Raw genomic sequence first — 112,841 nt, forward strand, 5'->3', positions numbered from 1 at the left:
GCTTGGTGGTGCTGCGCGCCTACCCGCGCTCGGAACTGGTGCGGATTATGGGTTTCATCACCATTCCCGGCCTGCTCGGTCCGTTGATCGGCCCGACCATGGGCGGCTGGATGGTGCAATACCTGACGTGGCACTGGATTTTCCTGATCAACCTGCCGGTTGGCGTGCTCGGCTGCTACGCAGTGTGGAAATTCATTCCCGACCTGCGCGGCACTGAACGCACGCGTTTCGACAGCCTCGGTTTCCTGTTGTTTGGCGCGGCGATGATCCTGATCACCATCGCCATGGAAGGCCTTGGCGAACTGCACCTGCCGCACCTGCGGGTGATGTTGCTGCTGTTCGGCGGCCTGGCCTGTCTGGCGGCGTACTGGCTGCGCGCCGGGCACGTCGAAAATCCGCTGTTCGCCCCGTCGCTGTTCAAGACCCGGACCTTTGCCGTCGGCATTCTCGGCAACCTGTTCGCCCGTCTGGGCAGCGGCGCTCTGCCGTTCCTGGTGCCGTTGTTGCTGCAAGTGGCGCTGGGTTATTCGCCGTCGCAAGCGGGGATGAGCATGCTGCCGCTGGCCGCTGCGGCGATGTTTGCCAAGTGGATGGCGCGTCCGCTCATCGAACGCCTCGGTTATCGCATCGTGCTCACCGGCAACACCCTCGCGCTGGGGATCATGCTGGCGAGCATGGGCCTGGTCAGCGAGCAGACCCCGTACTGGCTGTTGCTGTGCCTGCTGGCGATTCTCGGCGCGATCAACTCGCTGCAATTCACCGCAATGAACACCGTGACCCTGATCGACCTCGATGACGCCAGCGCCAGCAGCGGCAACAGCCTGCTGTCGGTGGTGGCGCAATTGTCGCTAAGTCTGGGGGTGGCCTGCGCCGGTGCCTTGCTCGGCGGCTTCACGGCGCAGATCGGCAATGATGGGGTGGAAACCGTGCTGGGCGCGTTCCAGCTGACCTTCGTCACCGTCGGGATCATGGCGATGCTGGCCGCGACGATCTTCTCGCAACTGTCGAAAGAGGACGGCCGTCGGGCCAAGCGCCCGGAAGAACACATCGAACATTAATCACTGTTCGTCCAGAACTTTCGAGGAAAGTGGCACGGGGCTGCTACACTGCGCGACATTTTGTTTTGCAGGCCAGTCCCGTGACCACCATCGCCACCGCTTTTAATACTCTGCCGCTGTCCGCCGCCATGCTGGCTAACCTCGAATCCCTCGGTTATGCCCAGATGACGCCGATCCAGGCGCAGAGCTTGCCGGTGATCCTCAAGGGGATGGACCTGATCGCCCAGGCCAAGACCGGCAGCGGCAAGACCGCCGCATTCGGCATCGGCCTGCTGAACCCGATCAACCCGCGCTACTTCGGTTGCCAGGCGCTGGTGATCTGTCCGACCCGTGAGCTGGCCGACCAGGTCGCCAAGGAAGTCCGTCGTCTGGCCCGCGCCGAAGACAACATCAAGGTCCTGACCCTGTGCGGCGGCGTGTCGTTCGGCCCGCAGATCGCTTCGCTGGAGCACGGCGCACACATCATCGTCGGCACTCCCGGGCGCATCCAGCAACACCTGCGCAAGGGTTCGCTGGTGCTCGACGGCTTGAACACGCTGATCCTCGACGAAGCCGACCGCATGCTCGACATGGGTTTCTACGATGCCATCGAAGACATCATCGAGCAGACCCCGGCGCGCCGTCAGACCTTGCTGTTCTCTGCCACTTACCCGGTGGGCATCAAGCAACTGGCCTCGAAATTCATGCGTGACCCGCAAACGGTGAAAGCCGAAGCGTTCCACGACGACACGCAGATCGAACAGCGCTTCTACGAGATCTCCCCGGAAGAGCGCATGAGCGCCGTGACCAAGGTCCTGCACCACTTCCGTCCGGCCTCCACCGTGGCGTTCTGCTTCACCAAGCAGCAAGTGCAGGAAACCGTCGATCACCTGACCTCCAAAGGCATTTCCGCCGTCGGCCTGCACGGCGATCTGGAACAGCGTGACCGCGATCAGGTGCTGGCGATGTTCGCCAACCGCAGTACTTCGGTACTGGTCGCCACCGACGTCGCCGCCCGTGGCCTGGACATCGATGCGCTGGACATGGTGATCAACGTCGAACTGGCTCGCGATTCGGAAATTCACATTCACCGCGTTGGCCGTACCGGTCGCGCTGGCGAGAAAGGCATCGCGGTCAGCCTCGTTGCACCGTCCGAAGCCCATCGCGCGCAAGCCATCGAACAACTGCAAAAAGCCCCGCTGAACTGGGATCAGGTGGACAACCTCAAGTCCCAGGGCGGCGCCCCGCTGCAACCACCGATGAGCACGCTGTGCATCGCCGGCGGGCGTAAAGACAAGGTGCGTCCGGGCGATATCCTCGGCGCACTGACTGGCGACGCCGGCATCCCGGGCGCCCAGGTGGGCAAGATCGCGATCTTCGACTTCCAGTCCTATGTGGCGGTTGAACGCACCGTGGTCATGCAGGCGCTGCAGCGTTTGAACAACGGCAAGATCAAGGGCCGTTCGTTGCGCGTGCGTGTTTTGTAACTGATCCTCCATTCAAAGGAGATCCCCTGTGGGAGCGGGCTTGCTCGCGAAAGCGGTGTTTCAGGCGACTTTTGTGTCAACTGACACACCGTCTTCGCGAGCAAGCCCGCTCCCACAGTTTGTTTTGTAGCGATCCACCAAGAGGACACCGTTTTGCGCTCTACCGAAGTCGTGATCATTGGCGCTGGCGCCGCAGGGTTGATGTGTGCACTGACCGCCGCCGGGCGTGGGCGTGAAGTGTTGCTGCTTGATCATGCGAACAAGGCCGGCAAGAAAATCCTGATGTCCGGCGGTGGCCGCTGCAATTTCACCAACATGTACACCGAGCCGGGCAATTTTCTCTCGCATAACCCGCATTTCTGCAAATCCGCACTGGCGCGCTACACCCAGTGGGATTTCATCGGCATGGTCGCCAAGCATGGCGTGCCGTACCACGAGAAGAAACTCGGCCAGCTGTTCTGCGATAACAAATCCAGCGACATCCTCGGCATGCTGCTCGAGGAGTGCGATCAGGTCGGCGTCGAGCTGCACCTGGACACCTCGATCCAGACCATCGAGAAGGTCGAAAACGGTTACCTGCTCGACACCACCCTCGGCCAGCTCCAGTGCCAGTCGCTGGTGATCGCCACCGGCGGGCTGTCGATCCCGACGCTGGGCGCCACCGGTTTCGGTTATCAGGTGGCCAAGCAGTTCGGCCATGAACTGCTGCCAACCCGCGCCGGCCTGGTGCCGTTCACCATCACCGATCAACTCAAGGAACTGTGCACCGAGCTGTCCGGGACGTCGGTGGATTGCCTGGTCAGCTGCAACGAGCAGAGCTTCCGCGAAAACATCCTGTTCACTCACCGTGGCCTCAGCGGCCCGGCGATTTTGCAGATATCGTCGTTCTGGGAACCGGGCGACACCGTGGAGATCAACCTGCTGCCAGACCACGACACGGCGACATGGCTGCAACAGCAAGTGGCCGAACGCCCGAACAGCGAGCTGAAAACCCTGCTCGGCGAAATCTTTACCAAGAAGATGGCCAACCTGCTGGCGGACAGCTGGTTCGTTTCCAAACCGATGAAGCAGTACACCCACGCCGAACTGGCGCAGATCGCCGACAAGCTGGGCAGCTGGAAAGTCGTCCCGGCCGGCACCGAAGGCTATCGCACCGCCGAGGTCACCCTGGGTGGCGTCGATACCCGCGAAGTGTCGTCCAAGACCATGGAGTCGCTGAAAAGTCCGGGGCTGTATTTCGTTGGCGAAGTGCTCGATGTCACTGGTCACCTCGGCGGTTTCAACTTCCAGTGGGCCTGGGCCTCGGGTTACGCCGCCGCGCAGTACGTCTGATACCACGCAAATCAAAACGGTGGGAGCGGGCTTGCTCGCGAATGCGCTGGGTCAGTCGACATCAATGTTGAAGACGCCCCGCTTTCGGGAGCCAGCCCCCTCACACAGTGGTTATGCGTGATGCAGTAAGGAACACTTTTTGCTGTCAGATGTGATCGGCGCCATTGCGTCGGCGTCATTACTGGCTCAATTTAGCGGCATCGCCTCGGAAGGCCTTCGCACTTCATGTCCTCGACCTCGTTTCGTCAGTCTTTGCGGCGCCTGTGGGCGCTGGATAAATTCAGCTACAGCGTGCGGGTGTTCATCGCCCTGACCGGCAGCATGGCACTGTGTTGGTATCAGGATGAAATGGGCCTGTTGATCCCGTTGTTCCTGGGAATTATCGCCAGCGCCCTGGCCGAGACCGACGACAGTTGGCAGGGCCGTCTCAACGCACTGGCGGTAACACTGGTGTGTTTCAGTATCGCCGCGCTGTCGGTGGAACTGCTCTTCCCCTACCCCATCGTGTTTGCCATCGCCCTGGCATTGGCCAGCTTCGGCCTGACCATGCTCGGTGCGCTCGGCGAGCGCTATGGCGCGATCGCGTCGGCGACGTTGATTCTGTCGGTGTACACCATGATCGGTGTTGATCAGCGCGGTGGCGCCGTCACCGATTTCTGGCACGAACCGATGCTGCTGGTGGCCGGCGCCGCGTGGTACGGCTTGCTCTCGGTGTTGTGGCAGGCGATGTTTTCCAACCAGCCGGTGCAGCAGAGTCTGGCCCGGTTGTTCCGCGAACTGGGTTTCTATCTGAAGCTCAAGGCATCGCTGTTCGAGCCGATCCGCCAACTGGATGTCGAAGCGCGGCGGCTGGAGCTGGCGCAGCAGAACGGTCGGGTGGTAGCGGCGCTGAACAGCGCCAAGGAAATCATTCTGCACCGGGTCGGCAACGGGCGTCCGGGCTCGAAAGTCAGCCGCTATCTGAAGCTGTACTTCCTCGCTCAGGACATCCACGAACGCGCCAGCTCGTCACACTATCCGTACAACGCGCTGGCTGATGCGTTCTTCCACAGCGACGTGCTCTTTCGCTGCCAGCGCTTGCTGCGCCAGCAGGGCAAGGCCTGCCGGGCACTGGCCGAATCGATCCAGATGCGCCAGCCGTTCATCTACGACGCCAGTTTTGCCGAAGCGCTGACTGACCTCGACGCCTCCCTCGAACACCTGCGCATCCAGAGCAACCCGGCGTGGCGCGGCCTGCTGCGCTCGCTGCGCGCACTGGCGGCCAACCTCGGTACCCTCGACCGCTTGCTCAGCGACGCGAGCAACCCGGATGCCCTGGCGGACGCCACCGACAGCAGCCTGCTCGACCGCTCGCCGCGCAACCTCAAGGACGTGTGGATTCGCCTGCGCACCCAACTGACACCGACCTCCCTGCTGTTCCGCCATGCCCTGCGCCTGCCGTTGGCGTTGAGTATCGGCTACGGCATGGTGCACTTGATTCACCCCTCGCAAGGTTACTGGATCATCCTCACCACGCTGTTCGTCTGCCAACCGAACTACGGCGCGACCCGGCGCAAGCTCGGCCAGCGGATTCTCGGCACCGCCATCGGCCTGACCGTGGCGTGGGCGCTGTTCGATCTGTTTCCCAGCCCGCTGGTGCAGTCGTGCTTCGCCATCGCCGCCGGGGTGGTGTTCTTTACCAACCGTACTACGCGTTACACCGTGGCGACGGCAGCCATCACGATCATGGTGCTGTTCTGCTTCAACCAGATCGGCGATGGCTATGGGCTGTTCCTGCCGCGCCTGTTCGATACCTTGCTCGGCAGCCTGATCGCCGGCCTTACGGTGATCTTGTTCCTGCCCGACTGGCAGGGTCGGCGCCTGAACAAGGTGCTGGCCAACACCCTGACCTGCAACAGCATCTACCTGCGCCAGATCATGCAGCAATACGCCGCCGGCAAGAGCGACGACCTCGCTTACCGCCTGGCCCGGCGCAACGCGCACAACGCCGACGCGGCACTGTCGACGACGCTGGCGAACATGCTGATGGAGCCGGGGCATTTCCGTAAGGAAGCGGATGTCGGTTTCCGCTTCCTGGTGCTCTCACACACTCTGCTCAGTTACTTGTCCGGGCTGGGCGCGCACCGCGAGACCCAGCTGCCGGCGGAAGTCCGTGAACAGCTGATCGACGGCGCCGGGGTGAAACTGGCCGCCAGCATCGACGAAATCGCCCAAGGCCTGGCGAACAAGCAGCCGATAGCGATTCAGAGCGATGAAGAGGAAGCACTGGCCAATGAGCTGGAGCAGATGGCCGACGAGATCGATGAGGGACAGCGTCTGGTGCAGACACAACTGGCGCTGATCTGCCGGCAGCTGGGGCCGTTGCGTACGTTGGCGGCACACTTGATCAAGGACACCAGCGAGGTTGGCGCTGGCTGAAAGGGCGCCTTCGCGAGCAAGCCCGCTCCCACAGGGGAACGCACTCCAAAGGTGGGAGCGGGCTTGCTCGCGAAGGGCCATCAGCCACACAACAATTTTCAGATCACCCCCAACAGCCCATGCCCCCCACAGGGCAACGCACTCCAAGGTGGGAGCGGGCTTGCTCGCGAAGGGGCCATCAGCCACACAGCAGTTTGCGGATCAGCCCCTACATCCCATGCTGCCGCATCAACCGGTCATAACTGCCATCCGCCTTCATCGCCGCAATCGCCTTATCAAACCCCGCCACGATCTGCTCATGCTCAGGATTCTTCAGACTCACCAGAATGTGCAGGCTGTTCTCGCTCAGCGGCTTGGGCAGGAACTCCACGGCGTTGCGCACCTTGGGTGATTCGCGCGCCAGGTAATACCGCGCCACGTATTCATCTTCCAGTGTCAACTTGACCCGATCCGCCGCCAGCATGCGCACTGCCATGGCGAAGTTGTGCACCGGGACTTTCTGCAGCGCGGTGTCGGCGTCGAACGCCTGTGAATAGGCATAGCCGCGCACCACCGCGATCGGATAGGTGTGCAGTTGCTCCAGGCTGCTGTAGTCCAGCGGTGTGTCCTTGCGCTTGAGAAAGCGGATGCGATTGAGCAGGTATTCACCAGAGAACTGGCCGAGTTTGGTGCGTTCGTCGTTGTACCAGGCGTTGACCAGCACGTCGTAACGCCCTTCGCCAACCCCCAGCAGCGCCCGCGCCCACGGCACCTGCTCATAGTCGCTGGCGTAGCCGGCCCGGGCCAATGCGGTGCTGACGATGTCAGTGGCCAGACCGCCGTTGACCAGCGTGTCGTCGGTAAAAGGCGGCCAGATATCAAACACCAGTCGCAACTTGTCCGCTGCGGCGGTTTGGGCCAGCAAGAGCAATCCGATCAAAGCAAAGGCTCGATGCAGTCGCGGCATGCTTGAAAATCCTTAGCGGGCAGGCTGCCCGGCGTGTTTTCCAGTCAAAACCCCAAGGCCCCTTACCGGCGAAACCCAGGCCCTAACAGTAGCTCATTGAAGCCCGTGCACAGCGCTTACCAGCAGATTACACAAAGCAGCCGCCATCGCGAGAAAGGAATGATGGCATTTTGACCTTTATCACAGACTCTTACGCCATACAGACATCTGAAGCCTGTGCGCTTAGTATCGGGCGACGGAGTTCAAGGAGCCGCAAGATGACAATAGAGTGGATCTGCAAGCATCACAGCGATCTGGGCAAAGAGCAGTTGTACGCACTGCTGAAGCTGCGCTCGGAGGTGTTCGTGGTCGAACAGAAATGCGCCTACCCGGACCTTGACGGTCAGGATCTGGATGGCGACACCCATCACTTGATGGGCTGGGAAGATGAGCAGTTGATCGCCTATCTGCGCCTGCTTGACCCCGAGTCCCAGGGCGGTGACGTGGTGATCGGCCGCGTGATCATCGCACCGCAGGGCCGGGGCAAAGGCCTGGGGCACACGATGATGGAACACGCGCTGAAACAGGCCGAGAAGCATTGGCCGCAGGTACCGATCTATCTGTCGGCGCAGGCGCATTTGCAGGGGTATTACGGCCGGTACGGCTTTGTCGTGGCGGGTGAGGAATACCTCGAGGATGACATTCCGCACATAGGGATGCGTCGTTCCTGAAGGCTCCTTCGCGAGCAGGCTCGCTCCCACATCTGGAATGCAATGCCCTGTGGGAGCGGGCTTGCTCGCGAAGGCGTCAACTCAGACAACGCAGGACTCAGGGATATTCCAGCACAGCCTTGATCTGCCGCAAATTGCGCTCGATCCACCCACGATCAATCGCCCCCCACTCGCGAATCCGATAGCGCCCGGCATGGTTGCGTGCGCCCTCTTCCTGCTCGAATTCACAGACGATATCCAGATCCACCAATGCGGCGATGATGTCCTGCGCCGTGCGCCGGGGCATGCCGGTGACCTCGGTCAGCGCCGGCACGCTGGCGGCCAGGCCGCTGTCGATCAGGTAGGCCACGTACAGGCGACGGTAGAAACTGCTTTTGGTCTTGCTGACGTCCATCCACCCGCTCCTTGATGCGGCTATTGCAGATCCCGCCACGTCAGGTACACCCGCAAGTCGAACTCGACCTGGTGATACCCCGGCAGCATGTGTTCACACAATTTATAGAAAGCCTTGTTGTGGTCCGACTCTTTGAAGTGCGCCAGCTCGTGCACAACGATCATCTTCAGAAACTCGGGCGCCGCGTCCTTGAACAGCGAAGCAATGCGAATCTCCTTCTTGGCCTTGAGCTTGCCGCCCTGTACCCGCGACACCGTGGTGTGCAGGCCCAGAGCGCGATGAGTCAGGTCGAGGCGGTTGTCGAACAGCACCTTGTCGATGGCCGGGGCGTTACGCAGGTATTCCTGCTTCAGGTCCAGCGCGTAGCTGTACAACGCCTTGTCGCTCTGCACATCGTGGCGCCCGGGATAGCGTTGGCTCAGGTAGTCACCCAGACGCTGTTCGGCGATCAGTTGGCGCACCTGATCCTGCAATTGCGCAGGATAGGCCTGGAGGTATTTCAACGCAGTCATGGACACGGCAACACGGTTCGAAAAGAGCGCCAGTGTAGCGAATTCAACCGGGCAGCGCGCTCCAGTCAAACGGCTCGGCAAAGCTTGCGACGGCATCGGCCATCATCGGCCGCGCTACCAGGAAGCCTTGCACGTATTCGCAACCATGGGCCTGCAGCCATTGGTACTGCTCAATGGTTTCCACACCTTCGGCGATCACCAGCAAACCATATTGTTTGCACAAACTGATCACTGTGCTCACCAGCGAGGCGTCCCGGGCCGAATCCGGCAGTCGGGCGATCAGGTGCCGATCAAGCTTGAGCGTATCGAGCTCAAGATCACGCAGATGTGCCAGCGAACATGGCCCCGAACCGAAATCATCCAGCGCCACCCGCACCCCCAGATTGCGCAGCAGACGCAACTGCTTACGGGTTTCATCCGGGTTGTGCATCAGCGCCTCTTCGGTAATTTCGACTTCCAGTTGCCGCGGCTGCAAGGCATGCCGCTCCAGCACCTGACGCAATTCAGTGGCAAGATTCGGCAGGCCGAACTGGGTGTTGCTCAGGCTCACGCCGAGTACCAGATCTTCGGCAAACAGGGTTTCCCAGGCTTTGCGCTGACCGGCACCGCGATGATAGATCCAGCTGCCGAGTCGACTGATCAGCCGCGCCTCTTCCAGCAACGGCAAAAACAACCCCGGCGGTACATCGCCGACACTCGGATGCTGCCAGCGCAACAGGGCCTCGAAGCCACGAATCTGCCCACTGTCGATCGCTACCTGTGGCTGATACACCAGATTGAAATCACGGTTTTCAATCGCTGCGCGCACGCTTTCTTCGAGCATCAGGCGCGAGCGTGCCCGACCGTTCATGTCGTGATCATAAAAACGATACTGCTGCCGCCCGGCACGCTTGGCTTCGTACATGGCGATGTCGGACGCACGCAGCAATCCGTCGAGGTTCGAACCACAGTCCGGGTAGGTGGCGATGCCGATACTCGCGCCCAATGCAATGTCCAGCCCTTCGATCTGCTGACAGATCGACACCCGCTCGATGAGCTTCTCGGCAATCTTGGCCGCTTGCTCGGGAAACTCCAGATCGAGCAACGCGGTGAACTCGTCACCGCCCATGCGCGCCAGAATGTCGAACGGCCGCAAGCAGGCCTTCAACTGCTCGGAGACCCAGCGCAGCACCCGATCACCGGCATCGTGGCCGAGGGAATCGTTGACCCGCTTGAAACCATCGAGGTCGAGATACAGCAGCACCCAACTACTGTCGCTGCGTTCACCGCGCAGCAGCAGATTCTCTACCGTCTGATAGAAACCACGCCGATTGAGCAGGCCGGTCAGCGGATCGGTCACCGCCTGAAACTCCAGTTGCTGATGCAGGTGGCGCACCACCGACATATCCAGCACCGTCACCACCATCGCGTGCTGCTCGGTCGGCAGCGGCGCGCATGACAACGCCACCGGCACCTGTTGCCCTGGCGCGGTACGCAGCAGCGCGTCGTGCAGACGCAGGGTTTCGCCGCGCCGATAACCGGCAAACAACTCGGAATCGGCCCAGAGGGGAATGTGCGGTTTCTGCAGGAAATCGAGAAACTCCTTGCCCTCAAGCTCCTTCACCGGGGCATTGAGCAAGCGCGAAATCGCCGGATTGGCGAATCGGATCAAACCGTCCTCGCCGAGCACCAGAATCCCCTCCGCCGCGTTATCCAGCACCGAGGCGTTGAAGGCGCGAGCGACTTCCAGGTCATGGGTCAGGCGTTGCAAGGCGCGGCGGTTGCGCTGATGTTCGAGCAGCGCCTGCACCTTGGGCTTGAGAATCTGCGGGTCGAACGGCTTGAACAGGTAATCCACCGCGCCGCTGGCATAGCCCTTGATCACTGCATCCTGGGACTGCTCGTTGGCGGTGAGGAAAATGATTGGAGTGAGCCGCGTACGCTGGCTGCCGCGCATCAGCCGCGCGACTTCGAAGCCGTCCATGCCCGGCATCTGCACGTCCAGCAGCACCAGGTCGACATCGTGTTCGAGCAAAAGATTGAGCGCCTCGAAACCGGAGGCGGCAGTCATGACGAGCCAATCCTGACGCTGCAACAACGCGCGCATGCTGATCAGGTTTTCAGGGTAATCATCAACGATCAAAAGGACAGAGCTGCCTTCACCTGGCTGGGGTTGCGCGCATTCCATGCTGCTTCTCTTGTCGGGACATCTCTTTTCGGGATATCGGCCGGTTTCTCGTGAAAACCGTACAGTTACTGAGTCATCACTCTAGTACCGGATCTGTAAAAGCAGAAGCTGTCACGCCGCCATCATTTGGCCAAAGCCGCGATTTACCGACTAACGGTAACCCCTGTAGCCCGCGAAAACCGGGACAGATGGCATTTCGACAGGATGTTGACGCCAATCATCTGCCAAACGGGCGTTAACAAAAAAGTCCTCTACGCTTATAAAGGCCGCCCGAAAAGGCGCGGGCTAGAGCTTCTGGCACTCGCGTTCAGGATGAATTGAGTGGAAGAACCGACATGATCGATCTCGCAACCTGGAACCTCAGCGTTCCCGTCGGCAGTCCGCCGTACACCGTCGAAACCTCCAAACTGGTGGATGGCTTCAAGGATCAGTACTTCCATTCCGACACCGGCACCTTGTTTTTCTGGTCGCCGGTTACCGGATCAAAAACCGAAAACGCCATCTACCCGCGCACCGAACTGCGCGAAACCTACAGCAACGGTACGTTGCGTAACTGGTACTACCCGGATGCCGACAACCTGCTGCGTGCGACCCTCGCAGTGAACAAGGTGCCCAGCTCCGGCAAGATCGTCATCGGCCAGATCCACGCCTATGAAAGCCAGCGCCCGTTGGTCAAGCTTGAATACCAGTACAAGGAAAAAACCCGGAACGGCAACCTGGTGATCAAAGTCCGCATGCACCCCGACGACAAGGAAAGCCGCGTCATCACCCTCGCCACCGGAATCAGACTGGACAACGAATTCAACTACCTCATCCACCTGAGCCCCGGCGGCGCGCTGGGCGTGAGCGCGGCGGGCTATCAGTGGGATTCACAGATCAGCGCCACCTGGCGCAACAAGCCGCTGTATTTCAAGGCAGGCGTGTATGTGCAGGACAACACCGGGTACACCAGCGAAGGTGGGCAGGTGACGTTCAGCAAGCTGGATATTGATCACGACAAGTGACATAGGCAGAACCCTGTGGGAGCTGGCCTGCCAGCGAAAGCGTCCTCACCGCCACCCGATGACATGCAGCTGTATACGATCTGATTGTAGGAGTGAGCCTGCTCGCGATTGCACTCTGACATTCAGCACCATGGACGCCTGACACTCCGCCATCGCGAGCAGGCTCACTCCTACAGGGGTTCAGAGGTGTTCTGAAAATGATCGTTGCGCCGAATAAAAAACCCGTCTCTCGGCGGGTTTTTCATCAATGAAGCTTTACGCCCAGGCTAATTGACCTTGTTGTTCAATTAGCCCTTCAGGTGAAACCCAGGAGATACCGGATTGAAGATATTGAATCGGGGCAAGAGATAGACCTGCGAAGTGAAACTTAATAAAAAAAGCGATAGATCAATACCCCCGTCTTTGTTCCATTTTCGACTCGATCAGCCGCCATTTTTTAACTGCCCCTTATTCCTTTTATGATCTTTCAATATCGCAACACGGCATCAACACCTGTCAACTTTTACAGGTGACGAGCCAACATCTCTAGCCCAATATCAATCACGAAAACCCAAACAACGGGACATTTCCAATAAGAAAATCCGTCCCCTTTCACGATTATCAGAAGGAATAACGAGATGCCTGGCTCATACACTTGGAAAAGTGAATCGATTTGGCACCCTAAAAATTGCCAATGCAATAAAGATCCTAACTATGTTTTTTGCGGCTGCTACGGCAACGGCGGTTACTTCGCAGGACCTTTAAACCCCACGGAGTATACTAAAGAACTTGCGATCGCCACGGCGAACAGGGAAGCACAGGAAGCCGACGAAAAAGAAGCCCTTGAGAACTATAAATCGTCACAACAATACATCGACGATAAAGCTCTTCTCAATAAACCATCAAAACCACAATCAAGTCCACCATCCAGCAAACCTCCATCAAGTGCACCCAGCTACATCGATGATCCCAAATATGCAGACTGGGTCAAAGAGGAGGCCGCACGGATGCGGAAAGGTGGCACTCTTACTTTTTAAACCGAGATGCTATAAAACACCCAATCTAAAACCTTCCATTACAAGCCTTGCAAAACATGGTTTGTAATGGTGAGTCTTACTCAATAAAAAATAGCGCAGATTTACTTTCAAAGACGAATAAAACCGCGGCAACACCTCGCCACCTTGAGCGCGGATTCAACTACCTGATCCACCTCAACCCCGGCGGCGCACTCGGCGTGAACCCGGCAGGTTATCAACAGGATTCACAAATCAACGCCACCTGGCGCGAAAAGCTGCTGTATTTCAAGGCAGGCGTGTATGTGCAGGACAACACCGGGTATACCAGCGAAAGTGGGCAGGTGACGTTCAGCAAGCTGGATATTGATCACGACAAGTGACATAGGCAGAACCCTGTGGGAGCTGGCCTGAACTGGTCAACTAATTTTGGACACCAGTTAAGGTTTCACGCCGCCAGTTTCTCCATAGCTACCGGCGACCGATAGCCGTTGTAGCTGTGGAGCCGGACGTTGTTGTAGCGCATCAAATAACGCTGCATATCCACACGGGCTTCATGCTCTGAGCTGTAGCCATCTTCTGGTACCCACTCTGATTTCAGGCTCCCAAAGAAACGCTCCATCGGGGCGTTGTCCCAGCATTCACCTTTGCGACTCATGCTCTGCAGGAGTCCATGCTTGCGCATCTCATTCCTGAATTTGTGGCTGGTGTACTGACAGCCTTGGTCGGAGTGAAACAGCACCTCTTTTGGACGGCCTCGCAACTCGACCGCCATTCGCAACGCTTCGCAGGTCAGCGTGGCATCGGAAATCATCGAAAACGACCACCCCACAACCCGGCGAGCGAACAGATCCAGAACTGCCGCGAAATACATCCAGCGCTTGCCGACTTTGATGTACGTCACATCGCCACACCACACCTGATTGATCGCCGTGACATCAAACTGACGCTTGAGCATGTGCGGCGCTACCAGCGCTTCCACGCCGGATGATTTGTACCTGTGCCGCCGGCGTTGACGGCTGATGACTCCCGCTTCACGCATCAGGCTACGCGTCATGTGCCGCCCGACGCGATGCCCCCTGGCTTGCAGTTCCTTGGCTAAAGTGCGCGACCCAGCAGATGCTCTGGACTCCTTATGCTGCTCGACCAGGATGGCTTTGAGTTTTTCCCGCTCAGGTTTCACCTTGCCTTGGCGCTGACGCCAGGCGTAAAAGCTGCTGCGGTTGATACCGAACGCCCGACAGCAATTGTTAACGCCGTACTGCTCGTCCAGCTCACAGATCAACGTAAATGATCTTTGGCGTCCAACAGCAGGAGAGCACTGGCCTTTTTTAAGATTTCGATGTCCAGGTCTTTTTGCCTGAGTAACGCTTTGAGCTGCTGAATCTCTCGTTGATCGGCGGTAATAACCTTGGCGCCAATCGGCGTCGAGCCCAAACGCTCTTTGCGAACCTGATCGACCCAGCGGCGCAACGCAGTCGGGCCAATATCCAGACTGGCACAGACGTCGGGAACCGACTGCCCCTCATCCAGCACCATGCTGGCGGCCTTGAGTTTGAACTCACTCGAATAAGATTTACGCATATCCAAACACCTCAGATTTGGGCGCCATCATAGCGCCCGATTGAAGTGTCCAAAATCATTAGGCCAGTTCAGCCTGCCAGCGAAAGCGTCCTCACCGCCACCCGATGACATGCAGCTGTATACGATCTGATTGTAGGAGTGAGCCTGCTCGCGATTGCGGTGTGTCAGGCGCCCATGATGTTGAATGCCAAACTGCCATCGCGAGCAGGCTCACTCCTACAGGGGTTCATAGGTGTTCTGAAAATGATCGTTGCGCCGAATAAAAACCCGTCTCTCGGCGGGTTTTTCATCAACGAAGCTTTACGCCCAGGCTAATTGACCTTGTTGTTCAATTAGCCCTTCAGGTGAAACCCAGGAGATACCGGATTGAAGATATTGAATCGGGGCAAGAGATAGACCTGCGAAGTGAAACTTAATAAAAAATGCGATAGATCAATACCCCCCGTCTTTGTTCCATTTTCGACTCGATCAGCCGCCATTTTTTAACTGCCCCTTATTCCTTTTATGATCTTTCAATATCGCAACACGGCATCAACACCTGTCAACTTTTACAGGTGACGAGCCAACATCTCTAGCCCAATATCAATCACGAAAACCCAAACAACGGGACAGTTCCAATAAGCAAATCCGTCCCCTTTCACGATTATCAGAAGGAATAACGAGATGCCTGGCTCATACACTTGGAAAAGCGATTCGATTTGGCACCCTAAAAACTGCCAATGCAATAAAGATCCTAACTATGTTTTTTGCGGCTGCTACGGCAACGGCGGTTACTTCGCAGGACCTTTAAACCCGACGGAGTATACTAAAGAACTGGCGATCGCCACGGCGAACAGGGAAGCTCAGGAAGCACAGAAAGCACAGAAAGCACAGGAAGCACAGGAAGCACAGGAAGCCGCCTACGATACAGATCTTCTCAACGCATCATTAGGGCGTACATCACTTCGACTTTGATAATGATTAGATCTATCAAGTGAGCCCTCTTATATCGACAACCCCAAACTTGCAGCCAAGGTCAAGGAGGAGGCGGCACGGATACAGAAAGGTGGCACTCCTATTTTTTAAACCGAGATGCTATAAAACACCCAATCTAAAATCTTCCATTACAAGCCTTGCAAAACATGGCTTGTAATGGTGAGCTTTACTCAATAAAGAATAGCGCAGAGTTACCTTTCAATGACGAACAAAGCCGCGGCAACACCTCGCCACCAGCATCAGGCTTGAACACAAACCAAACTAACTAATAAACTTTATTCTCGGCTACTCACTGGGAAAAAATTCGGCATATACCAACGTGATTCAAAAAATAAAGGTGACGGATCTATTCAACTCCAAATGATATAAATGCACACCTGTCGGCCCGACGCCGGCCACACGCGGTGATCATCACATTGAATTGATGGGCCAGGCTAGTTCGTCACAGGATCTGAAGTTGACAAGAAACGCGTTTCAGCTTGGTCAACTGACAGGCAGTATACAGTTTACCGATGAAATTTAGGTCATTGCGAGACTACGGATACTGCATCGGCTGAGAGGTCGACCGTTGCAGTGCGCTGGAGAAATGTAAAACACAAAAAACCGGACAGTATTTTGACAAAACAAATCCGCGCTCTATTTATTATAAAAATCCTGGCTATTTATTATATATGCTATGACAAAGCCGCCTTAAAACCTGTCAACTATGACAGGTGAATGTTCGACCAACACCCCCTAAAATCGTTTACGAAACATAAAAAATCGCCCCCCTTTACTTATCCCCAAAAATAGACTCCCGAGGTCCATCATGAACAAGGAAGGCTCATTCACAGGCAGCTTATACATTTCCGGCTACTCACTAACTTGCAAACTAGGCTTCCAATATTTAGAGTCAAACAATACATATAGTACACATGTCGCTAATGCAACAGGAATAGAATTACTACTACCAAAAACTGATTATTTGTGCGCAAACACTGCCCCAGGAAGCTCAGAAGCACTGTTCCACTTCGAACAAACAAATAATTACGGCGAATATATCATCACTAGCAGGGATCCCAATTTTTACACTGGATGCTATTTAGGCATAACCGACAATAGCTATATCTTTGCTTACCGCCCACGCTCCGAATCAAACGCCTTCAGTTTTAAGAGAAATGGCAAAGTAGTCACTTTAAATGATATGACCGAAGCCAGTAATTCGGACTTGGAACTCGTTTGTAGAGACGGGGGAATAGAACTTCATAAAAAAGCAGTTTACGAACCGTCGCAGGGTAAACAATGGGCTGCCTATGTGTGTACAAAGGGTGGCGACGTTGGTCTGATTGGCCCAAAAATCACATTAAAAATAGCTGAAAGAAACGTTGAGTTATTCAGGTATAAGGTAATAAAAAACCCGCCTCTCGGCGGGTTTTTCATCAACGCAGCTTAACGCTCAGACTTAGTTGACCTTAGCGTTCAACTCACCTTTCAGATAGCGCTGGAACATCGCTTCCAGCGAGATCGGCTTGATCTTCGAAGCGTTGCCGGCAGTGCCGAAAGCCTCGTAACGGGCGATACACACGTCACGCATCGCAGTAACAGTCGCGCCGAAGAATTTACGCGGGTCGAATTCGCTCGGGTTGGTGGCCATCAGGCGACGCATTGCGCCGGTGGATGCCAGGCGCAGGTCGGTGTCGATGTTGACCTTGCGCACGCCGTACTTGATGCCTTCGACGATTTCTTCAACCGGTACGCCGTAGGTTTCTTTGATGTCGCCGCCGTACTGGTTGATGATCGCCAGCCACTCTTGTGGCACCGAGGAAGAACCGTGCATCACCAGGTGGGTGTTCGGGATGCGCTTGTGGATTTCCTTGATGCGGTCGATCGCCAACACGTCACCGGTAGGTGGCTTGGTGAACTTGTAGGCACCGTGGCTGGTGCCGATGGCGATGGCCAGGGCATCGACCTGAGTCTTCTTGACGAAGTCAGCGGCTTCTTCCGGGTCGGTCAGCATCTGGCTGTGATCCAGAACGCCTTCAGCGCCGATGCCGTCTTCTTCGCCGGCCATGCCGGTTTCCAGCGAACCCAGGCAGCCCAGCTCGCCTTCAACCGAAACGCCGCAGGCGTGAGCCATGGCCACGGTCTGTTGAGTCACACGAACGTTGTATTCGTAGTCGGTCGGGGTCTTGCCGTCTTCGCCCAGCGAGCCGTCCATCATCACCGAGCTGAAGCCCAGTTGAATGGAGCGCTGGCAGACGTCAGGGCTGGTGCCGTGGTCCTGGTGCATGCACACCGGGATGTGCGGGAATTCTTCGATCGCGGCCAGGATCAGGTGACGCAGGAACGGCGCGCCAGCGTATTTACGGGCGCCGGCCGAAGCCTGGACGATCACCGGGGAGTCAGTCTTGTCAGCGGCTTCCATGATGGCGCGCATCTGCTCAAGGTTGTTGACGTTGAAGGCTGGAACGCCGTAGCCGAACTCGGCTGCGTGGTCCAGCATCTGGCGCATGCTGATAAGTGCCATTGTGTGTGTCTCTCCCGGTTGAGGGTCGTTAATCGTGCCAGCCTGCCGGAGCGGCGGCGGCTATTCAAGTGATTGCAGATCGGGGGTTGAAGCCCGGTCTGGTGATTCGATAAAGCAAATTCTTCAGAACAGCGCAGAACCCCTGTAGGAGTGAGCCTGCTCGCGATAGCAATCTTGCAGTCAATATTGCAGCGACTGTCAGGCCGCTATCGCGAGCAGGCTCACTCCTACAATGGGCTTGCGGTGTGTCAATTACTGCGCCTTGCAACCGCGGCCGATCAGGTCATTGGTGGCGACCCAGTACACCAGGCCTTCGTCACCCTTGACGTGAAACGCCAGCATGCCGTCGCTGTACAGCGCGCCCGAAGCGCCCGGCTCTTCTTTCAGGCGATAGACCTGATCACCGCCGCCGAGTCGAACATCGACTTCCTTCTGGCCGGCATCGGCGTAGCGCCACAACACTTTGGCCTGGCTGTCGCAGGTCCAGGTGGTCCAGTTATCCGCCGGAGCGGAAGACTGAAACAGGTTCATCTGCGCGCAACCGCCCAACAATGCCAACGCCGCAATGGCGATCAAGCCTTTCATCCGTGTTCCTCGACTGACAACCACCGCCGCCAGCCCTGAGTTAAAGAGTCAGACCGGTCAAGGACAACCATGTTCCTTGGCCGGGGTTTGCGTCTCGTATTTGTCCAGGCCGTCCGGCCCCGAGCGCTTGTTCAGCACCGGGTTGGTTTCAGCCTGCCAGTCGGCCTGGTAGCAGCCTTTCTGCGCCGCACCCGGCGCAGGCGTCGCCTCGGCCTTCGGGTTACTCCCGCAGGCCGCCAGCGTACCGGTCAGCAACAACAGCGCTAACGACTTGACCATCTGAACACTCCTTTGCCTGGCCAAACGGGCGGCCTCAGGCCTTGGCCCGGCTTTCCAGGACTTCAACGGCCGGCAGCACCTTGCCTTCGACGAATTCGAGGAACGCACCACCGCCGGTGGAAATGTAGGAGATCTGCTCAGCCACGCCATATTTATCGATGGCAGCCAGGGTGTCGCCACCGCCAGCGATGGAGAACGCAGCGCTGTCAGCGATGGCCTGGGCCAGCACTTTGGTGCCGTTGCCGAACTGATCGAACTCGAACACGCCGACCGGGCCATTCCACAGAATGGTTTTCGACGATTTCAGCAGTTCGGCGAAGTGGGCGGCAGTTTGCGGGCCTATGTCCAGAATCATGTCATCGGCAGCGACGTCAGCAATCAGCTTGACGGTGGCTTCGGCGCTTTCCGCGAACTCTTTGGCAACGACCACGTCGACCGGCAGCGGCACGCTGACTTTGGCGGCGATGGCGCGTGCAGTGTCGAGCAGGTCCGGCTCGTACAGCGACTTGCCGACCGGGTGACCGGCAGCGGCGAGGAAGGTGTTGGCGATGCCGCCGCCGACGATCAGTTGATCGCAGATCTGGCTCAGGCTGTTCAGCACGTCGAGTTTGGTCGAGACCTTGGAACCGGCAACGATGGCCGCCATTGGTTGCGCCGGAGCACCCAGGGCTTTGCCCAATGCGTCCAGTTCAGCGGCCAGCAGCGGGCCAGCAGCCGCGACTTTGGCGAACTTGGCGACACCATGCGTCGAACCTTCGGCGCGGTGAGCGGTGCCGAAAGCGTCCATCACGAACACGTCGCACAGGGCAGCGTATTGCTGGGCCAGTTCGTCAGCGTTCTTTTTCTCGCCCTTGTTGAAGCGCACGTTTTCGAACAGCACGATATCGCCGGCCTTGACGTCAACGCCGCCCAGGTAGTCGGCCACCAGCGGAACTTCGCGGCCCAGGGCCTTGCTCAGGTAGTCGGCGACTGGCTTGAGGCTGTTCTCGGCGGAGAACTCGCCTTCGGTCGGACGGCCCAGGTGCGAGCAGACCATCACGGCTGCACCTTTTTCCAGGGCCAGCTTGATGGTCGGCAGCGAAGCCAGGATACGCGCATCGCTGGTGACAACACCGTCCTTGACTGGGACGTTGAGGTCTTCGCGGATCAATACGCGCTTACCTTGCAGATCGAGGTCGGACATCTTCAACACGGTCATGGGTCGCACTTCCTGAGTAACTGTTCTTAGAGAGCAGGTTTTTTTGAAATCGCTGTTTGCAGATAGTGTTCTGCAACGTCCAGCATTCGGTTGGCAAAACCCCATTCGTTGTCGAACCAGGCCAGGATGTTCACCAGCCTGGGGCCGGAAACACGGGTCTGACTGGCATCGACGATGGCCGAATGTGGGTCATGGTTGAAATCACAACTGGCGTGCGGCAGCTCGGTGTAGGCCAGCAGGCCTTTGAGCGGACCGTTAGTGGCGGCCTCGCGCAGGATCCGGTTGACCTCGCCCGCGTCGGTCGCGGTGGCGGTCTGCATCGTGATGTCGAGGCAGGACACGTTGACCGTCGGCACGCGTACGGCTTTGGCCTGAATTCGCCCGGCAAGTTCCGGCAGCAGGCGCTCGATGCCACGCGCCAGACCAGTGGACACCGGGATCACCGACTGGAACGCCGAACGGGTGCGGCGCAGGTCTTCGTGGTGATAGGCGTCGATCACCGGCTGATCGTTCATCGCCGAATGAATCGTGGTGATCGACACGTAATCCAGGCCGATCGCCTTGTCCAGCAAACGCAGCAGTGGCACGCCGCAGTTGGTGGTGCAGGAGGCGTTGGACACCAGCAGTTCGGCGCCGGTCAGGCAGTCCTGATTGACGCCGTAAACGATGGTGGCGTCGACATCCGCCTCGCTGGCCATCGGCTGCGAGAACAACACGCGTGGTGCGCCGGCGTCGAGGAAACGCTGGCCGTCTTCACGGGTGTGATAAGCACCGGAGCACTCAAGCACCAGATCGACGCCCAGCGACGCCCAATCGATGCCTTCGGGAGTGGCACTGCGCAGGACTTTCACGCAGTTGCCATTAATATGCAGACAATCGCCGTCTACTCGCACCTCGCCCGGGAAACGGCCATGGGTGGAGTCAAAGCGTGTCAGGTATTCGATGCTGGCCATGTCGGCCAGATCGTTGATCGCGACAATTTCAAACCCGGCTTTTTCGCCTCGCTCAAACAACGCACGCAAGACGCAACGACCAATCCGGCCGTAGCCGTTGAGTGCAACTTTGTAGGGACGCGGTTGAGGCATGGGGTTCTCGATTACCGTTTGAATCCGTTATTGCTGTGTGTCCAGACCGTCGCTTTCGCGAGCAAGCCCGCTCCCACCCTGGATCTGTGTCATGGACACTGTCTGTGTCACACAACAAGTCCCCCTGTGGGAGCGGGCTTGCTCGCGAAGGCGTCAGTCCGGACGACGCGACTTCTGAATCAGTCTTCCAGCAGCTCTTCAGCCTGACCCAGGATGTTTTCCAGGGTGAAGCCGAACTCTTCGAACAGTGCCGAAGCCGGCGCCGACTCACCGTAGGTGGTCATGCCGATCACGCGACCTTCCAGGCCCACATACTTGAACCAGAAGTCGGCATGGGCCGCTTCGATCGCGATACGTGCGCTGACCTGCAACGGCAGCACCGCTTGCTTGTAGCCTGCGTCCTGAGCATCGAACACGCTGGTGCAAGGCATGGAAACCACACGCACCTTGCGGCCCTGCTCGGTCAGTTTGTCGTAGGCCTGAACCGCCAGACCCACTTCCGAACCGGTCGAAATCAGGATCAGCTCAGGCTCGCCTGCGCAGTCCTTCAGCACGTAACCACCGCGGCTGATGTCGGCGATCTGGCCGGCATCGCGGGTTTGGTGCTGCAGGTTCTGACGCGAGAAGATCAGCGCCGACGGGCCGTCTTTACGCTCCAGTGCGTTTTTCCAGGCCACGGCCGATTCAACGGCATCGGCTGGACGCCAGGTGTCGAGGTTCGGTGTGGTGCGCAGGCTGGTCAGTTGCTCGATCGGCTGGTGCGTCGGGCCGTCTTCGCCCAGACCGATGGAGTCGTGGGTGTAGACGTGAATGACCTGCTTCTTCATCAGCGCGGACATGCGCACGGCGTTGCGGGCGTATTCCATGAACATCAGGAAGGTCGCGCCGTAAGGCACCAGACCGCCGTGCAGAGTCACGCCGTTCATGATTGCGGTCATGCCGAATTCGCGCACGCCGTAGTACATGTAGTTACCGCTGGCATCTTCAGCGCTGACACCTTTGCAACCTTTCCACAGGGTCAGGTTGGAACCGGCCAGGTCAGCCGAACCGCCGAGCAGTTCCGGCAGCAGCGGGCCGAACGCGTTCAGGGTGTTCTGGCTGGCTTTACGGCTGGCGATGGTTTCGCCTTTGGCCGCGACTTCAGCGATGTAGGCGCTGGCTTTTTCGGAGAAGTCAGCCGGCAGCTCGCCGCTCAGGCGACGCACCAGTTCGTTGGCCTCAGTCGGGAATGCAGCGGAGTAAGCAGCGAAACGCTGATCCCACTCGGCCTCGACAGCGCGACCTTTTTCCTTGGCATCCCACTCGGCATAAATGTCGGCCGGGATTTCGAACGGGCCGTAGTTCCAGTTCAACGCCTTGCGGGTCAGTGCGATTTCCGCGTCGCCCAGTGGAGCGCCGTGGCAGTCTTCCTTGCCCTGCTTGTTCGGCGAGCCGAAACCGATGGTGGTCTTGCAGCAGATCAGGGTCGGCAGCGGGCTCTTGCGCGCGGTTTCAATGGCGGTCTTGATCTCTTCCGGATCATGGCCGTCGACGTTGCGGATCACTTGCCAGTTGTAGGCTTCGAAACGCTTCGGGGTGTCATCGGTGAACCAGCCTTCGACTTCGCCGTCGATGGAGATGCCGTTGTCATCATAGAAAGCGATCAGCTTGCCCAGGCCCAGAGTACCGGCCAGGGAAGCGACTTCGTGGGAAATGCCTTCCATCATGCAGCCATCACCCAGGAACACATAGGTGTGGTGGTCGACGATGTCGTGGCCAGGACGGTTGAATTGCGCGCCCAGAACCTTTTCTGCCAGGGCGAAGCCCACAGCGTTGGCCAGACCCTGACCCAACGGGCCAGTGGTGGTTTCAACGCCCGGGGTGTAACCGAATTCCGGGTGACCGGGGGTACGGCTGTGCAGTTGACGGAATTGCTTGAGGTCTTCGATCGACAGGTCGTAACCGGTCAGGTGCAGCAGCGAGTAGATCAACATCGAGCCGTGGCCGTTGGACAGCACGAAGCGGTCACGGTCGGCGAACGATGGATTGCTCGGGTTGTGCTTGAGGTAGTCGCGCCAAAGCACTTCGGCGATATCTGCCATACCCATAGGGGCACCGGGATGGCCGCTGTTGGCTTTTTGCACGGCATCCATGCTGAGGGCACGAATGGCGTTGGCACGCTCACGACGGCTAGGCATCGCTGATCTCCTGGGTGTGAATAATTGAAACGGAAAAAAGGAGGGCATTTTCCCTCACCGGAGCGCCTCGGGGCAATGACAGATAGTCATACGGAGACGTTTTTCCCGTGGTTAACAGTGGATTCTGTTGGTGAAACCTTTCCGCTGTTCGTTTGTAGAGTTAACCAGCCAGTGAGAAGTGCCATCTATCGAGCAATATCAAAACTTTTTGATATTGCCCTTGCGGCGATTTCCCACCGTCACTAGACTGCTGCCCCATGAACTTACGCGTGCCTTCCATTCGCCATGACGATTGCGACGAGCTGGCGGCCCTGTGCAAGGCCGGTGGCGACCCGCTGCGCCTGAATGTATTGCGCGCGCTGGCCAACGATTCGTTCGGTGTACTGGAGCTGGCGCAGATTTTCGGCATCGGTCAGTCCGGCATGAGCCACCACCTCAAGGTGCTGGCCCAGGCCGATCTGGTGGCGACGCGCCGCGAAGGCAACGCGATTTTCTATCGCCGCGCCCTGCCCCACACCGAGCTGCTGGGTGGCAAGTTGCACGCGGCACTGTTAGAAGAAGTCGACAATCTGGCGCTGCCGGACGACGTGCAGGTACGCATCGCCCAGGTACACGGGCAACGCGAGGCGGCCAGCCAGGACTTTTTCGCCCGGGTAGCGGAGAAATTTCGCGCCCAGCAAGACTTGATCGCAGGCCTGCCGCAATACCGTGACAGCGTGCTGGCCCTGCTCGACAAACTGAACTTCAATGGTGCTGCCACGGCCATTGAAGTCGGCCCCGGCGATGGTGCTTTTCTGCCGGAACTGGCCCGTCGCTTCGGCACCGTAACCGCGCTGGACAACAGCCCGGCGATGCTCGAACTGGCGCGTCAGGTATGTGAACGTGAACAGCTGGCTAACGTCAGCCTGCAATTGGCCGATGCATTGAATGGCACAAGCCTTCAGGCCGATTGCGTAGTACTGAACATGGTGTTGCACCATTTCGCCGCGCCGGCCGAAGCGCTCAAGCACATGGCCGGCCTGCTGCAACCGGGCGGTAGCCTGCTCGTGACAGAGTTATGTAGCCACAACCAGAGTTGGGCCAGGGAGGCCTGCGGTGATCTGTGGTTGGGGTTTGAACAGGACGATTTGGCCCGTTGGGCCACCGCTGCGGGACTCGTTCCCGGGGACAGCCTCTATGTAGGCTTACGTAATGGTTTCCAGATCCAGGTTCGCCACTTTCAGCGACCGGCTGGCGACACTCACCATCGGTAAATTCAGGAAAACATCGAGATGAGCGAATACTCCCTCTTCACCTCCGAGTCCGTGTCTGAAGGACATCCGGACAAAATCGCCGACCAGATTTCCGATGCGGTGCTGGACGCCATTATTGCCCAGGACAAACACGCACGCGTTGCCGTGGAAACCCTGGTCAAGACCGGCGTGGCCATCGTTGCCGGTGAAGTGACCACCAGCGCCTGGGTCGACCTGGAGCAGATCGTTCGTGACGTCATCTGCGACATCGGCTACACCAGCTCCGAAGTCGGCTTCGACGGCGCCACCTGCGGCGTGATGAACATCATCGGCAAGCAGTCCCCTGACATCAACCAGGGTGTTGACCGCGCCAAGCCTGAAGATCAGGGCGCCGGCGACCAGGGCCTGATGTTCGGCTACGCCAGCAACGAAACCGAAGTGCTGATGCCTGCGCCGATCACCTTCTCGCACCAACTGGTGCAGCGCCAGGCCGAAGCCCGTAAATCGGGTCTGCTGCCTTGGCTGCGTCCAGACGCCAAGTCGCAAGTGACTTGCCGTTACGAAGGCGGCAAGGTTGTCGGTATCGACGCCGTGGTTCTGTCGACCCAGCACAACCCTGAAGTGTCGTACAAAGACCTGCGCGAAGGCGTGATGGAGCTGATCGTCAAGCACGTGCTGCCTGCCGAACTGCTGAGCAAGGACACCCAGTTCCACATCAACCCGACCGGCCAGTTCATCATTGGCGGCCCGGTAGGTGACTGCGGTCTGACCGGCCGCAAGATCATCGTCGACAGCTACGGCGGCATGGCCCGTCACGGCGGTGGCGCGTTCTCCGGTAAAGATCCATCGAAGGTTGACCGCTCGGCTGCCTACGCTGGCCGTTATGTTGCCAAGAACATCGTCGCGGCCGGCCTGGCCGAGCGTTGCGAGATCCAGGTGTCCTACGCCATCGGTGTCGCTCAGCCGACTTCGATCTCGCTGAACACCTTCGGCACCGGCAAGATCAGCGATGACAAGATCATCAAGCTGGTACGTGAAGTGTTCGACCTGCGTCCATACGCAATCACCACCATGCTCGATCTGCTGCACCCGATGTACCAGGAAACTGCAGCCTACGGCCACTTCGGTCGCGCACCGCAGACCAAGACTGTTGGCGAAGACACCTTCACCACCTTCACCTGGGAAAAAACCGACCGCGCCGACGCCCTGCGTTCCGCTGCTGGTCTGTAAGACTTCCTCGGCTGCACAAAAAGCCCCGCACGGTTCGCGCCGTGCGGGGCTTTTTCATGCCTGCAATACCACCTTGAACACAAACAAGGAACCCTGTGGGAGCGGGCTTGCCCGCGAAGAGGCCAGCTCTGGCGACCTGAGTTTCAGCCCTGAAACACGATGCAAAACACCCACCCGGTGCTGCTCCAAATCCTGACTAGCCTTCAAGCATTCCCCCTGAGCAAGGACGCTCACCATGCTTGCCACGCTGCGCCTGTTTTCAGTTGTTCTGCTGAGTTTCACCCACCTGATCGCTTACGCCGCCTGCCCCGACTGGTCTGCCGCCAAAGCAACCAACGAAATCAGCGCCCTGCAAAAACAGCTCGACCAATGGGACGACGCCTATCACCGCGAAGGCCGCTCGCTGATTGCCGACGACCTCTACGACCAGGCCCGCCTGCGGATCAATGAATGGCGACAGTGTTTCCAGCAGCCCGCAGCGCCCGACCCCGTACGCAGCGCATCTGGCTCAATTGCGCATCCCGTTGCCCACACTGGCCTGGATAAACTGCACGAAGCGGCGGCCGTACAAGCGTGGCTGAAGGATCGCCAGGATGTCTGGGTCCAACCCAAGGTCGATGGCGTTGCAGTGACGCTGATCTATCGGCGCGGCCTGCTGCAGCAAGCGATCAGTCGCGGAGACGGTATCAGCGGCCAGGACTGGACAGCGTCGGCGCACAAGATCGCAGCCATTCCTCAACAACTGACACAGCCCCGCGATCTGCTGGTGCAGGGCGAACTCTACTGGCGCCTGACTCAACATGTGCAAGCCCGCGCCGGCAGCGTCAACGCGCGCGCCACCGTTGCCGGACTGATGAACCGTAAAACCCTGAGCGAGGAGCAGGCGGCCGGAATCAGTCTGTTCGTCTGGGATTGGCCACAAGGGCCGGCGAGCCTGCCCGAAAGAACAGCGACGCTGGCGACATTGGGTTTCGCCACCACGGCGCCGTTCAGTCAGTCAATCGACCATCTTGGGGATGCGCAAAAATGGCGCGAGCACTGGTATCGATCGCCACTGCCATTCGCCAGCGACGGTATTGTCCTGCGTCAGAGCCAGCGGCCAGCGGCGGAGCGCTGGCAGGCAAGCGCACCCTACTGGGCCGTGGCCTGGAAATACCCGTTTGCACGAGCGCTGGCCGAAGTGCGCAAGGTTGATTTCAAAATCGGCCGCACCGGCCGCATCACCCCGGTGCTGGAACTGACGCCGGTCATGCTCGATGACCGGGAGATAAAACGTGTCAGCGCCAGTACGCTCAAGCGCTGGCAGGCACTCGACATCCGTCCCGGCGATCAGGTGGCAATCAGTCTGGCCGGGCTGACGATTCCCCGGCTCGACAGCGTGGTGCTGCGCACAACAGAGCGGGCCGCCATCGACATACCCGACGCCAGTGATTTTCACACTTTGAGTTGCTGGCAACCAATACCCGGCTGCGAAAGCCAGTTTCTCGCGCGCCTGACCTGGCTCAGCGGCAAACAAGGGCTGGCAATGCCCCATGTGGGCAAAGGCACCTGGGAGAAACTTCTGGAAACAGGCCGTCTGAATAACCTGCTGGATTGGTTGACCCTCGATGAGCCAGAGCTTGCTAACATTGCTGGCTTCGGCGAGCGCAGCAGCGCACGCCTGATACACAGCTTTCACAGCGCCCGACAAAGGCCTTTCGCGCAGTGGCTCAAAGCGTTGGGGCTGCCGCCGACAGGCGGGGTTCAACTGGCTGATTCATGGCAAGCGCTGGCACAACGAAATACCGAACAATGGCAGGCTGAAGCCGGTATCGGCCCCGGACGCGCAGCGCAATTGAGCGCATTCTTTCGCGACCCGCAGGTGCTGGCCATCAGCGAACAATTACATGCCGCCGGAATCGACGGTTTCTGAACATGCAATCCCCGCACGCCGGGAACCCAAGGGCCGCCGAGGCGCTCCAACTGCGCAGCGCCCGACTGACCCGATTGCCTTTGCACATGGAGCTTTTATGAAACTTCTTTCACCGCTCGCCCTGCTGACCCTCTGCGCCGTGATGGCCGCCCCCGTGATGGCCGACGAAGACGCCCCGGGGCTGACCGGTTGCGCCGCCAAGAAGCAGGGCATCATCAACCAGATCGAACAGGCCAAGTCTCGCGGCAACGCCGATCAGCAGGCCGGCTTGCAAACGGCACTGGATGAAGTGACGAAGAACTGCACCGATGCCGGCCTGAAGAAAGAACGCGAGAACAAGGTGCTGGATGCCAAGCACGAAGTCAGCAAGCGTCAGGCTGATCTCGACAAGGCGATGAAGAAAGGCGATCCGGAGAAGATCGACAAGCGCAAGAACAAGCTCGCCGAGTCGCGCAAGGAGCTGCAGGACGCGCTGGACCAATTGGACAAGTAACCGGCATGCGGTGAATTTGATGCTCTCTTCGCGAGCGAGCCCGCTCCCACAGGGATTGTGTGAACCTCACAAATCCAATGTGGGAGCGGGCTCGCTCGCGAAGGCTTCATCTCAAACAACAGAGATCAATGATCCCGAAACTCTTTATGGCAAGCGCTGCAGGCATCTTCAACTTTCTGCACGGCAGGCCCCAGGTTGCTGGCCTTGTACGGCTGGATCTTGCTGACGCTCACCAATTCACCGGTGGTTGCCTCAAGGTTGCGGGCCAGTTCCTGAAAGCGTGCCTGACGCAGCCAGACATCATCCTTGGCACTGGTGTGATCTTCTTCGCGCACCTGCGGGAAATGCTTCCACGGCTCATGGGACAACGCATCGAGTTTCACCGCACCGTCGGCGAATTTCGGTCCGTCGAACGGAATGCGTCCACGCAACATGCCGCCCAGCTCTTCGCCGGTCTTGAGCATCTGCTTGAAGATCGCCTTGCGTTGTCCCAGCGGCGAATTCGGGTCGACACCGCCACAGGCGGACAAGGTCAGACAGGCCAGCAATACAACAGAAATTCTTTTAAGAGTCATGGTGGCTTCAGGTCACGGAATTCGGCGGCCAGTATCCTCGCGTCGCCGACAAACACCAATAGCCCTATTAAAAATACGGGTTGCCTGAGCGCATGGAGCACTCGGGCAACCGGCACAGGAATCACTCCATGAACAGCCGCTTCAAGGCCTGGCGTCACCCTCTGATCGCAACCCTTCCGCTGCTGGCAATCCTCGCCGGCTGCACGGGCGGCGACACCGCCAAACCGAAAACCCACGCCTTGGCCACTTACTCCAGCGCCACCTGGGAAGCTTTGCCAGCCGTGTCCGACAGCGATCTGGTCGCCGGCTTCGGCTCATGGCGCAGCGCCTGCACCCGACTCAAGGCCGACCCGGTCTGGGGCGGCACCTGCGCCGCCGCGGCCAACGTGCCGCAGAGCGCCAGCGAAATCCGCAGCTTCCTCAAGCAGAACCTCGACGTGTTCGGCCTGCGCGCCGAGCATGACAACCCCAACGGTCTGATCACCGGTTACTACGAACCGGTCTACCCCGGCAGCCTGACGCCCACCGACGCCGCCAACGTGCCGGTGTATGGCGTGCCTGAAGACATGATCATCGTGTCGCTGGACAGCATTTATCCGGAGCTCAAGGGCAAGCGCCTGCGCGGTCGTCTCGAAGGTCGCGTGCTCAAGCCGTATGACGACGCCGCGACCATCGAGTCCAAAGGCGTCAAAGCCCCCGTGGTGGCGTACCTGACCGATCCGATGAACCTGCAATTCCTGCAGATTCAGGGCTCCGGGCGAATTCAGACGGCGGACGGCAAACAACTGCGCATCGCCTACGCCGACCAGAACGGCCACCCGTACCGACCGATCGGCCGCTGGCTGGTGGAACAGGGTGAGCTGAAGAAAGAAGACGTGACCATGAGCACGATCAGCAACTGGGCCAAGGCCAACCCGTCGCGCATTCCGGAACTGCTCGGCAGCAACCCGAGCTATGTGTTTTTCACCCGCAACCCGGACAGCAACGAAGGCCCGCGCGGCTCGCTGAACGTACCACTGACGGCCGGTTATAGCGCAGCGGTGGACCGCAAGGTGATTCCGTTGGGCAGTCTGCTGTGGCTGTCGACCACCCGCCCTGACGGCACGGCACTGGTGCGCCCGGTGGCGGCGCAGGACACCGGTGGCGCGATTGCCGGCGAGGTTCGCGCGGACCTGTTCTGGGGCACCGGCGATGCGGCCGGGCAACTGGCCGGCGACATGAAACAGCAGGGACAGATCTGGATGCTCTGGCCTAAAGGCGCGGCGTTGCCGCAAGTGCCGCAAGTCGCCGACACGGTGAAGGACAAACCTTAAGTTCCTCAGCGCCTTCGCGAGCAAGCCCGCTCCCACAGTTAGCATGTGTACTACTGTGGGAGCGGGCTTGCTCGCGAAGAGGCAGGCAGCAACACCCGAGAATCAGACAGACACAAAGAAGAACGAAGCAATCAGCCCCATCCCGACAAACCACACCAGCGACCGCAGAATCGCCCAGTCCGCCAGGTAGCAGATGATGTACAGCAGGCGACTGGTGATAAACATCACCGCCAGCACATTCACCGTCACCAGCTGCGCGGTGCCCACCAGATGCGCGACGATCACCGCGATGGCGAATGCCGGCATCACCTCGAAACTGTTCAACTGCGCCGCATGCGCACGGCGGGCCACACCGTTCAGACTTTCCAGAAAGTCCCGAGGATCATGGTTGTCGCTCAGCCGGTAGCCACCCACTGCCTTGGCCACGCCGGTGCAGATATAGGGCAGGAAAATCGCGATCAACACGCACCACAGAGCTACCGTCATAAAGCCGTCCTTCTTTGATTGATGGAAAATGGCGGGCGGTCAGAACTTCATCACCAGCATGCCGATCAATACCAACCCACAGGCTAAGAGCCGCGGCCTGCCGAAAGGTTCTTTGAGGTAACGCATGCCAAACAGCACCACCAGGATCACGCTGATCTCGCGCAATGCTGCCGCCTCGGCAATCGACCCCAACTGCATCGCCCACAGCACCAGAGCGTAGCTGAACAACACGCAGAACCCGACCGCCAGCCCCAGCTTCCATTGCTCGCGCCAGAACACCAGGAACGCCGGGCGTTTGGCGACCCATGCCAGCAACGGAAACGGCCAGGCGCTGAGCAGCGTGACCCAGACCAGGTAATCCAGCGGATGCGACCAGCGCCGCAAGGCCTGACCGTCGATATAGGTGTAGCAACCGATGCACAGCCCGATCAGTGCCACCACCGGCAGCATCGACCAGGGGAGATGCTTCCCGCCGCCGCCCTGCCAGAGCAGGCAGGCCATGCCCAACGGAATCAGCATGATCCCGAAGATCTGCTGCGCAGTGAGCACTTCGCCGGCGAAGATCAGGGTCAGCGCCAGCACCACCAGCGGCGACAATCCGCGCATCAGCGGATAGACCAGCCCGAGGTCGCCGACCCGATAAGCCTGAATCAACAGATAGCGATACAGAAGCTCGAACGCCGCCGAAGCCAGAATCCACGGCCAGATGTCCAGTGGCGGCAGGCTGATGAAGGGCGACGCCAGCGCCACGAACAACAGCGCCACCGTGTCCATGCAGGCCACCACCAACAACCGTTCGGCGCTGAACTTGATCAAGGTATTCCACGCCGCATGCAACAGCGCCGCTATCAACACCAGAACTGTCGCCGCCACGTTTCACTCCTTGATTTTTTGTTGTTGACCCTACACCAATGTGTGCAGCTGACCAACCGAGGGGACGTGATTGTGTCCCCACCCCGAGTCAGCCCATCCAATCTGTGCGCCGAAGAATCGGGGCGCTGTCTTTCCACCCCCATCCAAAGGACCCCGGATGCTTGAACTCGTAGCCGCTTTTATCTGCCTCACCACCCTCCTCACTTTCGTCAATTACCGCTTCATCGGCCTGCCACCGACCATCGGTGTGATGGTCACCGCGCTGATGTTCTCTCTGTTGCTGCAAGGCCTGAGCGTGCTCGGCTACCCCGGCCTCGAAGAACGCGTGCAGCAACTGATCGGCCAGATCGACTTCGGCGATCTGTTGATGAACTGGATGCTGTCGTTCCTGCTGTTCGCCGGCGCCCTGCACGTCAACTTGAATGACCTGCGCAGCTACCGCTGGCCCATCGGCCTGCTGGCGACCTTCGGCGTGCTGATCGCCACCGCCGTGATCGGCAGCCTCGCCTATTACATTTTTGCCCTGTTCGGCTGGCACGTGAGCTTCCTGTACTGCCTGCTGTTCGGCGCGCTGATTTCGCCGACCGACCCGATCGCGGTGCTCGGCGTATTGCGTACGGCCAATGCTTCCAAGCCGCTGAAAACCACCATCGTCGGTGAATCACTGTTCAACGATGGCACGGCAGTGGTGGTGTTCACCGTGCTGCTGGGCATCGCCCAACTGGGCGAAACGCCGACCATCAGCGCCACGGCCATGCTGTTCGTTCACGAGGCGATAGGCGGCGTGCTGTTCGGCGGGCTGATCGGCTATCTGGTGTACCGGATGATCAAGAGCGTCCAGCAGCATCAGATCACGGTGATGCTGACCCTGGCGCTGGTGATCGGCGGTTCGGCGATGGCCAGCGAGGTGCACGTCTCGGCACCGATTGCGATGGTGGTGGCCGGTCTGATCATCGGTAACCTGGGGCGCAACCTGGCGATGAACGACATGACCCGCAAGTACCTCGACGGCTTCTGGGAGTTGCTTGACGACATGCTCAACGCCCTGCTGTTCGCGCTGATCGGTCTGGAGCTGTTACTGCTGCCGTTCAACTGGCTGCACGTGGCGGCGGCAAGCCTGCTGGCGGTGGCGATTCTGCTCTCGCGCCTGCTCACCGTGGCCCCGGCCATCGTCCTGCTGCGTCGCTGGCGCACGGTGCCGCGCGGCACCATCCGCATCCTGACCTGGGGCGGCTTGCGCGGCGGTGTCTCGGTGGCACTGGCGCTGGCCCTGCCATTGGGCCCGGAGCGCGATCTGCTGCTGAGCATCACCTACATCGTGGTGCTGTCGTCGATCCTGTTGCAGGGGCTGACCATCGGCAAACTGGTCAAGCACGCCACCCGTGACGAGCCAGCCACAGCGGCTGAGCCCGCGCACCACTGATCATTTTCTGATCTGCTGCGGATCAGGCTGTTCAACCTGGTCCGCAGACCCTTTCGGCTTTTCCGGGTCTTTCGGCGCACCGCTCTCGCTGCGTATCTGCGCATGGCTGATCAGGGCGAAGATGAAACTGCCGCCGATGATGTTCCCCGCCAACGTCGGCCCGGCGAACACCATCCAGAAATCACTCCACGGCAGCTCGCCGGCAAACACCAGATACGACACTTCCGCCGAACCGACCACGATGTGGGTGAAGTCGCCCAGCGCCATCAGGTAGGTGATGAGGATGATGATCCACATTTTCGCGCTCTCCATGGACGGGATCATCCAGACCATGGTGGCGATCATCCAGCCGGAGACGATGCCCTTGGCGAACATCTGGCTGGCGTGGTTCTCCATGACCTTGCGGCCGATTTCGAGGAAGGCGTCGTCGGTCTTGCTGTCGAAAATCGGCAACTCGAGCATCACGTACGCCACCAGAATCGTGCCGCACAAATTGCCAAACAGGACGACGCCCCATAGCCGGATCAGCCGGCCGAAGTTGCGTATCGTCGGTTTGGTCATGACCGGCAGGACCGCGGTCAGGGTGTTTTCGGTGAACAGCTGCTGGCGTGCAAGGATCACCGCGAGGAAACCCGCGCAATAGCCGAAACTGGCGATCACCTTGAATTCGTCGCCCTCGGGCAGGCGAGAGTTGAGCAGGCCCATGCCCATCAGCGACAGGCCCATCGTCAGCCCGGCGGCCAGCGCCGACCACCACAACGCGGCAATGCTGCGCTCCAGCTCCTGATCGCCCTGGGTGCGGATGATTTCATGCAGAACCGCCGCGCGGGGCGGCTGGTTTTTTTCGACTTCGTGTTGCTCCTTGGCCGAGAGGTCGGGGGTCTTGCCGTCGGTGGGGGTGGTCATGGCGTGGCAACCAGTGGGGGGCTTTCAGCTACGACCCCCGCCGTTCACAGCTGTTCACTGAGCAGATGAATCTTCGGTGAATACAAAACCGCATTCGCGAGCAAGCCCGCTCCCACAGTTGACCGAGTTGCGGGGCAGCACGCGGTCTGATGTGGGAGCGGGCTTGCTCGCGAAGGGCGCACCGCCGATGTCACTTGGTGACTAATTCATCTTCCTGAAACTGATCTTTCACATATTTGATTTCAGTGCGCCCGTGCGGCGCCGGCAGGCCGTCTTCGCCGAGATTGACGAAGACCATCTTCTCGACCGTGAGGATGCTCTTGCGGGTGATCTTGTTGCGCACCTCGCAAGTCAGGGTGATCGAGGTACGGCCGAACTCGGTGGCGGTGATGCCCAGTTCGATGATGTCGCCCTGACGCGAGGCGCTGACGAAGTTGATCTCGGAAATGTACTTGGTCACCACGCGCTGATTGCCCAACTGGACGATGGCGTAGATCGCCGCTTCCTCGTCGATCCAGCGCAGCAGGCTGCCGCCGAACAGGGTGCCGTTGGGGTTGAGGTCTTCGGGTTTTACCCATTTGCGGGTGTGGAAATTCATCTTCACTCCTGAGTGTCTTGCCCAATGATGGGGCCATCTTGGCAGACTGAGCGGTCAGGCTCCATGAGCCTTCTACTATGGTCGCTATTAGCGATCTTCATTTGGCCGACAGAAACCCTTTGGAAGATCAGTCTAGACGGCTATAATCGCCCCCGTTTCAAAACGGTAACGTTCAATTGCTACCGTTTTCCCGCCACCTGTCCGAGGGGCGCTGCAGCAGGTTCAACCTGTCAGGCTCGGATGGGGCGTTGACTGGCTCAGGCCAGACACTAAACGCACAACGGCGCCCATTCGCATACATTACGAATGGAGGCTCTTCATGAGCGCTGTTATCACGCCTGCCGATTTTAACGATTACAAAGTTGCCGACATGTCCCTGGCTGCCTGGGGCCGTCGCGAAACCATCATCGCCGAATCGGAAATGCCGGCCCTGATGGGTCTGCGCCGCAAGTACGCTTCCGAGCAGCCGCTCAAGGGCGCGAAAATCCTCGGCTGCATCCACATGACCATTCAGACTGCCGTGCTGATCGAAACCCTGGTTGCCCTGGGTGCCGAAGTACGCTGGTCGTCCTGCAACATTTTCTCCACCCAGGATCAGGCTGCTGCGTCCATCGCCGCTGCCGGCATCCCGGTTTTCGCCTGGAAAGGCGAGACTGAAGAAGAGTACGAGTGGTGCCTGGAGCAGACCATCCTGAAAGATGGCCAGCCATGGGACGCCAACATGATCCTCGACGACGGCGGCGACCTGACTCAGCTGCTGCACGACAAGTACCCTCAGGTGCTGGATCGCGTTCACGGCGTGACCGAAGAAACCACCACCGGCGTACACCGCCTGCTGGACATGCTGGCCAAGGGCGAGCTGAAGATCCCGGCCATCAACGTCAACGACTCGGTAACCAAGTCCAAGAACGACAACAAGTACGGCTGCCGTCACAGCCTGAACGATGCGATCAAGCGCGGTACCGACCACCTGCTGTCCGGCAAGCAAGCGCTGGTCATCGGTTACGGTGACGTGGGCAAGGGTTCGGCCCAGTCCCTGCGTCAGGAAGGCATGATCGTCAAAGTCTCCGAAGTCGACCCGATCTGCGCCATGCAAGCCTGCATGGACGGTTTCGAACTGGTTTCGCCGTTCATCGACGGCATCAACGACGGCACCGAAGCCAGCATCGACAAAGCGCTGCTGGGCAAGATCGACCTGATCGTGACCACCACCGGTAACGTCAACGTTTGCGACGCCAACATGCTCAAAGCGCTGAAGAAGCGTGCTGTTGTCTGCAACATTGGTCACTTCGACAACGAAATCGACACCGCATTCATGCGCAAGAACTGGGCATGGGAAGAAGTGAAGCCACAGGTACACAAGATCCACCGTACCGGCCCGGGCGCATTCGACGCGCAGAACGACGACTACCTGATCCTGCTGGCCGAAGGCCGTCTGGTGAACCTGGGCAACGCCACCGGTCACCCGAGCCGCATCATGGACGGTTCGTTCGCCAACCAGGTTCTGGCACAGATCTTCCTGTTCGGCCAGAAGTACGCCGACCTGTCGCCAGCCCAGAAAGCCGAGCGCCTGACCGTTGAAGTACTGCCGAAGAAACTCGACGAAGAAGTGGCCCTGGAAATGGTTCGCGGCTTCGGCGGCGTGGTCACTCAACTGACCAAGCAACAGGCTGACTACATCGGCGTGACCGTCGAAGGCCCGTTCAAGCCGCACGCTTACCGCTACTAACAGGCGCTGACTGCTCGCTATCCCTGTGGGAGCGAGCCTGCTCGCGAAGGCGGCTTAACATTCAACATCCGTGTTGTCTGTCCCAGCGCTTTCGCGAGCAGGCTCGCTCCCACATGGGATTGCAGCGCCTCGAAGGTTCTTGTTTCCAAGGGTATGACCATGTCCCAAGACCGTCGCTACAGCTTCGAGTTCTTCCCGACCAAGACCGATGCTGGGCATGAAAAACTGCTCGCCACTGCCCGTCAGCTGGCCACTTACAACCCCGACTTCTTTTCCTGCACCTATGGCGCTGGTGGTTCGACCCGTGATCGCACCCTCAACACCGTTCTGCAACTGGAAAGCGAAGTCAAAGTACCGGCCGCACCGCACCTGTCGTGCGTCGGCGACAGCAAGGACGACCTGCGCGGCCTGCTGAACGAATACAAGGCAGCCGGTATCAAGCGCATCGTTGCGCTGCGCGGCGACCTGCCGTCCGGCATGGGCATGACCAGCGGCGAGCTGCGTCACGCCAATGAACTGGTGGAATTCATTCGTGAAGAAACCGGTGATCATTTCCACATCGAAGTCGCCGCTTACCCGGAGATGCATCCGCAAGCGCGCAACTACGAAGACGATCTCGCCAACTTCGTGCGCAAGGCTCGCGCCGGCGCCGACAGCGCAATCACCCAGTACTTCTTCAACGCCGACAGCTACTTCTACTTCGTCGAACGTTTGCAGGCGCTGGGCGTGGATATTCCGGTCGTGCCGGGGATCATGCCGATCACCAACTACAGCAAGCTGGCGCGTTTCTCCGATGCCTGCGGTGCGGAAATTCCGCGCTGGATCCGCAAGCAACTGGAAGCCTACGGCGACGACAGCCAAAGCATTCAGCGCTTTGGCGAGCAGGTCGTCAGCGAAATGTGCGAACGCCTGCTGCAGGGTGGCGCACCGGGGCTGCACTTCTATTCCATGAACCAGGCCGAACCGAGCCTGGCGATCTGGAACAACCTGAAGCTGCCGCGCTAAGCAACACCCGGGCAAGACCTGAAGATCGCAACTTTTGACAGTTTTCCGGCTCTGCGGAGTCTGTCAGAGGCTGCGATCTTTTGCTTTTAACGCCCGAAACAGAGCTTGTACAGCCACTTTCTGGCTCTTTCGCGTTTCTCGTCGTAATCTCAAGCCATGCCTTTGATCGCGCAGTTATTCACGGTGCTGGTTTTTGCTTGCCTGAGCTTTGCTGCTCGGGGCGAGAAGTTGCGTATTGTCACCGAGCCGTGGGCGCCTTATGTCTACGAAGAGGGCGGTAAAAACCTCGGGCTGGACTACGAAACCACGGCCATCGTGTTCAAGCGCCTGGGAATCGAGGTCGAATGGCAGTTCCTGCCGTGGAAGCGCTGCCTGTCGATGCTCGACACCGGCCAGGCTGACGGCGCTCTGGACATCTTTCACAGCGACGAGCGCGACGCCACTCTGCTCTACCCCATCGAACCGTTGTCGGACGTCGAGTTCGTGATGTTCTACGCCAACGACCGGCCACACCCGTTCCGCCAGCTCGAAGACCTCAAAGGCCTGACCATCGGCACCTCGCCGGGGTATCTGTACAGTCCGGATTTCAGGGAATCGACGTTGTTCACCCGTGAACCGGCGCCGACGCACGAAGCCAATTTCGGCAAACTGCTGCGCGGACGCATCGACTTGCTGATCACCGATCGCCGCGTCGGTCAGCACTTGCTCGATCAGTTGAATATCCGCGACCAGATCACCGAAAACCCCACCATCATTAGCCGCCAGAGCCAATATCTGGCGGTTCGCCGCAATGCCGGGATGGATCTGCTGGTGCAGCGTTTCGGCGCCGAACTCAAGCGTTTCAAGCGCGAACCGGCCTACGCCGAGCTCAGCGCACGTTACGGCGCAGCGCCGGCTGGCACCGCGCCGCTGGGCAATGCCTCGGCCGACAGCAAAACCGTTGAGCAGCAGGAAAGCAGCGCGCAGTGATTGCTCTGTTATACTCCGGCGTTCCCGCCAGGCTCACGCCCGGACGCCCGGAACCGTAACAGGCCTCTAGACCCGCTACAGCGCAGCTTTTCAGCCCGCGCGAGCGCTCCTGACGTGCCTTCGAGACCGCAGCAGGACCGGACGGGGTCGCGTCCTCTTAAACGCGATTCGCGCCAGGCAAGACTCCCATTGGGCCAAGCCCTAACTAAAACAGGATTACTCATGTCCTTTGCTTCCCTCGGTCTCTCCGAGGCTTTAGTCCGTGCCATCGAAGATGCGGGCTATACCGAGCCTACTCCGGTGCAACAGCGGGCCATTCCCGCCGTGTTGCAAGGTCGCGACCTGATGGTTGCGGCACAGACAGGTACCGGTAAAACCGGCGGTTTCGCCCTTCCGATCCTGGAGCGGTTGTTCCCCAACGGTCACCCGGACAAATCCCAGCGTCATGGCCCGCGCCAACCGCGCGTACTGGTCCTGACCCCGACCCGCGAACTCGCGGCCCAGGTTCACGAGAGCTTCAAGATCTACGCCCGTGACCTGAAATTCGTCAGCGCCTGCATCTTCGGCGGCGTCGGCATGAACCCACAGGTTCAGGCCATGTCCCGTGGTGTTGACGTGCTCGTTGCCTGCCCGGGTCGTTTGCTCGACCTCTGCGGCCAGGGCAGCGTTGACCTGTCCCACGTCGAAATCCTCGTCCTCGACGAAGCCGACCGCATGCTCGACATGGGTTTCGTGCACGACGTGAAGAAAGTCCTCGCGCGTCTGCCGGCCAAGCGTCAGAACCTGCTGTTCTCGGCGACCTTCTCCAAAGACATCACTGATCTTGCCGGCAAACTGCTGCACAACCCGGAACGTATCGAAGTGACGCCGCCGAACACCACGGTCGAGCGCATCGAGCAACGCGTGTTCCGTCTGCCGGCCAGCCACAAGCGCGCCCTGCTGGCGCACTTGATCACCGCAGGCGCCTGGGAACAGGTGCTGGTGTTTACCCGCACCAAGCACGGCGCCAACCGTCTGGCCGAGTACCTGGACAAACACGGCCTGCCGGCTGTGGCGATCCACGGTAACAAGAGCCAGAACGCGCGCACCAAAGCCTTGGCCGACTTCAAGGCCGGTGAAGTGCGCATCCTGGTAGCAACCGATATCGCCGCCCGTGGTCTGGACATCGACCAGTTGCCACACGTGGTCAACTTCGAACTGCCGAACGTCGATGAAGACTACGTGCACCGTATCGGCCGTACAGGCCGCGCCGGTCGTTCGGGCGAGGCAATCTCGCTGGTTGCCCCGGACGAAGAAAAACTGCTGAAAAGCATCGAACGCATGACCAAGCAGAAAATCGCCGACGGCGACCTGATGGGCTTCGATGCCAGCACCATCGAGGCCGAGAAGCCTGAAGTGCGTGAGCGTCCGGACATGCGCAACCCGCGCAACTCCCGTGGCCCGCGTGGTGACGGCCCGAATGGCGGCGGCGGTGGCGGCGGTCGTAAAGACAAAGGCAAAGACAAGGGCAAGGAAAAACCGGCCGGTGAACGCGGCGAGCGCCCTGCCCGTCAGCAGAAACCACGTGAAGGCACCCCGGCCCGCGAACAGCGTCAGCCGTCGCAGCCGCCACGCGCCGCCGCTGATCGCGCCCCGGACGAGTTCCTCGACGACGATATCGATAACTTCGGTAACCGCGTTGACTACGTGCCGAAAGCTGCCCCGGCCGGTGGCCGTGGTCGCCGTCCAGGCGCGCCAGCTCAGGGCGCAGGTTCGGGCGCACCCCGTGGCGGTCAGCCGCAGGGTCGCCAGAACGGTCCGCGCAACAGCAACGGTTCGAGCACCGGCACCCCGCCGGCCAAACGCAACGGCCCACGCAATGGTGCTCCGCGTGACGGCCAGGGCCGTCGCGACGAGTCCTCGCGCAACCGCCGCCCGGCTCGCGACGATCAGCCACGCGCCGAACCGGCCGTGCAGAATCCGCGCAGCAGTGGGCCAAAGATCATGCACAAGGAGTCCAAGGCTGACCGCTTCCCGACACCTGAGCAGCTCGATCAACTGCCGACCCGCCCGCGCGGCGAAAAACCAGCCTTGCTGACCCGCAATCGCTGAGTTATCGCAGCCATGAAAAATGCCCCGACTCGAAAGAGCCGGGGCATTTTTTATGCACAACACACACCTTCCCCTGTGGGAGCGGGCTTGCTCGCGAATGCGCCAGATCAGCCAACATCCCTTTCAATGACACACCGTATTCGCGAGCAAGCCCGCTCCCACAGGGGTTTTGTGGTGATGTGGGCTTTGAGTACACAAAAAAAACGCCCCCGGCCTTGCGACCGGGGGCGTTTTTGCATGACGGCGAAAATTACTTCGCTTTCACACCTTCAAACGAGATGTACAGGTCGACGTTGTTGGATGCCGGGCCCAGATCCATCATCTTGCCGAAATCCTGGCGATTGATGCTGGTGGTGCCTTCGAAGCCGGCACGGTAGCCGCCCCATGGATCCTTGCCTTCACCCAGGAACACAGCCTTGACCACGATCGGCTTGGTCACGCCGTGCAGGGTCAGGTCACCGGTCACGTCAGCAGTGTCTTTGCCAGCAGCGTTCTTGCCGGTGGATTTGACGCTGGTCGAGACGAACTTGGCGTCAGCGTATTTGCCCACGTCCAGGAAGTCTTTGCTGGCGATGTGCTTGTCGCGCTCGGCGTGGTTGGTGAACACGCTGGCGGTTTTCACGTTGAATTCGATTTTGCTGTCTTCAGGCTTGGCAGCGTCAAAGCTGAACTTGCCGTCGATGTCCTTGAAGGTACCGGTGATGTAGCTGTAGCCCAAGTGGCTGATCTTGAAGTCGACGAAAGCGTGCTGGCCTTCCTTGTCGACGGTGTAATCAGCAGCCATTACGTTCGCGGACAGTACGGCCGAACCGATTGCCAGAGCGGCCAGAGTCTTTTTCAACATGCTTTCTTTTCCTTTGAGTCGAGGTTGAATTTCAGGCTTTGCGACCGAGCATTCGCGTCAGGGTCGCATCACGATCGATAAAGTGGTGCTTCAATGCTGCCAACGCATGGAGACCGGAAAAAATTACCAGCGCCCACGCCAGCCAGAGATGAATCACCCCAGCGGTATCTGCCTGATCCGGTAGCCCGGAGACCAGTGCAGGAACTTCAAACAGGCCAAACACCGGGATCCCGACACCGTCTGCGGTGGAAATCAGGTAACCGGCAATCATCACAGCGAACAGCGCGAGATACAGAAACCCGTGGCCGAACTTCGCGCCGATACGGGTCATCCGGCTGTAGCTTTGCAGTGTTGGCGGCGGTGGGCTGATAAAGCGCCAGAGCACCCGCAACACCATCACACCCAACAACACCAGACCGATGCTCTTGTGCAGATCCGGCGCGTCTTTGCGCCAGCTGCTGTAGTAATCCAGCCCCACCATCCACAGACCCAGTGCAAACAGCCCGAAGACTGCCAGCGCCACGCCCCAGTGCATGAAGATGCTGACCCAACCATAGCGTGAAGAAGAGTTACGTAGCTGCATTGCCCAAATCCTGTGAGAACTGCGAACCAAGACTAGCGAGTTATCTATCGAATTAAAGCGGAAAATTTTGCTTTGAAATATCGAGAAATACGATCAAGAGTCTTGAGCATAGTGGTTAAGGAAAGATTAACGGGGAAAGTGCGGTGCAGAATGCTGCGTACAGATCCGGAGTTTGTATTGCCGGAACCGGCCTCTTCGCGAGCAAGCCCGCTCCCACAGGGGGTACGCATTCCAACTGTGCGAGCCTGGTTTGGCAGGCAATAAAAAAGCGCGGCATGAAAGCCGCGCTTTTTCGTTCACCGCAAAGACTTACTGCGCTTTGCTGTCGGTGCTTGCCGCCGGTGCCGGAGTTGCTGCCGGTTTAGCCGCTGGCTTCTTCGCCGGTTCGGCTTTTTTCGCCGCAGGCTTGGCCGGGGCTTTTTTCGCCTCGGTTTTGGCCGCAGGCTTCTTCGCCGCAGGCTTGGCCGCCGCTTTCTTCGCCGGCTCGGCTTTCACCGGGGCCGCTGGCTTCGGTGCTTCCACCGGAGCTGGCGCAGGGGCTGGAGCCGGTGCAGGCGCTGGTGCCACTGGCGCTGGAGCGGGCTCAGGTGCCTTTACTGGCTCTGGTTTTTTCTCATCATCCGAGCCACCGAACAGGTTGCTGAAGAAGTTGCCCTTCTTCGCCGCCACGGCACCCGCCGCGCCTGCCGCTGCTGCAGCCGGAACCACTTTGACCGGTTCAAACGACTTGCCGGCTGCCAGGTCTTCTACCTGACTGGCCGCACGCTGGCCGGTGCGCAGTGCGCCTTCCAGTGTGCCCGGGTACAAGGTGTCGGTGTGTTCGCCAGCGAAGGTCACGCGTTGCAGCGGACGCTCCCACAGACGCCAGAACTTGCTGATCTGGCCAGGGCCGTAAGCCAGGTAAGCGCCGCCCATCGACGGGTCGGTGCTGTAGCGGCGGATTTCATAACCGGTGAACGAGCCACGGGCCTGTGGATAAAACGCGTGCAGACGGATCAGCACCTGATCGACCATCTGCTTGTCGCCGAACGCCTGCATCACCCGAGCGTTGTCGCCGGACAGGTTGATGACGACGTTGGCGCCGCCCTTGAGGGCTGGTTCGATCCAGAGCATGCCTAAACCTGCGTTGCTGTAGATCTCGCCGGACATGCGCGCCTTGCTTTCCCACACTGGCGTCTTGAACTTGAGCATGATCTGGTCACGCCAGCCGTAGTTGGTGCCCTTGATCGCGGCCAGATGCTGAGCGTCCAGCGCTGGCGTCAGCGCAATCTTGTTCAGTGCACGCAACGGCACCGCCAGCACCACGTAATCAGCCTGATAACCCACACTGCCGACCTTGACGGTCACGCCGTCCTTGTCCTGAGTGATGGCCGAAACCGGCGAGTTGGTCTTGATGGTCTTGATCTGCTTGACGAAGGCCTGGGCCAGCACCTGGCTGCCGCCCACCAGACGCGAGGCACGCAGATCACGGTCAGCGACGCCGCGATACACGCGGTTCTGCTGGGCGAAATACAGCAGCGACAGGCGCGAAGGCTCGTCGTAGTGAGTGCGGATGTCCTGGTTGATCAGCTGACGTGCAGTGGCCGGCAGGTTCTGCTTGTCGAGCCAGCTCGACACGTTGATCTGATCCAGCGCATGCAGGGTGTTGGTCGCGGCCGGGTTTTGCGGATCGTCGATCGAGCGCGCCAGATCGTCGAGGGTTTTCTGGTAGCGCTTCAACGCATCGGCGGTGGCCGGCTGCTTCGTCGCCAGATCGGCTGCAGAGAAATACTCGCCGTCGATCAGATAACCCGGTGTGCGCACGAACTCAGGGGCCGGCGTGGTGCTCAGCTTGAAGGTCGAGACGTACTTGTTCAGCACCGGCTGGGTCTTGTCGTTGCCGATCCACTCGCTGGTGGCCATGCCGGAACGACCACCCAGGCTCGGTTTGGCTTCCAGCAGCGTGACCTGCCAGCCCTTGTTCTGCAGTTCGTAAGCCGCGGTCAGGCCCGACAGGCCGCCGCCGATCACGATTGCGGTTTTATCCTTGGCCAGCGCCGTAACGCTGAACAGCCCCAACATCACCAGCGCACAGGCGCGCAGCCAACCGACAGACATTCAGCGAACTCCGGAAATACACGTAGGAAAAAGCAGTTTTGCGGGCCAGACGACCCAAAGAACCGCGAAGAATACGTCAGCCATCAAAACGCCGCCAGCGACGTCTATCGCCCCATACAAAGTAGCTCAATCGACGCAATGGGTTGTCCCGGCGCGATGCATTGCATAGGCTTGCGCGATTGTTTGCCCGCGCCTGACGCGAGCCGCCTCGAGGAGACTGTAAATGGGCCTGAATAACCAGTGGATGCAACGCGACCTCGCCGTGCTGTGGCATCCCTGCACCCAGATGAAAGACCACGAACAGCTGCCGCTGATCCCGATCAAACGCGGTGAAGGCGTGTGGCTCGAAGACTTCGAAGGCAAACGCTACCTCGACGCCGTCAGCTCCTGGTGGGTCAACGTGTTCGGCCACGCCAACCCGCGCATCAACCAGCGCATCAAGGATCAGGTCGATCAACTGGAGCACGTGATTCTGGCCGGATTCAGCCATCAGCCGGTGATCGAACTGTCCGAACGTCTGGTGAAGATGACGCCGCAAGGCCTGAACCGGGTGTTCTACGCCGATAACGGTTCGTCCTGCATCGAAGTCGCGCTGAAAATGAGCTTTCACTACTGGCTCAATCGCGGCCAGCCGAACAAAAAGCGCTTTGTCACCCTGACCAACAGCTACCACGGCGAAACCATGGCAGCGATGGCCGTCGGCGATGTGCCGCTGTTCACCGAAACCTACAAAGCCCTGCTGATGGACACCATCAAGGTGCCGAGCCCCGATTGCTACGGGCGTCCCGAAGGCATGAGCTGGGAAGAACATTCGCGCAACATGTTCGCGGCCATGGAGCAGACTCTGGCCGAAAATCATGACAGCGTCGCGGCAGTCATCGTCGAGCCGTTGATTCAGGGCGCCGGCGGTATGCGCATGTACCACCCGGTGTACCTCAAGCTGCTGCGCGAATCCTGCGACCGTTATGGCGTGCACCTGATCCTCGACGAAATCGCCGTCGGCTTCGGCCGCACCGGGACGATGTTCGCCTGCGAACAGGCCGGCATCCGCCCGGACTTCCTCTGCCTGTCGAAAGCGTTGACCGGCGGCTACCTGCCGCTGGCGGCGTGCCTGACGACCGACGAGGTCTACAGCGCGTTCTACGACGACTACCCGACCCTGCGCGCCTTCCTGCATTCGCACAGCTACACCGGCAACCCGCTGGCGTGCGCGGCGGCACTGGCGACGCTGGATATCTTCGAGCAGGACAACGTCATCGAGAACAACAAGGCCCTGGCCCAGCGCATGGCCTCGGCCACCGCGCATCTGATCGATCACCCGAACGTGTCGGAAGTGCGCCAGACCGGCATGGTCCTGGCGATCGAGATGGTCAAGGATAAGGCCACCAAAGAGGCCTACCCCTGGCAGGAACGGCGCGGCCTGAAGGTGTTCCAGCATGCGCTGGAGCGCGGCGCGTTGCTGCGGCCGCTGGGCAGCGTGGTGTATTTCCTGCCGCCGTACGTGATCACCCCGGAGCAAATCGACTTCCTCGCCGAAGTGGCCAGCGAAGGCATCGACATCGCTACGCGTGACAGCGTGAGCGTGGTAGTGCCGAAGGATTTCCATCCCGGTTTCCGCGATCCGGGCTGATTCGGCTTACTTGAGATTTGCGGTGTCTGGACTGGCGCCTTCGCGAGCAGGCTCGCTCCCACAGGGGAATGCATTTCAAATGTGGGAGCGAGCCTGCTCGCGAATGAAGTCGACACCAATCCAATTGATTCACATCTTTCCAGAGACCCCGAAATGAGACTGTCCCGCTTCTTTATCGACGCGCCCCTGAGCACCGGCGAACACGAACTGCCGGAAGCCCAGGCGCATTACATCAGCCGCGTGCTGCGCATGGCCGAGGGCGATGCGGTGCAGTTGTTTGACGGCTCCGGCCATGAGTTTCGGGGCGCCCTGCTGGAAGTTGGCAAGAAGCGCGTGACCGTACAGATCGACGAGCAATTCGCCGGTCAGGTCGAATCGCCGCTGCATATCCACCTCGGCCAGGGACTGTCCCGGGGCGAGCGCATGGACTGGGCGATTCAGAAAGCCACCGAGCTGGGCGTGAATGAAATCACCCCGATCTTCAGCGACCGCTGCGAAGTCCGGCTCAAGGATGAGCGCGCCGACAAACGCCTGCTGCACTGGCGTCAGGTGGCGATCAGTGCCTGTGAGCAGTGCGGGCGCTCGCGAGTGCCGGTGATTCATCCGCCAGTGTTGTTGGCTGACTGGATCAAGCAGACCGAAGCTGAGTTGAAACTGGTGCTGCATCCGGTGGCGGAGCCGTTGGTGAGTCACGCCAAGCCTTCGAGCCTGGCCTTCCTCATCGGCCCGGAAGGCGGGTTGTCCGACGCCGAAGTCGAGCAGGCCAAGGGCAGCGGTTTCCACGCGGCGCGCCTTGGCCCACGTGTATTGCGTACCGAGACGGCACCGGTGGTCGCATTGGCGGTGGCCCAGCAACTTTGGGGTGATTTCTAGGGCCTCTTCGCAAGCAAGCCCGCTCCCACAACAGATCTCCAGTGAACACACATTTTGTGAACACAGAAAATTCACTGTGGGAGGGGGCTTGCATTGGCGGTGGCCCAGCAACTTTGGGGTGATTTCTAGGGCCTCTTCGCGAGCAAGCCCGCTCCCACAATAGATCTCCAGTGAACACACATTTTGTGAACACAGAAGATTCACTGTGGGAGGGGGCTTGCTCCCGAATGCGGTATGTCATTCAACAAAGATGTCAGCAGCAAGCCCCCTCCCACCAGCATTGCATTCACAGGACATAAAACAGAATCGCCACAAAGTGCAGCAAACTCCCGGCAATCACAAACAGGTGCCAGATCCCGTGCGCATGCCGCAACCGGTGATCAAGGGCAAAAAAGATGATCCCCACGGTGTACAACACACCGCCCGACGCCAGCCAGGCAAACCCGGTCGTGCCCAGCGCCGCGATCAACGGCTTGACCGCCACCAGCACGATCCAGCCCATCACCGCGTAAATCACGATCGACAGAATTCGCGCCTCCGAGCGTGGCTTGATCTCTTGCAGGATGCCGATCAACGCCAGCCCCCAGACAATGCCGAACAGCGTCCAGCCCCACGGCCCGCGCAGCGTCACCAGACAGAACGGCGTGTAACTGCCGGCAATCAACAGGTAGATCGAAAAGTGATCAACCTTTTTCATGATTGCTTTTTTACGCCCGCGCACGCTGTGGTACACGGTCGAGGCGCTGTAGAGCACCAACAGAGTGAATGCGTAAATCGCCACGCTGACAATCTTCCACGGACTGCCGTCGAGACTGGCAATCACCAACATCCACACACCGCCGATAAACGCTGCCACCGCCCCGACCAGATGCGTCCAGGCGTTGAGTCTTTCCCCGTGATACATGTGTCGCTCACCTCATGATTCGTTACCGCAACGCGCAAGGCTCGGGCCTTGAGCGTAAAAGCGCAATGTTTCTGTTCAACGCGGGTCTGCACATGTCGTGGTAATTGGGCACAATCGGCCGATACCAAAAAGAGTCCGCGCCATGCTGATCGACGAAGAATTGACCCTGAAAAAACTCGAGGTGTTCCTCGCCTTCATGCGCACCGGCAATCTGGCGCGCGCCGCTGCCGAGTTACAGACCAGCAACGTCAGCGTGCATCGCGCCATTCATTCACTGGAAAGCGCCCTGCGCTGCCCGCTGTTCAAGCACGAAGGCCGCAACCTGACGCCGCTGGAAAGCGCTTATGTGCTGGAAGAGCGCGCACAGAAGCTGATCAATGATGTCGTCGAAAGCGTACGCCTGACCCGCGAAGCCGCCGGATTCTCTGCCGAACGCTTCAAGCTCGGCTCGCTGTATTCGCTGACGGTGAAGACCGTGCCGCAACTGATCATGGGCCTGAAGATACGCCGCAGCGAACTCAACATCGACCTGATCCTCGGCTCGAACATCGACCTGCTCTACAAGCTGAAAAACATGGAAGTCGACGCGATTCTGGTGTCGCTGGACGACAGCATCAACGACCCGGACTGCGAGCAGATCCCGCTGTTCTCCGATGACATCTTCCTCGCCACGCCGGCGGATTCCACGTTTGCCCAACGCACCGAAGTCGATCTGGCGCAGGTACGCGATGAAACGTTCATCACCTTGACCCAGGGCTTTGCAACGCATCAGGACGGTGTGCGGGTGTTCAAGCAGGCAGGGTTCGAGCCGAAAGTGGCGATGCAGGTGAACGACATCTTCACCCTGCTGAGCATGGTCAGTTCGGGCGTCGGTTACGCGTTACTGCCGGGGCGGATTGCGGCGGTGTACGAGAATCGGGTGAAGCTGATCCCGTTGCAGGAGAAGTACCGGTTGCAGCAGCACATCGGCGTGGTGTTTCTGAAGGCCAAGGAGCGCGATCCGAACCTGCTGGCGTTGCTGGCGGAATGTCGGATGTATGCCAATCGCCAGGCCTGAGACCGCGTCGTCCCAATCGCGAGCAGGCTCGCTCCCACAGGGAAATGCATTCCAAGTGTGGGAGCGAGCCTGCTCGCGAAGGCGTCAGTCCAGACAGCAGATGGCTTAGCCCATCAACCCGCGCATCAGTAGAAACAACAGCGAAGGCCCGAGCAAACAACCCAACGCCGTATAGAACGCCGCCGTCAGGCAGCCATAGGGCACCAGTTTCGGATCGGTCGCCGCCAACCCGCCGGCCACGCCACTGGAGGTGCCCATCAAACCGCCAAAGATCACCGCACTGCGCGGGTTGTTCAGGCCGATCATCGGCGCCACGAACGGCGTCATCACCATCACCAGAATCGCTTTGATCAACCCCGCCGCAATCGACAGCGCCATCACCTCGGAACTCGCCCCAATCGCCGCGCCTGTCACCGGCCCGACGATGTAAGTCACCGCCCCTGCGCCAATGGTGGTCAGGCTCACTGCATCGGTGTAACCGAACGCCATCGCCACACCGACCCCGGCAACGAACGATGTGCCCACGCCGATAAACAATGCCAGCACCCCGACAAACCCGGCGCGCTTCAGCTCATCGACGCTGACGCCAAACGCCGTCGCAACAATCGCGAAGTCCCGCAGCATCGCGCCGCCGAGCAAACCGATGCCTGACAGCAGCGGAATATCCACCACGCCTTTCTGCCCGCCGGTCAGTGCACCGCCGACATACGACAGCACCAGTCCCAGCAAAATGGCGATGGCCGAGCCGTGCAGACGGCCCTTGGTGAAGGTGTTGGACATCCAGTAGGACACCCACATGGTCAGGCCGACAATCAGGAAACCGCTGATCAAACCGTAGCCGGTGATGACTTTCATCATTGATTCGTACATGGCGCTCACCCCGCAGTCTTGGCAGGTGTGATCGGCGCCGGTTCCTTGTTACCCAGGCGCACCAGCACCGGCACCAAGGCAAAGGCGATGACCACGGCAAGCGTTCCCGCGAGGATCGCCATCGGCCCGCCCTTCAGCGCACCGAAAACGTTTTGTTGCGCCGCCATGGCGACCACAATCGGAATGTAGATCGCACTCCAGAACTCGACGCCCTGCTCGGTCTTGCCTTTGAGCCAGCCGCTTTTGTTCAGGTAACTGCCCAACCCGATCAGCAGCAGCATCGCAATACCGACGCCGCCGACGTTGGCCGGCACGCCGATCAACTTGCCGAGCAGCTCACCGACCCAAATACCCACCAGCGTACAAAAGGCGAGAAACGCCACACCGTAAATAATCATTGTTGTAGTCCTCAAAGTGCATCGTCGAATGTTGTTTTTGTTGTTCGAAGCCTGAGTCGCGGCGGTTTATGGTCGGCGGCCACCCTCCTCGCGCAGCAGCGCCTGCAAGGTGTCGAGCCGCGCACTGTCGAAGGCAGTGACCGTGCCCTGTTCGAACACCCGGCGCGCCAGCCCGGTCAGTACGGCACCGGGTGGCAATTCGATGTGTAGACGCACGCCGCGCTCGTAGGCGCTTTGCACGGTGCCGCGCCAATCGACCACGCGGCACATGTTGAAGGCGAGATCGTCGCGCAACGCTTCTACTTTGGTCACAGGGCGCGCGCGACTGCCGCTCAGATAAGCCATCTGCGGCATTTTCAATTCGACGTTGGCGAAGGCTTTGGCAAGGGTTTGCGCCGGCTTTTCCAGCAGCGGACAGTGCGACGGCACACTCACCGCCAACCGTTTCGCCAGACCGGCGCCACGGCTGCGTGCCAGTTCGGCGACGGTTTGCATGGCCTCGTCACTGCCAGCAATCACCACTTGGTTATCGGCGTTGATGTTGGCCAGGTACACCGGCGCATCCTCGCTGTGCACCTGCGCCAGCAGCGTTTCGACGGTGGACAATTGCAGGCCGATGATCGCGGTCATGCCGTAGCCTTGTGGATAAGCCTGCTGCATCAACTCACCGCGCAGGCTCACCAGATGCAGTGCATCGCTGAAATTCAAGGCCCCGGCGACCACCGCTGCCGGATAAGCGCCGATGGACAGGCCAGCGACGTAGTCCGCCGTCAGTCCGTCCTGCAACAACTGCCGCGACGCAGCGACGCCGGCGATCAGCAGGCACAGCTGAACGGCCCGGGTGCTGCGCAACGCTTCGGGCGAATCGAGCAACGAGACATCTTCACCGAGCACATCACTGGCCTCGGTCAGCGTTGCTCCAGACAAGCGCTGGAGCATGCCCGCTTGCTGCGCGCCCTGGCCAGGGAACACCAACAGACTGCTCACGCTGCCTGCTCCTGCGGGTTCCACGGGTCAGCCACCAGACAAGCCTGATGAGCATTCTTCAGCAGCACGCGCGCCGAATCGCTGGCCCATTCGCGCAAAGCCACCGCACCGAACGGCGTCTGCAATTGCATGTCGACCCGGCACACCGCCTGATCGAAACGCTTGACCAGTTTGCGTGCCTGATTGCGCGTCAGCACTTGCGGCGTGCGCAGGATCAGATCGAGATCGCTGCGCTCGTGCATCGCTGCAAAACCACTGGCCAATTCAAACCCGACACTGCCGCTGACGCCCCAGACCCAACCGCAATCATCGAGCCACGGCCGCAGTTGTCCAAGCGCCTGCATCACCGGTAAATCACGCTCGCAATCGACCCGACAAAGCGCCTCGGGACTGACCCGACAGGCAATCGAATCGACCGGCATAAACGCCGCCAGCCGCTGCTCGCGCAACACTCCGCGCACGCCCACCGCCACCCGGCCTGCAGCGCTCACGGCGCGCCGCACCACCACCGGTTGCCCGGCTGCCAGCGACTCGACGGCCCACAGCGGCGCATCCGCCGGCAACTGCGCCGGCGTCATGCCCCAGAGCAGGTCGTGGGCCAGTGGCATGTTCACCACTGCGCCCTCAGCAGTTCGCACACGCGGCTGGATGCTTGGCGATTTTTCGCGCCGAGACGGTTGCTCAAGTCAGTGCTGGAGATATCGTCGATGGCTTGTTTCAGGCACTCGCTCACTCGCGCCAGATCCTCCGCTGACGGCTGCTCGATCTGCTGCACCGAGAGGGTTTCCCAGAGCAATCCGAGGCTGGCGTAGCTGTCGATGTCATAAGCCATCGGCGGCACGCTGGCCGCCAGCGCTTCCAGTTCCTCAACGCTGCGCAAGGTCACTCGCGCCGCCGACGCCTTGCCCATCGCGTGCACCATCACGCCGGGATCGCGCAGGGCAATCAAGCGGTTGGCCTGATAACCGTGAGCGAGAAACGCCCCGGACATCGCCTTGCCCACCAACAGCGCAATCACCGGGTGGCCGGCCAAGCGGGCGCGGGCATAACTGTCCGCCGCACCGGCCAAAGCCTGATGAATGCCGAGCGCTTCTTCGCGGCGGCCATAAGCCTGGCTCGGTACATCGACGATGGCGATGATCGGACGCTTCTGCGCTTTGTCGCGATCAGCGCTGATCGCGTCATCCACAGCCTTGGCCAAGCCCCAGCCTTCGAGCAGGCCGACTTCACCGTTACGAGCGCGTGGAAAGCGGTTGTCCGGGTCAGCGACCACGGCGATAAAACGCCCCAATTCACCGTCGGCCACCTTCAACGATGGCGGCAACCCTTTCACCGCAACAGCCCCCGCGCTCAGGGCATTGAACCAGTTCAAACCGCGCAATGAATAACCGCTCATGAGCGCTCTCCTTGATACAGATCGCGAACCACCGCCGGTTCGATTTGCTGGTCAGTGTTCAGACTGCCGAGGCGTTGAAGGAACCACTCGGCACGCTGACTGCGTGGTTGCGCCGGTAAACCTTGTTGCAGCAACTCGCCAACCTGCTGCCGAATCTTCTCCACATCATCGGCGACATAACGATCCACCAAGCCGCTAGCGAAACGCTGCTCGCCACCGGTCAGGCTCCAGATGAAGGGCCGGTCGCGCGAGTCGTATTCCTCGATCCCGGCTTCCTGCTCGATCACCTGCGGGCCGTTCAAGCCGAGGCGCGCTTCCCGGGTCACCAGCAAATAGCTGCACAGCGCGGCGGCAATCGACATGCCGCCGAAACAGCCGACGCTGCCCGCCACCACGCCCACCACCGGCTGGTACTGCTGCAAATCGACAATCGCCGCATGGATATCGGCAATCGCCGCCAGCCCGAGGTTGGCTTCCTGCAAGCGCACGCCACCGGTTTCCAGCAGCAACACGGCGCGGGTCGGGATGCCCTTGCGGTTGTCTTCAGCGGCCAGTTCCAGCGCACCGGCAATCTTCGCCCCGCCGACTTCGCCGAGGCTGCCACCTTGAAACGCGCCTTCAATCGCCGCGATCACCACCGGCAAACCATCGAGGCTGCCCTTGGCGATCACCACACCATCATCGGCTTGCGGCACCACGCCCTGGCGTTCAAGCCAGGGCGACATGACGCGCTGAAACGGGTCGAGCAATTCACGGAAGGTCCCGGCATCGAGCAAGGCTTTCGCCCGTTGCCGCGCACCGAGTTCGACGAAGCTGTGTTTGTGCAAAAGCGCCGCGCTGTCAGTCATGGCCGATCTCCTCGAAACCTTGTTCCAGCCGCAGCCGCACCACACCCGGCGTCGCACCGAAATCGTGAATATCGATGGCCATCGCCGGCGGCGTGGTGCCGTCGAACATCCGCGCAAACAGATGCTGCCAGCGCAGCTGTGCGCCGTTGACCGAGGTCTGCACATTGATCGTCAGCTTGCCGGCCAGCCCCGGTTCGATCAGCACTTCCAGATCACCCGAGCCGACACAACCGACCAGCGCGCGACCGCGTGGCGGCTGCCCGGCGGGGAATTCAAAGGATAAGGTTTCCATCAAAACGCTCCTTGAAGGATGCCGTCGCGCTCGATTCGGTCGAGCAGCAGCGTGGCGGCGAGCAAGTCGGCGGCGCCACCGGGCGAGGCATTCAATGCGATGAGTTGTTGATCGAGTTCGTGCAGGCGCCGACGCCCGCTGAGGCTGGCGCTGCCGCCGGCATCGAGCACCGCTTGCGCGCCGCTTTGCATGGCGTGCAGGCCTTGTTCACCTGCGCGGTAAAGTACGCAGGTGTCGGCGAGGTCAGTCATGATCGCGAGCAAGGCGTCGAGCCGGGCATTCTGTTCGCCGTGGCCGTTGGCGCGGCTGCGTTTGAGTTGTGGCAGGCCACGTTGCAGTACGGACGGGAAGCCGAGTTGCGCTTCCTCGCGGGCACCGCGTGCGCCATATCGGAGGGCGACCTGGGCGCCGTGGCTCAAGGGTTTTGGTGCATGACGATCATCCAGCAAGGCCAGACGTGCGGCGCGCAGGGAGACTGCATTGGCGCTGGACGATTGCGGCTCCAGTGCAGCGGCAGTGATCAAAAGCCCCAAGGCCCAGATTGCCCCGCGATGGGTGTTTACACCGTTAGTGGTCGCGAGCATCGCTTGCTCGCCTTCGCGACCGATGCGGCCAATCGCTTCGCGCAATGGCAAACCGACCTCGCCTGTCGTGCTGGCAGCTTCGGCCATTTCCTTGAACGCGGGCCACAACGACAACGCCGACGCGTGCATCAGGCCCAGGTGCAGATCGGTGTGCGCGCCGTTGCCACGACGGTCGACCAGCGCCGGTTTCGGCGACAGATCGGCTTCGTCGATCAGCGCATCCACCGCCAGATCCGCCAGGCGTTCGCTCAGGCTGAGGGGTTTCGCTTGCAGGTTGAGTGCGTGCATTACCAGCTCCTGAATTTGGCGGGCGGGTTGTACAGGCCGCCGGACCACTCGACCAGATCGGCCACACTTTTCGCCGCCAACAGTTCGCGGGTGGCGTCGGTGCGGCGGATGCCGAGGTCTTCGGGTAAGGCGATCAGGCCTTCGCGGCGCATGCGTTCGGTGTCTTTGGGGTTGTGGCGCAGGCCGATAGCGGTCACGCCCGCCACCGCGGCGATCATCGCCTGGCGCTCTTCCAGCGAGCGCGCCTTGTACAGGTAGGCGATGCCCTCTTCGGTGAGCAGGTGGGTGACGTCATCGCCGTAGATCATGATCGGCGCCAGCGGCATGCCGCTTTTCTTCGCCACTTCCACCGCGTCGAGGGTTTCGACGAAGGTCGGTTTGCCGCCCTCCTGGAAGGTCTCGACCATTTGCACCACGAGTTTCTTGCCGCGTTCGAGCATCGGTTGCTGCGAGTCATCGTGACGCATATCGAGCCACGCCGGGGTGCCGTGACGGCGGCCACGCGGGTCATGGCCCATGTTTGGCGCACCGCCGAAACCGGCGAGACGACCACGGGTCACGGTCGAGGAATGGCCGTCGCCATCGACCTGCAACGTCGCGCCGATAAACAGGTCCACCGCGTACTGCCCGGCCAGTTGGCAGAACATCCGGTTGGAACGCAGCGAGCCGTCACGGCCGGTGAAGAACACGTCCGGGCGCGCGGCGATGTAGTTTTCCATGCCCAGTTCGGTGCCGAAGCAATGCACGCTTTCGACCCAGCCACTTTCAATCGCCGGGATCAGTGTCGGGTGCGGGTTGAGCGTCCAGTTGCGGCAGATCTTGCCCTTGAGGCCGAGGGATTCGCCGTAGGTCGGCAGAATCAATTCGATGGCGGCGGTGTTGAAACCGATGCCGTGGTTGAGCGACTGCACGTTGTGTTTTTCGTAGATGCCACGGATCGCCATCATCGCCATCAACACGTGCACCGGTTTGATGTGCCTTGGGTCGCGGGTGAACAGCGGCTCGATGTAGAACGGCTTGTCGGCCACCACCACGAAATCGACCCACGATGCCGGGATATCCACGCGGGGCAGTTCGCTGACATCGTCGACCAATTGGTTGACCTGGACGATGACGATGCCATCGCTGAAGGCGGCCGGTTCGATCAGCGCCGGGGTGTCTTCGGTGCTCGGGCCGGTGTAGATGTTGCCGGCGCGGTCAGCCATGAACCCGGCCGAGAGCACGACGTTGGGGATCAGGTCCACCACCAGCCGTGCGTAGAGTTCGATGTAGGTATGAATCGCGCCGACTTCCAGCAGACCGTCTTCAAGCAGCTGGCTGATGCGCAGGCTCTGGGTGCCGGCAAAGGAGAAATCGAGCTTGCGGGCGATGCCGCGCTCGAACAGGTCGAGGTGCTCCGAGCGACCGACACTGGGCATGATCATGTGCAGATCGTGGAGCTTTTGCGGATCGGCTTTGGCCAGCGAGCGGGAAAGAAAATCCGCCTGCTTCTGGTTGTTGCCCTCCAGCACCACGCGGTCGCCGGGATGGATCAGCGCTTCGAGTGCGGCAACGATCTTGTCGGTGGGCAACACCACACCATCGGCCAGCCCGCGTACCTTGTCGAGGCGCCGCTGCTTCTCGTCACGCCGCCGCGTCCAGCGCGAGTCGGAGGAAATTGTTGTTGTCATGCTCACTCCACGGGGTTCGCTGTCGTGGAGCTACGTTAGGCGCGTGAAGGGTGGGCATCAATCAAGTGCGGCGATGAATCATTACGCTGAGCGTAACGTTCACTGCCGCATTCGCGAGCAAGCCCGCTCCCACAGGGGATCGGTGGCGTACGCATAATCTGTATTCACTGAAGATCCAATGTGGGAGCGGGCTTGCTCGCGAAGAGGCCAGCCGACGCATCGCAAATTCTGGATCAGTCTGTCTTTAAACAGTTGGGCTGAAGGAAGTTTATGGCGCTGTAGAGATTGAGGGTTTGCCTGTCGGATTGGGGTGTGGCGACTGACGTCTTCGCGAGCAAGCCCGCTCCCACAGGGGATCTTCGGTGAGCGCAAATTTTGTGCACAAATCTACTGTGGGAGCGGGCTTGCTCGCGAAGAGGCCAGCCAGCCCCCCATAAAGGCTGGATCAGTGAACCAGTCCCGCATCCACCAACAACTGCTCCAACCCCAACAAATCCGGCACCTTCGCCACTTGCTCCCCGACCTGCACCGCCGCCTGCTCCAGCGCACACAACGGGACATCAACATAGCTCAACTGGCTGTCGAGCTTGTACGAACGCGGAATCCCCTGCACCAGCAGCGCAATGAATTTGAGCTGCGGCAAGCCACCGAGGGCGTTGAGGATGACGATCCGCGCGCGCTCGCCGATGACGATTTTCTGCCCGCAGGCCGACTCGAAACTCAGCAACGGAATCTGCCGTTCACGCCAGCTCACCCGCCCCAGGTACCACGGCGGTGTGTCCAGGTCGAAAGCGCTGGCCTGATAGTCGATCAGCTCGGCCACGGCGACGTTGGGCAGGATCAGATTGCGGTCGGCCAGCGGCAGCAGCAAACCGGTGAGTTGGCTGGTGCGCGCGTTGTGGCGGCGCTCATGCATGTTTCTTGCTCCAGTGGGCAATGCTTTCGAGCAGCACCGATTCCTGGTACGGCTTGCCGAGGTAGTCGTTGACGCCGATGACCATTGCACGGTCGCGGTGTTTCTGCCCGGTGCGCGAGGTGATCATGATGATCGGCAGGTGTTGTAGGCGTTCGTCGTTGCGCACCTGGGTGGCGACTTCGAAGCCGTCCATGCGCGGCATTTCGATGTCGAGCAGCATCAGGTCGGGCATGTGCTCTTCGAGCAGCAGCATCGCATCGACCCCGTCCTTGGCGGTCAGCACGTTCATGCCATGACGTTCGAGCAAACGGCTGGTGACCTTGCGCACGGTGACCGAGTCGTCGACCACCAGCACCAGCAGTGGTTTCTGCGGCTCGCTGTCGATTTCCGCATGCGCCGGACGCTGCGCTACCCGCGCCTGCATCGCGCGGATCGGCGCCAGCAGGTCGAGAATCAGCACCACCCGGCCATCGCCGAGAATCGTCGCCCCGGACACTCCCTGCACCGCGCCGAACTGCGGGCCGAGGCTCTTGACCACGATCTCGCGGGTGCCGGCCATCGCATCGACCTGCACCGCGATGCGCCGGTCATTGCACTGCACCAGCAGCACCGGCAATGGCAGGCTCTGGCCGAGCAGTTTCGGCCGGGGCGCGGTTTTCAGCAGCTCGCCCAGGTAACACAGTTCATGGCGCTGACCGCCGTAGTGATAGCTCGGCGGATCATTGCGGAAATGCCCCTCCAGATCGTTCGGCAAGACGCGGACGATGCCTTCGATGGTGTTCAGCGGAATCGCATACTGATCCTCGCCGCACTGCACCATCAGCGCCCGGTTGACCGACACGGTGAACGGCAAGCGAATGCGGAAATGCACGCCCTGCCCCCGCACCGAATCGATACTCATGGTGCCGCCGAGCTGACGGACTTCTTCGTGGACCACATCCATACCGACGCCGCGCCCGGAAATCTGGGTGATCTTTTCAGCGGTGGAAAAGCCCGGCTGGAGGATGAACTGCAGCACGTCGCGGTCACTGATCTCGGCATCCGGCGCCAGCAAGCCACGCTTGATCGCCTTGCGCCGCACCGCGTCCAGCGGCACGCCGGCGCCGTCGTCGCGGATATCGAAAACGATGTCGCTGCCCTCGCGCGACAGGTCCAGGCTGATCGTGCCCTGCGCCGGTTTGCCCGCCGCCAGTCGTACTTCGGCGGACTCCAGGCCGTGATCGACGGCGTTGCGCAACATGTGTTCCAGCGGCGCCGCCATGCGTTCCAGCACGTTGCGATCCATCTCGCCTTCGGCGTTGTCGATGATGAACGCGACGTCCTTGTTCAGCTCTTCGGCGACCTGCCGCACGATGCGCTTGAGCCGTGGCAGCATCCGTTCGAACGGCACCATGCGCGTGCGCATCAGGCCTTCCTGCAATTCGGTGTTGATCCGCCCTTGTTGCTGCAACAGGTTCTCGGCGTCGTGGTTGCGACGGTCGAGGGTTTCCTTGAGATCGAGCAAGTCGGAGGCGGACTCGAACAGCGCCCGCGACAGTTGCTGCAACTGCGAATGACGGTCCATTTCCAGCGGATCGAATTCTTCATAACCGAGGCGTTCGGCATCGACCTGCTGACGGCTGAGAATCCGCCCCTGGGTTTCGGTGTCGAGCCGACGCAACTGATCGCGCATACGCTCGATAGTGGTTTCCATCTCGTTCAGCGCGGTTTGTGCATCGCTGACCTGTTGCTCGATACGCCCACGGAAAATCGAGGTTTCACCGGCCAGATTGACCAGCTCATCGAGCAGCTCGGCGGACACCTTGACCATGTCCGCAGCGGCATCAGCGGCTGGTGCCGCAGGCTCGGTCTTGGTCGGAATCGGCAGCAGCGGCGGCGTGTCGGGCGTCGCCGGGTGGCTGAAATTCTGGATCGCGCTGATCAGCCGATCCGCTGGCGGGCACGGCTGTCCGGCACGCACGCCATCGAGCATTTGCGCCAGTCGATCGTGCCCGCGCTGCACCAGCGCGAACAGTTCGGCGGACGGTTGCAGCACACCGCTGACGAGGCTTTCGTAGAGGTATTCCAGCTCATGGGCGAGGTCGCCGATCGGGCCGATCTCGACCATCCGCGCGCCGCCCTTGAGCGTGTGCAGGTCGCGCAGCAGGGTTTCCACTTCCTGGCGATTGCCCGGCTCGGCCTGCCAGCGCAGCAACGCCGCGCCGGAGTTTTCGATGATGTCGAAACCTTCTTCGAGGAAGATCTCCAGCAGCTCCGGGTCATGCGCGGCGCTGTCGTGATCGGCGGCCGGTTGCGCGGCTTCGGCACTGCCGGATGCGCCCTGACGGAACTGGCGGATCGCCTCGATCAGCTCCTGCGCCGGGCGCAGTGGCTGATGGTCCTGCAACTGCTCCAGCAACAAGGCCAGGCGGTCATGACTCTTGTGCAGCAAACGCCCCAGCCTCTCGCTGTGACTGTAGCGACGATCCACCAGCCCTTCGTAAAGACCTTCCAGCTCATGGGCCAGATCACCGATGGCATCGACTTCGGCCATCCGCGCGCCGCCCTTGAGCGTGTGCAAGTCACGCTGCAACGATGACAGCGGCGCGCCGTTGTCCGGGTCGCCCAACCAGCGCTGCAAGGCCTGGCCGGCGCTGTCGAGAATGTCCACCGCCTCTTCAAGGAAGATCTCGACGATCTCGTCGTCCGGGGCGGTCTCGGCATTGGCTTGGGCGAGTTCGGCAGTCGCTGCACCCAGCTCATGGATGCTCAAGGTGCGACTGCCGTCGCTGCGGATCAGCCCCATGGACGTCGGGTCGAGGCTTTCATCCAGCAGTTCGTGCAAGGCGCGGATACGCTGCGGCTGCGGCGTGACTTCCTGGCCGGCGGCCAGTTCGTCGAGCATGTTGATCAACGCTTCGTGGGCGTTCTGCGCTTCCTGGAAAAACCTTTCGCTGACCGCCAGGCTGCTTTCTTCCACCGCGCCATAAAGGTCGAGCAAGGCTTCGCACAGCACGTCCACCGGCAGCAGATCGGCGAGGTGTGCGCCCTCGCCCAAAGTGGTCAGTTCATCCAGCAGCGCGCTGAGTTCCTGGCGCTCGCCGGGGTGTTGCTGCCAACGCTGCAGCAGGCTCTCAGCGTCGAGCAGAATGTCCATGCCCTGAGCGAGGAAGTTATTGATCAGTTGCGGGTCGCGCTTGACCCGCAAACCGGTATTCGGCGCATTGAGGATGGCTTCCAGACGTTCGGCGAGCAGTGTGCCCGTGCGTTTGATCAGCGACTGTGCACCGACAATCGGCGCCAGCGGATCGTGCTTGAGCTGACGCAGGCCAACGCGCAACAGGCCTTCGGCTTCGAGCAGCAATTCCACTTCGTCCAGGTCGAGTGGCAACTGATGTGCCTTGAATTCACGGGCCAACTGATCCAGTGGTGCCGCCAGTTCGGCAATCGGCAGCACGCCGGCCATCGACGCACTGCCCTTGAGCGTGTGCAAGGCGCGCTGCAACTCGTCGCTGGCCTGCAGCGGCACATGCTCGGCGGCCTGATCGAGAAAACGGTTGAGGCTGGCGAGGTGGGTTTCGGCTTCGTTGCGGAAGATCTCCAGCAACAGCGGATCCAACGCGGCAACGTCGGCGCCGTCTTCCTCGGCCGGCGCCGCAGCGCCTTTGGCCAAGGCGTGAGCGCGGGCCGCGAGTTGATCGACGTCGCTGCGCTGACGCTGGCGCTGAGTGGCGAATTCGCTGATCAGCTCCGGCAGCAACAGCACGCTGTCCTGGAGCAACTGTTTAACCTGCGGGCCGGGCTCGACGCTATGTTCCAGTACGCGGTTGAGCAGGTTTTCCACTGCCCACGCCAGCTCGCCGAGAATCAACGCACGAACCATCCGCCCACTGCCCTTCAAGGTGTGAAAGGCCCGGCGCAGTTCCGTCAGCGCGGCGCGGTCATGGGTGTCGGCCGTCCAGCGCGGCAGGTATTCGTGCAGAACCTCGAGCACCTCATCGGTCTCTTCGAGGAACACTTCGCGCAGTTCATCGTCCACCGGTTCTTCATCGGCGGGCGGCGGCATCAGGCTGCCGGGGGTGATCAAGGCTGGCGGGTTGACCGCCGACACCGGGCTTGCCAGCACATCGGCCAGCGACTGCACGGTCTCGGGGTCATCCAGCGCTTGCAGGTCCTGCATCACCAACGCTTCGCCGGGGCTGAGCACATCGTCGAGCAGCGGCACATGCGGTTCGCCGGGCTGCTCGTCGAGCGGGTCCTTGGGAAAGAAACCGAGGCTGGCGAGGCTCTTCTGTGCGACGTCCAGCAGGGGCTCGTTCGGCGCCTGCGGATCGTCGCTCAGACGCTCGAGGTAATACTCAAGGCTGGTAATGACGTCGGCCAGATTATCCAGCTGTTGCCAGCCCGGCTCATGGGGATCGAGCAGCAGATGCTCGCGGATGAAACGGTTGCAGGCTTCGACCAGGCTCGCCGCCCGGCTCAGCGGAATCATCGCCAGCGCGCCGCGCACCTGGGTCAGCAGCTCCGGCAACGGTTGCAATTGCTGGCGATCCCAGTCGGCGTCGATGTAGTCGACGATCATCTCCTTGGCCTGTTGCAGGCAGATGCGCGCTTCCTTGATCACGATCTGGTGGATCTGCGTCAGGTCGGTGGTCGGCAAGCGCGCGTCTTCGGGGCTTTCCGGCTCCACCTTGCCGACCATCCCGGCCAGGTTCGCTTCGACGTAGAGCAAGGCGCCAGCGACGTCCATCAGCGTGGCGTCACTCGGCTCGCGTTGGCCCTGAGCGAGGCTGAGCACCACCGCCAGTTGATCGATGATGACCTTGCGCGGCTGGCCGAAACCGAGCACTGCCAGGGTGTCGGCGATTTGCCGCAGCGGTGCCAGCAGGCTGTCCAGGTCCGAGGCATGCTGGCGGTCGCTGCGCACGAACAGATCAAGCCGCTCCTTGACCCGCACCAGTTCTTCACACAATGCCGTGAGCACCGAGCGCATCGCATCGCGGTCGGGGCCGGCCAGGCGCGCGCGTTCTTCGTCGAGCATCGCGCTGTCGGGCAACGCGTCGTCCAGGGAGTAGCGATCTTTCATGGTCAGCATCTGCCCGGTGGGATGTTCGGCTTTGGCAATATAGAACAGCAGGCTTTTGAGCAGCTCCGCCGGCGGCGGTTGATTGAGTCCGTGCATGCCCTGTTCGAGCAGGCGCTTGAGCTCCTTGTCGGCATCCTTGAACAGGCTGCGCAGCGCGGGACTGTTGGCAATCGCGCCTTCGCGCATGCCTTCGACCAGCGCCGATGCCACTTGCCACAAGGGGCTCAACGGCGCGTCGCCGCTCAAGGCTTCAAGTCGGCTGAAGACTTTCGCCAGGTAATCCAGATGCGTCTGGTCATCCTGCTCGCGCAACAGACCGACCAGCGCCATTTGCAGCATCTGGCGCAACTTGCGCAGCACGTTCGGCAGTTCCGCAGGCTCCAGCAGCGCCAGCGCTGCATCGCTGAGCGGCGACAACTGGAGCAATTGCGGGCTGAACAGGCTGGTTTCCGAGAGCAGGCTTTCGCCCCGCGCACTGCGCAGATCGTTGATCAGCGGCAGCACCACCAGTGGCAGATCACGGCGGGCGCTCTGCACGCGGTCGAGGTAGATCGGCAACTGTCCAAGAGCTTGCAGCAGCAGGTGCAGGGCTTCTTCACGATGGCTGACACGCTCGTGCTGCAAGGCCTCGACCAAGTGTTCCATCTCTTCGGCGAGCAAGGCGGCGCCGTAGAACTCGACCATCTGCAAGCTGCCGTGCACCTGATGAATGTAATCGAGGCACTCGTCCAGCCCAGGAAAGGCCTGCGGATCATCAAGCACGGCTTCAATCGCCTGATGCGCCTGTTTCAGCGTTTCGGCAATTTCGCCCTTGACCCATTCGAGGGCCACGTAATCATGCCGGTCACCCATAACCACTCCACTCACGCCTTGTCCGTCGCGGACGCCGACGGCAAGGTGAAACCGGATACCGAACGGCGCAGCTGACTGGCCATCTTCGCCAGGTTGCCGATGCTCTCGGCGGTGGCGGTGGAACCGGACGAGGTCTGCGTGGTGATCTGCTGGATCACGTTCATCGTCAGGGAAATCTGTCCGGCCGACGAGGTCTGCTGCTGCGCCGCGTTGGAAATGCTCTGGATCAGCGCCGCGAGGGTCTTCGACACGCCTTCGATTTCTTCCAGGGCCACCCCGGCATCCTGCGCCAGCCGCGCGCCGCGCACCACCTCGGTGGTGGTCTGCTCCATGGAAATCACCGCTTCGTTGGTGTCGGTCTGGATCGCCCGCACCAGGGTCTCGATCTGCCGGGTGGCGGCGGACGAACGCTCGGCCAGACGCTGCACTTCATCGGCTACCACGGCGAAACCGCGCCCGGCATCCCCGGCCATCGACGCCTGAATCGCCGCGTTGAGGGCGAGGATGTTGGTCTGATCGGCAATGTCGTCGATCAGGCTGACGATGTCGCCAATCTCCTGCGAGGATTCGCCCAGGCGTTTGATCCGCTTGGCGGTGTCCTGAATCTGTTCGCGAATGTTGTCCATGCCGTGGATGGTGTTGTGCACCACCTCGTTGCCTTTGTTGGCGATCTCCACCGAACGCTCGGCCACCGCCGAGGACTCAGCGGCGTTGGCCGACACCTGGTCGATGGATTGGGCCATGTCGCTGATCGCTGTCGAGGCTTCGGAAATCTGCTGCGCCTGATGCTCCGAGGCCTGGGCCAGGTGCATCGCGGTGGCCTGGGTTTCCTGCACAGCGGCGGCCACCTGGCCGGCGGTGAGGTTGATGGTAGCGACCAGATCGCGCAGTTGGTCGACCGAGTAGTTGATCGAGTCGGCGATGGTCCCGGTGAAGTCTTCGGTCACCGACGCGGTGACCGTGAGGTCGCCGTCGGCGAGGTCTTCGATTTCGTCGAGCAGGCGCATGATCGCGTTCTGGTTGCGCTCGTTCTTCTCGGCGGTCTCGCGCAACTGGCGATTGGTTTCACGGACCATGACCATGCCGATCAGGATGATCGAGGCCAGCGCCAGCAACCCCAACACGTAGCCGCCGATGGTATCGGTGCTGCGCCCGCCGGCGAGGTTTTCGAAGCCGGTGGCCAGATGTGAAGCTTCATCGAGCAGGGTCTGCGACAGGCTGAAGATGTTGCCGGCCGACTCACGGACCTTGAACAGCTCTGGCGAGGTTTCGAGGATTTCATCCACGGAGCCGGAAACAAACTGGAACAACTCGGAAATATCACTCAGGCGCGCACGGGCATCGCGGTCCTCGACCTGGCTGATTTTCAGGGTCGGGTTGCCCTGCAGCATGCCATTGAGCACCTGGCCGAAACGGGTGGCGTCGCGCCCAAAGGCGTCGGCGGCCTGCTGCGAATTCTCGTCGCCGGCCAGCACGGTGTTGACCGCGCCGAGGATACGTTCGGCCAGCAGTGATTGGCGCTGGGCCATCGCCACTTGCGCGGCCGGCGCGCCGCGTTGCAGGAGGATTTCGACGACTTTTTCGTATTCGATCTGCAACTGCGGCACAGTTTCGGCCAGCGTTGCGGCGACCTGATGCAGCGACAGCACGGTCTGCTCGCTGGAGAGAATGGCATCGGTGTTTTTCAGCAAGCGCTCCCAATCCAGCTGCACGGCGCGCATTTCAGGGCGCACGGTGGCCGGGGCGGGTGGCAGGCCGGTGGCCGGGTCGCCCTTCTTCAGATAACCCCAGCGCTGGGCGAAATCGTTGCGCGCATCGCTGAGCAACTTGAACGCGGCAGCCTTGCCGGCGGCGGCTTCGGTGGCGTTCTTGGCGATGCGTTGCGACAGCACGCGCAGCTCACCGGCGTGGCCGATGTACTGTTTGTCGTAGTTGGCCTGGGTGTTGAGGTACGCGAAGTTGGCGAACAGCAGCATGATGAACACGATCAGTGCGATGAACAGCACGATGATCTGCGAGCGACTGCGCGATCCTTCCGCCGACTTGCCTGTTTTTGCTTTTGTCATCGGTCCTCGCCTATGAAACCTGCCACGGTCCAATGTGGGGTTTGTGGTGTTTCGACTAAATTGCGACGCTCATGAACACCGGCGATTTGGCCAGCGCAAACAGGCTGAACACCCGCCAGTTCTGCTCGCGCCGGAAATAGCCTTTGACGAACTCGGCCTTGGAGCCCTGGCGCTTGCTGATCGAGATCGGCTCGAAGCTGCCCTGTTCGAAGTGCTGCAGGCCGAACACCTCATCGACCAGCAGCCCGGCGAATACGTCCTGATGCTCCACCACCAACACCCGCCGCTGTTTGCGCAGTGGCGACAGTTCGTGACCGAAAAACCCGCACAGGTCCATGATCGGCAGCAAGCGCCCACGCAGGTTAGCCACCCCTTTGACCCATGGCTTGACCCCGGGCAACTGAGTGAAGCGCGGCTCGTGCAGCACTTCGCTGACTTCGCCCATCGGCGCCACGTACCAGTGCTCGCCGAGGCGAAAACCGATGCCGCTCCAGCGATCCTGGCGACCGGGCTGCGACGGCAGGTCCGCCGCCAGCAGGCGGCAGCGCTGGTCGATCTGCCACAGCAACTCGAACGCGGTCAGCGATTCGCTCATGGCGGCGCGATCAACCGGCCAGCACGTTGTTCAGGGTCTTGATCAGCATGTCTTCCTCGACCGGTTTGGTCAGGTAATCCTTTGCGCCCTGACGGGTGCCCCAGACCTTGTCGGTTTCCTGATCCTTGGTGGTGATAATGATCACCGGGATGTGGCTGGTCTCGGCATCCTTGGTCAACTGGCGGGTCGCCTGAAAACCGTTGAGGCCCGGCATGACGATGTCCATCAGCACGGCGTCGGGTTTTTCCTGACGGGCCAGCGCTACGCCGTCGGCGCCGTTTTCGGCCTTGAGCACTTCATGGCCGTGCTTTTCCAGCATGCCGGTGAGTTTGTACATTTCAGTCGGCGAATCATCGACGATCAGGATACGTGCCATGGTCTTCCCCATTTTTCTTGTCGACATCCGGCCCGCTGGCCGAGCGTCTCTGTACGTGTCTTACTGCGGCAAAACGGCGGCGAAGCCCGGAACGTGGGCCTGGATCGCGTTGAGCAGTTCTTCCTTGCTGAAAGGCTTGGTCAAAAATTGATCAGAGCCGACAATCCGCCCCTTGGCCTTGTCGAACAGCCCGTCACGCGACGACAGCATGATCACCGGCGTGGACTTGAACGCACTGTTGTTCTTGATTAAAGCGCAGGTCTGATAACCATCCAGACGCGGCATCATGATGTCGACAAAAATGATTCCGGGATGGTTGTCGGCGATCTTGGCCAACGCGTCGAAACCGTCGATGGCCGTGATGACCTCGCAGCCCACATTCTTCAACAGCGTTTCGGCGGTGCGACGAATCGTTTTCGAGTCATCGATCACCATGACCTTCAAGGCGCTGGACTGCTGTTCCATAAGGGGGCTCTACCGTCGCCTTTGCGAATCAAATTGTCCGTTTTGCGATGAGTAATGGCTGGAAACCCTTGATGCTCAAGGGCCAGCACGCTATGCCAGCCTTTTTAGCACAGTCTCCAGATGCAATCTATCGACGGGTTTTTCCTTGACCGAAAACCCTGCCAGCGCCACTCTGGCGGCACTTTTTCAATACCGATCCGGTAGCCAATTTTCGAGGAAAACCCAATGAGCGTTCGCGTCGGGATTGTCATGGACCCTATCGCCAGCATTTCCTATAAAAAGGATAGCTCGCTGGCCATGCTGCTGGCCGCGCAGAAGCGTGGCTGGGAACTGTTCTACATGGAACAGCGCGACCTGTATCAGGGCGAAGGTCAGGCCCGGGCACGCATGAAGCCGCTGAAAGTCTTCGCCAACCCGGAAAAATGGTTCGAACTGGACGCCGAGCAGGACAACCTGCTGAGCGACCTGGACGTGATCCTGATGCGCAAGGATCCGCCGTTCGACATGGAGTTCGTGTACTCCACCTACCTGCTGGAACAGGCCGAAACCGCCGGCGTGCTGGTGGTCAACAAGCCGCAGAGCCTGCGCGACTGCAATGAAAAGCTGTTCGCCACGCTGTTCCCGCAGTGCACGCCACCGACCGTAGTCAGCCGTAGCGCCGATGTGCTGCGTGAATTCGCAGCCAAACACGGCGACGTGATCCTCAAGCCGCTGGACGGCATGGGCGGCACTTCGATTTTCCGCCACCGCGCGGGCGATCCGAACCTGTCGGTGATCCTCGAAACCCTGACCGCCCTCGGCACCCAGCAGATCATGGGCCAGGCTTATCTGCCAGCGATCAAGGACGGCGACAAGCGCATCCTGATGATCGACGGCGAGCCGGTGGATTACTGCCTGGCGCGGATTCCGGCTCAGGGCGAAACCCGTGGCAACCTCGCCGCCGGTGGCCGTGGGGAAGCCCGTCCGCTGACCGACAAGGATCGCTGGATCGCCGCACAAGTCGGCCCGACCCTGCGCGAGAAAGGCCTGCTGTTCGTCGGTCTGGACGTGATTGGCGAAAGCCTCACCGAAATCAATGTCACCAGCCCGACCTGCATCCGCGAGATCGACAATGCGTTCGGCACCGACATCGGCGGCCTGCTGATGGACGCGATCGAGAAGAAGCTGCAAGCCTGACGGCCAGCTGCAAGCCTCAAGCCTTAAACATGCAGCTCGAAGCTCGAAACTCGCTGCTGCTCCTGTGCTGCTTGTCGCTTGAAGCTTGCAGCTAAAAACCAACATTGCGTTATCATGCCGAGCCCGTAAAAACGCGATGTTGGTTTTTCTGTCATGACCCTCCCGTCCGATCTGCCCGCAGAACTCGCCCATCGTGGCGTGCGCCCGGCCGATCGCCTCGGATTTACCCTGTTTCTCGCAGCGCTGATTCATTTGGCGCTGCTGCTGGGTGTCGGCTTCACCATGGTCGAGCCCAAGCAGATCAGCAAAACCCTGGAAATCACCCTCGCCACCTTCAAGAGTGAAAAGAAGCCCGAGAAGGCCGACTTCCTCGCTCAGGAAAACCAGCAAGGCAGCGGCACCCTGGACAAGAAGGCGATCCCCAAGACCACCGAGGTCGCGCCGTTCCAGGACAACCTGGTCAAGAAAGTCACCCCGCCACCGGCCGCCAAGCCAGAAGTCCGCGAAGCGGCGCCCAAGGCTGCGGTGACCACGGTGGCGCCGAAACAGCAAAAGGCGCCGACCAAGAAAGAAGAAACCAAAACCGAGACCAAACCTGCAGTTGACGCGCCGACGTTCGACAGCTCGCAGCTGTCCAGCGACATCGCCAGCCTCGAAGCGGAACTGGCCAACGAACAACAGCTGTACGCCAAGCGCCCGCGCATTCACCGCTTGAGCGCCGCCTCGACCATGCGCGACAAGGGCGCCTGGTACAAGGACGACTGGCGCAAGAAGGTCGAGCGGATCGGCAACCTCAATTACCCGGAAGAGGCCCGACGCAAGCAGATCTACGGCAACCTGCGCCTGATGGTCTCGATCAATCGCGACGGTTCGCTGTATGAAGTGCTGGTGCTCGAGTCGTCCGGCCAGCCGCTGCTGGATCAGGCAGCGCAGCGCATTGTTCGACTGGCGGCACCGTTTGCCCCGTTTACCGGCGATCTGTCGGATATCGACCGACTGGAAATCATCCGCACCTGGAAGTTCGCCCGGGGCGACAAGCTCTCCAGCAATTAAGAACATCGCAAAGCCCGCCCCACATTTGATCCGCGTTGCTGCCTGATCCTCAGCTTGTCAGTTTGCCCCTACGACGCCACACTATCGCTCATGAAAAACGTCAGCCCCAGCTACCTCAAGCATCACTTCCTGATCGCCATGCCTCACATGGCCGACCCGAACTTTGCCCACACCTTGACCTACATCGTCGAGCACACGGTCAATGGCGCCATGGGGCTGGTGGTCAATCGACCGCAAGAGCTGAATCTGGCCGACATTCTCGAGCAACTGCGTCCGGACATCGATCCACCAGCGCTGTGCCAGCATGTGCCTATCTTCATCGGCGGCCCGGTGCAGACTGATCGCGGTTTCGTTCTGCACCCGGCGGGCAAGACCTTTCAGGCCACTGTCGAGCTGGACGGTGATCTGGCGCTGTCGACCTCGCAGGACGTGCTGTTCGCCATCGCCGACGGCGTGGGCCCGGCGAAAAGCGTGATCGCCCTCGGTTACGCCGGCTGGGAAGCCGGGCAACTGGAAGCGGAGCTCGCCGACAACGCCTGGCTGACCTGCCCGTACGACGCAGACATCCTGTTCAACACCAGCAGCGAACTGCGTCTGGAAGCGGCGGCACGGCATCTGGGGATCAACCTCAGCCTGCTGACCAGCCAGGCGGGGCACGCCTGATGGCCCTGCGCCTGATTCTCGGCTTCGACTACGGCACCAAACAGATCGGCGTCGCGGTCGGCCAGGTGATTACCGGCCAGGCCCGAGAGCTGTGCACCCTGAAAGCGCAGAACGGCGTTCCGGACTGGAATCAGGTCGAAGCCCTGTTCAAGGAATGGAAGCCCGACGCCGTGGTGGTCGGCCTGCCGCTGAACATGGACGGCACGCCCAGCGAAATGTGCCTGCGCGCCGAGAAGTTCGCCCGTCGCCTCAATGGCCGCTTCAATGTGCCGTTCTATACCCACGACGAACGCCTGACCACCTTTGAAGCCAAGGGTGAGCGACTGGTGCGCGGCGGACAGAAAGGCAGTTACCGCGACAACCCGGTGGACGCCATCGCCGCCGCCCTGCTGTTGCAGGGCTGGCTCGATGAAAACACTGCATTGTTTGAATCCTGACAAGCGCTTCGGCGCTTTTCTTTTGCGTTATAACCCAAGCCTTGTCCAAGGACCTGGCTCGGCCCCAAGAAGGAGCAACCATGAGCCTGCCAAATCCCGCCGATCTGATCAGCCAGATGGCGACCCGCCTCAAGGCGCACCTTGCCCAGCGTGATATCAGTGAACCGCGCTACATCGGCATCCGCACTGGCGGAATCTGGGTCGCGCAGGCCCTGCTCAAGGAGCTGGGCAGTGATGCGCCGCTGGGCACGCTGGATGTTTCCTTCTACCGCGACGACTTCAGCCAGAACGGCCTGCACCCGCAAGTGCGCCCGTCGGCCCTGCCCTTCGAGATCGAAGGCCAGCATCTGGTGCTGATCGACGACGTACTGATGAGCGGCCGCACCATCCGCGCCGCCATGAACGAACTGTTCGACTACGGCCGCCCGGCCAGCGTGACCCTGGTGTGCCTGCTGGACCTGGACGCTGGCGAACTGCCGATTCGCCCGAACGTGGTCGGCGCGACCCTGTCGCTCGCCCCGCACGAGCGGGTAAAGCTGTCCGGCCCTGAGCCGCTGACGCTCGAACTGCAAGACCTGAACCCTTAATCCGCCCTATTGAGAGTCCCCCTCGCGATGACGCCTCTAGACACCAAGCGCCCGCTGCAGCTCAATGATCAGGGCCAGCTGCGCCACTTCCTCTCGCTCGACGGCCTGCGCCGCGAGTTGCTGACGGAAATCCTCGACACTGCCGACTCGTTCCTCGAAGTCGGTGCCCGGGCGGTGAAGAAGGTCCCGTTGCTGCGCGGCAAGACCGTGTGCAACGTGTTCTTCGAGAACTCCACCCGCACCCGCACCACCTTCGAACTGGCGGCCCAGCGGCTGTCGGCGGACGTGATCACCCTCAACGTGTCGACCTCGTCGGCGAGTAAAGGTGAAACCCTGCTCGACACCCTGCGCAACCTTGAAGCGATGGCCGCCGACATGTTCGTCGTGCGCCACGGAGACTCCGGCGCTGCGCACTTCATCGCCGAGCATGTCTGTCCGCAAGTAGCGATCATCAACGGTGGCGACGGCCGTCATGCGCACCCGACCCAGGGCATGCTCGACATGCTGACCATCCGTCGGCACAAGGGCAGTTTCGAAAACCTCTCGGTAGCGATCGTCGGCGACATCCTGCACTCACGGGTGGCGCGCTCGAACATGCTCGCCCTGAAGACCCTCGGCTGCCAGGACATCCGCGTGATCGCGCCGAAAACCCTGCTGCCGATCGGCATCGAGCAGTACGGCGTCAAGGTCTACACCGACATGACCGAAGGCCTGAAGGACGTCGACGTGGTGATCATGCTGCGCCTGCAGCGTGAGCGCATGACCGGCGGCCTGCTGCCGAGCGAAGGCGAGTTCTACCGCCTGTTCGGCCTGACCACGGCGCGCCTGGCCGGGGCCAAGCCCGATTGCATCGTCATGCACCCGGGGCCGATCAACCGTGGCGTGGAGATCGAGTCGGCAGTGGCCGACGGCCCGCACTCGGTGATCCTCAATCAAGTCACCTACGGCATCGCAATCCGTATGGCCGTGCTGTCGATGGCCATGAGCGGGCAGACGGCGCAACGTCAATTCGAGCAGGAGAACGCCCAGTGAAGCTCAGCATTCTCGGCGCCCGCGTCATCGATCCAAGCAGCGGCCTGGATCAAGTCACCGATATCCACGTCGAAGCCTGCAAGATCGTCGCCCTCGGCGCCGCGCCGGCCGGTTTCAGCGCTGTCGAAACCATTGATGCCCAAGGCCTTGTGGCCGCCCCCGGGCTGGTCGACCTGAACGTCGCCCTGCGCGAGCCGGGCTACAGCCGCAAAGGCACCATCGCCAGCGAAACCCGCGCCGCAGCGGCCGGTGGCGTGACCAGCCTGTGCTGCCCACCGAAGACCAAACCGGTGCTCGACACCTCGGCGGTGGCCGAGCTGATCCTCGACCGCGCCCGCGAAGCCGGCAACACCAAGGTGTTCCCGATTGGCGCACTGAGCAAAGGCCTGGACGGCGAACAGCTTGCAGAGCTCGTTGCTTTGCGTGACGCCGGCTGTGTGGCATTCGGCAACGGTCTTGAGAGCTTCCGCAACACCCGCACCCTGTGCCGGGCGCTGGACTACGCGGCCACCTTCGACCTGACGGTGATTTTCAATTCACAGGATCACGATCTGGCCGATGGCGGTCTGGCCCACGAAGGCGCTGTCGCCAGCTTCCTCGGCTTGCCGGGCATCCCGGAAACCGCAGAAACCGTGGCCCTGGCCCGAGACCTGCTGCTGGTCGAGCAGACCGGCGTGCGCGCGCATTTCAGTCAACTGACCAGCGCTCGCGGTGTGGCCCTGATCGCCCAGGCCCAGGCCCGCGGCTTGAAGGTCACCGCGGATGTCGCGCTGTACCAGTTGATTCTGACCGATGAAGCGCTGATCGACTTCAGCAGCCTGTATCACGTGCAACCGCCGCTGCGCACCCGCGCTGACCGCGATGGTCTGCGTGAGGCGGTGAAGTCCGGAGTGGTGTCAGCGATCTCCAGCCATCACCAGCCGCACGAACGCGACGCCAAACTGGCCCCGTTCGGTGCGACCGAGCCGGGCATCAGTAGCGTCGAGCTGTTGCTGCCGCTGGCGATGACACTGGTCGAGGATGGTCTGCTGGATCTGCCGACCCTGCTCGCGCGCCTGAGCGCTGGCCCGGCGGATGCACTGCGCCTGCCGGCAGGCAAACTGGCGGTGGGCGGCGCGGCGGATATCGTGCTGTTCGATCCGAAAGCGTCCACCGTGGCCGGCGAAGGCTGGTTGTCGAAGGGCGAGAACTGCCCGTTCCTCGGTCACACCCTGCCGGGTGTGGTGCGTTACACGCTGGTGGATGGGCGAATCAGCCACCAGGCCTGAAGACAAGCGATAGCAGGCTGCAGTGGCCTGCTATCGCTTGATAGCGATAAACATCATTACTGGAAAAATTCCGCTTAATTTCATTGCTCGCAACACCCCTTTCCCTCGCGCCACTCCCACCGCTATCTTCACCAAGCGGCGTAGGAACCCGGCCACTCGCCATAAAGAAATCTCCGACGCTTTACAGCCCTGTAAAAACAGCTTCGACACAATCAGAAACAGCCTACAAAGTTCTCGTAGGTGACGTTTACACACAGCTATTAATATAAAACCGTCAGAAGGATAACCAACACCCACAAGGATGAGCATATGAAAAATGGACTTACGCTTCCCCCTATTGTCACCAGAGGCACAACAAGTAGTTCTGGCGGCTTTACAGTCGACTCGGGCTTCAAATGGGGAACCTACGCAACAGCAGACTGGCAGGGCGCAGGAGAGGCCATCATCACCAATGACGGTAAAACCTATTCACTGCCTCTGAGCAATGGCCCGGTAATAACCTCAGCAGAAATGGATATGTTCCATGCCTGGCTTGAAATGAAATCCGGAATCAAAGCCTTCACCTACGAACTGCAAATGGTGAGCAAGGCCATTAATAATGACGCCCTGAGTGGAATTCGTGATCTCTGGAGAATAACGGAAAGCGACAATTATTTACTAAGCAACTCCGCCATTATCAGCCACGGCTACTTCAAGAACAAAGTCATCAATTTCAGCCTGGCAGATTCATTTGCGGCGCAGCAAAAACTAAGCGCCATAGAAGCCCTCATCAAAGTCTCCGCGACTGCTCCCTACACTCTGAATTACGAAACACTCACAACCGAACTTTCCGGAGGCACCTTTAGCCCGATCAAAGCTTTCGCTCATTATCTTTGGGGAAAGGGTGAGAGGATGAGGGTGAACATCAACAATATTGGGCTGAATGTCAGCGCCAATGAATTGCCACTATTGGCAAGCTCTATCGCAAGCACTCGAGAAGCTGGAACTTATTACTTATCTGACCCGAAGATCCCTTACACGACTATTAATGACAGCAACGTCACCGGAGCTTATCTGGGAAGAATAACGTTAAAGATGGAGGGAAACTTTACCCGGGACAAAACAGGGTCTTGGGTTTTCGACGGCGTTATTCGAGCCTATACTTACACTTACGACTTTGATGCAAGCAACAGATCAACTGCCCTTGAGTTATTAACGACAGCAGGTAGAGTATTTTCCGGAACACATTATGAGATCGATATTTTCGGCGACCATAAAATAAGGCTGAGCGGAACAGGATTTCACCCTGCTCCATGAGCATCAGTATTCCCACAGACATCTGCACAATGGAGAGCGAATGAACAGAGCCTGCAAACTGTTAATTTATATATACCCTATCGTTCTCGCACTGACATCTGGCGCAGGGGTACTCATACTCATAAAAAACCTCAGAGCAGAAATATATGATGTAAATCAGGACTCAATCGGCCTTCCCATTGGTGCAACGCTGATTATTTTCCTGACACTGACACTCACGCACCTGCTGCAGATTCTCTTATTACGCTGGGCCTACACCCACTCGTTCGCAGGTCTGTTACTGAAAATGTCAGCCTATTTGATTGCAACAGTATCGCTGGTAATTTTGGTTGACAGGATTGTCTACTGGTTCGAACCCAATCACGCCATCATTGCAATACTTTATGGTGTCACGGCCATTACGTTTGTCGTTTTCCAAATGCAAACCTTCGCGCAATTGAAATAGCACAAATGCAAGACCGGGTGTCGAGGGGGCTTGCCTGCCAGCGTGCGAACTGGCGTCGGCGGTCTGCCCCCTCGCTATCACTTACTGGAAGGCGCCTCTGTTCTGCGCGTTACGCACCGAGACCTGATCATTCAGCGTCCAGAAGTCATACAGCACTCCGACAAAGAACAAACCGCCCGTCAGCAGGTACAGCAAACCGCTGATCCACTTGCCCTGGTACATCCGGTGCACGCCGAACACCCCCAGAAACGTCAGTAGAATCCACGCCACGTTGTATTCGATCGGCCCTGCGGTAAAACGCAGATCGGCCTCGCGATCCATCGCCGGGATCAGGAACACGTCGATCAGCCAGCCGATACCCAGCAGACCGAAGGTGAAAAACCAGATCGTCCCGGTGACGGGCTTGCCGTAATAAAAACGGTGAGCACCGGTAAAGCCGAAAATCCACAGCAGATAACCGATCACTTTGCTGTGCGTATCCTGGGGTTGAGCAACCTGCTGATAGCGGTTCATGAATGGCCTCTTTTGCGTCGATAGATAAATTTTTTCTGCATCTCTGTGACTTTTTTGTGTCGAGCCGACAAGTGGTTCGTGGGCGTTACACCTTGCTCAAAGCCTTGCAGGGCTTGGGTTCTGTCCGACAATTGCGCCAGATTGCCGCTTGTTGGGCGAAATTGACCCCCGGGTTGAATCGACCAACGGCCTCGGAAGGGACAAAAAAGCTGTTATAAAGTTGCGCGCAAACCTTTAAGAGCCACGCCTAATGCGACCATTTTTCAAGACATGGCTAACCATCTGCCTATTAATGCCACTGGCCGCCCACGCCACCAATCGTGAGCAACGTCTTCCCAACGTTAACGGTTTCACCCCTAAATCCCATGCTTCGGCTCCTTCGAGCAAAAGCAGCAAACAAACGAAACACACCACGCTCGCCAGCAAGAATCACGGCAAGCTGGTTCCGCCGATGGCCAACAAGGAAAGCAGCAACGTCCTGAGCCGTGCGGTCAATGTCCTCGGTACTCCTTATCGTTGGGGCGGCAGCAGCCCAAGTAAAGGCTTCGACTGCAGCGGGCTGGTGAAATATGCGTTCAACGACGCCACGTTCGACCTGCCACGCACCTCCAACGCCATGGCCAGCGGTCATGGCGAGAAAGTCGAGCGCAAGGATCTGAAACCGGGCGACCTGATTTTCTTCAACATCAAGAGCCGTCGGGTCAACCACGTTGCCATCTACCTGGGCAACGACCGCTTCATCCACGCACCGCGCCGTGGCAAAGCGGTGAGCATCGACACGCTGAACAAGCCGTACTGGGAACAGCATTACGTGGTTGCCAAGCGTGTGCTGCCCAAAGAGCCTGCCGGCAAGCAGATGCGTGTGGTTCAGCGCTGAGCTGACTGATCCGCAGCCTGTATCGCAACGACTGACGCCTTCGCGAGCAGGCTCGCTCCCACATGGAAATGCATTCCAATGTGGGAGCGGGCCTGCTCGCGAAGAGGCCGGTGAAAGCACCGCAAGCCTCCTTCAGAAATTATCCGGCGTACGCGCCTTCTCCCGCGCATGCTCGCGGCTGATCAAGCCCTTGGTCACCAGCTCCTTCAGGCACATGTCGAGTGTCTGCATCCCCAACGCCCCACCGGTCTGAATCGCCGAATACATCTGCGCCACCTTGTCCTCGCGGATCAGGTTACGGATCGCCGACGTTCCCAGCATGATCTCGTGCGCCGCCACCCGTCCGCCGCCGATCTTCTTGATCAACGTCTGCGAGACCACTGCCAGCAGCGATTCCGACAGCATCGAACGCACCATCGACTTCTCGTCCCCCGGGAACACATCCACCACCCGGTCGATGGTTTTCGCCGCCGAGGTGGTGTGCAGCGTGCCGAACACCAGATGGCCGGTTTCGGCGGCGGTCAGGGCCAGGCGAATGGTTTCCAGGTCGCGCATCTCGCCCACCAGAATCACGTCCGGGTCTTCGCGCAACGCCGAACGCAGGGCGGTGGCGAAGCTGCGAGTGTCGCGGTGCACCTCGCGCTGGTTGATCAGGCATTTGCGCGATTCGTGGACGAACTCGATCGGGTCTTCGATGGTGAGGATGTGGTGATGGCGATGGGTGTTGAGGTAATCGATCATCGCCGCCAGCGTGGTCGATTTGCCGGAGCCGGTCGGCCCGGTCACCAGCACCAGCCCGCGCGGCGCATCAGTGATCTTGCGAAACACGTCGCCCATGCCGAGGTCTTCCATGCTCAGCACTTTCGACGGAATGGTGCGAAACACCGCGCCGGCGCCCCGGTTCTGGTTGAAGGCATTGACCCGAAAGCGCGCCACACCGGGGACTTCGAACGAAAAATCCGTTTCCAGGTGTTTCTCGAAGTCGACCCGCTGGGTGTCGTTCATGATGTCGTAGATCAATTCATGCACTTGCTTGTGATCCAGCGCCGGCAGATTGATCCGCCGCACATCACCATCGACGCGGATCATCGGCGGCAGACCGGCCGACAGATGCAGGTCGGAAGCGCCCTGTTTGGCGCTGAACGCCAGCAGTTCAGTGATATCCATAGCGTCCCTCAATTCCAGTAGAATGCCGCGAACCTTCAGACCGCCGGCGCCTCTTGATGTCCACGATAGCAGACAACATCCTTCAGGTTAGTTCGCGCATCCAGGCCGCCACCGCCGCTGCCGGGCGCGCTGAAAACAGCGTTCAGTTGCTCGCCGTGAGCAAGACCAAGCCCGCCGGGGACCTACGTGAAGCCCACGCCGCCGGCCTGCGTGATTTCGGCGAGAACTATCTGCAGGAAGCCCTGGGCAAACAGCTCGAGCTGGCCGACCTGCCCTTGATCTGGCACTTCATCGGCCCCATTCAATCGAACAAGACTCGCGCCATTGCCGAGAATTTCGACTGGGTGCACTCCGTGGATCGCCTGAAAATTGCCCAACGCCTGTCCGAACAGCGCCCGGCCGACCTGCCGCCGCTGAACATCTGCATTCAGGTCAATGTCAGCGGCGAAGCCAGCAAATCCGGCTGCACCCCGGCCGATCTGCCGGCGTTGGCCGAGGCCATCAGCGCCCTGCCGCGCCTGAAGTTGCGCGGGTTGATGGCGATTCCCGAGCCGACCGAAGATCGCGCCGAACAGGACGCCGCGTTTGCTGCCGTGCAACGCCTGCAGGCCAGTCTGAATCTGCCGCTCGACACACTTTCCATGGGCATGAGCCACGACCTCGAGTCGGCCATCGCCCAAGGCGCCACCTGGGTGCGGATCGGTACCGCCCTGTTTGGTGCCCGCGACTACGGCCAGCCATGAAATGGCTGACAAATCTCTGAATAAGGACCTGACATGAGCAACACACGTATTGCCTTTATCGGTGCCGGCAACATGGCCGCCAGTCTGATCGGCGGCCTGCGCGCCAAGGGTCTGCAAGCCAGTCACATCCGCGCCAGCGATCCGGGTGAAGAGACGCGCAATCGCGTCAGCGCCGAACACGGCATCGAAACCTTTGCCGATAACGCTCAGGCCATCGATGGCGTCGACGTGATCGTGCTGGCGGTCAAGCCACAGGCGATGAAAGCCGTGTGTGAAGCTCTCCGCCCGAGCCTGAAACCACAGCAGTTGGTGGTCTCGATCGCTGCTGGCATCACTTGCGCGAGCATGACCGCGTGGCTCGGCGAGCAGCCAATCGTGCGCTGCATGCCCAACACCCCGGCGCTGCTGCGTCAGGGCGTCAGCGGCCTGTACGCCACCAGCGAAGTGACCGCCGAGCAGCGTCAGCAGGCCGAAGAACTGCTGTCCGCCGTGGGCATCGCCCTGTGGCTGAACGAAGAGCAACAACTGGACGCGGTAACCGCCGTCTCCGGCTCCGGCCCGGCGTACTTCTTCCTGCTGATCGAAGCGATGACCGCCGCCGGCGTCAAACTCGGCCTGCCGCAGGAAGTCGCTGAGCAACTGACTCTGCAGACGGCGCTGGGCGCCGCGCACATGGCAGTCTCCAATGACGTCGACGCTGCCGAATTGCGTCGCCGCGTGACCTCGCCAAATGGCACCACGGAAGCTGCAATCAAATCGTTCCAGGCCGGCGGCTTCGAAGCCCTGGTGGAAAAAGCACTCGGCGCCGCCGCGCACCGCTCGGCCGAAATGGCCGAACAACTGGGCAAATAAGGAGCCTTACATGATTGGATTGAACACCGCAGCGGTTTACGTGCTGCAAACCCTTGGCAGCCTGTACCTGTTGATCGTGCTGCTGCGCTTCGTCCTGCAACTGGTGCGGGCGAACTTCTACAACCCGTTGTGCCAGTTCGTGGTCAAGGCCACCCAGCCGCTGCTCAAGCCTCTGCGTCGGGTTATCCCTAGCGTATTCGGCCTCGACATGTCGTCGCTGGTCCTGGCGATTCTGGTGCAACTGGCCCTGATGGCCCTGACCCTGCTGCTGACCTACGGCACCACCGGCAACCCGCTGCAGCTGTTCATCTGGTCGATCATCGGCGTGACCGCGCTGTTCCTGAAGATTTTCTTCTTCGCCCTGATCATCAGTGTGATCCTGTCGTGGGTCGCCCCGGGCAGTCACAACCCGGGCGCTGAACTGGTGAACCAGATCTGCGAACCGGCGCTGGCACCGTTCCGCAAGATCCTGCCGAACCTCGGCGGTCTGGACCTGTCGCCGATCTTCGCCTTCCTCGCGCTGAAGTTGATCGACATGCTGGTGATCAACAATCTGGCGGCGATGACGATGATGCCGGAAATCCTGCGCCTGCTGATGTGAGCTGGTTTCGCTGGGACGGGGACGACCTGATCCTCGAATGTCATCTGCAACCGGCAGCCCGCAGCGATGATTTCTGCGGGCTGCACGGTGATCGCTTGAAGATTCGCCTCACCGCGCCGCCGGTCGAGGGCAAGGCCAATGCTTATCTGATGGGCTTTCTGGCCAAGGCTTTCGGGGTCTCGAAGAGCCAGGTCAGTTTGCTCAGCGGTGAGTTGAACCGGCAGAAACGGGTGAAGATTTGCTCGCCGAAGAAGTTGCCGGATTTGCCTGATCTGATGCGACCAATCTGATGTACCGAGTCGCCCCATTCGCGAGCAAGCCCGCTCCCACAGGGGAATGCATTCCAGGGATCTGACTTCTAAATGCCCTCCCACAGGGGATCGCATTCCCCTGTGGGAGCGAGCCTGCTCGCGAATGGCTGCACCTCGGTCCAGAGCGAACACATCAGGGCCCGATCGTTGCTTGCCGCTAACCCCACCGGTCTTTAGACTTACGCCTCATTTCAACGAGAGCAGGGTCGATGCCAGCTGCCTTTCCCCCCGATTCTGTTGGTCTGGTGACGCCGCAAACGGCGCACTTCAGTGAACCCCTGGCATTGGCCTGTGGACGTTCGCTGCCGGCCTATGACCTGATCTACGAAACCTACGGCACGCTGAACGCGCAGGCGAGCAACGCCGTGCTGATCTGCCACGCCTTGTCCGGGCATCACCATGCCGCCGGCTATCACAGCGTCGACGACCGCAAGCCCGGTTGGTGGGACAGCTGTATCGGCCCGGGCAAGCCGATCGATACCAACAAGTTCTTCGTGGTCAGTCTCAACAACCTCGGCGGCTGCAACGGCTCCACCGGGCCGAGCAGTATCAATCCGGACACCGGCAAGCCGTTCGGCGCCGACTTCCCGGTGCTCACCGTGGAAGACTGGGTGCACAGCCAGGCGCGTCTGGCTGACCTGCTTGGCATCCGTCAGTTCGCGGCAGTGATCGGCGGCAGCCTCGGCGGCATGCAGGCCCTGCAGTGGACCATCACCTACCCGGATCGCGTGCGTCACTGTCTGGCCATCGCCTCGGCGCCAAAACTGTCGGCGCAGAACATCGCCTTCAACGAAGTGGCGCGTCAGGCCATCCTCACCGACCCCGAGTTCCACGGTGGTTCGTTCCAGGAACAAGGCGTGATCCCCAAGCGCGGGCTGATGCTGGCGCGAATGGTCGGGCACATCACGTACCTGTCCGACGACTCGATGGGCGAGAAATTCGGCCGTGGCCTGAAGAGCGAGAAGCTCAACTACGACTTCCACAGCGTCGAGTTCCAGGTCGAAAGCTACCTGCGTTATCAGGGCGAAGAGTTCTCCGGCCGTTTCGATGCCAACACCTATCTGTTGATGACCAAGGCACTGGACTACTTCGATCCGGCGGCGAACTTCGACGATAACCTGGCGAAAACCTTCGAGAACGCCACGGCCAAATTCTGTGTGATGTCGTTCACCACTGACTGGCGCTTCTCCCCGGCCCGCTCGCGGGAGCTGGTAGACGCGTTGATGGCGGCGCGCAAAGACGTCAGCTATCTGGAGATCGACGCACCACAGGGCCACGACGCCTTCCTGATTCCGATCCCGCGTTATTTGCAGGCGTTCGGCAATTACATGAACCGAATCACGTTGTGAGAAAGCCATGAGAGCTGATCTGGAAATCATCCAGGAATGGATCCCCGCCGGCAGCCGCGTCCTCGACCTCGGTTGCGGTGACGGCGAACTGCTGACCTGGCTGCGCGACCACAAGCAGGTCACCGGTTATGGCCTGGAAAACGACGCGGACAACATCGCCGAGTGTGTGGCCAAGGGCATCAACGTCATCGAGCAGGACTTGGACAAGGGCCTGGGCAACTTCGCCAGCAATAGCTTCGACATCGTGGTCATGACCCAGGCTCTGCAGGCCGTGCATTACCCGGACAAGATCCTCGACGAAATGCTCCGGGTCGGTCGCCAGTGCATCATCACTTTCCCCAACTTCGGCCACTGGCGCTGCCGCTGGTACCTGGCGAGCAAGGGCCGCATGCCGGTGTCCGAGTTCTTGCCGTACACCTGGTACAACACGCCGAACATCCACTTCTGCACCTTCGAAGACTTTGAAGAACTTTGTCGCGAACGTGATGCGAAGGTCATTGATCGGCTTGCCGTGGATCAACAGCACCGTCACGGGTGGGCCAGTAAGCTATGGCCTAATCTGTTAGGTGAGATAGGTATCTACCGCGTCAGCAGCCCGGTGCTTGCAGATCATCGGGTCGCGGTCTGAACCACGACATTTCGAGGAGCACGATCATGGGTCGTCTAGCGTTGTTGTTATTAACCGCCTGCCTGAGCGTCACGGCCATGGCAGCCGACGTCATCAAAAGCGAACGCCAGGAAACCTTCGGCGACGTGACGGTGCACTACAACACCTTCAACTCCACGTATTTGCAGCCAGACATCGCCAAGGCTGCCGAGCTGATCCGCAGCAAGAACCAGGGTGTGATCAATGTCTCGGTGATCAAGGACGGCAAACCGTTGATCGCCAGCGTCACCGGCACGGTCAAAGACCTGACCAGCCAGAGCGTGCCGCTGAATTTCCGTCAGATCACCGAACAGGGCGCGATCTACTACATCGCCCAATACCCGGTGGACCAACAGGAAACCCGCACCTTTGAAATCAAGGTGCAGAACGGCGACAAGATCAACACCATCAATTTCAACCAAGAACTCTTTCCCGGCGAATGATGAACCTCAAGCAACTCGTACTGGCCAGCCATAACGCCGGCAAACTCAAAGAACTCCAGGCCATGCTCGGCGACTCGGTGCAACTGCGCTCGATCGGCGAATGGAGCAAGGTCGAGCCGGAAGAAACCGGTCTGTCGTTCGTCGAGAACGCGATCCTCAAGGCCCGCAATGCCGCGCGCCTTTCCGGTCTGCCGGCGCTGGCCGATGATTCCGGTCTGGCGGTGGACTTCCTCGGCGGCGCGCCGGGTATCTACTCGGCGCGCTACGCCGACGGCAAGGGCGATGCGGCGAACAATGCCAAACTGCTCGAAGCCCTGAAAGACGTGCCTGAAGCCGAGCGCGGCGCGCAATTCGTCTGCGTGTTGGCGCTGGTGCGCCACGCCGACGATCCGTTGCCGATCCTCTGCGAAGGCCTGTGGCACGGGCGCATCCTGACCGCCGCCAGCGGCGAACACGGTTTCGGCTACGACCCGCTGTTCTGGGTGCCGGAACGTGACGTGTCCAGCGCCGAACTGAGCCCGGCCGACAAGAACCAGATCAGCCACCGCGCCCGTGCAATGGATCTGCTGCGCCAGCGTCTGGGCCTGAAATGACCGCCAGCCCCTCTGCGTCGTCGCTGATCATCGGCGGCGCCGCCGCTTCGCCTCGGGCACCGCTGCCGACGCTGCCGCCCCTGGCGCTGTACATCCACATCCCGTGGTGTGTACGCAAATGCCCGTATTGCGATTTCAACTCGCACACCGCCAGCCCGGTGCTGCCAGAGCAGGAATACGTCGACGCGCTGCTGGCCGATCTCGATCAGGACCTGCACGCGGTGTACGGGCGCGAAATCAGTTCGATCTTCTTTGGCGGCGGCACGCCGAGCCTGTTCAGTGCCGAAGCGCTTGGGCGTTTGCTCAAAGGCGTCGAGGAGCGCATTCCGTTCGCCCCTGATATCGAAATTACGCTGGAAGCCAACCCCGGCACCTTCGAACAAGAGAAGTTCGTCGCGTACCGAAAACTGGGGATCAATCGCCTGTCGATCGGCATCCAGAGCTTCCAGCAGCAGAAGCTTGAAGCCCTTGGACGCATCCACAACGGCGACGAAGCCGTGCGCGCGGCTGGCATGGCGCGGCTGGCCGGGTTCGATAACTTCAACCTCGACTTGATGCATGGCCTGCCCGATCAATCGCTGGACGATGCCTTGAGCGACCTGCGCCAGGCGATCGAGCTGAAACCGACGCACATCTCCTGGTATCAGCTGACACTGGAGCCGAACACGGTGTTCTGGAACCAGCCGCCGGTGCTGCCGGAAGACGACACGCTGTGGGACATTCAAGAGGCCGGGCAAGCGCTGCTGGCGGAACACGGTTACGCGCAATACGAAGTGTCGGCCTACGCCCAGCCCGGACGCCCGGCGCGGCATAACCTCAATTACTGGAGTTTCGGCGACTTCATCGGCATCGGTGCCGGCGCCCACGGCAAGCTCAGCCATCCGGACGGACGCATTGTGCGCACCTGGAAAACGCGCCTGCCGAAGGACTATCTGAACCCGGCCAAGAGCTTCCAGGCCGGCGAGAAAGCCCTGGGCAACGACGAGATGCCGTTCGAGTTCCTGATGAACGCGCTGCGCCTGACGGCTGGCGTGGAATCGCACCTGTACCCGGAGCGCACCGGCCTGCCCCTGGAAAGTCTCGCCGAACACCGCAAGGAGGCCGAACAAAGCGGCCTGATGCAGGTCGAACCGTCACGTCTGGCGGCCACCGAGCGCGGACAACTCTTTCTCAACGACTTGCTGCAGAAATTTCTGAGCTGAGCCCACGCCCCAACGGCAGCCCCAAGGAAAAACGCATGGATTTGATACTCGACCTGCTCGCCACCGTGTCCCGCTGGAGCCGCAGCAATCTCTCGGAAATCGCCCTGGCCCTCGTGGGCTGCCTGCTGGTGCTGTTTGGCGCCGACTTCAAAGGCTGGGTCGAACAACGCCTGGGCAGCATCGCCGGCGCCCTGCGCGTACCGCTGATGGCCCTGCTGTGCGTGATCGGCAGTGGCGCAGCGCTGATCTACGCCACGCCGTGGGTGGTCAAGGGCTTGAGCCAGTTCAACAACTACAGCCTGGCGCCGGTGTTGTTGGTGGTGCTGGTGCTGATCGGCGTCGTCGCTGACCGCCGCTGATCTTTTCAGCCGACCCAAAAACAACTGTGGGAGCGGGCTTGCTCGCGAAAGCTATCGATCATTCAACGTTGATGTTGACTGATCCGATGCCTTCGCGAGCAAGCCCGCTCCCACATTGGGTTTTGCGTGATGCTCAGGACTGTTTCTCGAACTTCAGATCCCACACACCGTGCCCAAGACGTTCGCCGCGACGTTCGAACTTGGTGATCGGGCGTTCGGCCGGGCGTGGTACGCATTTGCCGTCTTCGGCGAGGTTGCGATAGCCCGGAGCAACGTTCATCACTTCCAGCATGTATTCGGCGTACGGTTCCCAGTCGGTGGCCATGTGCAGGATGCCGCCAACCTTCAGCTTGCTGCGCACCAGCTCGGCGAAGGACGCCTGAACGATGCGACGCTTGTGGTGACGGCTCTTGTGCCATGGGTCCGGGAAGAACAGCATCAGGCGATCGAGGCTGTTATCGGCGATGCAGCGGTTGAGCACTTCGATCGCATCGCAATCGTAGACCCGCAGGTTGGTCAGGCCCTGGGTCAGCACGCCATTGAGCAGCGCGCCAACACCCGGCCGGTGCACTTCAACACCGATGAAGTCCTGATCCGGCGCGGCCGCGGCCATCTCCAGCAGCGAGTGGCCCATGCCGAAACCGATCTCCAACGAGCGCGGTGCCGAACGGCCGAACACTTGATCGTAATCCACCGGCGCGTCGGCCAGTGGCAGCACGTACAGCGGCGCGCCCTGATCCAGACCACGTTGCTGGCCTTCGGTCATGCGCCCGGCGCGCATCACGAAACTCTTGATGCGGCGGTGTTGGCGCTCGTCGCCCTCTTCCGTCTGGATAGGCGTGTCGTTCGATTCAGTCATCAATGGCTCTTACTTGATCAGACCATCCAGCGGCGAAGAGGCGCTGGCATAGAGTTTTTTCGGCATACGACCAGCGAGGTGGGCCAGACGGCCTGCAACGATGGCGTGTTTCATGGCTTCGGCCATCATCACCGGTTGCTGGGCGTGGGCGATGGCCGAGTTCATAAGCACCGCATCGCAACCCAGCTCCATAGCGATGGTTGCGTCGGACGCCGTGCCGACACCGGCATCGACCAACACAGGAATCCTGGCTTCTTCAAGGATGATCTGCAGGTTGTACGGGTTGCAGATCCCCAGGCCCGAACCGATCAGACCGGCCAGCGGCATGACCGCGATGCAGCCGATGTCCGCCAGTTGGCGAGCGATAATCGGATCATCGCTGGTGTACACCATCACGTCGAAGCCTTCCTTGACCAGCGTTTCCGCGGCTTTGAGGGTTTCAATCACGTTGGGGAACAGGGTTTTCTGGTCGGCCAGCACTTCCAGCTTCACCAGGTTGTGGCCGTCGAGCAGCTCACGGGCCAGACGGCAGGTGCGCACAGCTTCGATGGCGTCGTAGCAACCGGCGGTGTTTGGCAGGAAGGTGTAGCGCTCCGGCGACAGCACGTCGAGCAGGTTCGGCTCGCCTTCGATCTGACCGAGGTTGGTGCGGCGCACGGCGAAGGTGACGATCTCGGCACCCGAGGCTTCGATGGCCTGACGGGTTTCTTCCATGTCACGGTACTTGCCGGTACCAACCAGCAAACGCGACTGGTAAGTACGACCGGCCAGGACGAAAGGCTTGTCGCTACGAACGATGCTCATGGGGAGTCCTCTTTAGGGGTGAGGGTCTTGCAGAATTCTGTGCCCTTGCGAGCCGGGCGACTAGCCGCCGCCGATGGCGTGCACCACTTCGACGTTGTCGCCGTCGTTGAGCGTGGTCTCGGCATGCTGGCTGCGCGGGACGATATCCAGATTGAGCTCGACTGCTACCCGGCGTCCGGTCAGTTCCAGACGGGTCAGCAGGGCCGCAACGGTTTCACCGTCGGGCAGTTCAAGGGATTCGCCGTTCAACTGAATGCGCATGCGCTAGGCCGCCATCATTTTTAGGGGCTGGCATTCTAGCCCGATCAGACTGGGCGACCCAAGCCATTCATCGTGAAATGGACTGCCCGGTCAGCTCAACCGCCAGGCGGCGAGGCCCAGGCACAGCCAGCCCACCAGAAACGCCAGGCCGCCGAACGGGGTGATGATGCCGAGCTTGCTGATGCCGGTGGTGGTCAGCAGATACAGACTGCCGGAGAACAACAGGATGCCGACGGTGAACGAAGCCCCCGCCCAGGTCACCAGCCGCCCCTGAATTTGCGAAGCGAGTAGCGCCACGCCGAACAGCGCCAGGGTGTGCACCAGTTGATAGGTTACGCCAGTGTGGAAGATCGCCAGGTACTCGGGGGTCAGGCGGTTTTTCAGACCATGGGCGGCGAATGCGCCGAGGGCGACACCGGTAAAACCAAAGAAAGCGGCCAGCATCAGAAAGCCACGCAGCATGTGGAACTCCAGTCAGACTCGTTCGGCAGGGTCTGTATAATGGCCCGCTCTATCGGTTCGGCCAAGCCATCTCTATGTTGCGTTCACTTTTGCGTCGTCTCACGAAGGCCCTGCTCTGGTTCGCGGGCGGCAGCGTATTGCTGGTTTTGCTGTTTCGCTTCGTGCCGCCACCGGGGACCGCGCTGATGGTCGAGCGCAAGGTCGAATCCTGGGTCGACGGCGAACCGATCGACCTGCAGCGCACCTGGAAACCGTGGGACGAGATTTCCGATGACCTCAAAGTCGCGGTCATGGCCGGCGAAGACCAGAAGTTTCCCGAGCACTGGGGTTTTGACTTCGGTGCGATCCAGGCGGCGTTGGCCCACAACGAACTCGGCGGCTCGATTCGCGGCGCCAGCACCTTGAGCCAGCAAGTGTCGAAGAACCTGTTCCTGTGGTCGGGTCGCAGCTATCTGCGCAAAGGCCTGGAAGCCTGGTTTACCGCGCTGATCGAGGTGCTCTGGCCCAAGCAGCGAATTCTTGAGGTGTACCTGAACAGCGTCGAATGGGATGACGGTGTGTTTGGCGCCGAAGCCGCAGCCCGCCATCATTTCGGTGTAAGCGCCAAGTCACTGTCGCGTCAGCAGGCGAGTTACCTGGCGGCGGTATTACCTAATCCGCGAGTGTGGAGCGCCAGCCATCCAACCGCGTACGTGTCGCGCCGGGCCGGCTGGATTCGGCAGCAGATGAGCCAGTTGGGCGGGACCAGTTATTTACTGGGACTCAATGATTCGCGTCGGGCGCCCTGGGCCGAATAACGCTGAAGATCCCCAGTGGGAGCGGGCTTGCTCGCGAGGGCGGTAGATCATTCAACATTGATGTTGTCTGACACGGCGCCTTCGCAAGCAAGCCCGCTCCCACATTGTTTTTGCGCCAAGCCATAAAAAACGCCCCGATCATCGCTGATCGGGGCGTTTTGTTATGGCCAGCTCGCCGGTTATGCGGCGATCGACAACTTGAGCTTGTTCATCGCGCTCTTCTCAAGCTGACGGATCCGCTCGGCCGACACGTTGTACTTCTGCGCCAGGTCGTGCAGCGTGGCTTTCTCTTCTGCCAGCCAGCGCTGGTAGAGGATATCGCGGCTGCGTTCGTCCAGCACTTCCAGCGCTTCGTGCAGGTTGTGGTTGGAGTTGTCGCTCCAGTCGGCATCTTCCAGTTGACGCGCCGGATCGTACCGGTGGTCTTCCAGGTAATTGGCCGGCGACTGGAAAGCGCTGTCGTCGTCCGCTTCTGCGGCCGGGTCGAAGGCCATGTCATGGCCGGTCAGGCGACTTTCCATCTCGCGCACTTCCCGCGGCTCGACGCCGAGGCTTTCCGCCACACGGTGGACCTCCTCGTTGTTCAGCCACGCCAGACGCTTCTTCTGGCTGCGCAGGTTGAAGAACAGCTTGCGCTGGGCCTTGGTGGTCGCGACTTTCACAATGCGCCAGTTGCGCAGGATGAACTCGTGAATTTCCGCCTTGATCCAGTGCACGGCGAACGACACCAGACGCACACCCATTTCCGGGTTGAAGCGCTTCACAGCCTTCATCAGGCCGACGTTACCTTCCTGGATCAGGTCAGCCTGAGCCAGGCCGTAGCCGGAATAGCTACGGGCAATGTGTACAACAAAACGCAGGTGGGCGAGCACCATCTGCCGAGCCGCCCCCAAATCCTGCTCATAGTAGAGACTCTCGGCCAGTTCACGCTCCTGCTCCGGCGTCAGCAAAGGAATGCTGTTGACGGTGTGCACATAAGCTTCCAGGTTCGCACCCGGAACCAACGCGTACGCAGGTTGCAAAGAATTGGTCATGCGAAAAAACCTCCCACTTACATACTCGTGCCTCTCGGCACTGCGAAAAATTGACCGGGAATTCAAGTACAAGTTCCCAAAAAAACCGCAAGGTCAATCACGCGCAAAAAAGATTCTACTTCGGCGCCAGCTCCCTGAGATGACGTGCGACTGCAATCCATGCACCGATATAACCCAACAGCACCGCGCCAAGCAAGAGCGACAGACCGTCGGCAACTGGCACTCCGGCCAGCGCGAAATCACTGCCGTACAAGCCGGCCAGTCCAACTACCGCGTCATTCAGCCAGTTAAGGCCGAACGCCAGCACCCCCCAGGACAGAACCCCCGCACCGAAGCCATACAACGCGCCCATATAAAGGAAAGGACGACGCACGTAGCTGTCGGTGCCGCCGACGAGTTTAATCACTTCTATCTCTGTGCGGCGGTTTTCAATATGAAGACGAATGGTATTGCCTATCACCAAAAGTAATGCAGAAACCAGCAACACCGTCAGACCGAAGACAAACCGGTCGCCGAGCTTGAGGATGGCGGCCAGACGCTCGACCCAGACTAGATCAAGTTGCGCCTGTTGTACCTTGGGCAGCTCGGAAAGTTTTTGTCTTAATGCTTCCAGAGTCGGCTTGTCGACCTCCTTCGGGGTTACCAGCACCACGCCCGGCAGCGGGTTTTCCGGGAGTTCGCGCAGGGCTTCGCCCAGACCGGACTGCTGCTGAAACTCCTCCAGCGCCTGATCGCGGCCGACATATTCAGCATCAGCCACACCGGGCATGCCTTTGATCTGTTCGCGCAACGACTCACCCTGATCCGGCGTGGCGTCCAGTTGCAGATACAGCGAAATCTGCGCCGCACGCTGCCAAGAGCCGCCGAGACGCTCGACGTTGTTGATCAGCAGCGACAGGCCCATCGGCAAGCTCAACGCCACGGCCATCACCATGCAGGTGAAGAAGCTGCCGATTGGCTGCTTGCCGAGGCGACGCAGGCTGTCGAGCAGGCTGGCGCGGTGACTTTCGATCCACGAACGCAACAGCGTGGAGAAGTCCGGGCCGTCGTCATCGTCGTGTTTTTTCTTCTTCGGCGGTTGCGGGTCAGCGGCCTTCGGGGCCACGCGCTCGGAAACCTTCGGACTGCGTGTCGCACTCATACGCCGGCCTCCCCGTCGCCGATCAATCGGCCGCGCTGCAGGGTCAGCATGCGGTGCCGCATGCGCGCAATCAGGGCCAGGTCGTGACTGGCGATCAGCACGCTGGTGCCCAGGCGGTTGATGTCTTCGAACACGCCCATGATCTCGGCCGCCAGACGCGGGTCGAGGTTACCGGTCGGTTCGTCCGCCAACAGCAGAGCCGGGCGGTGAACGATGGCGCGGGCGATGCCGACGCGCTGTTGCTGACCGGTGGACAGGTCGCCCGGGTACAGATCGGTTTTATCCGACAGCGCCACGCGCTCCAGTGCCGAATCGACACGCTTGGCGATCTCGGCCTTGGACAGCCCGAGAATCTGCAACGGCAGCGCGACGTTGTTGAACACCGTGCGATCGAACAGCAACTGGTGGTTCTGGAACACCACGCCGATCTGCCGGCGCAGAAACGGAATCTGTGCGTTGCTGATGGTGCTCAGGTCTTGCCCGGCCAGCAGCAGCTTGCCGCTGGTCGGTCGCTCCATCGCCAGCAACAGGCGCAATAGCGTGGACTTACCGGCACCGGAGTGGCCGGTGACAAACAGAAACTCGCCACGACGGACTCGAAAGCTCAGCTCATGCAAGCCGACGTGACCGTTCGGGTAGCGTTTACCGACCTGTTCGAAACGAATCATGAACGCTCCCGCTCGGCAAACAGTGCCTGGACAAAGGGTTCGGCCTCAAAGGTACGCAGGTCGTCGATGCCTTCACCGACGCCGATGTAGCGGATCGGCAGGCCAAACTGCTTGGCCAGGGCGAAAATCACCCCGCCCTTGGCGGTGCCGTCGAGCTTGGTCAGCGCCAGGCCGGTCAGTTCGACGGTCTGGTTGAATTGCTTGGCCTGGTTGATGGCGTTCTGGCCGGTACCGGCGTCGAGCACCAGCAGCACTTCGTGCGGCGCGTCGGCGTCGAGCTTGCCGATCACCCGGCGCACCTTCTTCAGTTCTTCCATCAGGTTGTCTTTGGTGTGCAGACGACCGGCGGTGTCAGCGATCAGCACGTCGATGCCACGGGCCTTGGCGGCCTGCACGGCGTCAAAGATCACCGAAGCCGAATCAGCACCGGTGTGCTGGGCGATCACCGGAATCTTGTTGCGCTCGCCCCAGACCTGCAGTTGCTCAACGGCAGCGGCGCGGAACGTGTCACCGGCGGCGAGCATGACTTTCTTGCCTTCCAGTTGCAGCTTTTTCGCCAGTTTGCCGATGGTGGTGGTCTTGCCGGCGCCGTTGACGCCAACCACCAGAATCACGAATGGCTTGTTCTGCGAGGCGATTTTCAGCGGTTGTTCGACCGGTTTGAGCATCGCGGCCAGCTCGGCCTGCAGGGATTTGTACAGCGCTTCGGCGTCGGCCAGTTCCTTGCGGGCAACCTTCTGGGTCAGGCGCTGGATGATCTGCGTGGTGGCTTCGACACCGACGTCAGCGGTCAGCAGACGGGTTTCGAGGTCATCGAGCAGATCGTCGTCGATGGTTTTGCGGCCGAGGAACAGGCTGGCCATGCCCTCGCCGATGCTGGCGCTGGTCTTGGACAAGCCTTGTTTGAGGCGGGCGAAGAAACCGGCTTTGGTTGCTTCGGTGCGCGGGGCGTCGACCGGAGTTTCAGCCACCAACTCAACCGGCGCGGCTGGCGCAGCGATAACCGGTGCAGGTGCAGGTGCAGGTGCAGGTGCAGGTGCAGGTGCAGGCTCGGCGGGTTGGACGACCGGGGCAACCGGGGCAACAAACACCGGAGCAACAGGTTCGGCAACAATCGGCGCAGGCTCGACAACCGGCTCAACCACCGGCGCTGGAGCAATTTCAGGCACCAACGCGGCAGGCGCAGGAATCACTGGCGTGATGTGCGGCGCGGCCTCTTCGACCAATGCCACCGGCTCTTCCGCTACCGGCAAGGTCAGCCACGGCTCAGCCGCCGGAATCGACGGCAATTCAGCCGCCACCGGCGCTTCAGGCTCTGGTGCAGGTTCAGCCGGCTGCAGCACCGGCTCGGCAATCGGTAGAACGATCGGCGCCGGCTCTTCTTCTATTACTGGCGCCGGGGCTGGCTCAGGAATCGCAGGCGGCTGTTCGACGACGGGTTCCTGCGGTTTCTTACGCAGCCATCCGAACAGGCTTTTCTTCTCGCCAGCCGCAGCTGGGGTCTTCTTGTCGTCGTTGGAACCAAACATGGAGGACGGCTATCTCACGGTAGCGACGCGCCATAAGGGCGCCCCGGCAAATAAATATTCGATGCAGAACAGACTGTGTTTCATCCAGCTTGTTCACGCGCAACATTTTGTCGAGGCGCCACAGGCACCTCAAAGGTCGATTAATACGAAGGACTGGAACGGCATCGTCGGCGAAAACGCAGAGTTTAGCTGACAAACTCAAAGCTTCTGCCGGAAACCCATACAACCTATAGACCGATCAGTGGCCTGATAGGCGTGGCCGCCAGTAAAACGGATCAGTATCCTAGCACCTCCTCGCCCGCCTAGGCTAAGACCAAGCGGGCAGCCCAACAGGTTAAAAAACGAATGAATGCTCTAGCCCGCCGCGCTGCAGGCCTGCTGCTCAGTACAGTCTGCCTGCCCCTTTCGGCCCTGGCGGCCGACCCGCAACCGACTCACGAATTCACCCTCGACAACGGCCTCAAGGTCGTCGTGCGCGAAGACCATCGCGCGCCGGTGGTGGTGTCGCAGGTCTGGTACAAGGTCGGTTCCAGCTACGAAACCCCGGGCCAGACCGGTCTGTCCCACGCGCTTGAGCACATGATGTTCAAGGGCAGCGAAAAAGTCGGCCCCGGCGAAGCCTCGCTGATCCTGCGTGATCTGGGCGCTGAAGAGAACGCCTTCACCAGCGACGACTTCACCGCTTATTACCAGGTACTGGCCCGCGACCGGCTGGGCGTGGCGTTTGAACTGGAAGCCGACCGCATGGCCAATCTGCGCCTGCCGGCTGACGAGTTCGCCAAGGAAATCGAAGTCATCAAGGAAGAGCGCCGCCTGCGCACCGACGACAAGCCGATGTCCAAGGCCTACGAGCGCTACAAGGCGATGGCTTACCCGGCCAGCGGCTACCACACGCCGACCATTGGCTGGATGGCTGACCTGGACCGGATGAAGGTCGAAGAGCTGCGTCATTGGTATCAGTCCTGGTATGTGCCGAACAATGCCACGCTGGTGGTCGTCGGCGACGTCACCCCGGACGAAGTGAAGACCCTCGCCCAGCGCTACTTCGGACCGATCGCCAAGCGTGACGTGCCGCCAGCGAAGAAACCGCTGGAGCTGGCCGAACCTGGCGAACGCCAGATCACCCTGCATGTGCAGACCCAACTGCCCAGCCTGATGCTCGGTTTCAACGTGCCAAGCATCGCCACCGCTGAAGACAAGCGCTCGGTCAACGCCCTGCGTCTGATCTCGGCGCTGCTCGACGGCGGCTACAGCGGACGCATCCCGACGCAACTGGAGCGCGGCGAAGAGCTGGTGTCCGGCGGTTCGTCGAGCTACGACGCCTACACCCGGGGTGACAGCCTGTTCACCCTGTCGGCGACACCGAACACCCAGAAGAAAAAGACCATGGCGCAAGCCGAGGCCGGTTTGTGGAAACTGCTGGAACAGCTGAAATCCACCGCGCCGTCCGCCGAAGAACTGGAGCGCGTGCGTGCACAAGTGATCGCCGGTCTGGTTTTCGAACGTGATTCGATCACCAGCCAGGCCACCGCCATCGGCCAGTTGGAGACCGTAGGCCTGTCGTGGAAACTGATGGACACCGAACTGGCCGATCTGGAAAGCGTGACCCCGCAAGACATCCAGAACGCCGCCAAGCTGTATTTCACCCGCGAACGTCTCAGCGTCGCCCACGTCCTGCCACTGGAGACGACTCATGAGTGAGCGCAAATCCCCACGCCTGCTGCTCGGCCTGATCGCCGTTGCGGTGATCGGCTCCGCCGCGTTTTACCTGATGCCCGGCGCCAAAACCGACGCCAGCGAAGCGCTGGATAACGCCAAGACCAGCCAGAAGCTGCAATCGCTGGCCGAACTCGACGGCAAGGCTCCGGCCAGTCGCAAGCTCGATGTGCAGACCTGGAATACTGCCGAAGGCGCCAAAGTGCTGTTCGTCGAAGCCCACGAACTGCCGATGTTCGACATGCGCCTGATCTTCGCCGCGGGCAGCAGCCAGGACGGCAACGCACCGGGCCTGGCAATCCTGACCAATGCCATGCTCAACGAAGGCGTGGCCGGCAAGGACGTTGGCGCCATCGCCCAGGGTTTCGAAAGCCTGGGCGCGGATTTCGGCAACGGCGCTTATAAAGACATGGCGCTGGCCTCGCTGCGCAGCCTGAGTGCCGCCGAACAACGCGAGCCGGCACTCAAGCTGTTTTCCGAAGTCGTGGGCAAACCGACGTTCCCGGCCGATTCCTTTGCGCGCATCAAGAACCAGATGCTCGCCGGTTTCGAATACCAGAAACAGAACCCCGGCAAACTCGCCAGCCTCGAGCTGATGTCGCGTTTGTACGGCGACCACCCGTACGCGCATTCCAGCGACGGCAATGCGCAGAGCGTACCGAAGATCACCCTGGCGCAACTGCGTGATTTCCACGCCAAGGCCTATGCGGCCGGCAACGTGGTGATCGCGCTGGTCGGCGACCTGTCTCGCGCCGAGGCCGAGGTGATTGCCAATCAGGTCTCCGGCGCCCTGCCCAAAGGCCCGGCGCTGGCGAAGATCGCTCAGCCGCAGGAACCCAAGGCGAGCATCGGCCACATCGAGTTCCCGTCCAAGCAGACCAACCTGTTGCTCGCGCAACTGGGCATCGACCGTGACGACCCGGACTACGCAGCGCTGTCGATGGGCAACCAGATCCTCGGTGGCGGCGGCTTCGGCACCCGTCTGATGAGCGAAGTGCGCGAGAAGCGCGGCCTGACTTACGGCGTTTACTCCGGGTTCAGCCCGATGCAGGCCCGTGGTCCGTTCATGATCAACCTGCAGACCCGCGCGCAAATGAGCGAAGGCACGCTGAAACTGGTGCAGGACGTGCTTGCCGATTACCTGAAGACCGGCCCGACCCAGAAAGAACTCGACGACGCCAAGCGCGAACTGGCCGGCAGCTTCCCGCTGTCCACCGCGAGCAATGCCGATATCGTCGGCCAACTGGGCGCCATGGGCTTCTATAATCTGCCGTTGAGCTATCTGGATGACTTCATGCGTCAGTCCCAGAGCCTGACTGTCGAGCAGGTCAAAGACGCGATGAACAAACACCTGAGCACGGACAAAATGGTCATCGTCAGCGCTGGCCCGACCGTGCCGCAAAAGCCGTTACCGGCCCCATCTGATAAACCTGCCGAGCAACCGCTCGGGGTTCCGGAGCATTAATGGCTACTCGTCCTAAAAAACCTGCGCAGAACGTCCACAACGGTGTGAACCAACTGCGCATCATCGGCGGCGAATGGCGCAGCCGCAAACTGAGCTTCCCCGATGCACCGGGCCTGCGCCCGACGCCGGACCGCGTGCGTGAAACCCTGTTCAACTGGCTCGCGCCGTATGTAGCCGGCGCCAAAGTGCTGGATCCGTTCGCCGGCAGTGGCGCGCTGTTTCTTGAGGCTCTGTCCCGTGGCGCGGCCATGGGGCAGGCGCTGGATGCCAGCCACATCGCCGTGTCGAGTCTGAAGGAACACCTCGGCACCCTGCGCTGCACCAACGGTCAGGTGCAGACCGCCGACGCTCTGCGCTATCTGGAAACCCAGGTCGCCACGCCGTTCGACCTGGTGTTTCTCGATCCGCCGTTCAACCAGAACCTGCTGCCAGCCGTCTGCACCCTGCTGGAAGAACGCCAATGGCTCGCGCCCGATTCGTGGATCTACACTGAAAGCGAGACCGCGCCTTCGACGCTGGGCCTGCCGGGCAACTGGCGCCTGCACCGCGAGCAGAAATCCGGGCGGGTGTACTACGCGTTGTGGCAACGTATGGCAGAGATCGCCGGTTAACCGACCGGCCTGAACAAGTGGCGCGCCTCAACCGAGGCTCGCCACGCTGCATCGAGAACCATCGTGCCCGCTTCTTCAGAACGCTTCAGCCCCGCCTTCGGCCTCGGCAATCCGCACCTGCAAACCTTGTGGGGGCCGCTGTGGCGCAACACCGTACACCTTGACCGCCAGCGCGAACGCCTATGGCTGGACGACGGTGACTTCCTCGATCTCGACTGGCATGGCCCGCACAGCGCCGAGGCGCCTCTGGTGCTGGTGTTGCACGGGCTGACCGGCTCGTCCAATTCGCCTTATGTTGCCGGGATCCAGGCTGCACTCGCCGCGCAGGGCTGGGCCAGTGTCGCGCTGAACTGGCGCGGCTGCTCCGGCGAACCCAATCTGCTACCGCGCAGTTACCACTCCGGCGCCAGCGAAGACCTCGCCGAAGCCATCAAACATCTGCGCGCCCAACGGCCGCTAGCACCACTGTATGCGGTCGGCTATTCATTGGGTGGCAACGTACTGCTCAAGCATCTGGGAGAAACCGGCAGCGACAGCGGCGTGCTCGGTGCGGTCGCCGTGTCGGTGCCGTTTCGCCTCGATCAATGTGCCGACCGCATCGGCCAGGGTTTCTCCAAGGTCTATCAGGCGCACTTCATGCGTGAGATGGTCGCTTACATCAAGAACAAGCAACGCCAGTTCCAACACGACGGCCGTGCGGATGGCCTGGCGGCACTGGCGGCGCTCGGCTCGCTGGAGAACATGCGCACCTTCTGGGACTTCGATGGCCGGGTCACCGCGCCGCTGCACGGTTTCACCGATGCCGAGGACTACTATCGCCGGGCATCGAGTCGCTACTTTCTCGGTGAGATCCGCACGCCGACGCTAATCATTCAGGCCGCCGACGACCCCTTCGTATTCCCCCACAGTCTGCCGACGGCCGAGGAGTTGTCCGCCACTACGCAGTTCGAGCTGCAGGCCAAGGGTGGGCATGTCGGGTTTGTCGATGGCACCTTCCGCCAGCCTGGTTACTACCTGGAACGGCGCATCCCGCAATGGCTGGCCGGCGTGACGCCATGAGCGATCAGGGCGAGTCGATCCGTTTCTGGCAAACCGCGCCACTGGCCGGGGTCGAGTTGCTGTCGGCACGCTACATCGATCATCGCTTCGCCCCGCACGTCCACGACGGCTACGTGATCGGCATGATCATGGCCGGCGCCCAGCGTTATCGCTATCGCGGCGCCGAACACCTGGCTGGCAGCGGCACCCTGGTGCTGATCAACCCGGACGAATTGCACACCGGCCACAAAGGCACCGAGGACGGCTGGCTGTACCGGGCGTTTTACCCCGATACCGGGCAGATCGTGTCCTTGCTCGAGGAACTGGAACTGCCCACCGCACCACTGCCGGCATTTGGCGCGACGCTGTACCGCGACCCGGATCTGGTCAACGGTTTCTGTCAGTTGCATCGCCTGCTGGAAAGTCCGGCCAGCGCGCTGCAACAGCAGACGGTGTGGCGCGAGATGATGATGCTGCTGTTGCAGCGCCATGCGGCAGTGCAAATCAACGGCAAGCCGGGCAAGGAACACCGCGCGGTGGTGCTGGCCAAGGAGTTGTTGCATGCGCAACTGGCCGCACCGCCGTCGCTGGAAGAACTGGCCGCGGCGGTGAACCTGTCGCCCTTCCACTTCGCCCGGGTATTTCGCCGCGCCACCGGCATGCCGCCGCACACTTGGCTGATGCAGCAGCGCATCGCCACTGCACGGGGTTTATTGCAGCACGGTTGCCTGCCGGTGGAGGTCGCCATGCAGTTGGGCTTCGCCGATCAGAGTCATCTGAGCCGGCAGTTCAAGCAGGTGTATGGCGTGGGGCCGGCGGCGTATCGCAGCGCCCGACAATCTATCGGTGACGATTAACCCTTGTGGGAGCGGGCTTGCTCGCGAAAGCGGTGTATCAGCAAACATCACTGATGCCTGACGCGCCGCCTTCGCGAGCAAGCCCGCTCCCACAGGGGGGATTGGCAGTGGTTATTCGCCCGTGGCGATTCCGCGGGAAGGCTCGTTGATCCACTCACTCCACGACCCGGCATACAACGTACCCAACGGATAACCCGCCAGGCACAGCGCAAACAGGTTGTGACACGCCGTCACCCCGGAACCGCAATAAGCCACCAGTTCCGCAGGCGAGCGATCACCGAGTTTCGCGGCAAACCGCTGCTTGAGCTGATCCGCCGGCAGGAAGCGCCCGTCGCTACCCAGGTTCTCGGTAAACGCCGCGCATTGCGCACCGGGAATGTGCCCGGCAATCGGGTCGATAGGCTCCACCTCACCCTTGAAGCGCGGCAAGGCGCGGGCGTCGAGCAACGTCAGCGACGCCTGAGCGAGGCGTTGCTGCAATTGCTCGGCGCTCAGCAGCAGTTTCAGGTCCGGCTGACCGCTGAAGTTGCCCCGGCTGACCGCTGGCGCATCCAGGCTCAGCGGCAGACCGGCTGCGTGCCAGGCTTTGAGACCGCCGTCGAGAATGAACACGCCGTCGCGCTTGCCCAGCCACGCCAGCAACCACCAGGCCCGGGCCGCGTAGGCGCCGGGGCCGTCGTCGTAAAGCACCACATCGCTGTCGGCATCGATGCCCCAGGCTTGCAGGCGTTCGATCAACGCCGCCGGCTCAGGCAGCGGATGGCGTCCGGTCACGCCTTTGATGACCGTGCCACTGAGGTCGCGCTCAAGGTCGGCGAAACGGGCGCCGGCAATGTGCCCTTCGGCATAGCTGCGCTGCCCGTAGTCCGGGTCTTCGAGGGCAAAACGACAATCGAGAATCACCAGCCCCGGCTGCTCCTTGCGGGCATCCAGTGCGTTCGGGCTGATCAGTTGCGCAATCGGCATAACGGACTCCTGTGAGCGACTTCGAAATGGGTTACTGCCCTTCCTCGAGGGCCTGGGCCAGCGGCACGTAAAACTCGTCGAACAAGGCATTCACCTCTTCACGGGCCTGATCGGTGACGAACCCGGCTTCCAGCACCAACACCTGATACACGCCACGCTTGATGGCCTGCTCGCTGAGGTGGTTGGAGTTTTCCCGGGTGGTGCACAGAAAGCGCACCCAGGAGGTGAGGATGATCCAGGCATTGATCGTCAGGGATTCGATTTGCACCCGATCCATCTTGAGAATGCCGGCCGCCACAAATCCCTCGTAGATCGCCATGCCCTGGATCACGCAGCGTTGGGAGAAACGCCGGTAGCGCGCCGCCAGGTCCGGGTCGCTGTCGAGCAGGTGTTCCAGATCGCGATGCAAAAAACGATAGCCCCACATCGCCGACAGCAGTTCCTTGAGGTAATAGCGCTTGTCTTCGACCGTGGCGGCACGCCCCTGCGGCGGGCGCAGAAAGCTGTCCACAAGGCTTTCGTACTCACTGAACAGTACAGCGATGATCGCCTGCTTGTTGGGGAAGTGGTAGTACAGGTTGCCCGGAGAAATCTCCATGTGGGCCGCAATGTGGTTGGTACTGATGCTGCGCTCGCCCTGCTGATTGAACAGTTCGAGGCTGTTCTGCACGATGCGCTCGCTGGTTTTTATTCGTGGGGCCATGGCTTGAGCTTTAATTCAGAGTGCGGTGAGGGGCATCTTACGACCTAACCGGAAATGGATAAAACAAAGCTGTGTCGGGAAGTCATTTGACTTTGTAGAGCATAGACTCTAAAAAGTCCTCACTACAATAAATCCGGAGCAGACGATGACTGCCGACATTGCTTACCTGCAAACGCTGCAACAGCCGCTGGAAGAGCTTGACCGGTTGTTCGCGGCACAGCGCACCGCCTATGCCGCCAACCCGATGCCACCAGCGGCCCAGCGTCAGCAATGGCTCAAGGCATTGCGCGACTTGCTCAGCGATGAGCGTCAGGCCCTGATCGACGCTATCAGCGCGGATTTCAGCCATCGCAGCGCCGATGAAACCCTGCTCGCCGAGCTGATGCCCAGCCTGCACGGCATTCATTACGCCAGTCGGCACCTCAAGGGCTGGATGAAGTCCTCGCGGCGCAAAGTCGGCATGGCCTTTCAGCCGGCGTCAGCGAAAGTGGTGTATCAACCACTCGGCGTGGTCGGCATCATCGTCCCGTGGAACTACCCGTTGTATCTGGCCATCGGCCCGCTGGTCGGCGCACTGGCGGCGGGCAACCGGGTGATGCTCAAGCTCAGCGAATCGACGCCCGCCACCGGCCTGCTGCTCAAGGCCCTGCTCGCGCGGATTTTCCCCGAAGACCTGGTGTGCGTGGTGCTCGGCGAGTCGGACATCGGCGTGGCGTTTTCCTGTCTGCGCTTTGACCACCTGCTGTTCACCGGGGCCACCAGCATCGGCAAACACGTGATGCGCGCCGCGGCGCAAAACCTGACCCCGGTAACCCTCGAACTGGGCGGCAAATCCCCGGCCATCGTCTCCCGCGACGTACCGCTCAAGGACGCCGCCGAACGCATCGCCTTCGGTAAAACCCTCAACGCCGGACAAACCTGCGTCGCCCCCGATTACGTGCTGGTGCCGCAAGACCGCGTCGGCGCGTTCGTCGAAGCCTATCGTCAGGTGGTCAACAGCTTCTACCCGACCCTCGCCGACAACCCGGACTACACCGCGATCATCAACGAGCGCCAACTGGCCCGGCTCAACAGTTATGTCAGCGACGCCACCAGCAAGGGCGCGCTGCTGATCCCGCTGTTCGACCAGGGTCAGGGCCGGCGCATGCCGCACAGCCTGTTGCTGAACGTCACTGACGAAATGATCGTGATGCAGGATGAAATCTTCGGCCCACTGCTGCCGATCGTGCCGTACCAGGATCTGGACCAGGCATTTGCCTACATCAATCAGCGGCCTCGTCCGCTGGCGCTTTACTACTTCGGCTACGACAAGCGCGAACAGAACCGCGTGCTGCACGAAACCCACTCCGGCGGCGTGTGCCTGAACGACACCCTGCTGCATGTGGCGCAGGACGACATGCCGTTCGGCGGCATCGGCCCGTCGGGCATGGGCCACTATCACGGCCACGAAGGCTTCCTGACCTTCAGCAAGGCCAAGGGTGTGCTGATCAAACAGCGCTTCAACGCGGCGAAACTGATCTACCCGCCGTACGGCAAATCGATTCAGAAACTGATCCAGAAGCTGTTCATCCGCTAATCGTCGTCACCGCCGGGTAATAACAACAATGCACCCAAGCCTGACCGAAACACCTGCCCTGTCGCGCCGTGGACTGCTGAAATTCAGCCTCGGCGCCACTGCGTTTCTCGCTACCGCCGGCCTTGGCGCCAGCCTCAGTGGCTGCTCATCGAGTGTCGCAGCCAGCGGCTTCGTCGCTTTGCGCGACGGCGACCTGTTGTTCCTGCGCGCCCTGATTCCGGTGATGCTCGACGGCGCCGTGGCGAGCGAAAAAATGCCCGCTGCCATCGATGGCACCCTCAAGTCGCTCGACTACAGCCTCGATCACCTGTCGCCGGAGATGCTCAAACTCACTCGGCAGTTGTTCGACGTGCTCGGCATGGCGGTCACCCGCGGGCCGCTCACGGGCATTTGGGGCAGTTGGGAAAACGCCAGTCCCGAGGCGATGCGCCACTTCCTCGAACGCTGGCAGAACAGCTCATTGAGCCTGCTGCGCATGGGCCACAGTTCCCTGCAGCAAATGGTGATGATGGCCTGGTACACCCGCGCAGATTCTTGGGGGCATTGCGGCTACCCGGGACCGCCTACCGTCTGAAATCGGCGCCGCGCCTTTCGCGAGCAAGCCCGCTCCCACATTTTGAAATGCATTCCCCTGTGGCAGCGGGCTTGCTCGCGAAGGGGCCCACAAGAACAACAAGAACAAGAGAACCTGATCGATGCCTGTACCCGACCCGTTCCGCGAAGGCCTCGCCCGTGGCTGGAAAACCTACAACGGCGCACAACTGACCGACGACCTGACGCTGCAAGCCGACGTGGCCATCATCGGCAGCGGTGCCGGTGGCGGCACCACGGCAGAAATCCTCAGCGCCGCCGGCTACAAAGTGCTGCTGATCGAAGAAGGCCCGCTCAAGACCAGTTCCGACTTCAAGATGCTCGAAGACAAGGCTTACAGCAGCCTTTACCAGGAAGGCATCGGCCGCATGAGCAAGGACGGCGCGATCACCATCCTCCAGGGCCGCGCGGTGGGCGGCACCACGCTGATCAACTGGACATCGAGCTTTCGCACCCCGGAGCCGACCCTCGAACACTGGGCCAGAGAGCACAACGTCAAAGGCCACAGCCCGGCCGAGATGGCGCCGTGGTTCGAGAAAATGGAGCAGCGTCTGGGCGTCGCACCGTGGAGGGTTCCGCCCAATGCCAACAACGACGTGATCCGCAAGGGCTGCGAGCAACTCGGCTATAGCTGGCACGTGATCCCGCGCAACGTGCGCGGTTGCTGGAACCTCGGCTATTGCGGCATGGGCTGCCCGACCAACGCCAAGCAATCGATGATGGTCACCACCATCCCCGCGACACTGGAAAAGGGCGGCGAGCTACTGTACCTGGCCCGTGCGGAAAAACTGCTGATCAACGGCGACAAAATCACCGGCCTGCAGTGCGTGGCAATGGACGAGCGCTGCGTCTCACCGACCGGGTACAAAATCACGGTCAAGGCGCGGCATTACGTGCTGGCCGGTGGCGGCATCAACAGCCCGGCCCTGCTTTTGCGTTCGGACGCGCCGGACCCGCATCAGCGCCTCGGCAAACGCACCTTCCTGCACTTGGTAAACATGTCCGCCGGGCGTTTCGACGAAGTGATCAATCCGTTCTACGGCGCGCCGCAGTCGATCTACTCGGATCATTTCCAATGGAAGGACGGCACCAGCGGCCCAATGGGCTACAAACTCGAAGTACCACCGCTGCAGCCGGCTCTGGCAGCAACACTGCTGGGCGGCTTTGGCCAGCAGAACGCCGAACACATGGCTGACCTGCCGCGCACCCACGCGATGCTCGCGCTGCTGCGCGACGGTTTCCACCCGGACAGCCCCGGCGGCAGCGTCGAGTTGCGTGGCGACGGCTCGCCGGTGCTCGACTACCAGGTCTCGCCTTACGCCTGGGAAGGCTTGCGCCGCGCCTTTCACAGCATGGCCGAAATCCAGTTTGCCGGCGGCGCCAAAGCGGTGATGCCGATGCACGCCGATGCGCGCTACGTGAAAACCCTGGCCGAGGCCCGCACCTTGATCGACAGTTTGAGCCTTGAGCTGTACCGCACACGCCTTGGCAGTGCCCACGTGATGGGCGGTTGTGCAATGGGCGAAGACCCGAAAAGCGCGGTCACCGACAGCCTCGGCCGGCATCACCAACTGAGCAATCTGTCGATTCACGACGGCTCGCTGTTCCCCACCAGCATTGGCGCCAACCCGCAATTGTCGGTGTACGGGCTGACCGCACAACTGGCGACGGCCCTCGCCGATCGGCTGAGAAATCCGTGAAAAAACCGGTTTATCGCGTCGTCTATAGTGCTTTCTTACCCAACAGGCGACTTGGCCGACCGGGACGGCTGCGATACCATCCGACTCCCCAACGGACTCCCGCCAGGACGACGCGATGAACCGAGTGTTGTACCCAGGTACCTTCGACCCTATTACCAAGGGCCATGGCGATCTGGTCGAACGCGCCTCGCGCCTGTTCGATCACGTGATCATTGCGGTCGCCGCCAGCCCCAAGAAAAACCCGCTGTTCCCGCTGGAACAACGGGTCGAACTGGCTCGCGAGGTCACCAAACACCTGCCAAACGTGGAAGTGGTCGGCTTCTCGACGCTGCTGGCGCATTTCGCCAAAGAGCAGAACGCCAATGTGTTCCTGCGTGGTCTGCGCGCGGTGTCGGACTTCGAATACGAATTCCAGCTGGCCAACATGAACCGCCAGTTGGCCCCGGACGTAGAGAGCCTGTTTCTCACCCCGTCCGAACGCTATTCGTTCATTTCCTCGACCCTGGTGCGGGAAATTGCGGCGCTGGGCGGCGACATCAGCAAGTTCGTGCACCCGGCCGTGGCCGATGCCCTGACCCTGCGCTTTAAGAAGTAACGACCGTTCAAACGGCGCCCGCGTGCACTGCGGGCGCCAATGCGGCACAATTACGCGCATTGATTTATAGCGCCCGGGCCTGCCGCCCCGGCTGGAGTTAGCATGTCCCTGATCATCACCGACGATTGCATCAACTGCGACGTCTGCGAACCCGAGTGCCCGAACGCCGCCATTTCCCAAGGCGAAGAGATCTATGTGATCGACCCTAACCTGTGCACCCAGTGCGTCGGCCACTACGACGAGCCGCAGTGCCAGCAGGTCTGCCCGGTGGATTGCATTCCGCTGGACGAAGCGCATCCGGAGACTGAAGAACAGTTGATGGAGAAGTACCGCAAGATTACTGGCAAGGCCTGATCTGGCCGTTTTGTAGCGCGCTTCCGGGCCTCTTCGCGAGCAAGCCCGCTCCCACACTGGAATGCATTTCAAACTGTGGGAGCGGGCTTGCTCGCGAAGGGGCCGCCAACAACACCGCACAACGGGATCAGCTCACTCCCGCTGCTCGAACCCCTCCCCCGTACACCCCAGACAGCGCACGAACGCTGCTTTCGCCGGGTCGACCACCAACGCCTGCCCCGCATCGCTCACCCCGCCACCCAGCGCGGTAAACGGCAACGACACCACAAACACCCCCGCACCCAGTACCGTCGCCACCACTAGCAACGGTCGGGCGATCAGCAAATCGCCAATCATGGCGTAGGCCGGAGGGTTCTGAATCGCGTAGCGTGGGTCACCGCTGCCGCCCTCCGTCGCCCGGGTCGGCAGACTGGAACACAACAGCAGCGCAATGAGCAGGACTTGCAGGGGCTTCATGGCACGATCCTTCGGGCTGAACAGTGAGACAACTCACTATAGACCGTAGGACCTTTTCAGCTTTTTGCTTCAGGTCTGGCAGCGCGGGCAGAACACACTGGCCCGCTGACCGAGCTTCACTTCGCGCAGGCCGGTGCCGCAGACCTTGCAGTGCTCACCGCCACGGCCATAAACGAACAGCTCCTGCTGGAAATACCCCGGCTGCCCGTCGCCACCGATGAAATCACGCAACGTGGTGCCGCCACGCTCGATGGCAGCGGCGAGGATGCGTTTGATCTCGATGGCCAGCTTCAGATAACGCGCCCGGGAGATGCTCTTGGCCTCGCGGCGCGGGTCGATCCCGGCAGCGAACAGGGCTTCGGTCGCGTAAATGTTGCCGACACCGACCACTACCGCGTTGTCCATGATGAACGGTTTGACCGCCATCGAACGCCCGCGCGACAGCTGGAACAGGCGCTCGCCGTCGAACAGATCGGTCAACGGTTCCGGCCCGAGGCGAATCAGCAGTTCGTGATTGAGCGGATCGGTGCTCCACAGCATCGCGCCGAAGCGCCGCGGATCGGTGTAGCGCAGGGCCAGCCCGGACTCCAGCTCGATATCGACGTGCTCATGCTTCAACGCCGGCAGCCCGACCTCTACCAGACGCAGGTTGCCCGACATCCCCAGGTGACTGATCAAGGTGCCGACCTCGGCATTGATCAACAGGTACTTGGCCCGCCGCTCGACCAACACGATGCGCTGCCCGGACAGGCGCACATCAAGGTCTTCGGGGATTGGCCAGCGCAGCCGGCGATCACGCACAATCACCCGGCTGACGCGCTGGCCTTCCAGGTGCGGGGCAATGCCCCGGCGGGTGGTTTCGACTTCCGGCAGTTCAGGCATGGTGTCCTCGAATCAATGCGCGCCGAGGTCGCGGATCGTTTGCTTGAGCGTTTCGAAATCGTAGTCCGACAGCCCCACGTAATCGAGTACCAGCGGGCCGACAGCGTTCCATTCGAAATCCTCGGTCTGGTTACCCAGTACCCGATAGGAGGCGCAAATGTGCTCGGCCATCTTGAGGATCGCCAACAGGTTTTTCAGCTGGCTGTTGCGCGAGGACTCATCGCTGAAAATCGCCAGTGCATTGTGGTGATTGGCGATGGCCGCGCTGACGTGCTCCGGCAGGCGCCAGGACTTGGCGGTGTAGTAGCCGACCACTGCATGGTTGGTGTTGAACTCGGCGTTTTCAGTGTCCACCACCCGGCACTCGGCGCTGGCATTGGCGTAGGCCTTTTCCAGCACCGACATGTAGTTGGGGAACCGTTGCAGCATCAACGGCACCCCGCAATCGTGAAACAGGCCCAGGGCATAGGCCTCATCGCCGGCCTGAGTGCCGATGCGCTTGGCCAGGGTCAGGCAGGTCATCGCCACGTCCTGGGCGGTGTCCCAGAAACGGTTGAGGGTGACGATGGTGTCGTCGTTCATCTCGCCCTTGATCGACTGCGCGTTGATCAGGTTGATGATCGAGCGGCTGCCCAACAGATTCACCGCGCGCTGGATCGAAGTGATCTTGTTGCTCAGGCCGTAATAAGGCGAATTGACGATTTTCAGCAGCGAGCCGGACAAGCCAGGATCCTGGGAGATCAGCTTGGCGATCACCTCCAGGTCCGGGTCGGGCATGTACTGCTCCATTTGCAGATCCACCATGATCTGCGGCTGCGCGGGCACGCTGATGCCTTGCAGGGATTGTTGAATCTGTTCGGTGGTCAGCTCTTGGGACATAAGTACACACTCTGGGACAGGCGGCGATTCTAACCTCTAAAAACCGCGCGACGACACACCAGTGGGCAATTGTCAGGAACTTTCATTCAGGCCACGGCTTCGGAATCTGTAATGCCCAAGGGATCACCCCGATCCCGTGCGGCGGCAAATTCCCGCAGACTCAGGAGCTTATCGATGGCCACTTCCCTCAACGGCAAACGCATCGCCATTTTGGTAACAGACGGTTTCGAACAGGTCGAATTGACCGGTCCCAAGCAGGCACTGGAGCAAGCCGGCGCCCGGGTCGACATCCTTTCCGCCGAGGCCGGCAAGGTCAAAGGCTGGAACCACGACAAGCCGGCGGACGACTTCAAGGTCGACCAGACGTTCCAAGGCGCCAGCAGCGAGCAGTACGACGCGATCGTCCTGCCGGGCGGCGTACAGAACTCCGACACCATCCGCATCGACCAGGATGCCCAGCACCTGGTCAAGACCGGAGCCTCCGCCGGCAAACCGATTGCGGTGATCTGCCACGGCAGCTGGTTGCTGATTTCCGCCGGGCTGGTCAACGGCAAGACCATGACCAGCTACAAGACGGTCAAGGATGATCTGGTGAATGCCGGGGCCAATTGGGTCGACAAAGAAGTGGTCAAGGACGGCAATCTGATCAGCAGCCGCCAGCCCGACGATATTCCGGCGTTCAGCAAGGAACTGATCAGCGCGCTGTCGGCGTAGCATTCAAAATCGCTTTCGCGAGCAGGCTCGTTCCCACATTGGAATGCGTGCAAATGTGGGGGCAGGCTTGCTCGCGAAGGCGTCATCAGCGTTTCATCGCTCTCCAATCCCGGCACCAGTCCCAACACGGTATACTCCCGCTCTTTTTTCCGGAGCGACGTCATGTCCCTGCCTAGCCTGCGCCTCAAAGCCAACGCCGACCGTCGCCTGCGCAACGGCCACTTGTGGGTCTACAGCAACGAAATCGATGTGGCTGCCACGCCACTGCACGGCTTCAAGGCCGGCGATCAGGCGATTCTCGAAGCCGCCGGCGGCAAGCCGCTGGGCATCGTCGCCATGAGCCCGAACAACCTGATCTGCGCGCGTCTGCTGTCGCGCGACATCAAACTGCCGCTGGACAAATCGTTGCTGGTGCACCGCCTGAACGTGGCCCTGTCGTTGCGCGAGCGCCTGTTCGACAAGCCGTTCTACCGCCTGGTCTACGGCGACTCCGACCTGCTGCCAGGTCTGGTGGTCGACCGTTTCGGTGACATTCTGGTGGTCCAGATCGCCTCGGCGACCATGGAAGCGCATAAAGACGACGTGATCGCCGCACTGACCCAAGTGCTCAAGCCAAGCGGCATTCTGTTCAAGAACGATTCTGCCGCCCGTGATGCCGAAGGCCTCAACCGTTACGTCGAAACCGTGTTCGGCCTGGTGCCGGAGTGGGTGGCACTGGAAGAGAACGGCGTGAAGTTCGAAGCGCCGGTCATCGAAGGCCAGAAAACCGGCTGGTTCTACGACCACCGCATGAACCGCGCCCGCCTGGCTCCCTACGCCAAAGGCAAACGCGTCCTCGACCTCTATAGCTACATCGGTGGCTGGGGCGTGCAGGCGGCGGCGTTCGGCGCCAGTGAAGTGTTCTGCGTCGACGCGTCGGGCTTCGCCCTCGACGGCGTTGAACGCAACGCTGCGCTGAACGGCTTCGCCGACAAGATGACCTGCATCGAAGGCGACGTGTTCGAAGCCTTGAAAGAGCTCAAGGCCAGCGAAGAGCGTTTCGACGTGATCGTTGCCGACCCGCCAGCGTTCATCAAACGCAAGAAAGACATGAAAAACGGTGAAGGCGCCTACCGTCGCCTGAACGAGCAAGCCATGCGCCTGCTCACCAAGGACGGCATCCTCGTCAGCGCTTCGTGCTCGATGCACCTGCCGGAAGATGATCTGCAGAACATCCTGCTGACCAGCGCCCGTCATCTGGACCGTAACATCCAGCTGCTCGAACGCGGCGGTCAAGGCCCGGATCACCCGATCCACCCGGCCATCGCCGAAACCCGCTACATCAAGAGCATCACCTGCCGCCTGCTGCCTAACAGCTGATTGGCACAAAAACGGGGAGCCCAAGGGCTCCCCGCTTGTTGTCTGGCGATGCAACGTCGCCGAATGCCTGTTCTCTCTCTATCGTCCTACACATAACTTCTCGAACAATTGAAGGAAATTTCCCTGCGCATTCGATTTAACACTCTATAACTTACAAATATGCTTTGACTACGCGACCACTCTGACAAAATTACTGGAATTTTCCTACTTAATAATCACTTGCCAATAACTCATTACAAACTATGATTAAGTTGTCACCACGAGGTGACACCCAATATCACTGAACATGGAGTTCATACTATGAAAGCAATTACTCTGGAAGCTAACAAAATCGCAAACCTGGCTTTTCTGGTCGCCCCTAAAACCCGCTAAGTAAGGTGGACGCTGGGGAGTGCCGGCACCCCAGCGTCCTTTCGACTTTGTCCAGAGCGAAGAGCCAACATGCACATAAATCCTTATTTATTCATACTGCCGCGCACACCCGGACTTATTGTCTGGAACTACAAAGAACACACCCAACATGAACTCGATATCGATTATTCATCGAGACTTGCAGAACTTATTCACAACCCAAGCTTGTTTGATCACTGCAACACCATAGACACACAACTATCAAATGCAAAAATATTAACCATTACAAAGATAAACAGTCCCGAATGGGGCTGGGACGAGTTGTCGAAGATTTACCATATCGGCACACAGAACATTCCCTGTGAAAACGTGCCGCAGAATATCCATGAATGGTCCCGACAATACCTGGATCACTGCAATGAAGTGCTGGCCTCAGACGCTCCTGACAGGGAGCGCCCGGTTCCGGGCGTCGAACGACGCATCATGCTGCCGTCCCCCGCCACATTGACTGAAAGCAGCCTGGGCAATGCGCTGCTGCAGCGAAAGACCTGTCGCGCGTTTACCGGCGAAGCAATCACCCTCGAAACCGTTGCCACGCTGCTGTATCTCTCGCTGGGTTATCTAGACGAACGTGAAAACGATCGCGACGCCAGCATCGCCCAAGGCCTCGGCGCCCGACGCAGTAGCCCGTCGGGTGGCGGATTGAACGCCTGCGAAGGTTTTGTACTGGTGCAGAACGTCAGCGGCCTGGCACCGGGCATTTACGCCTATCACCCGGCCGAGCACGCCTTGAGTCCGGTCGGTCCATTGCCCGAGTCGGCGTTGGGCCAGCTTCTGGCTGGGCAACATTTCATCAACAACTTGCCGTTGGGGCTGTTCATCACCGCGCGTTTCGACAAGCTCTGGTGGAAGTATCAACATTCCCGGGCCTACCGCATGGCCTTCGTCGAAGCCGGCCACCTCTCACAGTCTTTCCAGTTGGTGGCTACGGCCCTGGGCCTTAACACCTGGCTGACAGGGGCATTCAACGATCAGCAGGTCGAAACCCTGCTGGGCATCGAAGGCAGTGCCGAGCAGCCGCTGTTCTTTGTCGGTTGCGGCGCGAGTGACGGTCAGGCGATGTGCCAGGAAATGCAGGATCTGCTCCAGGAGACGCAAGCATGACGGCCCCCGTGGCAGATTCGACTTCGGCGCCGGTTTCCTGGGCGCTCCGGTTTACCCTCGGCGACTGGAACACCAGTGCCTCGGTACGCACCAGCCAAAACGACTACCAGCTACCGCAAGACGTACAGCAACAACTGCAAACCCGTTTCTGGTTCCCGCCGGCCTTCCTGCCGTATCTGGCGCACCCCGCCATTCAGGCCGCAGGTACAACCGTCATGCATCGCCTGACTGCCAACCATCTGGTGCATTTTCTTGACTACACCACCCTGCTCGAACACCGCATCGTCAACCGGGCTGTGGAAACCATCGTCCACGGCGAGTTGCCGGCCTACATTCCGCCACGGATGAAAACTGCTGCACTGCAGCTCTACACGGATGAGGGCTACCACGCGCTGTTCTCTGATCGACTGGCCAGCCAGATTGCCGACTTGCATGGTTTCGTCGAACGTCCGGTGATGCCCTTGCGAATCACCCGAATGAACGCCCTGATTGCCCGCACAACCGAGAGCCAACGTCCGCTGGCGTGGTTTCTGCTCGGCTTCGTCTCCGAAACCATCATTGCCCGGGAGTTGCTGGAGGTTTGCCGCGAAACTCTGGTCAGCAGCGTGAACAGCATGTTGCGTGATCACCTGAGCGACGAGGCCCGCCACAGTCGTTACTTCAGCGAAGTGTTCCATTATTTGTGGCTGACCCTGAACAGCCGCCAGCGCACCTTCACCGCCAGAACCCTGCTGGACGCCATCGGGATCTTCTTCGAAGTCGACGAACGCTGGCTGCGACAGAGTCTGCGGGGCGTCGGCATTGCAGAAACCGATGTGGCGCAGATTGTCAGCGGCCTGGCGACCGCACAGGCCAACCGGCAACGAGCGCGCTCAGGCGCCGGCGCGACGCTGCATGCACTGGAGCAGGCAGGGTTCTTTGCGCTGCCGCATAACCGCAAACTTTTTGCCAAGGCAGGCCTGATCGATGAATGACCTAGTAAACACCGCTACTGCCCGACAAAAACGCGGCGCCGTCAGTCTTCTGCTGGCCATGGTCCTGCTTGGGGTGTTTCCTCTGGACGTGCTGCTGCCCTCGTTCCCCGCATTGGCCGAACACTTTCGCAGTTCCCCGGCGGACATTGCGCTGTCGATCAGCCTGTTCGCCGTAGGGATTGCGTTCGCGCAACTGTTGATCGGGCCACTCTCCGATGTGATCGGCCGTAAAGGATTGCTGCTCGCAGGCATGGGTGTGTCGATGCTGGGGGCGCTCGGCTGCGCCATGACCCGCGACTACACCCTCTTTCTGGCGTTCCGGTTGCTGCAGGCATTGGGGTGTGGCTGCTTCGTGCTGTCCCAGGCGCTGGTTCAGGATCTGTTCGAGGGTGAGGAGCGCGACCGCTTGCGCATCCTGATGGTGACCGCGACCGGAATTTTCATTTCAGTGTCGCCGCTGGCCGGCACCTTTCTGCAAGCCACTCTCGGCTGGCGTGGCAGCTTCTGGGTATTCACCGCGCTGGCGGCGGCTGTACTGGTCAAGGCCTGGTTTTTTCTGGAGAACAGTCATCGCGTCGTTCGCAACACGCCGCTCAACTTCCTCAATGCCTATCGCCGAGTGCTGGGCGATTTCGAGTTCGTCGGTTACTGGCTCATATCCGCATTTGCGTTTGCCTGCCATTTCTCGTTCATCGTCATCTCGCCACTGATCTTCATGGATCAACTGCAGCTGTCGGCCTATGAGTATTCGCTGATCCTGCTGGTCTACGGTGCGGCCTATATCGTTGGCGGGATTGCCGCTGCGCTGCTGAGCCTGCGCATCAGCGCAGCGCACCAGATCGTCGCGGGTTTGAGCATGATCCTGCTGGCGGGGCTGGTGATGCTGTTCCTGTCGCAGCACTTCGCGCTCTCACCCGTCACGGTACTGATCCCTATGCTGATCTGCACTGCGGGCACCACCATTGCGCGCCCGGCCGCCACCTCGCGAGCCATGGGCCTGTTCCCGGAGAACGCCGGCACTGCGGCATCGGCCGGCAGTACGATCATCTTCATCTGTGGCGGTTTGATCAGCGCCCTGATCAGCCTGAGCCCGAGCAACCTGCAAGCAACCCTCGGTTACTGTTTTGTCCTGCTCAGTTGCATCGCACTGGCGTTGAACAAGCGGATCAATCGTCGCGCCAGAGTCATCGAAAGCAGTGCCATCGCCCCCACGGGCGGCGATTGAGCCTGCCGGTCGTCATGCCACACGCACCGTCGGCACTGGAACAATGCTTTGCGCCATTCCCTCCGGACGCCAGCGGTGTAGAATCGGCTGATTCATCGCCATTCATCCCCCGGCGGGTTTATGAGCTCAGGCTGAGGCAAGCGGCGATCCCGCAAAGTCATCGGCAACATCCAGGACACACGGCCATTTCTGAGTGTTCCAGACGTCAATAGAAGCTCACTCCCTTTTGATACCTGATTAGCCGCCCGGAGTGCTCCAATGCCTGATTACCGTTCGAAAACATCCACCCACGGCCGCAACATGGCCGGCGCCCGCGCACTGTGGCGCGCCACCGGGATGAAAGATGACGACTTCAAGAAGCCGATCATCGCCATTGCCAACTCCTTCACCCAGTTCGTTCCGGGCCACGTGCACCTCAAAGACCTCGGTCAACTGGTTGCCCGTGAAATCGAACGCGCCGGTGGCGTAGCGAAAGAATTCAACACCATCGCCGTGGACGACGGCATCGCCATGGGCCACGACGGCATGCTCTATTCGCTGCCGAGCCGCGAGATCATCGCCGACTCCGTCGAGTACATGGTCAACGCCCACTGCGCCGACGCCATTGTCTGCATTTCCAACTGCGACAAGATCACCCCGGGCATGCTGATGGCCGCTCTGCGCCTGAACATTCCGGTGATCTTCGTGTCCGGCGGCCCGATGGAAGCCGGCAAGACCAAACTCGCTTCCCACGGCCTCGACCTCGTCGACGCCATGGTCATCGCCGCCGACTCCAGCGCTTCTGACGAGAAAGTCGCCGAGTACGAGCGCAGCGCCTGCCCGACCTGCGGTTCGTGCTCCGGCATGTTCACCGCCAACTCGATGAACTGCCTGACCGAAGCACTGGGCCTCGCCCTGCCAGGCAACGGTTCGACCCTGGCCACCCACAGCGACCGCGAACAGCTGTTCCTGCAGGCCGGCCGCACCATCGTCGAGCTGTGCAAGCGTTACTACGGCGAGAACGACGAATCCGTGCTGCCGCGCAACATCGCCAACTTCAAGGCGTTCGAGAACGCGATGATGCTCGACATCGCCATGGGCGGTTCGACCAACACCATCCTGCACTTGCTGGCTGCCGCCCAGGAAGCCGAGATCGATTTCGATCTGCGCGACATCGACCGCCTCTCGCGCAGCGTGCCGCAACTGTGCAAGGTCGCGCCGAACATCCAGAAGTACCACATGGAAGACGTGCACCGCGCCGGCGGCATCTTCAGCATCCTCGGTTCGCTGGCCCGTGGCGGCCTGCTGCACACCGACCTGCCGACTGTGCACAGCCGCAGCATGGAAGAAGCCATCGCCAAGTGGGACATCACCCAGACGACCGATGAAGCCGTGCATCACTTCTTCAAGGCAGGTCCTGCCGGTATCCCGACGCAGACGGCGTTCAGCCAGTCGACCCGTTGGGAAACCCTCGACGACGACCGTGAAAACGGCTGCATCCGCAGCTTCGAGCACGCCTATTCGAAAGAAGGCGGCCTGGCCGTGCTGTACGGCAACATCGCCCTCGACGGCTGCGTGGTGAAAACTGCCGGCGTCGACGAGTCGATCCACGTCTTCGAAGGCAACGCGAAGATCTTCG

At 60.7% G+C, this 112,841-nt stretch carries 111 protein-coding genes, 1 pseudogene and 1 riboswitch (2 of these 113 cut by a window edge); of the genes and pseudogenes, 61 read left to right on the plus strand and 51 right to left on the minus strand.

Annotation, left to right across the window (positions count from 1 at the left end; genetic code table 11):
* The 4 genes from mdtD to yccS all read left to right on the plus strand — a co-directional run.
* Nucleotides 1–1,058: the 3' portion of a multidrug transporter subunit MdtD gene (mdtD, locus tag AC1UK9_RS26190; RefSeq protein ID WP_482578762.1), read on the plus strand. Its footprint begins 370 nt before the window's first position; 1,058 of the gene's 1,428 nt are visible here — the last part of the coding sequence; the start codon falls outside the window, past its left edge; the stop codon is at nt 1,056–1,058.
* A gap of 80 nt (nt 1,059–1,138) precedes the next feature.
* Nucleotides 1,139–2,524 carry an ATP-dependent RNA helicase DbpA gene (gene dbpA, locus AC1UK9_RS26195; protein WP_025108524.1) on the plus strand — a complete coding sequence of 462 codons (1,386 nt, stop codon included), beginning with the start codon at nt 1,139–1,141 and terminating at the stop codon, nt 2,522–2,524.
* A 153-nt stretch (nt 2,525–2,677) separates the two neighbouring features.
* Entirely contained in the window at nt 2,678–3,856 is a 1,179-nt protein-coding gene (locus AC1UK9_RS26200; protein ID WP_025108523.1) for a BaiN/RdsA family NAD(P)/FAD-dependent oxidoreductase, read from the plus strand.
* Nucleotides 3,857–4,081: 225 nt separating this feature from the next.
* Nucleotides 4,082–6,274 carry a YccS family putative transporter gene (gene yccS, locus AC1UK9_RS26205; RefSeq protein WP_473013801.1) on the plus strand — a complete coding sequence of 731 codons (2,193 nt, stop codon included), beginning with the start codon at nt 4,082–4,084 and terminating at the stop codon, nt 6,272–6,274.
* Nucleotides 6,275–6,482: 208 nt separating this feature from the next.
* On the opposite strand, the gene AC1UK9_RS26210 is transcribed toward yccS, so the two are convergent.
* Complete coding sequence (locus tag AC1UK9_RS26210; RefSeq protein ID WP_473013802.1) at nt 6,483–7,220, minus strand: substrate-binding periplasmic protein; 738 nt, start codon at nt 7,218–7,220, stop codon at nt 6,483–6,485.
* Between the two features lie 257 nt (nt 7,221–7,477).
* Between AC1UK9_RS26210 and AC1UK9_RS26215 the strand changes: the two genes are divergently transcribed.
* Entirely contained in the window at nt 7,478–7,930 is a 453-nt protein-coding gene (locus AC1UK9_RS26215) for a GNAT family N-acetyltransferase (RefSeq protein WP_025108520.1), read from the plus strand.
* Nucleotides 7,931–8,027: 97 nt separating this feature from the next.
* Here the strand turns inward: AC1UK9_RS26215 and AC1UK9_RS26220 are convergent, their stop codons facing one another.
* From AC1UK9_RS26220 to AC1UK9_RS26230, 3 genes are read right to left on the minus strand one after another with little or no spacing between them, the layout of a single operon-like run.
* Nucleotides 8,028–8,324, minus strand: a complete 297-nt coding sequence (locus AC1UK9_RS26220; RefSeq protein WP_482578763.1) for a winged helix-turn-helix domain-containing protein — start codon at nt 8,322–8,324, stop codon at nt 8,028–8,030.
* A gap of 20 nt (nt 8,325–8,344) precedes the next feature.
* Nucleotides 8,345–8,836 (minus strand): M48 metallopeptidase family protein, encoded by a 492-nt coding sequence (locus AC1UK9_RS26225; RefSeq protein ID WP_482578764.1) that lies wholly within the window; start codon nt 8,834–8,836, stop codon nt 8,345–8,347.
* A 43-nt stretch (nt 8,837–8,879) separates the two neighbouring features.
* A complete protein-coding gene (locus tag AC1UK9_RS26230; RefSeq protein ID WP_025108518.1) occupies nt 8,880–11,003 on the minus strand; it encodes a putative bifunctional diguanylate cyclase/phosphodiesterase in 2,124 nt (707 codons plus the stop codon).
* A gap of 335 nt (nt 11,004–11,338) precedes the next feature.
* Here AC1UK9_RS26230 and AC1UK9_RS26235 point away from each other — a divergent pair, with 335 nt between their 5' ends.
* From AC1UK9_RS26235 to AC1UK9_RS26245, 3 genes and pseudogenes are all read left to right on the plus strand, one after another.
* A complete protein-coding gene (locus AC1UK9_RS26235) occupies nt 11,339–12,007 on the plus strand; it encodes a polysaccharide lyase family 7 protein (RefSeq protein WP_025108517.1) in 669 nt (222 codons plus the stop codon).
* A gap of 617 nt (nt 12,008–12,624) precedes the next feature.
* The gene (locus AC1UK9_RS26240) at nt 12,625–13,023 is read left to right on the plus strand and encodes a hypothetical protein (protein WP_482578765.1); all 399 of its coding nucleotides are present in this window, start codon (nt 12,625–12,627) and stop codon (nt 13,021–13,023) included.
* 122 nt (nt 13,024–13,145) lie between these two features.
* Nucleotides 13,146–13,382: pseudogene (locus tag AC1UK9_RS26245) on the plus strand (polysaccharide lyase family 7 protein); the annotation flags it as partial.
* A 65-nt stretch (nt 13,383–13,447) separates the two neighbouring features.
* Here AC1UK9_RS26245 and AC1UK9_RS26250 read toward each other — a convergent pair.
* Nucleotides 13,448–14,284 (minus strand): IS3 family transposase, encoded by an 837-nt coding sequence (locus AC1UK9_RS26250; RefSeq protein WP_482578766.1) that lies wholly within the window; start codon nt 14,282–14,284, stop codon nt 13,448–13,450.
* Nucleotides 14,281–14,583, minus strand: a complete 303-nt coding sequence (locus AC1UK9_RS26255) for a transposase (RefSeq protein ID WP_482578767.1) — start codon at nt 14,581–14,583, stop codon at nt 14,281–14,283. Before AC1UK9_RS26255 ends, AC1UK9_RS26250 begins: the two co-directional genes overlap by 4 nt.
* A gap of 663 nt (nt 14,584–15,246) precedes the next feature.
* On the opposite strand from AC1UK9_RS26255, the gene AC1UK9_RS26260 reads away from it, so the two are divergent.
* Both AC1UK9_RS26260 and AC1UK9_RS26265 read left to right on the plus strand, forming a co-directional pair.
* Nucleotides 15,247–15,537 carry a hypothetical protein gene (locus tag AC1UK9_RS26260; protein ID WP_482578768.1) on the plus strand — a complete coding sequence of 97 codons (291 nt, stop codon included), beginning with the start codon at nt 15,247–15,249 and terminating at the stop codon, nt 15,535–15,537.
* Between the two features lie 829 nt (nt 15,538–16,366).
* Nucleotides 16,367–16,990, plus strand: coding sequence for a hypothetical protein (locus tag AC1UK9_RS26265; RefSeq protein ID WP_482578769.1), 624 nt, complete (start codon nt 16,367–16,369; stop codon nt 16,988–16,990).
* Between the two features lie 9 nt (nt 16,991–16,999).
* On the opposite strand, the gene fba is transcribed toward AC1UK9_RS26265, so the two are convergent.
* The 6 genes from fba to tkt form a co-directional block, all read right to left on the minus strand.
* The gene (gene fba, locus AC1UK9_RS26270) at nt 17,000–18,064 is read right to left on the minus strand and encodes a class II fructose-bisphosphate aldolase (RefSeq protein ID WP_003229012.1); all 1,065 of its coding nucleotides are present in this window, start codon (nt 18,062–18,064) and stop codon (nt 17,000–17,002) included.
* Between the two features lie 252 nt (nt 18,065–18,316).
* Nucleotides 18,317–18,649 carry an MliC family protein gene (locus AC1UK9_RS26275; RefSeq protein WP_025109192.1) on the minus strand — a complete coding sequence of 111 codons (333 nt, stop codon included), beginning with the start codon at nt 18,647–18,649 and terminating at the stop codon, nt 18,317–18,319.
* Nucleotides 18,650–18,706: 57 nt separating this feature from the next.
* On the minus strand, nt 18,707–18,928 hold the full coding sequence (locus AC1UK9_RS26280) for a hypothetical protein (protein ID WP_025109191.1): 222 nt from the start codon (nt 18,926–18,928) through the stop codon (nt 18,707–18,709).
* Between the two features lie 34 nt (nt 18,929–18,962).
* On the minus strand, nt 18,963–20,126 hold the full coding sequence (locus AC1UK9_RS26285; protein ID WP_482578770.1) for a phosphoglycerate kinase: 1,164 nt from the start codon (nt 20,124–20,126) through the stop codon (nt 18,963–18,965).
* A gap of 26 nt (nt 20,127–20,152) precedes the next feature.
* Nucleotides 20,153–21,211 carry an erythrose-4-phosphate dehydrogenase gene (gene epd, locus AC1UK9_RS26290; RefSeq protein ID WP_482578771.1) on the minus strand — a complete coding sequence of 353 codons (1,059 nt, stop codon included), beginning with the start codon at nt 21,209–21,211 and terminating at the stop codon, nt 20,153–20,155.
* 179 nt (nt 21,212–21,390) lie between these two features.
* Nucleotides 21,391–23,388, minus strand: a complete 1,998-nt coding sequence (tkt, locus tag AC1UK9_RS26295; protein WP_025109188.1) for a transketolase — start codon at nt 23,386–23,388, stop codon at nt 21,391–21,393.
* Nucleotides 23,389–23,645: 257 nt separating this feature from the next.
* On the opposite strand from tkt, the gene AC1UK9_RS26300 reads away from it, so the two are divergent.
* The 4 genes from AC1UK9_RS26300 to AC1UK9_RS26315 all read left to right on the plus strand — a co-directional run bounded on the left by AC1UK9_RS26300 (nt 23,646) and on the right by AC1UK9_RS26315 (nt 28,255).
* Nucleotides 23,646–24,641, plus strand: a complete 996-nt coding sequence (locus AC1UK9_RS26300; protein WP_025109187.1) for an ArsR/SmtB family transcription factor — start codon at nt 23,646–23,648, stop codon at nt 24,639–24,641.
* Between the two features lie 18 nt (nt 24,642–24,659).
* Nucleotides 24,660–25,850 (plus strand): methionine adenosyltransferase, encoded by a 1,191-nt coding sequence (gene metK, locus AC1UK9_RS26305; RefSeq protein ID WP_025109186.1) that lies wholly within the window; start codon nt 24,660–24,662, stop codon nt 25,848–25,850.
* Between the two features lie 235 nt (nt 25,851–26,085).
* A complete protein-coding gene (gene ligB / locus AC1UK9_RS26310; RefSeq protein ID WP_025109185.1) occupies nt 26,086–27,762 on the plus strand; it encodes an NAD-dependent DNA ligase LigB in 1,677 nt (558 codons plus the stop codon).
* Nucleotides 27,763–27,859: 97 nt separating this feature from the next.
* Nucleotides 27,860–28,255: a DUF1090 domain-containing protein gene (locus AC1UK9_RS26315; protein ID WP_025109184.1), complete on the plus strand. Its 396-nt coding sequence runs from the start codon at nt 27,860–27,862 to the stop codon at nt 28,253–28,255.
* Nucleotides 28,256–28,380: 125 nt separating this feature from the next.
* Here the strand turns inward: AC1UK9_RS26315 and AC1UK9_RS26320 are convergent, their stop codons facing one another.
* Entirely contained in the window at nt 28,381–28,830 is a 450-nt protein-coding gene (locus tag AC1UK9_RS26320) for a c-type cytochrome (protein ID WP_482578772.1), read from the minus strand.
* Nucleotides 28,831–28,958: 128 nt separating this feature from the next.
* Between AC1UK9_RS26320 and mltA the strand changes: the two genes are divergently transcribed.
* On the plus strand, nt 28,959–30,143 hold the full coding sequence (mltA, locus tag AC1UK9_RS26325) for a murein transglycosylase A (protein WP_482578773.1): 1,185 nt from the start codon (nt 28,959–28,961) through the stop codon (nt 30,141–30,143).
* Nucleotides 30,144–30,245: 102 nt separating this feature from the next.
* Here the strand turns inward: mltA and AC1UK9_RS26330 are convergent, their stop codons facing one another.
* Entirely contained in the window at nt 30,246–30,629 is a 384-nt protein-coding gene (locus tag AC1UK9_RS26330) for an MAPEG family protein (RefSeq protein ID WP_473013810.1), read from the minus strand.
* A 39-nt stretch (nt 30,630–30,668) separates the two neighbouring features.
* On the minus strand, nt 30,669–31,502 hold the full coding sequence (locus AC1UK9_RS26335; protein WP_025109180.1) for an EamA family transporter: 834 nt from the start codon (nt 31,500–31,502) through the stop codon (nt 30,669–30,671).
* A 157-nt stretch (nt 31,503–31,659) separates the two neighbouring features.
* On the opposite strand from AC1UK9_RS26335, the gene AC1UK9_RS26340 reads away from it, so the two are divergent.
* Nucleotides 31,660–32,925 (plus strand): cation:proton antiporter, encoded by a 1,266-nt coding sequence (locus AC1UK9_RS26340; RefSeq protein ID WP_025109179.1) that lies wholly within the window; start codon nt 31,660–31,662, stop codon nt 32,923–32,925.
* Here AC1UK9_RS26340 and AC1UK9_RS26345 read toward each other — a convergent pair whose 3' ends face one another.
* Nucleotides 32,926–33,831: a formate/nitrite transporter family protein gene (locus AC1UK9_RS26345; RefSeq protein ID WP_482578774.1), complete on the minus strand. Its 906-nt coding sequence runs from the start codon at nt 33,829–33,831 to the stop codon at nt 32,926–32,928.
* A gap of 190 nt (nt 33,832–34,021) precedes the next feature.
* Nucleotides 34,022–34,429: an acyl-CoA thioesterase gene (locus tag AC1UK9_RS26350; protein WP_016984776.1), complete on the minus strand. Its 408-nt coding sequence runs from the start codon at nt 34,427–34,429 to the stop codon at nt 34,022–34,024.
* 197 nt (nt 34,430–34,626) lie between these two features.
* A riboswitch (S-adenosyl-L-homocysteine riboswitch) is annotated at nt 34,627–34,725 on the plus strand.
* 23 nt (nt 34,726–34,748) lie between these two features.
* Between AC1UK9_RS26350 and ahcY the strand changes: the two genes are divergently transcribed.
* From ahcY to rhlE2, 4 genes are all read left to right on the plus strand, one after another.
* The gene (gene ahcY, locus AC1UK9_RS26355) at nt 34,749–36,158 is read left to right on the plus strand and encodes an adenosylhomocysteinase (protein ID WP_007959684.1); all 1,410 of its coding nucleotides are present in this window, start codon (nt 34,749–34,751) and stop codon (nt 36,156–36,158) included.
* Between the two features lie 159 nt (nt 36,159–36,317).
* Nucleotides 36,318–37,163: a methylenetetrahydrofolate reductase [NAD(P)H] gene (gene metF / locus AC1UK9_RS26360; RefSeq protein ID WP_025109177.1), complete on the plus strand. Its 846-nt coding sequence runs from the start codon at nt 36,318–36,320 to the stop codon at nt 37,161–37,163.
* A 156-nt stretch (nt 37,164–37,319) separates the two neighbouring features.
* The gene (locus tag AC1UK9_RS26365) at nt 37,320–38,132 is read left to right on the plus strand and encodes a substrate-binding periplasmic protein (RefSeq protein ID WP_482578775.1); all 813 of its coding nucleotides are present in this window, start codon (nt 37,320–37,322) and stop codon (nt 38,130–38,132) included.
* 222 nt (nt 38,133–38,354) lie between these two features.
* A complete protein-coding gene (gene rhlE2, locus AC1UK9_RS26370; protein ID WP_473013813.1) occupies nt 38,355–40,223 on the plus strand; it encodes an RNA helicase RhlE2 in 1,869 nt (622 codons plus the stop codon).
* Nucleotides 40,224–40,473: 250 nt separating this feature from the next.
* On the opposite strand, the gene AC1UK9_RS26375 is transcribed toward rhlE2, so the two are convergent.
* The 3 genes from AC1UK9_RS26375 to AC1UK9_RS26385 all read right to left on the minus strand — a co-directional run bounded on the left by AC1UK9_RS26375 (nt 40,474) and on the right by AC1UK9_RS26385 (nt 43,747).
* Complete coding sequence (locus AC1UK9_RS26375) at nt 40,474–41,067, minus strand: YceI family protein (protein ID WP_473013814.1); 594 nt, start codon at nt 41,065–41,067, stop codon at nt 40,474–40,476.
* Between the two features lie 31 nt (nt 41,068–41,098).
* On the minus strand, nt 41,099–41,650 hold the full coding sequence (locus tag AC1UK9_RS26380; protein WP_025109173.1) for a cytochrome b: 552 nt from the start codon (nt 41,648–41,650) through the stop codon (nt 41,099–41,101).
* Nucleotides 41,651–41,959: 309 nt separating this feature from the next.
* Nucleotides 41,960–43,747, minus strand: a complete 1,788-nt coding sequence (locus tag AC1UK9_RS26385) for a flavin monoamine oxidase family protein (RefSeq protein ID WP_025109172.1) — start codon at nt 43,745–43,747, stop codon at nt 41,960–41,962.
* 223 nt (nt 43,748–43,970) lie between these two features.
* Here AC1UK9_RS26385 and AC1UK9_RS26390 point away from each other — a divergent pair, with 223 nt between their 5' ends.
* Together AC1UK9_RS26390 and AC1UK9_RS26395 are read left to right on the plus strand one after the other, a co-directional pair.
* Nucleotides 43,971–45,377 carry an adenosylmethionine--8-amino-7-oxononanoate transaminase gene (locus tag AC1UK9_RS26390; protein WP_482578776.1) on the plus strand — a complete coding sequence of 469 codons (1,407 nt, stop codon included), beginning with the start codon at nt 43,971–43,973 and terminating at the stop codon, nt 45,375–45,377.
* A 153-nt stretch (nt 45,378–45,530) separates the two neighbouring features.
* Nucleotides 45,531–46,250, plus strand: a complete 720-nt coding sequence (locus AC1UK9_RS26395; RefSeq protein WP_025109170.1) for a 16S rRNA (uracil(1498)-N(3))-methyltransferase — start codon at nt 45,531–45,533, stop codon at nt 46,248–46,250.
* A 286-nt stretch (nt 46,251–46,536) separates the two neighbouring features.
* On the opposite strand, the gene trhA is transcribed toward AC1UK9_RS26395, so the two are convergent.
* Nucleotides 46,537–47,154, minus strand: a complete 618-nt coding sequence (trhA, locus tag AC1UK9_RS26400; RefSeq protein WP_025109169.1) for a PAQR family membrane homeostasis protein TrhA — start codon at nt 47,152–47,154, stop codon at nt 46,537–46,539.
* Between the two features lie 142 nt (nt 47,155–47,296).
* Here trhA and AC1UK9_RS26405 point away from each other — a divergent pair, with 142 nt between their 5' ends.
* The gene (locus tag AC1UK9_RS26405; protein ID WP_473013817.1) at nt 47,297–48,211 is read left to right on the plus strand and encodes a LysR family transcriptional regulator; all 915 of its coding nucleotides are present in this window, start codon (nt 47,297–47,299) and stop codon (nt 48,209–48,211) included.
* A 105-nt stretch (nt 48,212–48,316) separates the two neighbouring features.
* Here the strand turns inward: AC1UK9_RS26405 and madM are convergent, their stop codons facing one another.
* From madM to pilG, 15 genes are all read right to left on the minus strand, one after another.
* Nucleotides 48,317–49,081 carry a malonate transporter subunit MadM gene (gene madM, locus AC1UK9_RS26410; RefSeq protein ID WP_473013818.1) on the minus strand — a complete coding sequence of 255 codons (765 nt, stop codon included), beginning with the start codon at nt 49,079–49,081 and terminating at the stop codon, nt 48,317–48,319.
* Nucleotides 49,082–49,086: 5 nt separating this feature from the next.
* Nucleotides 49,087–49,479, minus strand: a complete 393-nt coding sequence (madL, locus tag AC1UK9_RS26415; RefSeq protein ID WP_482578777.1) for a malonate transporter subunit MadL — start codon at nt 49,477–49,479, stop codon at nt 49,087–49,089.
* A 66-nt stretch (nt 49,480–49,545) separates the two neighbouring features.
* The gene (gene mdcH / locus AC1UK9_RS26420) at nt 49,546–50,466 is read right to left on the minus strand and encodes a malonate decarboxylase subunit epsilon (RefSeq protein ID WP_482578778.1); all 921 of its coding nucleotides are present in this window, start codon (nt 50,464–50,466) and stop codon (nt 49,546–49,548) included.
* Nucleotides 50,463–51,083, minus strand: a complete 621-nt coding sequence (locus AC1UK9_RS26425) for a malonate decarboxylase holo-ACP synthase (RefSeq protein WP_482580528.1) — start codon at nt 51,081–51,083, stop codon at nt 50,463–50,465. The genes mdcH and AC1UK9_RS26425 overlap by 4 nt, the downstream gene beginning before the upstream one ends.
* A complete protein-coding gene (mdcE, locus tag AC1UK9_RS26430) occupies nt 51,077–51,862 on the minus strand; it encodes a biotin-independent malonate decarboxylase subunit gamma (RefSeq protein WP_482578779.1) in 786 nt (261 codons plus the stop codon). Before mdcE ends, AC1UK9_RS26425 begins: the two co-directional genes overlap by 7 nt.
* The gene (locus tag AC1UK9_RS26435; RefSeq protein ID WP_473013822.1) at nt 51,859–52,710 is read right to left on the minus strand and encodes a biotin-independent malonate decarboxylase subunit beta; all 852 of its coding nucleotides are present in this window, start codon (nt 52,708–52,710) and stop codon (nt 51,859–51,861) included. The genes mdcE and AC1UK9_RS26435 overlap by 4 nt, the downstream gene beginning before the upstream one ends.
* A complete protein-coding gene (locus tag AC1UK9_RS26440) occupies nt 52,703–53,002 on the minus strand; it encodes a malonate decarboxylase subunit delta (protein WP_007913697.1) in 300 nt (99 codons plus the stop codon). Before AC1UK9_RS26440 ends, AC1UK9_RS26435 begins: the two co-directional genes overlap by 8 nt.
* Nucleotides 53,002–53,874 (minus strand): triphosphoribosyl-dephospho-CoA synthase, encoded by an 873-nt coding sequence (locus AC1UK9_RS26445; protein ID WP_482578780.1) that lies wholly within the window; start codon nt 53,872–53,874, stop codon nt 53,002–53,004. The genes AC1UK9_RS26440 and AC1UK9_RS26445 overlap by 1 nt, the downstream gene beginning before the upstream one ends.
* Nucleotides 53,874–55,544 (minus strand): malonate decarboxylase subunit alpha, encoded by a 1,671-nt coding sequence (gene mdcA / locus AC1UK9_RS26450; RefSeq protein WP_482578781.1) that lies wholly within the window; start codon nt 55,542–55,544, stop codon nt 53,874–53,876. The genes AC1UK9_RS26445 and mdcA overlap by 1 nt, the downstream gene beginning before the upstream one ends.
* Before the next feature lie 445 nt (nt 55,545–55,989).
* Complete coding sequence (locus AC1UK9_RS26455; RefSeq protein ID WP_025109158.1) at nt 55,990–56,460, minus strand: chemotaxis protein CheW; 471 nt, start codon at nt 56,458–56,460, stop codon at nt 55,990–55,992.
* On the minus strand, nt 56,453–62,377 hold the full coding sequence (locus tag AC1UK9_RS26460) for an Hpt domain-containing protein (RefSeq protein WP_482578782.1): 5,925 nt from the start codon (nt 62,375–62,377) through the stop codon (nt 56,453–56,455). Before AC1UK9_RS26460 ends, AC1UK9_RS26455 begins: the two co-directional genes overlap by 8 nt.
* Nucleotides 62,378–62,388: 11 nt before the next feature.
* Complete coding sequence (locus tag AC1UK9_RS26465) at nt 62,389–64,443, minus strand: methyl-accepting chemotaxis protein (protein WP_025109156.1); 2,055 nt, start codon at nt 64,441–64,443, stop codon at nt 62,389–62,391.
* A gap of 55 nt (nt 64,444–64,498) precedes the next feature.
* Complete coding sequence (locus AC1UK9_RS26470; RefSeq protein WP_025109155.1) at nt 64,499–65,038, minus strand: chemotaxis protein CheW; 540 nt, start codon at nt 65,036–65,038, stop codon at nt 64,499–64,501.
* Nucleotides 65,039–65,048: 10 nt separating this feature from the next.
* Complete coding sequence (gene pilH, locus AC1UK9_RS26475; protein ID WP_025109154.1) at nt 65,049–65,414, minus strand: twitching motility response regulator PilH; 366 nt, start codon at nt 65,412–65,414, stop codon at nt 65,049–65,051.
* A gap of 60 nt (nt 65,415–65,474) precedes the next feature.
* On the minus strand, nt 65,475–65,879 hold the full coding sequence (gene pilG, locus AC1UK9_RS26480; RefSeq protein ID WP_025109153.1) for a twitching motility response regulator PilG: 405 nt from the start codon (nt 65,877–65,879) through the stop codon (nt 65,475–65,477).
* A gap of 225 nt (nt 65,880–66,104) precedes the next feature.
* On the opposite strand from pilG, the gene gshB reads away from it, so the two are divergent.
* The 9 genes from gshB (at nt 66,105) to AC1UK9_RS26525 (ending at nt 73,836) form a co-directional block, all read left to right on the plus strand.
* Nucleotides 66,105–67,055 carry a glutathione synthase gene (gene gshB, locus AC1UK9_RS26485; RefSeq protein WP_482578783.1) on the plus strand — a complete coding sequence of 317 codons (951 nt, stop codon included), beginning with the start codon at nt 66,105–66,107 and terminating at the stop codon, nt 67,053–67,055.
* A 153-nt stretch (nt 67,056–67,208) separates the two neighbouring features.
* The gene (locus tag AC1UK9_RS26490) at nt 67,209–68,108 is read left to right on the plus strand and encodes an energy transducer TonB (RefSeq protein WP_482578784.1); all 900 of its coding nucleotides are present in this window, start codon (nt 67,209–67,211) and stop codon (nt 68,106–68,108) included.
* A gap of 90 nt (nt 68,109–68,198) precedes the next feature.
* Nucleotides 68,199–68,771, plus strand: coding sequence for a YqgE/AlgH family protein (locus AC1UK9_RS26495; RefSeq protein ID WP_482578785.1), 573 nt, complete (start codon nt 68,199–68,201; stop codon nt 68,769–68,771).
* Nucleotides 68,771–69,208 (plus strand): Holliday junction resolvase RuvX, encoded by a 438-nt coding sequence (gene ruvX / locus AC1UK9_RS26500; protein WP_003229101.1) that lies wholly within the window; start codon nt 68,771–68,773, stop codon nt 69,206–69,208. The genes AC1UK9_RS26495 and ruvX overlap by 1 nt, the downstream gene beginning before the upstream one ends.
* Before the next feature lie 80 nt (nt 69,209–69,288).
* Complete coding sequence (gene pyrR / locus AC1UK9_RS26505; RefSeq protein ID WP_025109149.1) at nt 69,289–69,795, plus strand: bifunctional pyr operon transcriptional regulator/uracil phosphoribosyltransferase PyrR; 507 nt, start codon at nt 69,289–69,291, stop codon at nt 69,793–69,795.
* 27 nt (nt 69,796–69,822) lie between these two features.
* Nucleotides 69,823–70,827, plus strand: a complete 1,005-nt coding sequence (locus tag AC1UK9_RS26510; RefSeq protein WP_025109148.1) for an aspartate carbamoyltransferase catalytic subunit — start codon at nt 69,823–69,825, stop codon at nt 70,825–70,827.
* Nucleotides 70,824–72,095 carry a dihydroorotase gene (locus AC1UK9_RS26515; RefSeq protein ID WP_025109147.1) on the plus strand — a complete coding sequence of 424 codons (1,272 nt, stop codon included), beginning with the start codon at nt 70,824–70,826 and terminating at the stop codon, nt 72,093–72,095. The genes AC1UK9_RS26510 and AC1UK9_RS26515 overlap by 4 nt, the downstream gene beginning before the upstream one ends.
* Nucleotides 72,096–72,404: 309 nt before the next feature.
* On the plus strand, nt 72,405–73,391 hold the full coding sequence (locus AC1UK9_RS26520) for a lipid II-degrading bacteriocin (RefSeq protein WP_482578787.1): 987 nt from the start codon (nt 72,405–72,407) through the stop codon (nt 73,389–73,391).
* Nucleotides 73,392–73,431: 40 nt separating this feature from the next.
* Complete coding sequence (locus AC1UK9_RS26525; protein ID WP_482578788.1) at nt 73,432–73,836, plus strand: hypothetical protein; 405 nt, start codon at nt 73,432–73,434, stop codon at nt 73,834–73,836.
* Nucleotides 73,837–73,917: 81 nt separating this feature from the next.
* Here the strand turns inward: AC1UK9_RS26525 and AC1UK9_RS26530 are convergent, their stop codons facing one another.
* Nucleotides 73,918–74,349, minus strand: a complete 432-nt coding sequence (locus AC1UK9_RS26530; RefSeq protein WP_025109144.1) for an NINE protein — start codon at nt 74,347–74,349, stop codon at nt 73,918–73,920.
* A gap of 250 nt (nt 74,350–74,599) precedes the next feature.
* On the opposite strand from AC1UK9_RS26530, the gene AC1UK9_RS26535 reads away from it, so the two are divergent.
* Complete coding sequence (locus AC1UK9_RS26535; RefSeq protein ID WP_003229112.1) at nt 74,600–75,226, plus strand: C40 family peptidase; 627 nt, start codon at nt 74,600–74,602, stop codon at nt 75,224–75,226.
* Between the two features lie 132 nt (nt 75,227–75,358).
* On the opposite strand, the gene AC1UK9_RS26540 is transcribed toward AC1UK9_RS26535, so the two are convergent.
* Nucleotides 75,359–76,393, minus strand: coding sequence for a type IV pilus twitching motility protein PilT (locus AC1UK9_RS26540; RefSeq protein WP_025109143.1), 1,035 nt, complete (start codon nt 76,391–76,393; stop codon nt 75,359–75,361).
* A gap of 56 nt (nt 76,394–76,449) precedes the next feature.
* On the opposite strand from AC1UK9_RS26540, the gene AC1UK9_RS26545 reads away from it, so the two are divergent.
* The 10 genes from AC1UK9_RS26545 to AC1UK9_RS26590 all read left to right on the plus strand — a co-directional run bounded on the left by AC1UK9_RS26545 (nt 76,450) and on the right by AC1UK9_RS26590 (nt 83,492).
* Nucleotides 76,450–77,136 carry a YggS family pyridoxal phosphate-dependent enzyme gene (locus AC1UK9_RS26545; RefSeq protein ID WP_482578789.1) on the plus strand — a complete coding sequence of 229 codons (687 nt, stop codon included), beginning with the start codon at nt 76,450–76,452 and terminating at the stop codon, nt 77,134–77,136.
* 33 nt (nt 77,137–77,169) lie between these two features.
* Nucleotides 77,170–77,988 (plus strand): pyrroline-5-carboxylate reductase, encoded by an 819-nt coding sequence (proC, locus tag AC1UK9_RS26550; RefSeq protein WP_482578790.1) that lies wholly within the window; start codon nt 77,170–77,172, stop codon nt 77,986–77,988.
* 10 nt (nt 77,989–77,998) lie between these two features.
* Nucleotides 77,999–78,589 (plus strand): YggT family protein, encoded by a 591-nt coding sequence (locus AC1UK9_RS26555; RefSeq protein WP_025109140.1) that lies wholly within the window; start codon nt 77,999–78,001, stop codon nt 78,587–78,589.
* Nucleotides 78,586–78,879: a DUF167 domain-containing protein gene (locus tag AC1UK9_RS26560; RefSeq protein WP_482578791.1), complete on the plus strand. Its 294-nt coding sequence runs from the start codon at nt 78,586–78,588 to the stop codon at nt 78,877–78,879. The genes AC1UK9_RS26555 and AC1UK9_RS26560 overlap by 4 nt, the downstream gene beginning before the upstream one ends.
* 230 nt (nt 78,880–79,109) lie before the next feature.
* Entirely contained in the window at nt 79,110–80,249 is a 1,140-nt protein-coding gene (metX, locus tag AC1UK9_RS26565) for a homoserine O-succinyltransferase MetX (RefSeq protein ID WP_473013831.1), read from the plus strand.
* 7 nt (nt 80,250–80,256) lie between these two features.
* A complete protein-coding gene (metW, locus tag AC1UK9_RS26570) occupies nt 80,257–80,877 on the plus strand; it encodes a methionine biosynthesis protein MetW (protein ID WP_025109137.1) in 621 nt (206 codons plus the stop codon).
* Between the two features lie 26 nt (nt 80,878–80,903).
* Nucleotides 80,904–81,338 carry a DUF4426 domain-containing protein gene (locus AC1UK9_RS26575; protein ID WP_025109136.1) on the plus strand — a complete coding sequence of 145 codons (435 nt, stop codon included), beginning with the start codon at nt 80,904–80,906 and terminating at the stop codon, nt 81,336–81,338.
* Nucleotides 81,335–81,931, plus strand: a complete 597-nt coding sequence (gene rdgB / locus AC1UK9_RS26580) for an RdgB/HAM1 family non-canonical purine NTP pyrophosphatase (RefSeq protein ID WP_025109135.1) — start codon at nt 81,335–81,337, stop codon at nt 81,929–81,931. The genes AC1UK9_RS26575 and rdgB overlap by 4 nt, the downstream gene beginning before the upstream one ends.
* Nucleotides 81,928–83,133 (plus strand): radical SAM family heme chaperone HemW, encoded by a 1,206-nt coding sequence (gene hemW / locus AC1UK9_RS26585; protein WP_482578792.1) that lies wholly within the window; start codon nt 81,928–81,930, stop codon nt 83,131–83,133. The genes rdgB and hemW overlap by 4 nt, the downstream gene beginning before the upstream one ends.
* A gap of 35 nt (nt 83,134–83,168) precedes the next feature.
* A complete protein-coding gene (locus AC1UK9_RS26590) occupies nt 83,169–83,492 on the plus strand; it encodes a DUF3392 domain-containing protein (protein WP_003229134.1) in 324 nt (107 codons plus the stop codon).
* Between the two features lie 133 nt (nt 83,493–83,625).
* Here AC1UK9_RS26590 and trmB read toward each other — a convergent pair whose 3' ends face one another.
* The 4 genes from trmB to AC1UK9_RS26610 all read right to left on the minus strand — a co-directional run bounded on the left by trmB (nt 83,626) and on the right by AC1UK9_RS26610 (nt 85,878).
* A complete protein-coding gene (gene trmB / locus AC1UK9_RS26595) occupies nt 83,626–84,351 on the minus strand; it encodes a tRNA (guanosine(46)-N7)-methyltransferase TrmB (RefSeq protein ID WP_016983240.1) in 726 nt (241 codons plus the stop codon).
* A gap of 9 nt (nt 84,352–84,360) precedes the next feature.
* On the minus strand, nt 84,361–85,155 hold the full coding sequence (locus AC1UK9_RS26600) for a thiazole synthase (protein ID WP_482578793.1): 795 nt from the start codon (nt 85,153–85,155) through the stop codon (nt 84,361–84,363).
* A 60-nt stretch (nt 85,156–85,215) separates the two neighbouring features.
* Entirely contained in the window at nt 85,216–85,416 is a 201-nt protein-coding gene (gene thiS, locus AC1UK9_RS26605; protein ID WP_025109132.1) for a sulfur carrier protein ThiS, read from the minus strand.
* Between the two features lie 90 nt (nt 85,417–85,506).
* Nucleotides 85,507–85,878 carry a DUF423 domain-containing protein gene (locus AC1UK9_RS26610; RefSeq protein ID WP_025109131.1) on the minus strand — a complete coding sequence of 124 codons (372 nt, stop codon included), beginning with the start codon at nt 85,876–85,878 and terminating at the stop codon, nt 85,507–85,509.
* Between the two features lie 74 nt (nt 85,879–85,952).
* Between AC1UK9_RS26610 and mtgA the strand changes: the two genes are divergently transcribed.
* A complete protein-coding gene (mtgA, locus tag AC1UK9_RS26615; protein ID WP_025109130.1) occupies nt 85,953–86,675 on the plus strand; it encodes a monofunctional biosynthetic peptidoglycan transglycosylase in 723 nt (240 codons plus the stop codon).
* A gap of 179 nt (nt 86,676–86,854) precedes the next feature.
* Here mtgA and rpoH read toward each other — a convergent pair whose 3' ends face one another.
* The 4 genes from rpoH to ftsY form a co-directional block, all read right to left on the minus strand.
* Entirely contained in the window at nt 86,855–87,709 is an 855-nt protein-coding gene (gene rpoH / locus AC1UK9_RS26620) for an RNA polymerase sigma factor RpoH (protein ID WP_003229146.1), read from the minus strand.
* A 115-nt stretch (nt 87,710–87,824) separates the two neighbouring features.
* A complete protein-coding gene (ftsX, locus tag AC1UK9_RS26625) occupies nt 87,825–88,850 on the minus strand; it encodes a permease-like cell division protein FtsX (RefSeq protein WP_025112094.1) in 1,026 nt (341 codons plus the stop codon).
* On the minus strand, nt 88,847–89,518 hold the full coding sequence (ftsE, locus tag AC1UK9_RS26630) for a cell division ATP-binding protein FtsE (RefSeq protein ID WP_003229148.1): 672 nt from the start codon (nt 89,516–89,518) through the stop codon (nt 88,847–88,849). The genes ftsX and ftsE overlap by 4 nt, the downstream gene beginning before the upstream one ends.
* The gene (gene ftsY, locus AC1UK9_RS26635; protein ID WP_482578794.1) at nt 89,515–91,047 is read right to left on the minus strand and encodes a signal recognition particle-docking protein FtsY; all 1,533 of its coding nucleotides are present in this window, start codon (nt 91,045–91,047) and stop codon (nt 89,515–89,517) included. Before ftsY ends, ftsE begins: the two co-directional genes overlap by 4 nt.
* Between ftsY and AC1UK9_RS26640 the strand changes: the two genes are divergently transcribed.
* The 6 genes from AC1UK9_RS26640 (at nt 91,046) to AC1UK9_RS26665 (ending at nt 96,734) form a co-directional block, all read left to right on the plus strand.
* On the plus strand, nt 91,046–91,240 hold the full coding sequence (locus tag AC1UK9_RS26640; protein WP_025112092.1) for a hypothetical protein: 195 nt from the start codon (nt 91,046–91,048) through the stop codon (nt 91,238–91,240). The genes ftsY and AC1UK9_RS26640 overlap by 2 nt on opposite strands.
* 152 nt (nt 91,241–91,392) lie before the next feature.
* The gene (locus tag AC1UK9_RS26645) at nt 91,393–92,748 is read left to right on the plus strand and encodes a M16 family metallopeptidase (RefSeq protein ID WP_482578795.1); all 1,356 of its coding nucleotides are present in this window, start codon (nt 91,393–91,395) and stop codon (nt 92,746–92,748) included.
* Nucleotides 92,741–94,228 (plus strand): M16 family metallopeptidase, encoded by a 1,488-nt coding sequence (locus tag AC1UK9_RS26650; protein ID WP_482578796.1) that lies wholly within the window; start codon nt 92,741–92,743, stop codon nt 94,226–94,228. Before AC1UK9_RS26645 ends, AC1UK9_RS26650 begins: the two co-directional genes overlap by 8 nt.
* Nucleotides 94,228–94,839 (plus strand): 16S rRNA (guanine(966)-N(2))-methyltransferase RsmD, encoded by a 612-nt coding sequence (gene rsmD, locus AC1UK9_RS26655; RefSeq protein WP_025112089.1) that lies wholly within the window; start codon nt 94,228–94,230, stop codon nt 94,837–94,839. Before AC1UK9_RS26650 ends, rsmD begins: the two co-directional genes overlap by 1 nt.
* A 63-nt stretch (nt 94,840–94,902) precedes the next feature.
* Nucleotides 94,903–95,898: a hydrolase gene (locus AC1UK9_RS26660; RefSeq protein ID WP_025112088.1), complete on the plus strand. Its 996-nt coding sequence runs from the start codon at nt 94,903–94,905 to the stop codon at nt 95,896–95,898.
* Nucleotides 95,895–96,734, plus strand: a complete 840-nt coding sequence (locus AC1UK9_RS26665) for an AraC family transcriptional regulator (protein WP_025112087.1) — start codon at nt 95,895–95,897, stop codon at nt 96,732–96,734. The genes AC1UK9_RS26660 and AC1UK9_RS26665 overlap by 4 nt, the downstream gene beginning before the upstream one ends.
* Before the next feature lie 111 nt (nt 96,735–96,845).
* Here the strand turns inward: AC1UK9_RS26665 and AC1UK9_RS26670 are convergent, their stop codons facing one another.
* The gene (locus tag AC1UK9_RS26670; protein ID WP_482578797.1) at nt 96,846–97,700 is read right to left on the minus strand and encodes a sulfurtransferase; all 855 of its coding nucleotides are present in this window, start codon (nt 97,698–97,700) and stop codon (nt 96,846–96,848) included.
* A 31-nt stretch (nt 97,701–97,731) separates the two neighbouring features.
* Nucleotides 97,732–98,403, minus strand: coding sequence for a TetR/AcrR family transcriptional regulator (locus tag AC1UK9_RS26675; RefSeq protein WP_025112085.1), 672 nt, complete (start codon nt 98,401–98,403; stop codon nt 97,732–97,734).
* A 145-nt stretch (nt 98,404–98,548) separates the two neighbouring features.
* On the opposite strand from AC1UK9_RS26675, the gene AC1UK9_RS26680 reads away from it, so the two are divergent.
* The 5 genes from AC1UK9_RS26680 (at nt 98,549) to AC1UK9_RS26700 (ending at nt 103,219) form a co-directional block, all read left to right on the plus strand.
* Complete coding sequence (locus AC1UK9_RS26680) at nt 98,549–99,979, plus strand: coniferyl aldehyde dehydrogenase (protein WP_473013839.1); 1,431 nt, start codon at nt 98,549–98,551, stop codon at nt 99,977–99,979.
* A gap of 28 nt (nt 99,980–100,007) precedes the next feature.
* Complete coding sequence (locus tag AC1UK9_RS26685) at nt 100,008–100,553, plus strand: hypothetical protein (protein ID WP_025112083.1); 546 nt, start codon at nt 100,008–100,010, stop codon at nt 100,551–100,553.
* A 121-nt stretch (nt 100,554–100,674) separates the two neighbouring features.
* Nucleotides 100,675–102,270: a GMC family oxidoreductase gene (locus AC1UK9_RS26690; RefSeq protein ID WP_482578798.1), complete on the plus strand. Its 1,596-nt coding sequence runs from the start codon at nt 100,675–100,677 to the stop codon at nt 102,268–102,270.
* Between the two features lie 115 nt (nt 102,271–102,385).
* Nucleotides 102,386–102,865: a pantetheine-phosphate adenylyltransferase gene (coaD, locus tag AC1UK9_RS26695; RefSeq protein WP_003229157.1), complete on the plus strand. Its 480-nt coding sequence runs from the start codon at nt 102,386–102,388 to the stop codon at nt 102,863–102,865.
* A gap of 102 nt (nt 102,866–102,967) precedes the next feature.
* Entirely contained in the window at nt 102,968–103,219 is a 252-nt protein-coding gene (locus tag AC1UK9_RS26700; RefSeq protein WP_003195146.1) for a YfhL family 4Fe-4S dicluster ferredoxin, read from the plus strand.
* A 132-nt stretch (nt 103,220–103,351) separates the two neighbouring features.
* Here the strand turns inward: AC1UK9_RS26700 and AC1UK9_RS26705 are convergent, their stop codons facing one another.
* The 3 genes from AC1UK9_RS26705 to AC1UK9_RS26715 form a co-directional block, all read right to left on the minus strand.
* A complete protein-coding gene (locus AC1UK9_RS26705; protein WP_482578799.1) occupies nt 103,352–103,675 on the minus strand; it encodes a multidrug transporter in 324 nt (107 codons plus the stop codon).
* A gap of 69 nt (nt 103,676–103,744) precedes the next feature.
* On the minus strand, nt 103,745–104,557 hold the full coding sequence (gene mutM, locus AC1UK9_RS26710) for a bifunctional DNA-formamidopyrimidine glycosylase/DNA-(apurinic or apyrimidinic site) lyase (RefSeq protein WP_003229159.1): 813 nt from the start codon (nt 104,555–104,557) through the stop codon (nt 103,745–103,747).
* A 12-nt stretch (nt 104,558–104,569) separates the two neighbouring features.
* Nucleotides 104,570–105,382 carry an HDOD domain-containing protein gene (locus tag AC1UK9_RS26715; protein WP_177327356.1) on the minus strand — a complete coding sequence of 271 codons (813 nt, stop codon included), beginning with the start codon at nt 105,380–105,382 and terminating at the stop codon, nt 104,570–104,572.
* A gap of 228 nt (nt 105,383–105,610) precedes the next feature.
* On the opposite strand from AC1UK9_RS26715, the gene AC1UK9_RS26720 reads away from it, so the two are divergent.
* The 6 genes from AC1UK9_RS26720 to ilvD form a co-directional block, all read left to right on the plus strand.
* Complete coding sequence (locus AC1UK9_RS26720; RefSeq protein ID WP_482578800.1) at nt 105,611–106,150, plus strand: type 1 glutamine amidotransferase domain-containing protein; 540 nt, start codon at nt 105,611–105,613, stop codon at nt 106,148–106,150.
* 162 nt (nt 106,151–106,312) lie between these two features.
* Nucleotides 106,313–107,509 carry a class I SAM-dependent rRNA methyltransferase gene (locus AC1UK9_RS26725; protein ID WP_473013842.1) on the plus strand — a complete coding sequence of 399 codons (1,197 nt, stop codon included), beginning with the start codon at nt 106,313–106,315 and terminating at the stop codon, nt 107,507–107,509.
* A 441-nt stretch (nt 107,510–107,950) separates the two neighbouring features.
* Nucleotides 107,951–109,024: a SagB family peptide dehydrogenase gene (locus tag AC1UK9_RS26730; protein ID WP_482578801.1), complete on the plus strand. Its 1,074-nt coding sequence runs from the start codon at nt 107,951–107,953 to the stop codon at nt 109,022–109,024.
* Nucleotides 109,021–109,998, plus strand: a complete 978-nt coding sequence (locus AC1UK9_RS26735) for a diiron oxygenase (protein ID WP_482578802.1) — start codon at nt 109,021–109,023, stop codon at nt 109,996–109,998. Before AC1UK9_RS26730 ends, AC1UK9_RS26735 begins: the two co-directional genes overlap by 4 nt.
* Nucleotides 109,991–111,223 (plus strand): MFS transporter, encoded by a 1,233-nt coding sequence (locus AC1UK9_RS26740; RefSeq protein ID WP_482578803.1) that lies wholly within the window; start codon nt 109,991–109,993, stop codon nt 111,221–111,223. The genes AC1UK9_RS26735 and AC1UK9_RS26740 overlap by 8 nt, the downstream gene beginning before the upstream one ends.
* A 258-nt stretch (nt 111,224–111,481) precedes the next feature.
* Nucleotides 111,482–112,841, plus strand: the 5' portion of a protein-coding gene (ilvD, locus tag AC1UK9_RS26745) for a dihydroxy-acid dehydratase (protein ID WP_025112073.1). Its footprint extends 482 nt past the window's final position; 1,360 of the gene's 1,842 nt are visible here — the first part of the coding sequence; its start codon is at nt 111,482–111,484; the stop codon falls past the right edge of the window.

The organism is Pseudomonas sp. AK-TSAG1-1 (genome assembly GCF_056821665.1).

Coding starts and splice junctions, on each gene's coding strand:
- yccS (WP_473013801.1), top strand. CDS start 4,082: ATGTCCTCGACCTCGTTTCGTCAGTCTTTGCGGCGCCTGTGGGCGCTG.
- AC1UK9_RS26210 (WP_473013802.1), bottom strand. CDS start 7,220: ATGCCGCGACTGCATCGAGCCTTTGCTTTGATCGGATTGCTCTTGCTG.
- AC1UK9_RS26215 (WP_025108520.1), top strand. CDS start 7,478: ATGACAATAGAGTGGATCTGCAAGCATCACAGCGATCTGGGCAAAGAG.
- AC1UK9_RS26220 (WP_482578763.1), bottom strand. CDS start 8,324: ATGGACGTCAGCAAGACCAAAAGCAGTTTCTACCGTCGCCTGTACGTG.
- AC1UK9_RS26225 (WP_482578764.1), bottom strand. CDS start 8,836: ATGACTGCGTTGAAATACCTCCAGGCCTATCCTGCGCAATTGCAGGAT.
- AC1UK9_RS26230 (WP_025108518.1), bottom strand. CDS start 11,003: ATGGAATGCGCGCAACCCCAGCCAGGTGAAGGCAGCTCTGTCCTTTTG.
- AC1UK9_RS26235 (WP_025108517.1), top strand. CDS start 11,339: ATGATCGATCTCGCAACCTGGAACCTCAGCGTTCCCGTCGGCAGTCCG.
- AC1UK9_RS26240 (WP_482578765.1), top strand. CDS start 12,625: ATGCCTGGCTCATACACTTGGAAAAGTGAATCGATTTGGCACCCTAAA.
- AC1UK9_RS26255 (WP_482578767.1), bottom strand. CDS start 14,583: ATGCGTAAATCTTATTCGAGTGAGTTCAAACTCAAGGCCGCCAGCATG.
- AC1UK9_RS26260 (WP_482578768.1), top strand. CDS start 15,247: ATGCCTGGCTCATACACTTGGAAAAGCGATTCGATTTGGCACCCTAAA.
- AC1UK9_RS26265 (WP_482578769.1), top strand. CDS start 16,367: ATGAACAAGGAAGGCTCATTCACAGGCAGCTTATACATTTCCGGCTAC.
- fba (WP_003229012.1), bottom strand. CDS start 18,064: ATGGCACTTATCAGCATGCGCCAGATGCTGGACCACGCAGCCGAGTTC.
- AC1UK9_RS26275 (WP_025109192.1), bottom strand. CDS start 18,649: ATGAAAGGCTTGATCGCCATTGCGGCGTTGGCATTGTTGGGCGGTTGC.
- AC1UK9_RS26280 (WP_025109191.1), bottom strand. CDS start 18,928: ATGGTCAAGTCGTTAGCGCTGTTGTTGCTGACCGGTACGCTGGCGGCC.
- AC1UK9_RS26285 (WP_482578770.1), bottom strand. CDS start 20,126: ATGACCGTGTTGAAGATGTCCGACCTCGATCTGCAAGGTAAGCGCGTA.
- epd (WP_482578771.1), bottom strand. CDS start 21,211: ATGCCTCAACCGCGTCCCTACAAAGTTGCACTCAACGGCTACGGCCGG.
- tkt (WP_025109188.1), bottom strand. CDS start 23,388: ATGCCTAGCCGTCGTGAGCGTGCCAACGCCATTCGTGCCCTCAGCATG.
- AC1UK9_RS26300 (WP_025109187.1), top strand. CDS start 23,646: ATGAACTTACGCGTGCCTTCCATTCGCCATGACGATTGCGACGAGCTG.
- metK (WP_025109186.1), top strand. CDS start 24,660: ATGAGCGAATACTCCCTCTTCACCTCCGAGTCCGTGTCTGAAGGACAT.
- ligB (WP_025109185.1), top strand. CDS start 26,086: ATGCTTGCCACGCTGCGCCTGTTTTCAGTTGTTCTGCTGAGTTTCACC.
- AC1UK9_RS26315 (WP_025109184.1), top strand. CDS start 27,860: ATGAAACTTCTTTCACCGCTCGCCCTGCTGACCCTCTGCGCCGTGATG.
- AC1UK9_RS26320 (WP_482578772.1), bottom strand. CDS start 28,830: ATGACTCTTAAAAGAATTTCTGTTGTATTGCTGGCCTGTCTGACCTTG.
- mltA (WP_482578773.1), top strand. CDS start 28,959: ATGAACAGCCGCTTCAAGGCCTGGCGTCACCCTCTGATCGCAACCCTT.
- AC1UK9_RS26330 (WP_473013810.1), bottom strand. CDS start 30,629: ATGACGGTAGCTCTGTGGTGCGTGTTGATCGCGATTTTCCTGCCCTAT.
- AC1UK9_RS26340 (WP_025109179.1), top strand. CDS start 31,660: ATGCTTGAACTCGTAGCCGCTTTTATCTGCCTCACCACCCTCCTCACT.
- AC1UK9_RS26345 (WP_482578774.1), bottom strand. CDS start 33,831: ATGACCACCCCCACCGACGGCAAGACCCCCGACCTCTCGGCCAAGGAG.
- AC1UK9_RS26350 (WP_016984776.1), bottom strand. CDS start 34,429: ATGAATTTCCACACCCGCAAATGGGTAAAACCCGAAGACCTCAACCCC.
- ahcY (WP_007959684.1), top strand. CDS start 34,749: ATGAGCGCTGTTATCACGCCTGCCGATTTTAACGATTACAAAGTTGCC.
- metF (WP_025109177.1), top strand. CDS start 36,318: ATGTCCCAAGACCGTCGCTACAGCTTCGAGTTCTTCCCGACCAAGACC.
- AC1UK9_RS26365 (WP_482578775.1), top strand. CDS start 37,320: ATGCCTTTGATCGCGCAGTTATTCACGGTGCTGGTTTTTGCTTGCCTG.
- rhlE2 (WP_473013813.1), top strand. CDS start 38,355: ATGTCCTTTGCTTCCCTCGGTCTCTCCGAGGCTTTAGTCCGTGCCATC.
- AC1UK9_RS26375 (WP_473013814.1), bottom strand. CDS start 41,067: ATGTTGAAAAAGACTCTGGCCGCTCTGGCAATCGGTTCGGCCGTACTG.
- AC1UK9_RS26380 (WP_025109173.1), bottom strand. CDS start 41,650: ATGCAGCTACGTAACTCTTCTTCACGCTATGGTTGGGTCAGCATCTTC.
- AC1UK9_RS26385 (WP_025109172.1), bottom strand. CDS start 43,747: ATGTCTGTCGGTTGGCTGCGCGCCTGTGCGCTGGTGATGTTGGGGCTG.
- AC1UK9_RS26390 (WP_482578776.1), top strand. CDS start 43,971: ATGGGCCTGAATAACCAGTGGATGCAACGCGACCTCGCCGTGCTGTGG.
- AC1UK9_RS26395 (WP_025109170.1), top strand. CDS start 45,531: ATGAGACTGTCCCGCTTCTTTATCGACGCGCCCCTGAGCACCGGCGAA.
- trhA (WP_025109169.1), bottom strand. CDS start 47,154: ATGTATCACGGGGAAAGACTCAACGCCTGGACGCATCTGGTCGGGGCG.
- AC1UK9_RS26405 (WP_473013817.1), top strand. CDS start 47,297: ATGCTGATCGACGAAGAATTGACCCTGAAAAAACTCGAGGTGTTCCTC.
- madM (WP_473013818.1), bottom strand. CDS start 49,081: ATGTACGAATCAATGATGAAAGTCATCACCGGCTACGGTTTGATCAGC.
- madL (WP_482578777.1), bottom strand. CDS start 49,479: ATGATTATTTACGGTGTGGCGTTTCTCGCCTTTTGTACGCTGGTGGGT.
- mdcE (WP_482578779.1), bottom strand. CDS start 51,862: ATGAGCGGTTATTCATTGCGCGGTTTGAACTGGTTCAATGCCCTGAGC.
- AC1UK9_RS26435 (WP_473013822.1), bottom strand. CDS start 52,710: ATGACTGACAGCGCGGCGCTTTTGCACAAACACAGCTTCGTCGAACTC.
- AC1UK9_RS26440 (WP_007913697.1), bottom strand. CDS start 53,002: ATGGAAACCTTATCCTTTGAATTCCCCGCCGGGCAGCCGCCACGCGGT.
- AC1UK9_RS26445 (WP_482578780.1), bottom strand. CDS start 53,874: ATGCACGCACTCAACCTGCAAGCGAAACCCCTCAGCCTGAGCGAACGC.
- mdcA (WP_482578781.1), bottom strand. CDS start 55,544: ATGACAACAACAATTTCCTCCGACTCGCGCTGGACGCGGCGGCGTGAC.
- AC1UK9_RS26455 (WP_025109158.1), bottom strand. CDS start 56,460: ATGCATGAGCGCCGCCACAACGCGCGCACCAGCCAACTCACCGGTTTG.
- AC1UK9_RS26460 (WP_482578782.1), bottom strand. CDS start 62,377: ATGGGTGACCGGCATGATTACGTGGCCCTCGAATGGGTCAAGGGCGAA.
- AC1UK9_RS26465 (WP_025109156.1), bottom strand. CDS start 64,443: ATGACAAAAGCAAAAACAGGCAAGTCGGCGGAAGGATCGCGCAGTCGC.
- AC1UK9_RS26470 (WP_025109155.1), bottom strand. CDS start 65,038: ATGAGCGAATCGCTGACCGCGTTCGAGTTGCTGTGGCAGATCGACCAG.
- pilH (WP_025109154.1), bottom strand. CDS start 65,414: ATGGCACGTATCCTGATCGTCGATGATTCGCCGACTGAAATGTACAAA.
- pilG (WP_025109153.1), bottom strand. CDS start 65,879: ATGGAACAGCAGTCCAGCGCCTTGAAGGTCATGGTGATCGATGACTCG.
- gshB (WP_482578783.1), top strand. CDS start 66,105: ATGAGCGTTCGCGTCGGGATTGTCATGGACCCTATCGCCAGCATTTCC.
- AC1UK9_RS26490 (WP_482578784.1), top strand. CDS start 67,209: ATGACCCTCCCGTCCGATCTGCCCGCAGAACTCGCCCATCGTGGCGTG.
- AC1UK9_RS26495 (WP_482578785.1), top strand. CDS start 68,199: ATGAAAAACGTCAGCCCCAGCTACCTCAAGCATCACTTCCTGATCGCC.
- ruvX (WP_003229101.1), top strand. CDS start 68,771: ATGGCCCTGCGCCTGATTCTCGGCTTCGACTACGGCACCAAACAGATC.
- pyrR (WP_025109149.1), top strand. CDS start 69,289: ATGAGCCTGCCAAATCCCGCCGATCTGATCAGCCAGATGGCGACCCGC.
- AC1UK9_RS26510 (WP_025109148.1), top strand. CDS start 69,823: ATGACGCCTCTAGACACCAAGCGCCCGCTGCAGCTCAATGATCAGGGC.
- AC1UK9_RS26520 (WP_482578787.1), top strand. CDS start 72,405: ATGAAAAATGGACTTACGCTTCCCCCTATTGTCACCAGAGGCACAACA.
- AC1UK9_RS26525 (WP_482578788.1), top strand. CDS start 73,432: ATGAACAGAGCCTGCAAACTGTTAATTTATATATACCCTATCGTTCTC.
- AC1UK9_RS26530 (WP_025109144.1), bottom strand. CDS start 74,349: ATGAACCGCTATCAGCAGGTTGCTCAACCCCAGGATACGCACAGCAAA.
- AC1UK9_RS26535 (WP_003229112.1), top strand. CDS start 74,600: ATGCGACCATTTTTCAAGACATGGCTAACCATCTGCCTATTAATGCCA.
- AC1UK9_RS26540 (WP_025109143.1), bottom strand. CDS start 76,393: ATGGATATCACTGAACTGCTGGCGTTCAGCGCCAAACAGGGCGCTTCC.
- AC1UK9_RS26545 (WP_482578789.1), top strand. CDS start 76,450: ATGTCCACGATAGCAGACAACATCCTTCAGGTTAGTTCGCGCATCCAG.
- proC (WP_482578790.1), top strand. CDS start 77,170: ATGAGCAACACACGTATTGCCTTTATCGGTGCCGGCAACATGGCCGCC.
- AC1UK9_RS26555 (WP_025109140.1), top strand. CDS start 77,999: ATGATTGGATTGAACACCGCAGCGGTTTACGTGCTGCAAACCCTTGGC.
- metX (WP_473013831.1), top strand. CDS start 79,110: ATGCCAGCTGCCTTTCCCCCCGATTCTGTTGGTCTGGTGACGCCGCAA.
- metW (WP_025109137.1), top strand. CDS start 80,257: ATGAGAGCTGATCTGGAAATCATCCAGGAATGGATCCCCGCCGGCAGC.
- AC1UK9_RS26575 (WP_025109136.1), top strand. CDS start 80,904: ATGGGTCGTCTAGCGTTGTTGTTATTAACCGCCTGCCTGAGCGTCACG.
- rdgB (WP_025109135.1), top strand. CDS start 81,335: ATGATGAACCTCAAGCAACTCGTACTGGCCAGCCATAACGCCGGCAAA.
- hemW (WP_482578792.1), top strand. CDS start 81,928: ATGACCGCCAGCCCCTCTGCGTCGTCGCTGATCATCGGCGGCGCCGCC.
- AC1UK9_RS26590 (WP_003229134.1), top strand. CDS start 83,169: ATGGATTTGATACTCGACCTGCTCGCCACCGTGTCCCGCTGGAGCCGC.
- trmB (WP_016983240.1), bottom strand. CDS start 84,351: ATGACTGAATCGAACGACACGCCTATCCAGACGGAAGAGGGCGACGAG.
- AC1UK9_RS26600 (WP_482578793.1), bottom strand. CDS start 85,155: ATGAGCATCGTTCGTAGCGACAAGCCTTTCGTCCTGGCCGGTCGTACT.
- thiS (WP_025109132.1), bottom strand. CDS start 85,416: ATGCGCATTCAGTTGAACGGCGAATCCCTTGAACTGCCCGACGGTGAA.
- AC1UK9_RS26610 (WP_025109131.1), bottom strand. CDS start 85,878: ATGCTGCGTGGCTTTCTGATGCTGGCCGCTTTCTTTGGTTTTACCGGT.
- mtgA (WP_025109130.1), top strand. CDS start 85,953: ATGTTGCGTTCACTTTTGCGTCGTCTCACGAAGGCCCTGCTCTGGTTC.
- rpoH (WP_003229146.1), bottom strand. CDS start 87,709: ATGACCAATTCTTTGCAACCTGCGTACGCGTTGGTTCCGGGTGCGAAC.
- ftsX (WP_025112094.1), bottom strand. CDS start 88,850: ATGAGTGCGACACGCAGTCCGAAGGTTTCCGAGCGCGTGGCCCCGAAG.
- ftsE (WP_003229148.1), bottom strand. CDS start 89,518: ATGATTCGTTTCGAACAGGTCGGTAAACGCTACCCGAACGGTCACGTC.
- AC1UK9_RS26640 (WP_025112092.1), top strand. CDS start 91,046: ATGGAGGACGGCTATCTCACGGTAGCGACGCGCCATAAGGGCGCCCCG.
- ftsY (WP_482578794.1), bottom strand. CDS start 91,047: ATGTTTGGTTCCAACGACGACAAGAAGACCCCAGCTGCGGCTGGCGAG.
- AC1UK9_RS26645 (WP_482578795.1), top strand. CDS start 91,393: ATGAATGCTCTAGCCCGCCGCGCTGCAGGCCTGCTGCTCAGTACAGTC.
- AC1UK9_RS26650 (WP_482578796.1), top strand. CDS start 92,741: ATGAGTGAGCGCAAATCCCCACGCCTGCTGCTCGGCCTGATCGCCGTT.
- rsmD (WP_025112089.1), top strand. CDS start 94,228: ATGGCTACTCGTCCTAAAAAACCTGCGCAGAACGTCCACAACGGTGTG.
- AC1UK9_RS26665 (WP_025112087.1), top strand. CDS start 95,895: ATGAGCGATCAGGGCGAGTCGATCCGTTTCTGGCAAACCGCGCCACTG.
- AC1UK9_RS26670 (WP_482578797.1), bottom strand. CDS start 97,700: ATGCCGATTGCGCAACTGATCAGCCCGAACGCACTGGATGCCCGCAAG.
- AC1UK9_RS26675 (WP_025112085.1), bottom strand. CDS start 98,403: ATGGCCCCACGAATAAAAACCAGCGAGCGCATCGTGCAGAACAGCCTC.
- AC1UK9_RS26680 (WP_473013839.1), top strand. CDS start 98,549: ATGACTGCCGACATTGCTTACCTGCAAACGCTGCAACAGCCGCTGGAA.
- AC1UK9_RS26685 (WP_025112083.1), top strand. CDS start 100,008: ATGCACCCAAGCCTGACCGAAACACCTGCCCTGTCGCGCCGTGGACTG.
- AC1UK9_RS26690 (WP_482578798.1), top strand. CDS start 100,675: ATGCCTGTACCCGACCCGTTCCGCGAAGGCCTCGCCCGTGGCTGGAAA.
- coaD (WP_003229157.1), top strand. CDS start 102,386: ATGAACCGAGTGTTGTACCCAGGTACCTTCGACCCTATTACCAAGGGC.
- AC1UK9_RS26700 (WP_003195146.1), top strand. CDS start 102,968: ATGTCCCTGATCATCACCGACGATTGCATCAACTGCGACGTCTGCGAA.
- AC1UK9_RS26705 (WP_482578799.1), bottom strand. CDS start 103,675: ATGAAGCCCCTGCAAGTCCTGCTCATTGCGCTGCTGTTGTGTTCCAGT.
- mutM (WP_003229159.1), bottom strand. CDS start 104,557: ATGCCTGAACTGCCGGAAGTCGAAACCACCCGCCGGGGCATTGCCCCG.
- AC1UK9_RS26720 (WP_482578800.1), top strand. CDS start 105,611: ATGGCCACTTCCCTCAACGGCAAACGCATCGCCATTTTGGTAACAGAC.
- AC1UK9_RS26725 (WP_473013842.1), top strand. CDS start 106,313: ATGTCCCTGCCTAGCCTGCGCCTCAAAGCCAACGCCGACCGTCGCCTG.
- AC1UK9_RS26730 (WP_482578801.1), top strand. CDS start 107,951: ATGCACATAAATCCTTATTTATTCATACTGCCGCGCACACCCGGACTT.
- AC1UK9_RS26735 (WP_482578802.1), top strand. CDS start 109,021: ATGACGGCCCCCGTGGCAGATTCGACTTCGGCGCCGGTTTCCTGGGCG.
- AC1UK9_RS26740 (WP_482578803.1), top strand. CDS start 109,991: ATGAATGACCTAGTAAACACCGCTACTGCCCGACAAAAACGCGGCGCC.